Here is a 115,343-nt window from a genome sequence, read left to right as displayed (position 1 = left end):
CCGTTATCGCCCTCGAAATCGTGGTAAATGCCCAACGCGTTACCGGGCAGCGAGAACAGCAACTGCACAAAAGGGCCACCGCCTTTCTTCATCTTATAATCCACATGCGCATTCAGGTAACGGGTTTCCTCGTACCCGATGTTGTCCAGTTGAAAACCGGTTAACGGCACATTGTTATCGTACAACACCGTCTGGAAAATACCGTTCGGGTTATCGGAATTACTTTGCCTGTCCAGCGCGCTGATAGCAATACCGGCTTTATCGGTATTCACTTTTATTAATGGTTTGGCCGCTACGTACTGACCGGTTTTACTACGCGTAACGGCCAGCATTACGGGCGTTTGCTCGTACAGGCTGCGGTTACGGTCGTAAATAGCAATGCGCTGTATTTCGGGCGCGCGGGTATCGGGTACCGGAAAGCCGAACAGCAGGCCGTTCAGGGGTTTCTCGGTTTTAGTATCGCGTATTTCGAAGTGCAGGTGCGGACCGGCAGACCCGCCGGTATTGCCGCTCCAGGCTATGAAGTCGCCTTTCTTTACCGGGAACAGGTGTGCCGGTATTACCATATCGGCCGCCCAGCTTTGCTGCTCATACTGCTTTTGCTTTACGTACTGCTCCAGCGCAGGGTAAAAACGGTTCAGGTGGGCGTATACCGTGGTATAACCGTTCGGGTGCGTTATATACACCACGTTACCAAAACCAGTATGCGAAATTCCGATACGGCTCACATATCCTTCCGCAGCTGCATGTACCGCCAGGTTCTCCCGCTGCTGGGTTTTAATATCCAGCCCGGAGTGAAAGTGGTTGGGACGTAATTCACCGAAGTTGCCTGCCAGTACGATAGGCACTTCCAACGGATTACGGAAGTATCCTTTGGGATAGTTTTTTACGGGAATGTCCTGTGCTATAGATAAAGCCGGAGCTAAAAGAAAAAGGCCAATTAATTTCTTCATCCAGCAAATGTAAGGATAAAGAAAAAACCGGCCCAGTTCTTATAAGTGCTTTCTGATATCGGTCAGTAATTCCACGAAACGCATATCGCTCCTGATCTCAGGTTTCCACGCAAGCCCCATCTGGCAAAGGTCGTACTCCTTTACAATCGTGGCGCCGGGTTTACCTTCTTCTGCCCCCAACACCCACACCATGTCTGAAATGGCCGCGGCATTCTCTATATCATGGCTCACGATAATCAGCGTATTATGCTCGCTAAGGGTCGATATCTTCAGCAGCAACTCCATCACGCGGTCGATCATCAGCACATCAAGACCAGAAAAGGGCTCATCGAGCAATATGAACTTGTTACCGGTAAGCACCTGCTGGATAATGCTGGCGCGCTGGCGCTGGCCGCCGCTCAACTGTGCAGGATACTTTTTAAGATGTTCGCTCAGTTCGAACGTGGCGGCATATTCGGCTATCGTGCTTTTGGTTTCTGCCTCACTCAGATTTAACTGTGCGCTGTCCAGCCCGATCTTTAAATTCTGGTAAATAGTACGGTGGTTAAACAGGATATAGTTCTGCGGCACAATACCTACTTCACCGGGTTTCACCACATGCTGATCTTCATCAATCCTTACCTCTCCTGCACCTGGCCTCAGCAAACCGGAAAGTATGCGGAACAACTGGGTTTTACCAATACCGCTGCGGCCGATAAGCGATACCACCTGGCCCTGGTTTATACCGTGCCGGCGAATGTCCTGTATGCGGAAGTTCACATCGCGCAACACCACCTTTTCGCCATACTGCAGCTGGATGTTTTCCGCACTTAATAATACTTCGTGTTTTGAATATGTGTTCATCGTCTTACGGTTAATTTGGTGTAAGGGAATAACCAGTGGCGAACGGTACCCAGCAGGTAATCGAATAAAATACCGAGTATAAATATGATCACCAGCGTACCAAACACCACATCCAGCTGTACATACTTGTTGGCTTTAATCAGCATAACGCCCAATCCGCCTTCGCTCATACTCAAACCTTCTACAGAGGTGATCATCAGCCAGGCAATGGCAAAGTTCTGCCGCATTACTTCAAACACCTGGTCTAACCGCCCTACAATTACCACTTCCCACAAAGCCTTCCAGCTGTTCATGCGTAGCGTGGTACATAACTCGAATTCCTGCGCATGAATGTTATCGATCACCGATAACAAAGAGGTCACGAAAAACGGTACAATGCCAAATATGAGCAGGCTTAGTTTAAGCTGATGGCCATTTTGGGTTAACAACGTAAACAGGAAAATAAGACCTGTTAAGGTGAGGTAACGACACTTGATCACAAACTTTGCCAGTGGCTGAAAAAACGGGACAATAGACAAGTAACTGATGACCAGTGCAATAAGGATACTGATGCCCATACCTTTAATGGTGAGCGTTAAACTGGCAAACAGGTTATCCGGAAAATCCGGTCGCTGTACAATATCGCCCAATGCCGCCAGCACTTTGGCCGGGGTAGGAATAAGACCGCCGCCGCTCAATTGCCAGGCTACCAGTGCCAGCAGTACTTCTATCACTATCAGCAGTGTAAGCGTTCGCTTATTTAACAGCCGCAGTGGTTCGAATATATGTTTGAGTGTTTGCATTGTTGTGTTTTAAAAGCATGCCGTGCAAATGCACGGCATGCATGGGATAAATAGAACTAGTTACCTAAAACGATCTGCACACGGCGGTTCCTTGCGCGACCTTCGGTACTGTTGTTATCTGCGATGGGTTTAGTAGCGCCATAACCTTTGGCTTCTACTCGTTCGGATGAAAGGCCTTTGCCCAGGAGGTAATTTTTTACCGATGCGGCTCGCTGTTCAGACAGCTCAGTGTTTGACTGGTCGTTACCCACATTGTCGGTGTGACCATATACGCCCAGCTTCAAACCTTCGGCCACTACGGCACTTTTCAGAATCTCTTCCAACACCGGGTAAGAGTTTTTTTTGATTTGCGCGCTACCGGTTTCAAACTGTATCTCGTACGATTTAGACGATACCTCTTTCGTGATCTCACTCGCGTATTCCTGTTTGATCGTACTACCTTCCAGCAATTCGGGGTGGTTGGATACTACAGACGCGATAAAGGATTTATCTACCACCTTATTATACACCGGGTACGAGGGCACCAGTTCAGGATACATCTTTACCAGGATATCGCCGAAGGTGTTGTACACGATCTTGTAACGGTCAATACCATCTTTACCTAAACCGAACATATTAGCGGCATCGGCCAGGTTGTAGGCCATAGATCCACCGAGGCTTACATTCATACCCTGTGCATCTTTTTCTTCTACGCCGTTGTAGTATTTAAGCCAGTAAGCAGCATCCTGTTCGGCATATACTTTTGCAGATACTTCGGCAGCAAAAGCTTTCGCTTCACTAAACGAGCGCACCTGGTCGCCTGCCTGCGATAAAGCCATGATCAGGTTCTCCATATCGGTACGGTGATCGTAGGCGAATTTCTTGATGGTGATGGTAATGTTCGGCATCTGGGAGCTATACTCTCTGGTAGATGCAATGTTTACCAGTCCGCCACGCTTCTGCGCCACATTAACGTCGCCGGGCGTCCAGGTAGACACGGCGTCTACGCCTACAGTGGTATCCTTACTGATCTTTTTACCATCTACTACCAGCTTACGCGACTCTTTGTAATCGGCAATGTATTTATTGGCCGCGTCGAGGAAGTCGTTAGCTGCGATAAGGTTGATCGCATTGCGGTCGTAAGTGGTTTCATCCGGGTTTACGCGCAGGCCGTTATCGCCCGCCCATTTTACCAGTATGTTCATATCACCGTCGCGCAGTACGCAGGCCACTGTTTTACCGATCGCATTTTTAGGATCACGTTTCCAGTCCACAGGGCCCATCAGTTTATCTTCACCATAACTTTTACCCATGGTATAAAATGCAATAGGCTGATAATCGGGGCCGAGTGGCTCCAGTTCTTTTGCCAGTGCGGCGAAGAACATAGGCATACCGTCGCCCATGAAAGAGGCGAATACGCCAGGCGTGTTCGGGTTCGCTTTATACTCCTGTGCGAACTTCACCATATCGGCTATCGACTTGTTACAATCGTCCTGCCTGATGATTTCGAGCTGCAACTGCGCTTTGTCGAGCAGGGAGCCTTTAGTGGTTTTAGCGCCACCGTTCGCATACATCAGCGGGAACTGTGAGTTCCACGCCATAATACGCCATTCGATTTTTGTACCGCCGTTCAATGCTTCGTCAGCCGAAGGCAGTGATAACATTACGGCATCTTTACTTAACGATGCTTCAGGCGCGTCGGGCAGTTTTACCTGTCCGATTTCGGCGGCGGCTTTGGCCTGCTGAGGGCGTTTATCCCACCAGAATACTTTTGCGGCGTATATAGCGCCCAATACGATGATGATACCTAAAATTTTACCGCCGGGTTTAACTTTAACAGACATTGTGTGTAGTTTTTAGTGTTAGTGATAAGTGTGTTATTAGCTTAATAAATCATTGTAATTGTCTTTGGCCACGGTACCTGGCAAACGATCAGTTTTAGAAGGTTCCCATGGCTGTGTGTTCAGTTTAAATTCCTTGTCGGGATCAAACGATTCCAGCATTTGCAGGCCTTGCAATTCGTACGTAGCATTGTCCAGGTCGATAGAGCGCATAAAGTCGTTCGAGTAATTGATCGCCTTCTTCATGCTCGACAATTTTGTAGCGATGTCCTCCTTCAAAAACTCCATGGACTGTTCCACCATCAGTTTCTTTTCAGGATCGCCTTTAAATATTTTGAGTGCGGAACTGAGTGCCCTGTTGCCCGAGGTAACGGATTTGTACAGGTCTTTTTTTAGTTCCAGTTCATTTCGGGCATCTTCAATCAGGTAAGCACTGTTTTTGTGTACCTTGGTGAGATAGTCGCCAATGCGGGCCAGGTTATCGCGTATCGGCGTAAGCTGCATGATGTATTCTTTCAGGCGCGCTATCTGCCTGGTGGCATTACCCAGTTCGGGCAGCATGTTATTGTTCTGCGCCGCTTTAGCGCGACCGATCAGGTGCCCCATTTCCCGTTCCTTATCCGCGATCTTCAGGTCTATCTTTTCCTTTTGCGCGTCTACATCAATCGACTGTTTATAAAGCTTTTCACGCTGTTCTTCCATATCGCCGATATAATCCTCCGCGATCAGGAAAGGGTCGAGTTCTATGACTACACCTATCAGCTTTTTCATCAGCCATTCATAGAAGTAGAATAAACTCAGGCGCAGTTTGCGGTGCGTAACAGCGTACAGGAATATACCTAAGCACACCAGTGCAATACCGAAGTTGAGCGTGTTCCATACCACCTTTGTAAGTATGGGCACTACATAATAACCAGCCAGTACAAGTAGTCCCAGGCCGATGACCAAACCGAACTTACCACCGGGCCTGTTCCAGTAAGACTTCAGCTTCTGGCCGGGTTCTGCGGGAAAGAATTGTGTTTCCATGTTAGAGTGATGTTTGAATTTTTTGAATGTCAGTAAGAATTTTATTGATCATTGCCTCACTCGCCACCTGGTAACCCTGGCGGTTTACAGCTATCTTCCTTTCATGCTCCGTTACTTCCGTTTTTAAAGCGCCTGCCTTAGTTTGTGCTGCAGTAATTTCCTGGGTCAGTTTCTGGATCAGCTCCGCATTATCGGCTATCAGCTTTTCCATATCCTCCAGTTGTTGCCTGCGACCTTCAATTTCGTGCGATGCTTTGTCGTTAGCCGCCTTATCGAATTCGTTGCGGTCCTGCTCTACAATCAGTTTGTATTGCGCGGCAGATTCCATCAACTTATCCTTTGTAAGGCCCTGTACGCTGAGTGTGGCATACACTACGGAGAGGCGTGCCTTTTCATCCGGCAGGTGCGCTTCCAGCGTTTCCATCATCTTCCAGAACTCGAAGTAGTCGGGCCCTGGCAGGTTACTGCGCTCGAAGAGCTGCGAAAAGTGCTGTTCAAATTTGTCGAGGTCCGCATCAGTCATAGCGGCGGCTATCTCTTTTGCATGAGCAGCAGGGAATTTTGCAGGAGTATTACTACTGCTGTTTTGTACGGGCGCACTTTCCCCATCGGGCTCAAATTCCACGAAGAGCCCTAGCGCCTTTTTTAAAAGGTTTGCCATTGTTTTTAGTATAAAATGGTGATCAGAAGAGGTATGAACACAGCTATCGCACGTGCACTTGCGCAGCATAGGCATACCATGTGATGAAGACGCATACGAACGTCTGGAAAGCATGTACAGAATAGCAGTACGCAAAACGCTTGCGCAGCATTCAAAAGCTTACCGGGAGCTGGGTTTCTATATTACCAATCGGGAAGGTTGTACAAATATTCCGTAATGCTTTACAGAAGTATTCATATCGTTGAGTGAAGTTGTTGTCTACATTTTCTGTTATCAGATTGACGATGTAAAAGTATAACAAATTTGATATCTGCAAAATTCCGGAGGCGCATCGTGGGTGCAGTGTTTTTGAATATTTAATAGGTTTTGGGGGCTGGCTTTAACATTTCTTTAAACAAAATGCCTCTGCAATTTATGGCGTATACCTGCAGGCATTCCGGATTAAAGGAAAACTATATTTTAAAACTTTACTACTTTAGCTATCCAATTAAGCACAGCATGTCTATAACGGTAACAAATCTTTCTAAGGTGTATGGCGAGCAGCAGGCCGTAAAAGACGTATCCTTCCAGTTAAATAAAGGTGAGATCGTAGGGTTTCTTGGGCCTAATGGCGCGGGAAAGAGTACTACCATGAAGATGATCACCGGCTTTTTGCCACCCACCGCAGGTAAGGCAGTGGTTTGCGGCTTCGATGTTGCTACCAGCCCTATGGAAGTGCGTAAACGCGTAGGTTACCTGGCCGAAGCCAACCCGCTATACCACGACATGTTCGTACGTGAGTTCCTGGAGTTTATTGCCGGTGTACATGGGTTAGGCGCCCAAACTGCCGGCCGCATCGATGAAATGATAGCCCGCACCGGGCTAACCCCTGAACGCAGAAAGAAGATAGGTGCCCTGTCTAAAGGCTACAAACAGCGCGTAGGCCTGGCCCAGGCGCTGCTGCATAACCCGGAAGTACTCATCCTCGATGAGCCCACCTCCGGCCTTGACCCTAACCAACTGGCAGAAATACGCCAGTTGATAAAAGAGGTGGGGCAGGATAAAACCGTGATGCTGAGTACCCACATCATGCAGGAAGTGGAAGCGATGTGTAGCCGCGTAATCATTATTAATAAAGGAAATATTATAGCCGACGACTCCATTTCCGCCTTACAGCAGATGGGGAGTGGTTTTGTACAGGTTAGCTTCGGCGAAACCGCCACCCGGGAGGAGCTGGAAGCCATTGCTGGGGTAAGCAGGGCTGTGGACAGGGACAACAATACCTGGCAGCTTTATTCCGACGATCTGGAGACCGTACGGAAAAGCCTATTACAATTTGCTTTGATAAGTAACAGGAACATCCTTTCTTTGCATAGCAATTCGCAGTCACTGGAGGATATTTTCAGGGAAAAAACCCAAAAGTGATAGAATTTATTTAACAAAATGAGGAAAAACAGAAAAACCTTTCAATAATTCATCATTATGAGCATCATTGCAGAAATTCATGCCAGGCAGATACTTGACAGCCGCGGCAATCCTACTGTAGAAGTAGACGTTACTACAGAAGACGGACATTTCGGACGTGCAGCTGTACCATCAGGTGCATCTACCGGTAAACACGAAGCCGTTGAACTGCGTGACAACGACAAATCCGTTTACGTTGGAAAAGGCGTATTACAGGCTGTTAAGAACGTGAACGAGATCATCGCTCCTGAGCTGGAAGGCTGGGACGTAACCGACCAGGCCGGTATTGATAAACTGCTGATCGAGCTGGACGGCACCGAAAACAAAGCTAAACTGGGCGCTAACGCTACCCTGGCAGTGAGCATGGCTGTTGCCAAAGCCGCTGCAGAAGTGGCCAACCTGCCTCTTTACCGTTACCTCGGTGGCGTAAACGGCAACACCCTGCCTTTACCCCTGATGAACATCGTTAACGGTGGCGCTCACGCTGATAACAAAATCGACTTCCAGGAGTTTATGATCATCCCTGTTGGTGCATCATCTTTCTCTGAAGGTCTGCGTTGGGGCGTGGAAATCTTCCACACACTGAAATCTGTTCTGAAAAAGAAAGGTTATAGCACTAACGTTGGCGACGAAGGCGGTTTCGCTCCTGATATCCAGAGCAACGAAGAAGCTATCGAAACTGTACTGCAGGCTATCGAAGCAGCTGGTTACAAACCAGGTACTCAGATCGGCATCGCTCTGGACGCAGCTTCCAGCGAAATGTACGATGAGAAAACCAACAGCTACAAATTCTACAAAAGCTCTGGTAAAGTTATCTCCAGCGATGAGATGGTAGCTTATTGGGCTGAGTGGTGCAAAAAATACCCTATCGTTTCTATTGAAGACGGTATGGCTGAAGACGACTGGGCTGGTTGGAAAAAACTGACCGAAGCAGTTGGCGCTAATGTACAGCTGGTAGGTGACGATCTGTTCGTTACTAACGTAAAACGCCTGAAACAAGGTATCGACCAGAACATTGCTAACAGCATCCTCGTAAAAGTAAACCAGATCGGAACTGTTACTGAAACCATCGATGCAGTAAACATGGCCCACAAAGCTGGTTTTACTTCCATCATGAGCCACCGTTCAGGCGAAACTGAAGATACAACCATCGCCGACCTGGCGGTAGCCCTGAACTGCGGTCAGATCAAAACCGGTTCGGCTTCCCGTACAGACAGGATGGCGAAATATAACCAACTGCTCCGCATCGAGGAACAACTTGGTAACACGGCCATTTATCCGAATAATTCCGTTAAATTTGGTAAGAAATAACCAACTATAACGTTATTTAGTGGTCAACATGTCATTAAATTAGCCGGGAGCCCTTCAACAGGCTCCCGGTTTTTAAATCCTCCAGTATGTTCAAAGCACCATTTAAAGTACCAGCACTTGTCCGAAATAAGTATTTCGTTACAACGGCCGCCTTTATCATATGGCTCGCTTTCCTGGACCGGAACAACATGATCTCCCAATACCAACTGTCGGCCGAAGTAAACAAAATGGAAGCCCAGAAGGACTTTTACCTCGAAAACAACAAGGCTACCCGTAAAGAAAGCCAGGAACTATTGTCCAGCATGGAAAAACTGGAGAAATTCGCCCGTGAGAAGTATAAAATGAAAAAGGAAAACGAAGATGTTTTCCTGATTATCCCCGAAAAACCAAAGGAAGAGTAAGCTTATATCCTCATAATCAATCACTTCCATTCATCCTTCTTATCCGCCGCCAGCCGCTGCCATCCGTCCTTTTATCTTGTATTTCCCACTTTTTTGACTTAATTTGACAATACGTTAGTGTCAATCCGCGTTATCTAGAGGTTAACTATTTTGTTATAAACACCATTTGACCAAATAAACTGTATTTGCATGAGTAATTCTACACTACCTCTCTTTATAACTTCACACGCTACAAAAGAAGATAAAAAAACAAGGCATATGGATGAGTTAAAGATGCAACGTGAAGAGAAAGCATTGATCGCTTTTACTGCTGAAGTATTGAAAACTATACAGTACTCACCGCGTAACAGCACACTAGACGCCATCTTCGAATACGCAAAGAAGAAATAGGCGTTCCCGTTAAAGTATACAGTAACTATTATTACAAGTTCCGTCCTTTCCGGGCCTGTCCGCAGTATGCGCATTTCGCATTATATTTACGGCATGACCAAAAAAGAACGTTTCGCGTATGTAATCAGCTATTTCGAGCAACATGCTCCCAATGCTGAAACAGAACTCATATACGATAATCCGTACCAACTACTCGTAGCTGTCATACTATCAGCACAGTGTACGGATAAACGTGTGAACCTTACCACCCCTGCCATATTTGAGCAGTACCCCGATGTACACGCGCTCAGCAAAGCCACGTTCGACGATCTGTTCCCACTTATCAGAAGCATTTCTTATCCTAATAATAAAACAAAACACCTCATTGGAATGGCCAATATGGTGGTAGATGACTTTGCCGGTGAAATTCCCTCATCCGTTCCCGAACTGGTGAAGCTACCGGGAGTTGGCCGCAAAACGGCGAACGTTATTACCTCTGTTGTTCATCATCAACCTAACATGGCTGTTGATACGCACGTGTTTCGTGTATCCGCAAGGTTAGGGCTCACCACAAATGCCACCACACCGTTGCAAACAGAGATGCAGCTGTTGAAATATATACCGAAAGAAAAAGTACATGTAGCACATCACTGGTTAATTCTGCACGGGCGTTACATCTGCCTGGCGCGCAGCCCCAAGTGCGAGGAGTGCGGGTTACGGCCTGTCTGTAAATATTACCAGGGACTGATCCGCGGAAACCAGCCGAGTCTCCCGAAGTACTAAACGGGGAATTTAAAACGTCTATCCACTATTTAGGATTTTCGAACAGAATTTCCTTATCTTTTGCCGCTAAAGTTTTTATACAAGTAATAAAGTCTAAATATCGTTATGAAGTCAAGCACACGTTTGCAACTGTCCGTTATGATGTTCCTGGAGTTTTTCATCTGGGGAGCATGGTTCGTAACACTGGGCACATTCCTGGGAAAAAACCTTGCCGCTAACGGCATCGAAAGCGCTAATGTATTTTCCACACAGTCATGGGGCGCCATTATCGCTCCTTTTATTATCGGTTTGATTGCCGATAAATATTTTAATGCAGAAAGAATATTAGGTGTACTGCACCTGCTGGGTGCCGGTTTAATGTACATGATGTATACCTCCGAAACAGTGAGCGTATTCTATCCCTACGTGTTTGCTTATATGGTAGCCTTTATGCCTACCCTCGCACTCGTAAACTCTGTATCGTTCCGCCAGATGACCAATCCCGAGAAAGAGTTTTCGACTATCCGTGTTTGGGGCACCGTTGGCTGGATATTAGCAGGCCTTACTATCAGCTATGTATTCCACTGGGATTCTCCGGCGAATACAGAAGCTGGTTTGCTGAAAAACACATTCGCCATGGCAGGTGTTGCCTCTTTGCTGCTGGGCCTTTACAGCTTCACGCTGCCTAAAACACCTCCGGTGAAAAATAAAGATCAGAAAGAAGGTCTGGCCAGCATGCTGGGTCTCGACGCTATTGGCCTGCTCGCCAACAGAAACTTCCTGATCTTCTTCATCGCTTCTATTCTCATTTGTATTCCACTGGCTTTCTACTACCAGAATGCACACCCTTTCCTGGAGAACTCCGGACTGGAAAACCCAACTGGTAAAATGGCGATCGGGCAAATTTCAGAAGCCTTGTTTATCCTGGCACTGCCACTGTTCTTCAATAAATTCGGCTTTAAAAAAACCATCATGGTAGGTATGCTGGCATGGGCGGTAAGGTATACCCTGTTTGCTTATGGCAATGCAGGCGACCTGTCCTTCATGCTCATTATCGGTATCGCGCTTCATGGCATCTGTTACGACTTCTTCTTCGTATCGGGCCAGATTTACACTGATGCGCAGGCAGGCGAAAAATACAAGAGCGCTGCACAGGGCCTTGTTACCCTGGCTACGTATGGTGTAGGTATGTTGATCGGTTTCTATGTGGCCGGTCTTATTTCCGAGCATTACAGAACTGCTACCGGCGAGCCAAACTGGCAGATGATTTGGCTGATACCTGCTGGTATTGCCCTGGTTGTTTGGGTACTGTTTATGGCTACCTTTAAAGACAGTAAAAAAGTAACAATGACAGCATAATCAGCGCTGTTTTAAATATTACTCCGCAGTCAATTACCTATGTCACTGGTTTTTAACTGCGGAGTTTTTTATTTTCGTTCTTCACCACGTCAATCCATTATTTATGCAACGAATTGCTATGTTAGGCTCCGGCTTTATCGGCCGTTTTTATGCCGACTCCCTGCAGGGGCAGAGGAGCCGCGATAAGATCACCAGCATCTATTCCCGCAGGGAAGAAAGCGCGACGAAATTCGCTGAAGACTACAAAGTTCCTTTCTGGACCACCGACATGGAAGCCGCCATTGCCCGCCCCGATGTGGACGTGGTATGCGTATCGCTGCCCAATAACCTGCACGAAGCTGCCGTGGCGCTTTGCTGCAAACACAAAAAAGGTGTGATCTGTACCAAACCCCTGGGCCGTAATGCGGAAGAAGCCAAAAGAATGCTGGAGATGGTAGAAGCAGCCGGTATTTTCAACGGTTACCTCGAAGACCTGGTGTATACACCGAAGTTCCTGAAGGCGCTGCAAAGCGTTAAGAGCGGTGCCTTAGGCCGCATTCTCTGGGCTAAGTCGAGAGAAACGCACCCTGGCCCCCACAGCGAGTGGTTTTGGGATAAAGAACAGGCAGGCGGTGGTTGTATACTCGATCTGGGTTGCCACTGCGTGGAGATTGGCCGCAGCTTTATCGGCAAGGATATAAAACCGGTTGAAGTAATGTGCTGGGCCGATACCCAGGTGAAACCTATCGATGCAGAAGACCATGCCATTGGCCTGGTGAAGTACGAGAACGGCGCCATCGGCCAGTTCGAAGTAAGCTGGACCTTCCGCGGCGGCCTCGACCTGCGCGACGAGGTAATGGGTTCTGAAGGAACTATCTGGCTTAACAGCTTCCTGCGGACAGGCTTCGATATGTTTACCACCGGGAAAGGCGCCGATTACGTGGCCGAAAAAGCAGAAAGCAACACCGGCTGGCTGTTCCCTGTAGGCGACGAGCTAAACGAATTAGGCTACAACCATATGTTCGCGGACATGTTCCACGCTATCGAAGAAGGCCGCCCGCCCACCGAAACCTTCTACGACGGTTACGTGGTAAACGCCATCCTCGATGCAGCTTACAAATCTGCCACTTCCAAGCAATGGGAACCGGTTAAACTGGACATCTGGCGCGGACAGGAAGGAGTGGAGAAAATGCGCCCGCAAACAGATTACAATGAGCAGTACTACCTCATCAAAGAGGAAACTACGCACTATGGCGCCAAAAAACTGATTTTAAAAGATAAGAAAACAGGGCAGATAGTAGAACAGACTGTTTAAGCCTCTACCCTGCGGAAGATTGCCTTGCCGATGATGTGGTTTACCTCAGCTTCGGCAAGCTTTCCTCCCGAATAACGATAGATATTCCTCTTGCCATCTGGCATCGTAATTTCATAACGGTCCTGCCCCAGCGCCCTTACCGGCAACAGTTTCCCCAACGTTTCGGAGTATACCGATTTCATGCCCTTAGGTTCAGTTATGTAAAGGTCGGTAACACAGTAAATGATCTTAGCCTCGGGCAGTGTCGACGATTCGCCCTGCCGTACCACGAGGTAATTGTTGGCCTGCTTCTTCGTAGAGGTTTCTTTATTGTCATTCCCTTTACCGGAAAGGCGCACGGCCTTGGCTGTGGTTAATACATTACCTTCAAATTCGGCCGTAATATCCGTATCCACAGTAATGTTGGCGATGAGTTTGATCTTTACCCGGCTTTCCAGTACCAGCGAGCGGTTGTTGCCGCTGCCGCGCTGATTCACCTTAATATTACCAACAACCTTATTATTAAAGATAACATCATACTTGTACGACTGTGCCTTTACCGCCAGTGGAAGCAGGAAGAGTAACACGAGGGATTTCAGGATGACCAGTGTTTTCATACGTTAACTAATTGCAGGTTTAAAATGGCACGGTACGTTTATGAATATACGAAAAATCCTGCCCAAACATGAGCAGGATTTTTTATGTCTTAGCTTAATCTGTTTTAACTAAGCCAGCATTTCTCTGATCCTGATCACCAGTTCGCTTTTGGTAATGGGTACGCCCATTATCTTATTATATCCTTGTGCATTAATCAGGAACTGATCACGAATAATGCGTATCAACTGACCGTTATTGATCTCGGGGATCAGTACCTGGTCGTAGCTGCTAAGGATTTCAGCGAGGTTTTTAGGGAAAGGACGGAGGTGACGGAGGTGCGCGTGTGCCACTTCATGACCTTCGGCCAGCAGTTCCAGTACAGCACTTTTGATAGCGCCGTAAGTAGATCCCCAACCCAGTACCAGCACCTTACCTTTTTCGGGTCCCAGTTCTATTTTCTGTAACGGAATATGATCGGCAATCTTATCTACCTTCTCCTGACGGATTTTCACCATCTGCTGGTGGTTTTCCGGATCGTAGCTTACGTTACCGGTAATGTTTTGTTTTTCCAGGCCACCAATACGGTGTTCCAGCCCCGGTGTGCCAGGTACTGCCCATGGGCGAACCAGGTTCTCGTCGCGCTCATAAGGGTAGAAGTTCTCTTCGCCTTCTTCCAGTCCCTTTTTAAACGTTACTTTAATTTCCGGCAGGTCCGCTGCTTTCGGGAAACGCCATGGCTCAGCACCATTGGCAATATAACCGTCGCTCAGGAAAATCACCGGCGTCATGTGGTTTACCGCTATGCGGAAAGCCTCGTAAATACCTTCGAAACAGTCGGAGGGTGTAGAGGCCGATACGATCGGCATCGGGCACTCACCGTTCCTGCCGTAGTAAGCCTGCAGCAGGTCAGACTGTTCGGTTTTAGTGGGCAAACCGGTAGAGGGGCCGCCGCGCTGAATATCTACTATAATTAAAGGTATCTCCAGCATTACTGCCAGGCCCATGGCTTCGCCTTTCAGCGCCATACCCGGGCCGGAGGTAGTAGTAACGCCCATGTGCCCACCGTAAGATGCGCCGATGGCCGAAGTAATACCGGCAATTTCATCTTCCGCCTGGAAAGTGCGAACGCCGAAGTTCTTATAACGGCTCAGCTCATGCAGGATGTCGGTTGCCGGCGTAATAGGATACGTACCGAGGAATAGTGGCAGGTTAGCTTTCTGAGAGGCTGCTATTAAGCCGTACGACAAAGCGGTGTTACCAGTAATGCTGCGGTAAGTACCTGGCTCCATGCGCGCCTTTTCCACCTTATAGCGGGTGGTGAAGGCCTCTACGGTATCGCCGAAGTTGTAACCTGCGTGCAATACTTTCAGGTTACTTTCGAATATCTCCGGTTTCTTACCAAACTTATCGCGCAGGAAGTTTTCCGTACTGTCCATATCGCGGTTGTAGAGCCAGTAGATAAAGCCCAGCACGAACATGTTCTTCGCACGGTCCTTTTCCTTCATGCCCAAAGTGGTTTCTTTAAGCGCCTCACGTGTCATTTTGGTAACGTCCATCGTATGCAGCTCGTAAGGCTTCAACGAATCGTCTTCCAGTGGGTTAACACCTTCAGGGTAGTTAGCAAGACGGAGGTTCTTGGAATCGAAACCATCTGTATTGGCGATGATGATACCGCCTTTTTTAAGGCCTTTAAGGTTAGCCTTCAACGCGGCGGCGTTCATCGCCACCAGTACGTCGCAGGCGTCGCCAGGCGTAAATATACGATTGGAAGAAAAGTGAAGCTGGAAACCGCTCACACCAGCAAGGGTACCTTGCGGGGCACGGATTTCTGCAGGGAAGTCGGGGAACGTACTAAGGTCGTTACCCACAAGAGCTGTATTATTAGAGAACTGGGTTCCCGTAAGCTGCATACCATCGCCACTGTCACCGGCAAACTTGATCACTACGTCTTCTAGCTGTGTTATGGATGTATTTGACATTTCAGATCTATTCTAAGTATTTGACTGTAAAATTAGGTATTCGTAACATAGTTTCGGCATTTAAGGCCGATAATTGAGAATTCGTGACCAAAAGTACACAAATATGGTAGACTTTACACGTTTTGTCCCCAATTCTTCACGAGGTTGCAAGATATCTATTTACTGATCCAAGTAGTAATCGAAAACGGAATTCTTAAAAAGCGAACTCACAATGTTAAAGCTTGTTTAAAGAAATGTTAAATACCTTCCTCTCAGATAATCTGGCAGTTACGAGGCATAGTAATTGTTTTATTCACTGTACATGCGACGATAACAAGTCGGATATTTGAAAACAAAAACACCTAACTAAGCACATTCATTTAACCATATATACTTAACCATTCTTTATTATTTAAACCATTTAAAATTGTATGCTATGAAAAAGATCAAATTAAGCATATTAGCATTATCAGCAGTAGCATTTGGCGCATTTGCATTTAAATCTATCGATGGCGGAGCAATATCCGGTAAAGTAACACCGGCCGACGGGGCAACCGAAGCATGGGCAGTGGCCGGGGCAGATACGCTTAAGGCAGCTATATCTGATGGTGCCTTTTCATTCACTAACGCTAAGTCAGGTACCTACACAGTAATCATTGATGGTAAAGATCCTTATAAAGACGCTACCATTACTGATGTGAAAGTAGAAGACGGGAAGGCTACCGACCTTGGCGATATCAAACTCGAGCAATAGTTGGTTTTCATAGGGGTTAATCAAAGCCGGCACATGCAGTAAAGCATGGCCGGCTTTACTTTTTAGGAGAATAATAAGGGTGGGCCAGGCATTGGTTTTCTATTAAGCCGCCGTTGCGTCGCACTCTTCGACAGCAGAAAAAACATCAACATCAAACTTAAAAACGCCCACAGCATTTACTTTCCGGCTCTCGATAGCCGACAATCAAACTTACCGCATAAAAAAACACCACAGCATTTGACCGCTGTGGTGTTTTTATTTATCGTACTAACGAAGCCTTTATAATCAGGCGCCGCCGAGTTTGCATTTCTGCAGTACTTCCCATGATTTACCGTTGTGACGGAGGAAGTAGAGGTTGCTAACTTTAAAGGTAGCTTCATACTCTTTTCCTTCGTATTCGGGCCAGGCTTTATCGAACTGTTCGTCGGTAAGGTCTTTGAAGGCCACGGTAACGTGAGGGGTGAAACCGGTACGTGCCAGCATGGTGCTGAAACCAAACTCCTTACGCAGGAAGTTGATCAGTTGACGGTGCATAGCGCTCATGGTTTCGCTTTTCTCAACGTTGATGAAGAGTACACGGTTTTGTTTGTTCGGGAAAGTACCGAATCCGTTGAGCGATACTTCAAAAGGCGCCTGCGTTTTGGCGAATTCTGTCAGTTCGTCGCAGAAAGATCTTTCCAGAGCCGGATCTGCAGTGAAAGGTACCTGGAGGGTAATGTGCGGCAATACTTTCAGCGCGTACATTGGTCCGTAACCTTCAGCAAATTCCTGTTTTATCTTGATGATCTCTTTACCTACTTCTGCAGTTGGGAGCAGGGCGATAAAGTAGATCTTATTGTCTGGTCTTGGTTCACGGTTAAAACCACCGCCACCTGGCCTTGGCCTGAAGCCGCCGCGTTGCTGACCGCCGCCGTAGCCACCGCCACCGCCATAGCCGCCACCACCACGATTACCACCGCCGCCGCCGTAGCCGCCGCCACGATTGTAACCACCGCCACCGCCTTCGCGGTTACCGTAGCCACCACCGCCTTCGCGATTACCATAGCCGCCACCGCCACGATTGCCACCGCCGTAGCCACCACCGCCTTCGCGATTGCCGCCACCACCGTAACCGCCGCCGCCTTCGCGATTGCCATAGTTACCACCACCGCCACCGCTGTAGCCGCCACCGCCACGGTTTCCACCGCCGCTGTAACCACCACCGCCGTCACGATCACGGTATCCACCGCCGCCGCCGCCGCTATAGCCGCCACTGTCACGACCGCCGCCGTAACCACTATTATTGTCGCGCGGACGATATCCGCCGCCGCTGTTGCCGTCCCGATCACGTCCATAACCACCGCCGTCGCGGTCGCGATCATTGTTGAAACGGCTTAAATCTCTGTCGCCCCGGTTAAAACCGCGGTCGCCATCCTTGTTTGCATCGGATTGACTGTTAAAACCACCTTCCCTGTTTTGGTTGGGTTCTTGCTGTTCTCTGTTGGAATCAGGAGAATACTTTCGGGGACGTTCATTTCTCTCAAAGTTCATCTTACTTGATTAAAAGCGTTTTGAAGCAATTTTTTCGATGATTTCATAAAAATGAAAGACATCTTCATAAGAGTTATACATAGGTGCCGGCGAAACCCGTATTACTCCGGGTTCTCTCCAGTCTACTACGATACCGGCCGCTGTCATCTGTTGATGAATCTCTTTTCCTCTTTCATTAAAGAGCAACGATAACTGGGCACCTCTTTCATTACAATTTTTCGGTGTAATTATTTCTAAATTAATTTCTTTAATCTGTTCAAGCAGAAATTCAAGATAGTTGGTTAACCTGATGCTCTTTTCCCGTAACCTGTTAATACCAGCGGCATTAAACAATTCCAGCGAAGCTTTAAGGGCCACCATGTTGAATACCTGGGCAGTGCTCAGCTGCCATCCAGAGGCCTCGGCTTTAGGGATAAATCCTTTTTCCATGCGGAAGCGGGTGCTTTCTTCGTTCCCCCACCAACCACCAAACCGTGGATAGTTTCTGTCCGATGCGTGTTTTTCGTGCACAAAAGCACCTCCAACGGCACCCGGACCTCCATTCAAATATTTATAAGAACACCATACGGCAAAGTCCACTCCCCAGTCATGCAATTGTAACGGTACATTTCCCGCCACGTGCGCCAGGTCAAAACCTGCCAATGCGCCAACTTTATGGGCAGCAGCCGTAATGGACTGCATATCTAATAACTGACCGGTGTAATAGTGAATACCTCCCAGCAATATTAACGCAATACTAGTATTATGTTCGTTAATGTTTTGCAAAATGTCCTCAGATCTCAGGATGCTTTCGCCGGTACGAGGGGAAATTTCAATAATGGTTTGTTCTGGGTCCAGGCCGTGATGCCTTGCCTGGGTTTCCACCGCGTACTGATCACTCGGGAAGGCTCCTTTTTCCACCAAGATCTTGTACCTTGTTTTCGTAGGCCTGTAAAAGCTGGTCATCATAAGGTGAAGGTTCACGGTAAGGGTATTCATAACTGATACCTCGGTTTCCTTCGCACCCACTATGTTTCCTAAAGTCTTACTAAATTGCTGATGGTAGAACAACCATGGATTTTTGGCTTTCCAATAACCTTCTACCGCTACTTGCCGCCAATCGGCCAATTCCTGTTCCATTGCCGCCTGCACCCCTTTAGGCTGCAAACCCAGCGAATTCCCGCAAAAATAAATTGCGTCTTTTCCATTATGCTGCGGGAAAAAGAACTCTTGTCGGAACGCCCTTAACTCATCCTGCTCATCTTGTTTCCTGGCGTATACTAACGATGCTTCAAATGATTGCATATCTCTCTAATCGTAAATACCGGTTTCCTATTGCCGGCCCCTTAAAACGCTTACTATTATATTACCTTTCTATCTATATTAATTCTGCAGGTTGGTTTTTCATCATTTCGAATCAGGTTAACATTGGCCTGCCCAATAAAGATAAGCTAATTATTCAATATTCAAAGCCCATTTTTTATCAATCTCCATCCAAAAGATTGCCCAGGCCGCCTAAAATACCACCCTCCTCTCTTCTGCCTCCCGGCGAGCCGTAAGCCAATACCCTACTGGCAAGCCGACTTATTGGCAGCGACTGTATCCATACCTTTCCAGGCCCGCGCAGTACAGCGAAGAAAAGCCCTTCTCCGCCAAAAACCATGTTTTTTATCCCCTTCACGAATTCTATATCGAAATCAATGTTTTGTGTGTAAGCCACCACGCAACCGGTGTCGATTTTTAATACCTGACCCGGTGCCAGCTCCCTTTCCACCACCATACCACCGGCATGTACAAAGGCCAAACCATCTCCCTCCAGCTTCTGCATAATAAAACCCTCGCCACCGAAAATACCGGTACCAAGCTTACGCTGCAGTTCAATACCTACGCTAACGCCTTTAGCCGCACACAAAAACGCGTCTTTCTGGCAAATTATCCTGTTACCCAATAATGAAAGGTCCATCGGGATAATCTTACCAGGATAAGGAGAAGCAAAACTTACACTCTTTTTACCATAACCGGCATTGGTGAAAGCGGTGATAAAAAGGCTTTCCCCGGTGAGCAGGCGTTTACCGGCGCTCATTAACTTACCTAAAAAACCCTGGTTAGCCTGCGATCCATCGCCGAAAAGCGTCGCCATCTGGATTTCCTGGTCCATCATCATGAAACTACCACTCTCCGCTATCACGGTTTCCTGTGGATCCAGCTCTATTTCAACAATTTGCATTTCCTCACCGTAGATGCGATAATCAATTTCGTGGTTCTGTGGCATAAGGTCGGGTTGTTAGATTTTTCAAATGCGAGCGCCAAGATACGTAAAAGCGACATTATCCTAACTACCTTTCATAAATTATAATATACGGTATGACCGGTAATAATGCCGCCGGGAGATGCGGGCGGCCTGCTGAATGACTAAATCGCAAACCTTATGCTTCGACCTGGTTAGGCGCCTTTTCGTAGCGTTCAATCGTTTTTGCCAGCTGCGCGCTGAATTTATAAATGTTGTCTATTTTCAGAATTTCATGTTTTGTTTCCTTCTTGTTCTCGTCTATCAACCCAATAGACTTTTTAGTGCTTGTCAGGTACAGCCGGCAAATCGTTTTACGGTTATTATCGTCCAACAACACTGCAAAATAAGTCTGAGCATCCCTGTATACTATCCGCTCCCCATCAATTTTGTCGCGGAGTATTGACTTGATGATATAGAAAGCCTCCAATTCTTCAGCAGTAGTCACGACCTTAGTATCTTTACTATCTATCAAAACCTCCGGCTCAATTACCGCATCTTGTGCAGCAGCTTCCTGTTTCAGTGCAGTTTTTAAGCGATCTGTAATCAGATCATTTATATAATGCTGTACCGACTTCTTAGTCAGGTGCGTAAACTGGTCGGTAACCTTTGCTGTTAACGTACCCGTATAAATCTGCTTGGCAAAGTGCCTTACAAAGTTCTCGGAGGGATTATTTAACTCAGCATGGATCAAAGCCTTTAATTCATTGGTGTATTTTAATTCGCTGGCGGTGGTAACGATAGTTTCAAGATCGTAATAGGCCTTATGAAACTTTTTCAACTCCTCTATTTGGTTATCCCGGATGTCGGTGATATTGAAAGTAAAGAAAGGTTTCTCATCCATCTTATTAGGTTCCAGCAAATCGGTATAAAAGCGATATTCAAAGCCATTTGTAAGTAATCCAAATTTCGCTTTGGTGGTATGGAAATAGCGGAACAACTGCGAATTAAAAACGTCCAGGCCATGCCCATGCCATTTGCATTCTATCAGTATGATTAGCTTCTGATCCTTATACACAGCATAATCGACCTTCTCTCCCTGTTTTATGCCAAGGTCAGCCACAAATTCGGGAGTTACTTCAGCCGGGTTAAACACATCATAACCTAAAGCCTGAATAAAAGGCATTATAAATGCATTCTTCGTAGCTTCTTCTGTGTTAACAGCATCTTTGATTTTGAGGGAACGTTCGCCAAGTTGTTTAATAACATCTTTAAAGTCCATAACGGGATATTTTTTTAGGGATAAGGAAATTGGGATTGAGTTCGAAAACCGGGCAACACTATAACTATTTATAAATATACTTTATTTATTAATAGTTAGCAAAACCCATCCTGAAGAATCAGGACGGCCACCCAAAAAACCATATTCTATAATTTCACAAAATGAATAACAGCCACGAACCTAATTCATTCTCTGCAAATCATTCGGCCAGCATGTACCTTATTAACACACGGCTAACATAAAAAGACCGTCCCGGAAACCCGGAACGGCCTTATCAATCCATTTTTCTAACCTAATCCCCGAAGGGATACTTGAACTTAAAACTTTTATCTGCATTAACAGTGTTTAAAGCCACCAATTAACATCGGCCTAACATAAAAAAAGCCGTCCTGAAGAATCAGGACGGCGATCTGTTAAACCTACAACTGTTACACTGTTTGCTCTAATTAAAAAAACAACTAGTTATTATACTCTACATGCACGCCTGTTGAAGACTTTGCATGCTCTTTATCTTCATTATGCGCTTCTCCGTTAAAGAAGTTGTACGGCTTCTCTGAACGATATTCTAAATCATGCAACTTTTTAATAGTAGCCTTCTTCGAGAATAACTTCAGGAAAAGGGGCAGGAACGGTACATATTTCAGTCCGCGCGGCCAGCCATACACGTCCAGGATATCGATCACACGTTTATTCATATAATACATGCTCGGCACCAGGATCAGCGTAAGGAAGGTGGCGAAGATCAGCCCGAACACCATCGTCCAGGCCAGCGGGCCCCAGAAGGCTACGTTATCGCCACCGAAATATATATGCGGATTACCTGTAGACAACAGCTTGGCGAAGTCGATGTTTAAACCTACCGCCAGTGGGATCAGACCGAGAATGGCTGCGATGGCAGTAAGCAATACTGGTGTCATACGGGTACGGCCTGCTTCTACCACAGCTTCGTGTACCGGCGTTCCCTGCTGTACCAGCAGGTCGATGAACTCTACCAGTACGATACCGTTACGTACTACCAGACCAGCCAGGGCCATGATACCAACACCTGTCATAACGATGGAAATATCCATACCGAAGGTGGAGAAACCAAGGAATACGCCGATGATACTGAAGAATACTTCCAGCAGGATCAACAGCGCTCTACCCATCGAGTTAAACTGTATTACCATGATGATCACCATCAACCCAACAGCGCTAACCAGCGCCCAAATCAGGAAGTTCATGGTTTCCATCTGGTCTTCCTGCTCACCAGTCATTTTAATGGCAATACCGTCCTGCTGACCAAAATCGTTGATCGCAGTCTGGATGTTCTGTACTACTTCATTCGCATTGTAATCGGACAGCACGTTGGAATACAGGGTGATCACACGTTTCTGATCGATACGTTTGATACCTGCATAAGTATTACTGTAACGCACGTTTGCTACGGAAGATAAAGGCACCTGGCGGATCTGGCCCCCCATGTTCATATCACGGTAAGTGATATTCATGTTCAGCAGCATGTTAATATTGTTACGCTGATCTTCCTTAAAGCGTACCATGATCGGATAATCATCTTCCGGATCACGGAACTTCGATACTTCCAGACCATACAGCGCGCTTCTGAGCGCACCGCCAATGGCGTAGGTAGAAATACCCTCACGGTTTGCACGCTCACGGTCAATTTCCACGATCACTTCCGGCTTATTGGCCTGGAAGTCACTACGCAACTCCTCCACACCACCAACAGCGAGCGAATCGAGGTAACGTTTCAGGCGATCGGCTGTGCTGGTGAGTACCTCAAATTCATCTCCTGAAATTTCTATATTGATCGGCTTACCTGTGGGAGGACCGCCTTGTTCCTGTTCAACTGTAATGTCGGCACCAGGAATACCTTTCACAGCCTGGCGGATTTTATCGAGATACTCAACGGTGGAAGCCCCTTTACGCTGGCCAAACTCTACGAAGGCAACGGTTACTTTACCTTTATGCGGCTGCACGCTCTGGTCCATCTGACTAGGATCGCCGGCACCTACGGCCACGTTTGATATAATTGATTTAACCAGCGGGTTATTTTTTCCAACCACACCTACGATCCTCTTTTCCACGATGGAAGTGATGGAATCGGTGTATTGCTGATCGGTACCGTTAGGCAACTCGAGGTAAGCGTATATAAAGTTAGGATCTGCCTGCGGGAAGAATACCACCTTCGGACTACGTACGGTAGTCAGCCAGATGCTGAACACCAGCATTCCAAAAGTAAGCAACAGTATTTTAACAGGGCGCCATCCGATAAGGCTCTTTTCCACCTGGCGTTTGTACCAGTTCTGCACCCGCGGCCATGAATCATGCTGAAACTTGCGTGCTACGCCACCCAGCCAGAACCTTTCTATCAAAACGAGCAGGTACATTACCACGATGAAGTTACCCACGCCAAACCCGATACCGTAACCAATCAGCGCGGCCACTGCGAATGCAATGGATACAATACCAAACTTCTTATCGAAACGTGGTTTGGGATGGTTTTCCCCCTCGTGACGGTCCATGAAATCTACCGCAAATACAGGGTTGATGATATATGCTACGATCAGCGAAGCGATCAGTGTAGTGATCAGCGTGATTGGCAGGTACTTCATGAACTCACCAATTACACCCGGCCAGAACAACAGCGGCACGAAAGGCGCAAGTACGGTAAGGGTACCGGAAAATACAGGCAGGAACACCTCACCGGCTGCCATCTTCGCCGCTTTCACAATACCGAGATCTTTTCTTTCATAGAAGATACGATGCACATTCTCAATTACCACGATGGCGTCATCCACCACAATACCCAGTGCCAGCAGGAACGAGAACAGTACCATCATATTCAGCGTGATCCCCGCTATCTGCATCACTATAAACGCGATGAACATAGAAATGGGTACCGATAGCGCTACGAATATCGCGTTTACCGCACCCATAAAGAACATCAGGATTACGGTCACCAGCAGGAAGCCGATGATAATAGTGTTGATAAGGTCGTGCAGGGTAATACGGGTAGAGTCCGACTGGTCAGCAGTGATCGTTACTTCGAGGCCTTTAGGGAAGTAACCTGCTTCCATATCTTTTTTAATGGCCTGTATTTTATCAGAAGCGTCGATCAGGTTTTTACCACTTTGTTTGATCACGTTCAGGGTGATTACGTTTTTGCCATCGAGGCGTGCGTAACTCTCCTGTTCTTTGAAACCATCCACTACATCTGCAATATCCCTGAGGTATACGGTTGCGCCGGAAGAACCCCGTACAACGATGCTCTGAATCTTCATCGGATCTTTATACTCACCTTTCACACTCAGCGTACGCTTTTGTCCGTCAAGCGTTACCTGGCCACCGGAAACAGTTTTGTTCTCGTTGGCAATAGCGCCTGCCACATCTTCGAAGCTGATCTTCGCCGCATCCATTTTGTACTTGTCCAGGTTGATCTGGATCTCACGGTCAAGCGCACCAATGATATCCACACGGGTGATCTCCGTCAGGGCTTCAACCCTGTCCTGCATTTCATCTGCATATTTTTTCAGTGATTGCAGGTCGAAATCGCCAGACAGGTTGATGTTCATGATCGGGATCTGCGACACGTCTATTTTCATAATCTGCGGCTCCTGGTCGAGGTTGTTCGGCAGGTCCGTTTTGGCGTCGTCTACTTTTTCACGTACTTCCTGCCGCGCTGTTTCTATGTTCACATCAGTATTAAACTCGATAGTGATAACAGAAAAATCCTGCATCGACGTGCTCTTGATCTCTTTCACACCTGAAATACCACCCAATTGTTTTTCAATCGGTTTGGTTACCAGTGTTTCCATATCCTCTGGTGATGTACCAAAGTAGGCGGTTTGTATATAAAACTGCGGGAACACCACCTCCGGGAACTGCTCCTTGGGAAGTGATTGGTAAGCCACTATACCGAAGATGGACAAGAAAATCGTGGCAACATAAATGCTGACCTTATTATCGACCGCCCAACTGGTGAGTTTAAACTCTTTATTTGAATCTTTCATAAAATCTTTTTAGAAGAATGAGCTGCGCGGATATGCTTACAATTTGATCAGGTCGTTGTTGTTGAGGCCCTGGAAGCCGGCAGTCACGATCTGGTCGCCGGCGGCTAAACCGCTTTTGATTTCCGCTTTATCATTATAAGTATGACCGAGTTCCACATCCTTACGTTCGGCCACCAGCTTACCATTGCTGGTTTTTGCAGTGATCACGTAAGGCTTACCCATAGAGTACTGCAGCACACCTACCGGCACCACTACTGCTTGCTTAGCGATGTAGTCCACTATCTTCAGTTGGGCGATCATGTTCGGGCGCAGGTTCACATCAGCAGAAAGTGGAATTTCCACTTTAATCGTACGGCTCAGCGGATCAATTACTTTAGAAGCAAAGCTGATTTTAGTACGGATCTCTTTGTTAATATCTGGCAGCACGATCACCACCGGATCACCTGTTTTTACTTTACCTGCATAACTTTCGGCCACATTAGCCACCACTTTCAGGTTGCTGGTATTTACCACGCGGAAAGAAGGAGCGCCGGGAGCAGCCTGGTCGCCCAGTTTCGCGATCACCGCATCAACCGTACCGCTGATAGGCGATACAATACGGTTCAGGGCTAACTGATCGTTCATGGTTGCCATTCTTTTTTCCAATCCTTCTTTTTGGTTTTTAGCAGTCAGATATTGCATTTCCGTACCGATCTTCTGGTTCCAGAGTCGTTGTTGTTTATCGAAGGCAATGTTAGCCAGCTCCATCTGCGTTTTCAGTTCCGCGATGTTAGAGCGCATTACCGCATCGTCGATCTGTGCAAGCGTTTGGCCTTTGCTTACCTGCTGACCTTCTTTTACATAGATATTGGTGATAACGCCGGGGCTCTTCGCGCTAACGTCTACGTTTTCGCGGGCGTCTACACTACCCTGCACATCGATATAATGTTCAAACAACGTATCCTTTACCACAGAAATGGTCACCGTCTTTTGTTTTACGTTGCTGGTATCTTTTGTTTTCTTTTCCAGTGCTGCAATCTCCGTGTCCAGTTCGGCTCTTTCCTTTTTCAGTTTTTGCAGTTTCTCTGCACTTTTGTCTTCACCACCGCCGCATGCAGCAAGAATAGCAGTGAACATCAGCAGTGAAAAATATCTTTTGGTCATATATATAGATTTTAAGGCGCTAGTTGTTGATAGTGTTATTGTGTGGTTACAGTTTTCCATTTGCTTTCAGGTAATCGATTTTCGCTGAGATCGCATTGTACAGGGCATTGAAGTAATTGTTCTGCGCGGTCAGCAAATCATTTTCCGCTGTTATCATTTCCAGGCTCGATCCTACACCTTCGCGGTATTTGGTGCGGGTAACGGACAATACTTCCTGTGCTAAACCCATATTCTTTTCCTGGGCTTCCAGCGACAGTACGTTGTTACGGAAAGTAGTAGCCGAAGTTTGTCTTTCGAGGTCGATACCCAGTTTCACGTTATTGATCGCGACGCTGGATTTCTCCACTTCCAGGTAAGCCTGTTCTGTCTGGCGTTTACGCTGGTTACCATTGAAGATCGGAACGTTGAGGTTGAGGCCCCATGACACGTAGCCATACCACATTTCGCTACCGAGGTAATCAAATTTGTTGGTTTGACGAGAGGCGCCGCCGTTCGCGAAGGCCGACAGGGTAGGCAAATGCGCCAGCCTGTAACGCTTAAGATTATACTCGTTGGCGCGTTTCTGCGCATCCAGCAACTGGTACTCGATACGTTCTGTGTAGTTAAAGCCACTCACATCTTCCATGGTACGGGCAACATTTACATCCAGCGTGTCCGTAAACTGTACTGGCTGATTCAACGGCATCCCTATCTGGTACTTGAGCGAAGCAGTAGTTACCTCGATCATATTCCTCAAACGGGTTTGCTCTGTACGCAGGTTGGTTACCTGTACGGTAAGCCTGTCTACATCCAGCTTTTCAGCCAATCCGTTTTTGTAGATTTCGTTAGTTTCGTTCAGCATCTGTTCCAGGCGGCCGATGTTACCGCTGAGGAAGTCGAGTGCTTTTTGGGCAGACAATACCGAGTAGTAGCTTTGATACACCTGTGCTTTCACATCGATTTCCGCTTTCTTCACGTTCTTGTTGGCCAGCTCCTCCAGCGTTCTGCGCGCCTGTAAGGCCACCAGCACACTTGGATCGAACAACACCTGGTTAATGTTTACCTGGCCGCCTGCATTGTATTTCAGGCCGAAGGCAAAAGGCACCAGTGTACCTTTTGGTACGGTAGGATCAAAGTTGGAGGCATCCAGCAATTGCTTCTGGATAACCGGGTTGTCCTGGAAATTACCAGTAGCTGAAATATTGGGCAGGGCAAGACCGCTTACTTCCTTGTTCCGGGCCAGTGCTATCAGCTCGTCCAATTTCGCGGTTTTAATACTGTTCTGATTAGCCAGCGCATAGTCTATCGCCTGCTGAACAGACAATGGCTGCACGCCCTGAGTTGCCGGAGCCTGCTGCTGTGCGTGCACAGTAGCGACTAATGGCATCATCGCTCCGAGTAAACCGATGAGCTTCCGTTGTAGTTGCATATATCCTGATATTTATTAGGGTCTTTGTTTTTTATAGGTTTCGATAAACTGGTAGCCTTTCATAGTAACCAGTCCAAACAGAAAATGTTCCAGCAATACCCGCTGCACCTTACTCATATCGTACGATTCCGTCGGAAAAACATCCGGTTGCACACAAAACATTACACAGGCCGTACGGAAACGGCTGAGGATGTCCAGTTCGAGGTCCGGGCGGTACAATCCCTCTTTAATACCTCTTTCAAGGTTCTGACGGATCATATCCAGTAAAAAAATGTTGCGGTGGTCCTGGAATAACTGGAAGGCCTTTGCGTGGAACTTTTGGAGGTCAAGCATGGCCACGGGGTTCATATTTCTCAGGCGTTCATCCAGCATTTTCATGACCAGGAACAACTCTTCGATCGCATTTTCGGCCTGCACCCTGCCGGTGTTACACTGCTCCTCCATCACTTTCAGGTGACGGCTCATCACATTCAGCACCAGGTCGTCCTTATCCGCGAAGTTTGCGTAAAGCGTTTTTTTCGAAATACCCATCCGCACAGATATATCGTCCATCGTTATAGATCGCGTACCATACTGCCGGAACAGATTAAATGCAGTATCGAGTATTCTTTCTTGTACTTCCATGGGTAGTTTTTAGAAACGCTTTGCAAATGCTTAACAAAACTATGGAAACTTTTTAAACGACAAAAGTTTCCATGGCATTTTTTTGTATTTAAATTGATAAGTGGATAAAGCGCCGAATTAAGCTAATTTTGCACCGTATTCCGGCAGAAGAGGCCGGGGATGGGAAAAAAAGAGAGACAGACCGTTAACCACAGTGATCTTGCAAATCAAGCAGGCGGTACTGTTACGGTCTGCAAATACAATCAAATTACCATGTCGGCTAAAACAAGCATGAAAAAATTTCTGTCGCGCCTGCTGCGCTATTTCTTCCAGGGCCTGCTTATACTGGCTCCTATAGGAATTACCGCACTGACGTTGTACTGGGCGTTCGTCACCATCGACAATATCCTCCCCCGGGAGCTTATACCGGTGGATTCTCCGTTGAAATTCATTAAATACAAGGGGGTAGGCTTTGTGCTGGTACTTATCATGGTGCTGGTAGTAGGTTACCTGAGTTCTTCCTTCATTATTAGCCGACTGTTCGACATGTTCGGTCATATGATAGAGCGCACCCCCTTTATCAAATATATCTACAGCTCGGTAAAAGACGTGTTCGACGCCTTTGTGGGCGAGAAAAAGAAGTTCGACCATCCCGTGCTGGTGAATGTATACGGCGAAGATGTTTGGGAAATGGGCTTTATCACTCAAACAGACGTCAGCAACTTTGGCCTGGAAGGCTACCTGGCCGTGTATGTACCGCATGCTTATGCCATCACCGGCAAGGTATTCATGGTTAAAAAGGAGAAAGTGCGTGCGCTGGAGAACATTTCTGCGGGCGAAGCCATGAAGTTCGCCGTTTCCGGAGGGGTTACCACCATTACCGATCATCATCCGCACGATATACCTGAAAAAGTCTGACCGCTCTCATAAATAACTGAAAGCCATAAACTTAATAGTTTGTGGCTTTTTCTTTTTGTGGAACCAGCGGCAGATTTTCTATGGAGCCGCCGTTGTGTCACACCCTTCAACTTTTATTTCTATAATGAGCGTTGTCGCGACCACACGCACGTAACCCGCCTTACTTCCGCAACACTACCAGGCAGGCCCTAACATCATTCCACCATCATGGCTACATTCTGGCTCCATTCTAGGTTCATTGTAGGTTCATTGTAGGTTCATTCTAGGTTCATTCTAGGCTTAGATACCTATCATTAGCTTAGAATGAACCTTAGATTAACCTTATATCTACCTTAAATAGAGCAGGGATGTAGCATGGATCATATAAGGGTGCTTCATAGAAGTTGATATATACACCACATGGCGATGTATACATCGATCTTCAAAAAAATCCACTAAATAAATGATATTCAAATACTTAATTCATTAACTTCGGTTAAAACCAATCGAACATTTATGTTAACCCGCAGTATCTCCATCGTGGCACTGCTGTGCCTGCCTGCAATCATAAAAGCCTGGGGCTTTTTCGGTCACGAGCGTATCAATCGCCACGCCGTATATTCATTACCGCCCAGGCTGATGGTGTTTTACAAACCACATATCAGCTACCTGGTTACCCATTCCACCGACCCGGACAAACGCCGGTATATGCTGCCGGATGAGGGTCCGCGCCACTATATCGACCTGGACCATTATCCGCGTAGTGAATACGACAGCCTGGCAGTGCCCTGGCCGAGGGCCGTTGCTCATTATACTGCAGACACCCTGCAGCGGCACGGCATACTGCCCTGGCATTTCGAAACCATGATGTACCGGCTCACCGCCGCCTTCCTGGCCCGCGACCGGGAGCGGATACTGAAATTGTCGGCCGAGCTGGGACATTACGTAGCCGATGCGCATGTACCGTTGCATACCAGCTCCAACCATAACGGTCAGTTTACCGGTCAACATGGCATTCATGGCCTGTGGGAGTCACGCATACCAGAGTTGCTGGCCGATGCAGAGTTTGACCTGTGGGCGGGGAAAGCCCTGTATATCAGGGAGCCGAGGGGCTTTATCTGGAGCATATTGCTGGAGAGCGCCGCTGCGGCCGATACCGTACTGAGAGTAGAAAAAGAGCTCAGTAACAGCCTGCCTGCCGACCGTAAATATGCCTGGGAAAACCGTAACGGGCAGCTGGTGCGCAGTTACGCAAGTGACTATACGAAAGCCTACAGCTCTAAAATGGGCGACATGGTAGAACGCAGGATGCGCGGGGCTATACTGGCAACGGCGAGCTGTTGGTACACAGCATGGGCCAATGCGGGGCAACCGCCTTTGCAAACCATTAACAACAGTGACTTTCAGGCTACAGACCAAAAGGAAACCGACCTACTGGAACGGCTATGGCGCGGGGGCAAAATATTTGGAAGAGAGCACTAAGAATTATGAAAAGTTACGTTATCTTTGTTGCTCTATCTTTTTAACCTGTCCTCTGCCACCATCCTACCGGTAACCATACCGTTTATTTATTTTACCAAATTCCTTCGAAAAACCATGAACGTGGAAAATACAAACAACGTATTCAATCTAGATCGCAACATGAAGGTGCACAACTTTAACGCTGGTCCTTCCGTATTACCTAATGAGGTGTTATACAAAGCCAGTAAAGCATTGATCGACTTTGAGGGGACAGGAATGTCTATCCTGGAGATCGGCCACCGTACGGAACATTTTACAGCCGTAATGGAAGAGGCCCGGTCCCTGGTAAAGAGCCTGATGCAACTGGAAGACGATTACGAGGTATTGTTCCTGCATGGCGGCGCAACCACCCAATTTATGCAAGTTCCTATGAACCTGCTTGAAAGTGGCGAAACAGCATCTTATGTAGATACCGGCGTATGGTCTAACAAAGCCATCAAAGAGGCTAAACAGTATGGGTATGTAGATGTTTCTGGCAGCTCCAAAGACAGCAATTACAACTTTATCCCCAAACAGTTTACGGTTCCCCCGCAGGCCAAATACCTGCATATTACTACGAACAATACCATATACGGTACCCAATGGTCTGCCATCCCTGAGGTGGGCGTACCCCTGGTAGCCGATATGAGCAGCGATATACTCAGCCGTCAGCTGGACTTTAACAAGTTCAGCCTGATATACGCCGGTGTTCAGAAGAACATGGGCGCAGCAGGTGCTACAATGGTAGCCGTGCGCAAAAGCGCACTCGGTAAAGTAACCCGCAAAATCCCGTCTATACTGGATTACAGGTTGCATATCGAAAACGGCTCCATGCTTAACACGCCACCCGTATTTGCCGTGTACATTTCCATGCTTACCCTCCGCTGGTTGCGCGATCAGGGTGGTGTTGCCGCTATTGAGAAGATCAATAACAAAAAGGCAGCCCTCCTGTACGACGAAATCGACCACAACCCATTGTTCCGCGCTAACGTAACGAACAAAGAAGACCGTAGCAAAATGAACGTAACCTTCACCATCGACAAAGCCGAGCTGGAAGAAGAGTTCCTGAAATTCTGCAAAAAAGAAGACATCGTGGGTATTAAAGGCCACCGCTTAGCCGGAGGTTACCGTGCATCACTGTACAACGCACTGCCAATAGAAAGTGTGGAAGTAATGGTAGAGGCGATGAAATACTTCAGCCTGAAGAAAGCATAACCATTCTCCATCTGATATAACTAAAAAGGCCCGGCTGCATAAGCGCCGGGCCTTTACTATTTTTAAGATACTGCGTCTTTGCCTATTACGGTCCAGTCGTCGGTACCGTGCCCTCTCTCAATCCACTTATCCATTTCTGCCGCAATAGAAGGAATAACGGCCAGCGGTGTTCCCGCAGTTTCGGCTGCCTTAATGAACAAGCCCGTGTCTTTCCTGGCCATATTCAGTTCCCAGGAAGCGTTTTCGTAAGAGCCGCGGCTCATACGGTCCATCCGCGCCTGTACCATGGTACCCGGGTTCCAGGCGGCGAACAAGGTAGACAGGTCGCTTAGCGGTACACTTAAAGCCTTTGCCAGCGACAATGTATCGGCCAGGCCGGCAGTAAGCGTAACCAGGAAAGCGTTGCCCAGTAACTTCATTGCTGCAGCGCGCCCTTCTTCCGGTCCGAAGTTTAATACCTTGCCCGTCATTAAAGCCAGTTGCGGCTCCAGTTTGTTTATCACATCCTGGTTGCCCGATACCAGCATATACCCCGAGCTGTCCAGTGCATTAGCCGGTCCCATAAACACAGGTGCATGCAGGTAAGTAAAACCCTTTTGCGCCCAGGCTTGTGTTCTGGCAATAGCGCCTTCTGCCGAGGTCGTAGTATGATCGATAATAATGGCGCCCGGTTTCAGTCCCTTCTCAGCCTGCGCCAGTACATCGTTTACCGCCGCATCGTCTTTCACCACCAGGTGTACCACGTCGGCACCGCTAACAGCTTCAGTAATATCAGTAAATGCTTTTGCACCAAAAGATTCCACTGCCGAGGCCCGGGAGGCAGTACGGTTCCACACCTGCACCGATTCGCCCTTTTTCAACATGGCCTTTACAAAGTTCGAGCCGAGGAGGCCCATACCCAGAAATGCTTTCATCCCTTCTAATGTTTTAGACAATAAAGATAGGGAATTGGAGAGTGCGGGTTATTGTTCTTGTTGGATATGGTATTTTCTTCCGATAATTTGGCATCGTTTGGTGACGTTCCAGAATTTGAAGCCTGCACGGCCGGTAGGTATTATCCAAAACACGCTTTCACCGTTGGTCTTCAGTATTTCAAACTCGCCCGTCTTCCCTTCAGCTTTTACGTTCGGCCCGGATTCTTCCATGGTAGTCATTGTTTTATATCCCTTATGAAATAAGAACTCCTGGTAGTACACCGATTCCATTTGCTCCCCATCCACCCTTATGAAACGCTCGGTGGTGTTAATAACAAAACAGGTTTCGTGAAGCATCAGGGCCAGTACTGGCAATTCCAGTGCAGGCAAAGCCATTAAGGGCAACAGGGTTTCTTTTACTGCAGATGGTAATTGGCCGAACAGGATAAATGTATCTGTATCCTTGCCTTCGGGGTGATACATTCGGTACCAATGCTCGAGCTGTTGGGCTACCTGTACAGGCGTTTTTATAAATTTCTCCACGGGGAAGAGGATTTAGGTTAATACAAGATAAGGAATGGATTGTAAGGTGAGTAGTGCCAAAACGTGGGATTTTAGTTAACTGTAAGGAATTCATATCCTAAATCCATGGCAATAGGAGCCAACGTGTCCCCTTTCCCAATACACCACACTCATACCGCATGGCAGCTATTTAATCCTGCTCAACGTCTGCGTATTCCCCTCAAAATAAATCAACAACTTATCATCCCCTTCAAACTTATACTTCGCCTTCACCTCTTTACCATCATCCTCGATCGTCACCAGGTAATCGCCGGACAGGTAATACTTCTCGGTGTATTCGTGTTTCTGTTTGGTTTCGCCATTGGCGTAGTCGATGGGGCCATCTACTTCATACAATATACTACCATCATTACGAAAATTCATGGTCATGGTGTCGATCACGTTTTTACTTACATTATCGATAATGGGCAATGACCAGGCGCCGTAGAAGCGGGGATCGGTATCTGTTTTCTTCATGGTGTTGCAAGCGAAAAGTGCGATGGCGCTTAGGATTGTTAAATACTTTTTCATTGTTGATGCGTTGTTTGGTTGGCTCATATCGGCTACCGGCCAGTCTTTCATCCCCTCCCTGCTGCGGAACTCCACGGGTACGCCCAATGCATCGCCTGTAGCGAGGCCAAAGAGCGCTGATCTTATTTGGGTTGTCTGCATATGTGTCTTATAATCGCCGGGTTAGAAGGCCTTTGACCGAAAAGTACTCCAAAAAATTTATATTGCAGCGCTCCCGTATAGGGAATATGAGACACAACCCACCATCAAACTTTGCTTATGTGTAAAAAACTGCTGTCAATCAGCCTGCTGTTATTAGCCGCCACCTTCCATCTGTATGCGCAACAACGCACACCTGCAGAAATACCGTTTACACTTACAGGCCAGGGCCATATTATGATCAAAGCCAGCGTCAATGGTATAGAAGGCAATTTCATATTCGATACCGGTGCAGGGCTCAATTTGCTGACGAAGAAGTTTGCTGATAAAGTGGGATCAGTTAAAAAGACGGAAGGCTTTTATGTAGGCCACCGAGCTACCGGTGAGGCTATTGAAACAGACATCTACCTGATCGATCATCTTAAGTTAGGCACAACAGATATTGCCGGACAAAAGACGGCGGTATTGGATGTAAACTTCCCGCTGGACGGGCTCATCTCCCTGATGCCTTTTAAAGACATTCCGCTCACGATCGACTATACGAACAAAAAGCTCGTGCTGGGCAACATCCCTAAAGACGGCAAAACCATACCGCTGCAAATCTCCGCCGACCGTGACATTACATTAGGCATATCTACTTACGTTAAGCTGAATGACCGCCTGCCCGTACAAATATCACTGGACAGCGGCGCCGGCAACGGCATATTCCGCTTCAACGCACGATATATACAGACGCTGAACATCGACACCACCAATACCACCAAACGAACTATTGTAAGCGACTTCGATACCACTAAAACCAATAACTCCTACACCACCACACTGGATAAAATAAGCACGCTCAATGGCGTTTCTTCTGCCAGCGGCGTAAAAGGCACCTTCATTGAAGGGCTGATTTATGAAGGCATTGGGAGTATTAACTGGTTGGGGAACAGTATTACGATTGATGTACCGGGGAAGAGGATGATCGTTAAATAGCTCATCCTAAATCAGCGTCCCTTTCGTAATTTACCACCCATGTCCGACATATTGTTCCAGCACATCGCCAAACACATCAACATCAGCAGCAACGACTTCGCCGCTATGCTACCCTATTTCCGGCTGCTGAACGTGAAGAAAAAAGAGGACCTGGTAATGGAGGGTAAGCCCTGCCGCCAGAACTACTTCGTCCTCAAAGGCTCGTTGCGTATGTTTTTCCTTACTGAAAACGGCGGCGAACAAACGATACAATTCGCTATCGAAAACTGGTGGATGACGGATGTAGATGCCTTTAGCAAAGGAAAAACGGCTTCCTTTACCGTACAGGCCATGGAACACGCGGAAGTAATTTCCATCAGCAAAGAGGATATGGACCAGTTACTGGCAGCGTACCCGTTTATGGAACGCTATTTCAGGATGATATACGAAAGGGCCTATGCAGCATCGCTGTTCCGGGTGAAGTATATTTTCCAGTTATCGAAGGAACAGTTCTACAACCATTTCGCCTCGCAGTACCCCGCTTTTATTCAGCGTATCCCACAGAAAATACTGGCCTCTTTCCTCGGCTTTACGCCCGAATACCTGAGTGAACTGCGTAAGAAGCAGGCACTTGGGAAGAAATAATTCCTCCTTTCATCTTTCTTAAACCAGCTTAAGTTTTCCGAAACAGTATTGTTTCATCTTTGTGCAGTCAAACAAATAAAATATACACAAAATGGAAAACAGAGTAAAAATTAACGAAGCTCATCCCGCAGCATATAAAGCAATGTACGCGCTTGAAGCAGCACTGGCCACCAGCTCGCTGACCAAAAACCAGAAAGAGCTCATCAAAATAAGGGCCTCCCAGATAAATGCCTGTGCATTTTGTATAGATATGCACACGAAAGATGCGATCAAAAATGGCGAAACCACACAACGTATATTTCTACTAAACGCCTGGCGCGAAACAGACCTGTTCAGCGCAGAAGAAAAAGCCATCTTAGCCGTTACAGAAGAAGTAACGCTGATTCACCAGCATGGACTAACTGCAGCCACTTACCAAGCCATCAGCCGGTATTTCTCTGAAGAAGTAATTGCACAGATCATTATGGCGGTAGTGGCCATTAATGCCTGGAACCGGATTGCCATCAGCTCCTTAACACCAGTACCCAGATAATTTGATATAGGAAGTGTGTTCGAAAGGGCTTTGGGCTGATCAGCTTAAAGCCTTTTCTGCTTTACGGAGATTCAGCATTCCTGGTATTACAGGTGATAGTGGTGGGCGGACTGGCTTACCTGGAGCAGCGGCACATTGAGCGCAGGTAACTACTCCCCGGTAATCATTTCCCGGTTTACATCATACAAATCGAAATGGGGGTGATGCCAGAACTTCTCCAGCCCCATTGCTTCGAGTACAGGAATTTCAGCTGCGTACATCGGGTACAGTCCGGCGATGTTAATCTTATAGCCGAGGCCGATGTCAATGTTTACATAATCTTCGCGCTCCAGCAGGCTGGGGGCGAAAACGAAGAAAGCGTCCATCGGAGAATCTGCTGCTATCTGATCGCCAAAGTTGATGGTTTGCGCGTAAAGAAAAGGACAGTCGCCGCGCAGGTGATTAGCCATATAAGCCGCCACGGTTGCCCAGGCCATATTTTCAGACTTCACGGAAATACATAACTCGGGCCGGCCGAGCTGCCAGTCGGGATGTTCTACCAGCGACAAACCATAAGTGAAGCCCGTGATGTAGCCAGGTTCGGGAATATCTTTATATACCAGCGCTGTTACGCCCGGCAGCCCTTCTACCGGGCTTTCCATGGTATAAAACTCAGGTTCGCGCTGAAATATTTGTTCGAGGTGACGCAGGTATAATTCTGATGCAGATACTTTTTCCATGTATTACCGGTATAATAAAATTTGCTCCCATACAGCACAAAGGTCCGGTAAGCGCATCTTCGCATTGGCAGGACTTGTACTCGGAAGCGAAATATAAGTAATTTCTTCCCTTCTTTTAAAATACCGGTTAAACATGGCCTCCGACTTAGCGCCATTAAATGCAACGACTTTTAATGCGGGGTGCTGTTCTATAAATTGATCGAGCTGATTAGGTACTTCATTCAGGATAGCAGTGTCCAGGCTGCCTTTTCGTGTAGCCGTATGCGCAACATCCCAAAGACCAATATTTGTTTTAGCTAACAGGGCTTTCTTTTCGGAATAGTTTAAGGGAACATCGTTCCCGGTAATACCAGCCAGCACCTTCCAGAGGCGGTTAGCAGGATGACCGTAATACTCCGCCATGGCAAGTGACCGGTCGCCAGGCAGGCTGCCTAAAACAAGAATGCTGGTATCAGCGTCTGCTATAGGCGCGAAAGAAGTTTTAAAATGTTCGTCTGCCATGCCCAAATTTAGCATCAAACCATCAAATCTTATTCCGCGTTCAAACTTTTCACCGGATTGGCCAGGGCGGCCCTCACAGCCCTAAAACCTACCGTACCCATCGTAATGAATGCCATTAGCAGTACAGACCATGCAAATACGCTCCAGCCGATCTGTGTACGGTAAGCAAAGTTGTTCAGCCATTTATCCATCAGGTACCAGGCCAGCGGTGTGGCTATCACAAATCCAATGGTCACTAACTTCAGGAAGTTGGCCGACAGCAGGGTTACAATACCAGTAACCGATGCGCCCAGCACTTTACGGATGCCTATTTCACGTGTACGTTGTTCGGCCGCGTAGGTGATCAGTCCGAAAACGCCCATGCAGGCTATCAGTACGGCCAGCACTGCAAAGGCGATAAATATATGCGCCGTACGCACTTCCGACTGGTACAGGTTATTGAATGCCTCATCCAGGAAGAAATAAGTAAACGGCTGGCCAGTCATGCCTTCCCTCGCGTGATAGGCTTTGCGCACACCTTCAATCACGGCCTGTGTATGTTTGGGATCGAAGCGGATAGCCAGGTTATCGCGATACTCTCCCAGCCTTAGTACGATTGGATTGATTTTGTGATGCAGGGAACCGCCATTGAAATCCTTTACAACACCAATTACCTTAAATGCCCGACCATCGGTATACAGGTATTTGTCGGTGATGTCTTTAAAGCCGAGCAGTTTTGCGGCGGATTCATTAATGATCAGCGCCTGGCTGTCTGTAGGCATTTGCGGGGAGAAGTTTCGGCCGCTCGCCATCTCCATACCAAATACGGGTATGTAATCCGCATCGATGTACCATTCGTCGATACCACTTACCTGGCCGGGACTGCGGGCCGCATCCTTAGAATATATATTGGTGGAGTTTTCTGTCCTGATGGGCAGCGAAGCGTTCATAGTACTACCCTTTACGCCGGGCAGTTGTTCTATTTCCTGCTTAAACCCTTTGGCATGCACCCATAACGATGCTACGTTAGTCACTACCAGCACCTGCTGGCGATTGTAGCCAAGTTGTTTACTTTGAATGTAACCCAACTGCCGGTACACTACAAAGGTGCCCACCAGCAGCAGGATAGCTGTGGCAAACTGGAAAGTGACCAGCCCGTTACGCAACCAGCTGTTTTTAAATCCGCCCGACACCCTGCCTTTCAACACCTTCACCGGCTCGAACTTCGACAGGTAGAAGGCGGGATAAACGCCTGCCAGTAATCCGACCAACAGTACCACCGGTAACAGGTACAGCACATACACCGGGCTTATCCGCATGGTTTTACCCGCCAGGCTGTTCAGGAAAGGCAAAAATATAAAGGCCAGTATGATTGCTAAGATCATGGCTAATAGTCCGGTTAATACCGACTCTGCCAAAAACTGCACTATTAATATAGACCGATGAGAACCCATCACTTTTCGTAAACCCACTTCTTTAGCGCGGCTGGCCGAGCGGGCGGTAGACAGGTTAACGAAGTTCACGCAGGCAATGAGCAGGATAATGATACCCGCCGCCATGAAGATGTATACGTACTGCATATTCCCCAAAGGCTCCGTTTCGCTGGCCAGTGCGGAGTGCAGGTGAATACGGTCTAAACGGATGGCATAGTAACCGAAGCGGCCGCCCTTTTGCTCCAGGCGCGTTATATTGTCGCCCACCATCTTTTCCAACGAACCTTCCATGTACCGCCTGGTAGCTTCTTTCAGGAAGCCGTTCAGCTGGGCTACCGAAGTACCGGGGCGAAGTAAAACATAGGTTACAAAGTTGTCGGCCATCCAGTTATCTTGGCGGCTCTCGGGTATTTCCGATATGGCTTTAAGGAAATTAAAATGCAGGTGCGATTGGGCCGGAACATCTTTAATAACACCCGTTACCACGTAATCGCGGGTATTATCGAGCCGCAGGACTTTGCCCAATGCGGTTGTACCATTAAAATATTTATTCGCCATCTGCTCCGATATTACTACCGAAAACGGATCGCGCAATGCCGTGGCCGGGTCGCCGGCCAGCATGGGTAACGAGAATACTTTGAAGATCGTGGAGTCGGCGAAAAAGGCATTTTTCTCCATAATGGTTTCAGCACCGTGCTTCACCAGCGTGTTGCCTTCCAAAGTAAGGCGGCAGAAGTTTTCTATCTGGGGATAATCTTTTTTTAATACTTCGCCTAACAATGCCGGCGTGTAACGTTCATGGAACGAGTTGCCATTTACCGCGAAATCGGCATTGATACGGTAAATACGTTCATGTTTATCATTGAACTTATCGTACGATAGCTCGTCGCTGATGAACAGGGTAATAAGCATGCAGGTGGCCAATCCTATAGCCATCCCGAATATGGTAATGGCGGAGAAGCTCTTGTTTTTCCAAAGGTTGCGCGCAGCAATTCTGAAGTAGTAAGTTAGCATAGTTAGTGCGCTGCGAAAAGAATGCCAGCAGACAAAAATACTGATAATGAATATCTTAACCCGACCTGAGATGTCCGTTTTCAGACAGTGGGTGTCCGGTTTCGCCAGGCGTTAACAAACAATTCATCTACCTTAAAATTCAATTAAAAAGGTCGTTTTAACCTTTCATTCTATACTTTGAGCGATATGATTATCTATTTTTGATCCCCGGATGAGAGTAGTAATATTTTTAGCATGCTTGTTTTACCTCCTGCTTGGAGGTTATAACTACATGCGTGCAAACCATCGCTACCTCAGTTACGATACGGGTACTAGTATCGAAAACACCCATCAGCAGAAATTCACCAACCGCTATCTCAACCACCTGTCTGTTAAGGAAACGAAACTTGACAAAACGATTCAATACCTGCTGGCAGATGATGTGGAAGATGAGGAGACCAACAGCAGTGCTGCCCGGAAATACAGGCTGCTGGCCTGCTTTTACCTCTCCTTAACTTCCCTGTTTGTTTTAGGCAACCGCCCCACCCTTTTCAAACATCATGGTCCCACACCCGGACTACTTTCCAATAAATATATTGCTCAACGAGTTTTAAGGATCTGATCCGATATACACCAGTTGCCGAAGGGCGCCATCGTGTATACGTAGCAGGTGTATGTAAATACGCCAGTCCCAGGCGATTGTTGTTTCTCCCAATCTGAAAGGAATCGTCCGTATTCCTGATCCAACCGCTCAATATCCATTTAATATCATGAATAGAATTGCCATGTTTACAGGCTTGTGTGCCTTGCTGTACCTGACGAGCTGTAACGCCAAAAAAGTAGAAAAGGAAGAAATCGGCAAATACGCCGTAACCAGCCCTTTAAGAGTAGACACCTGCTTCACCAGGGAATATGTTTCCCAGATCAGGTCTGTCCGTAACATCGAAATACGGGCACAGGAAAAAGGATTTCTCGAACAGATTTATGTAGACGAAGGCCAGTACGTGAACGCCGGCCAGCTCTTATTCCGCATCATGCCCAAACTGTATGAGGCCGAATTACAGAAAGCGCAGGCAGAAGTAAGCGCTGCCGAAATCGAGCTGCAAAACACCAAAGCACTGGTGGATAAAAACGTAGTATCCAAAAATGAACAGGCCATGGCACAAGCCAAACTGGAACAGGCGAAAGCCGAAGCCGCACTGGCCAAACTGCACCTGTCGTTTACTGAAATACGCGCACCATTCGCCGGCACCATCGATCGCCTTCCTAAAAAACTGGGCAGCCTGATCGACGAAGGCGAGCTGCTGACAAGCCTTTCCGACAACAGCCAGATGTTCGCCTACTTCAACGTTTCCGAACCGGAGTACCTCGACTACCAGATCAACGCTAAAAATCGCGGCGATGCACAGGTAAACCTGTTACTGGCCAACAACCAGCCACTCCCGTACAAAGGCGCGGTAGAAACCATCGAAGGCGAATTTGACAGCGAAACCGGCAACATCGCCTTCCGCGCGAGGTTCCCGAACCCTGATAAACTGTTGAAACATGGCGAAACGGGTAAAGTACGAATGACCATGCCACTGAAAAATGCGATGATCATTCCTCAGAAAGCCACTTACGAGATTCAGGACAAGATTTACGTGTTCGTAATCGACAAAGACCATAAAGCCAGATCGCGCAACATCGCCATCGCCGGCGAACTGCCCGACCTGTACGTAGTACAGAGCGGACTGCAGGACGGTGACAAAATACTGCTCGAAGGTGTTCAGAAAGTGAAGGATGATGAGACAATAGATTTCGATTTCGAGAAACCAGCCGAAGTAATATCACACCTGCGATTAAAAGCAGAATAGTAGCTCAATCTTAATAAGTGAAGATCCAATGTTCAATAAATTTATACAGCGGCCGGTATTATCGATCGTTATCTCGCTGATCATCGTATTCCTGGGGGTGTTGGCCATTACCCAATTGCCTGTAACACAGTTCCCCTCTATTTCTCCACCAAAAGTAAACGTGACGGCCGACTACCCCGGCTCCAACAACGAGCTGATGGTAAAGTCGGTACTTATTCCGCTGGAAAGAGCCCTGAACGGCGTACCCGGCATGAAGTACATGCAGTCTGACGCGGGTAACGACGGTGAGGCTACCATACAGGTGGTGTTCAATCTCGGTACCGATCCAAACCAGGCAGCACTGAACGTACAGAACAGGGTAGCATCGGTCGTAAACAAACTCCCCCCGCTCGTAGTACGCGAGGGTGTTAAAGTAAGCCGCGAGGAATCAAACATGTTGATGTACCTCAACCTGTACAGCGACGATCCGCATGCCGACATGAAGTTCCTGTTCAACTTTGCGGATATCAACATCCTTCCGGAACTGAAGAGGGTAGACGGTGTGGGTTATGCAGACATTCTCGGTACGCGCGAATATGCGATGAGGATATGGCTGAAACCCGACCGTATGCTGGCTTATAAGATCTCGACCGATGAAGTGATGGAAGCCCTGAGTTCCCAGAGCCTGGAAGCATCGCCTGGTAAAACGGGCGAAAGCTCCGGTAAACGGTCGCAGGCATTCGAGTATGTACTCAAATACACCGGCCGCTTCACCACAAAGGAAGGATATGAAAATGTGATCCTGCGCTCCAGCCCGGATGGCGAGATCCTGCGCCTGAAGGACGTGGCCGACATTGAGTTTGGCAGTTCGATGTACGACATCTACTCCAACCTGAACAATCACCCGTCGGCAGCCATCGTACTGAAACAATCGTACGGCAGCAACGCCAGCCAGGTAATCGAGAACGTGAAGAAACGCATGAAAGAGATCCAGGCGGAATCTTTCCCGAAAGGCATGCACTATGAGATCAGTTACGACGTATCCAAGTTCCTGGACGCCTCTATAGAAAAAGTAATTCACACGCTCGTAGAGGCATTTGTTCTTGTAGGTCTGGTAGTATTCCTGTTTCTCGGCGACTGGCGATCGACCGTTATTCCGGCCATAGCAGTACCCGTATCGCTGGTAGGCACTTTCTTCTTCATGCAATACTTTGGCATCTCCCTTAACCTGATCACCCTGTTCGCACTGGTACTGGCGATCGGTGTAGTGGTGGATGACGCCATCGTGGTAATTGAAGCGGTACACGCCAAGATGGAAGAAGAACACCTCTCGCCCTTGAAGGCCACGCAACACGCCATGCGCGAGATCAGCGGCGCTATTATCGCTATTACTTTCCTGATGGCTGCGGTGTTTGTACCGGTAGCATTCATGTCGGGTCCTGTAGGTTTATTCTACCGCCAGTTTTCCATCACCATGGCTACGGCAATCATCCTATCAGGCGTTGTTGCACTGACCCTCACACCTGCACTATGTGCCATGATACTGAAGAATAATCATGGCAAGAAGAAAAAGAAGACACCGGTGGTTAGATTTCTTGATGGGTTTAACAGGCTATTCAATCGTGGTGCGCGCAAATACGAAGGTTTGCTTAGCCGTATTGTGAACAGGCGTTTGGTGACGTTCCTGGTGCTTGGATTGTTCTGTTTAGGCACCTGGGCACTGCATGGCAAAGTGCCATCAGGCTTTATCCCGAACGAAGACCAGGGCATGTTCTACGCGATCATCCAAACCCCTCCGGGTTCATCGCTGGAACGTACTAACGAGATCGCAGAAAGACTGCAGAAGATCGCAGAAGGTATTGACGGTATTCAATCTGTATCAGCATTGGCTGGTTACGAGATTTTGACCGAAGGTACCGGTGCGAACTCCGGCACCTGTCTTATCAACCTGAAAAACTGGAGCGACAGGAAACATTCCGTGCAGCAGATCATGGATGAACTGGAAGAGAAAGCGAAAGATATATCCGGCGCTACCATCGAATACTTCCTCCCCCCGGCCGTACCGGGTTACGGAGCAGCCGGTGGCTTCGAACTGCGCCTGCTCGACAAAGCCGGTTCGGGCGATTATAAGAAAATGGAACAGGTGAGCAATGACTTTGTAGCCGAACTGCGTAAACGTAAAGAGCTGACATCTATCTTCAGCTTCTACAGCGCCAGCTTCCCGCAATACATGTTGCGTGTTGACAATGACATTGCTCAACAGAAAGGTGTGAGCATTGAGAACGCAATGAACACCCTTTCCACATTACTGGGTAGTAACTACGAGATCAGCTTCATCAAATTCGACCGGCAGTACAAGGTAATCGTACAAGCGGCTGCGCAATACAGGGCTGAGCCGGAAGACATCCTCAAATTGTACGTAAAGAACAACAAGGACGAAATGGTACCCTTTTCCACCTTTATGAAGATGGACAAAGTATACGGCCTCTCCGAAATCACGCGTTACAATATGTACAACGCTTCAGAGATCAGCGGTTCCGCCGCACCAGGCTACAGCTCCGGCGAAGCGATACGTATCATTAATGAGATAGCGGCTAAGAAACTGCCAAGAGGTTTTGGCATCGACTGGGCCGGTATTTCAAAAGATGAAGTGGCACAGGGTAATCAGGCCATTTACATCTTCCTGATCTGTTTGGGTTTTGTGTACCTGATCCTGGCCGCGCAATATGAAAGTTTCATCCTGCCATTGGCCGTTATTTTATCACTGCCTACTGGTATTTTCGGTGCGTTCGTGTTACTGAAAGTAATGGGACTGGAAAACAATATTTATGCGCAGGTAGCCATGGTAATGCTCATCGGTTTGCTGGGCAAAAACGCGGTACTGATCGTGGAGTTTGCCGTACAAAAGCATCGCGAAGGCGCCTCCGTATTCGAAGCCGCCATGGAAGGCTCCAAAGTTCGTTTCCGTCCTATCCTGATGACCTCCTTCGCATTCATTGCCGGTTTGATACCGCTGGTGTTTGCCACGGGCCCGGGTGCGCTGGGTAACCGCACTATCGGCACGGCGGCTGCGGGCGGTATGTTGTTCGGTACCATATTCGGTGTACTCATTATCCCCGGCCTGTACTACATATTCGGGCGCATAGCCGAACGGCACCGGCTCACGAAGATCGAAGTAGAGCAACCTTTAACAGAAGAAATTGAAGCATAATGTTTAAACTAACATCATATACGCGCGTAGGTCTGCTGGGCATTTGCCTGGCAGCCGCCAGCTGTAAAGTGCCAGCCATCGTGTCGCCCTCCGAAAACCGGTCGGTGCCACCCGCTTACACCAACAGCAGCGATACTACCAATACAGCCGAAATACAGTGGCGCAGTTTTTTTACAGATAAAAACCTCATCAGCCTGATAGACACCGCCCTGCAAAACAACCAGGAGTTATCTATCACCCTGCAGGAAATAGAAATTGCGAAAAACGACATCCGTTTGAGGCAAGGTGCTATACTGCCCTCCGTTGGCGTAAGAGGTGGCATAGGCGTAGAGAAAGTAGGAAGATATACCAGTCAGGGTGCAGGCGATGCCTCTACAGAAATTAAACCTGGTAAAGAGATGCCCGATCCGCTGATGGATTACACCGTGGCTGCTTATGCCAATTGGGAAGTAGACATCTGGAAGAAACTGCGCAATGCGAAGAAGGCTGCTGTAACGAGGTACTTATCTACCATTGAAGGCAGGAACTTTGTACTCACCAACCTGATCGGGGAGGTAGCCAGCTCGTACTACGAACTGCGCGCGCTCGACAACCAGCTTGAAATTGTAAAGCAGAATATCGAGATACAGAAGAACGGTCTTGAGGTAGTGAAGATACAGAAGGAAGCTGCCCGGGCGACAGAGCTGGCGGTGCAGAAGTTTCAGGCTGAAGTATTAAAATCACAGAGCCTTGAATTCGGCATTCAACAGCAGATAAAAGAAACGGAGAACAGGATCAACTTCCTGCTGGGACGTTACCCGCAGGAGATCGTGAGAGATAAAGGCACGTTTACGGATGTACCGCCCACAGCTATCAGCTCCGGTATTCCTTCGCAATTACTGGCTAACCGTCCGGATATACGGCAGGCCGAACTGGAACTGGCCGCTGCCAAGCTGGACGTGAAAGTGGCGCGTGCGGAGTTTTATCCATCGCTGGGCATATCTGCAGCATTTGGCCTGCAGGCTTTTAATCCATCGTACCTGGTAAAGCTGCCCCAGTCGCTGCTTTATTCACTGGCCGGCGATCTTGCAGGACCATTGATCAACAGGAACGCCATCAAGGCCGAGTTCTCCAATGCCAACGCAAGACAATTACAGGCCATGTACAATTACGAACGTACCATCCTGAACGCTTATCTAGAAGTATCGAATCAGTTATCCAACATCAGCAACCTCGAAAAGAGTTACGATTTAAAATCGAAACAGGTAGATGCGCTTACAAAGTCGATCGATATTTCCAACGACCTTTTCAAGAACGCAAGAGCCGATTATTTAGAAGTACTGATGACACAGCGTGATGCTCTGGAAGCAAAGCTGGAGTTGATAGAAACAAAACAGCAGCAGTTAAATGCAGTAGTGAATGTGTATAAAGGATTAGGAGGCGGTTGGAAGTAGTATAAATTTCAGTGTTTGAAAGCCGGCGGTAGTACTGCCGGCTTTTTTTGTTTAGGATACTGTGGGGAAATCCGGTTATTGACAGAGGCCTGTAATTACTACAGGCCTCTGTTTAAGGTTATTATTTAGCTTGATAATTAATCATCCAGTTAATGCCGAACTTATCCGTAAAGCTACCGAAGTAAGCCCCCCAGAACATATCCTGGATGGGCATTTGCACATGGCCTCCTGCAGACAGTTCACTGAATATGCGATCCGCTTCTTCCTTTGATGATGGTTCTATCTGGATGTGCATATTGTTGCCCTGCGTGAGCGTGAAGCCCATTTCTTTAGGCGCGTCGGTTCCCATTAGTACGTGCCCGCCCAATAGTGGCAACTCCACATGCAGTACCATCTTTTTAACATGATCGGCTAACGGTGGCTGATTGGGATCGGCAGGCAATTCGCCGAAACGGTTGATACCATTTATAAATTCAGTTTTGAATACGCTTTTATAGAAGAAAAATGCTTCTTCTGTATTGCCGGGAAAATTCACATAGGTAGCGATGCGCGCCTTATTATCCGGTTTGTTTTGTTTCCTGAGATAAAACTGCGAGCTGATATACTGATCGAGGTTTTCGAGGCCCATGGTGAAACCTTCTTTGAAGCCCATTTTTACTAGGTTCTCCAGGTCTTCCAGCGAGTCAAAGCTAAGATCGATATTTACCAGCGTCTGATGGCCCTTATCAACAAAATCGTTCCGCCATTTATTCCGGGGCATTGCCGTGTTTATATTTCCTTCTGCATCGCAAAATGCATCCCAGCAGGTAAATGAGTTTTTCGGCTGGATAGACAGGTATTCCTGTTTAGCCCAATGCTCTTCGTTATTGGGTCCGACCATTGCATAGAGCCACGATCCGCCTTCCCTGAAGTCCATACTTTTCGTTCTTGCCTTCCAGGGTTTTGGCGCCCACCATTGGTCAAGAATGTCGGCCTCTGTCCAGGCCGCCCACACCAATTCAACCGGAGCGTCAAAGGACCTTTCTACCTTAATTTTCCTGTTTTCCTTATCTACAAGGAAGTTGAAGAGCACTGCTTTATTCATTTTTTATTGCTTTTAAGCTGTTTTAATACCTCATCGAGTTGCCCGAACCGTTGCTGCATCAGTTGCTTAAACTGTTCCAGCCACTTTTCGATCTCCTTCATCTTATCAGCGTTCAGATGATAAAAGATCTCCCGACCCTGCTGCTCCTGCCGCAGCAGTTCACACTCCGTCAGAATCTGCAGATGCTTTGACACCGCCTGCCGGCTGCTGTTGAAGTGGCCGGCAATGGCGTTGGGCGTCATGGCACCTACAGCGAGGAGCATGATGATCGCCCTTCTCGTCGGGTCGGCAATCGCCTGAAAAATATCTCTTCTCGTTTCCATATCAGCTACTTGCTACCATTTGATTGCGAATATACGCGCAATTATTTGATTGCAAAATATTTTTTAAGAAGATGCCAGCACACAGGGTTATGGAATTCGCTCAATATTGCCGACATTTATTCCTACTATGAAATCTGCACCCACCTATCTTAAAGAGCCTTTCTTTAAAGCACTGAAAGGAGATATCAGTGTTCATGAGTTTGAGCAATGGCTGTACGAACACCCCGAACTTGAAGCGCATATGGACAGCGAGGAGTACCTTGAATTAATTTCTTTTAATTATAAAACGGCTCATCGGGTTGACTTTGAGAATAAGATATACTCTCTCATCAATTTGAACGAATATAACACATACTACATTATCTATTATTTGAATGAAGCGATGAGGCAAACGGCTCGTCAGTACCCAAGCCTTCTTGAACTATATAAGCTACATATACATGGCTATCACTTTTTAAAGGATATTGCATATGGGTATGCGGTTCCCATCAGTGATAGCCAAGAAGAACATCGCCTTACCGACAATGATGTAAGAAGGCTTATTGAGGACGATTATCCGGGCCTCGAAAGCGAGTTACTAAAGGTTAAGAGATGGTTGGAATCGGGGGAGATTGTAGTGACGGAGGATGGATTTAGTGATTTCGGGCGGGATGATAAGGTTATGGTATTGCCACCTATTTGTCTGTGGCACGGCTCCTCAGGAACTTCATAACTGTGCTCAAGACTTTCTTTAAACGCCCGGTTTCGCACTTGTCAACTTCATTCAACATCATGCTGATCCTATGTTCTGCTTCCTTTTTTGTAATTCCTCCGTAATAGTCCGTTACCAGCGGATGCGCGAAGTCTTTATGCGGAACAATTAACGGCCGCGAACCGTTCTTTTGTGTATAAACGGTCATCGGAACAGATACAAAATCGCAACCGGGCAAACCATTACTCAGCCAGCCGAAGTACGAAGTTTCATGATCACTGTTCCCGTAATTCCGTTTGTAATCCTCAAAGCTTTTCTCACTCAAAGACACCCAGAGCCCATAATGCAAACTTTCGCAGTGATCGTTAACCGGCATTATTAATACACAACGGATAAATCGGTCCGTTTGGTCCGGGTAAGTGATCACACAGAAATCGGTATCAATTTGTGCAAGTGATCTTTTATCCTCCTCCGTCAGACAGTTATAATGGAATGGGCTGGAAAAAGCCAATGCGGGCCAATCCGCATGTTCCTTTCCGCAGGCTGAACAAGTGTATAGCGAAAATTTACTCATGGTGCCGATGATATACAAAATTGTTAAAAGAATAAATAGCCGGTAGCCAGTTGTTCCTATTTATTCGTTTGTTAAAGGACAACGACATCAAACACCGGCGTCTATGCCTCAGACGAATGGTGGTCATTTTAGAGCATAACAGCATCGCTATGTTATTGTTAAAACGTTCCGGGCAACACCGCCTGCAATGCCCCTTTCCCTACCGCCTCCGCCACCTGCTTAACCCGTCCATTTTGACCCGCATTACGTTCGGTCCATGATGGCAATAGTTCGCGGACATCAATCAAATACTTTACATAGGCCTTTTTATCTTCAGCCTCTCTAGGTTTTATACTAACTATAATATTAGGCACACTGCAACATACAAGGGAGAAACCATTGTTTGCCGATGTCACTTCGTACCGGCAACTACTATCGCTGCGGTATTGCGATGCGCCAACAAAACGAAAAGAGGTGGTACAGTAAAAGTAGAAGATCGTATCCTGCCGTGTGGTTCCACTCGCCCTATCCAGGACACTAACCGGCAGTGGTGTGCCTATTCCGGTAGCGGGCAAACGTTTATAACGGGAGTCCTGCTTGGTGCCGGGCACGAATGAAGCCTCTTTTGCCGCTTTCCATAAAGCCGCCGTATCGTTCACACAAGGTTTAAACACCCAGCCTTTGTTTATAAATACCAAGTAGCCTGATTTTTCTACTACCGAATCTTTTGATGACTGTGCCTTTACCTGCCATCCGAATAATACCAGGAAAACTAAAATAATGGATCTCATATAGGTGTAATTGTTTACATCAGCCACTGGCTGTTGCATATCCCGGGATAGAGGATATTTTTATCAAATGTATCTATTTTATTTTCTTCTCCACCCACTTCCTGGTTGCCTCCACCAACAACGACATCACATCCTTCTTGCCTGCCTTAAACGAATGGTCCGCTCCTTCGAACTTTACAAGTGTAGCTTTCTTCAGCGGCTTCGTCACTTCTTCTATCAGCTCCCAGGTAGCAAGTGTATCCTTACTTCCCTGCAAAAAAAGCATCGGTATCTTTAATGCTTTCAGATGTTCCGCACGCTCAGTAGAAGGCTTACCCGAAGCATGAAGAGGAAAACCATAAAAAACAAGGCCCTTTGCTACGCTCTCCGGATGTGCTGCTAAATACTGCGAAGACATCCGCCCCCCGAATGATTTGCCTGCTACGAAGAGCGGCAGGTCAGGATTCAGTTCATGCGCCTTTCCGATCGCTGCTTCAATTGTAGCATGTGCTACGGCGGGCGTATCGGGCCTACCCTTTTTGTTCTCTGTAAACGGGAAATTAAAGCGAAGTGTGGCCATACCGACTTTAGAGAGCCCGCCGGCCAGTGTTTCCATGAACACATGGTCCATATTTGCGCCCGCGCCATGTGCAAGGGTAAAAATGCATTGTGGCTTCTCAGCAGCGATGTACCGGGCAGAAACGCTGCCTATTTCAGGAGAGACTTCGAATTTTACGGATTTTGTACTCATGATCAGTCAAAGTTACAGGATGTAAGCAAGCCCCGTGTGCCTGAAATGTCCAGGAAGAAGAACGTCTGTTGTCCAGACCTTAAAAGGTTGGGATAACAGACGTTCTTTACCTGATGTACCCGGATTTCTCCTTCGTGACCAAAATTTTCAGAATTGGGCGTTTAATGATAGACTAGCTATTCATTTATAAAATGTTGGTCGTGGCTTTTGATTTATTTAAAACCGATGTAATGCTCGATATCACGCCCGCGATGTCTGAGAGATCAGCAGGAACGATCATTGAATTATTAGTTTTTGCGAGCTTGCCAAATTCTGTAAGGTATTGTTCTGCAATGCGAAGATTTACAGCATTCATTCCGCCATCTTCATTGATCGACTTTGCAATCTCCCTTATTCCTTTTGCTGTAGCAACGGCAATCATTTCAATTTCAGAAGCGGTGCCGCTTGCTTCATTTATTTTACGTTGCTTTTCACCTTCCGAGCGTGCGATCATTTCTTGTTTATCACCTTCGGCCCTGTTTATTTTGGCTTGTTTATCACCTTCGGATTCTGCGATCAGCGCCCGTTTTTCACGTTCGGCGCGCATTTGTTTCTCCATGGCATCTTTAATGCTCTGTGGCGGCGAAATATTTTTCACTTCATAGCGGGATACTTTAATTCCCCAAGGTTCACTTGCTTTATCCACTGCCTCCACAATACTGCCATTCACGGTTTCACGCTCCTCAAATGTTTTATCAAGTTCCATTTTGCCAATAATACTGCGCATCGTGGTTTGGGAGATTTGTATCACCGCAAATTTATAATTGTCAATTCCATAGGAGGCTTTTTGGGGATCGATTACCTGTAGATATAAAATCCCGTCCACCTCTACAGAAATATTGTCTTTTGTAATACATATCTGTGAGGCTACATCAATTGCCTGCTCTTTCAGATTCTGCTTATAAGCGATTCTGTCAATAAAAGGGATGAGGATATGAAATCCGGCATCCAGGGTACGGTTGTATTTGCCGAGCCGCTCCACAATAAATATTGTTCGTTGCGGCACAACTTTGAAAGTTGAAAGAAAGGCGACCAGGACAAATAGAGCCAGGACAATGAGAATAATAGTGGAAGTATTCATAACGAGTTTGCTGATTTAACGATTAAAATAATACTGTCGTTACCAATAATGATCACTTCTTCCCCTTCCTGAATAATGTCGGTGGAAGATGCGCCCCAACTGGCACCCCGGAAGTATACTTTTCCCTGATGATTAGGTGAGATAGGGGTTTCTGCTTTTGCCGATTTGCCGATTATTTCATCTTTAAGCAAATCTTTCGGAGCGATTTTATAACCCATTTTTTTTCTTATCCAGCTTCTAAACAGAACTACAGATAATATGGAAGAAGCCAGGAAGATTAGTAACTGTACATTCAGGGAAACATCAAAAATGAGCGTAACCAGGGCTACCACCCAGGCCCCTAAACCGAAAAAGCATAATATAAATCCAGGTACTGCGAATTCCAGGAGAAGTAAAACAAAGCCTAATATAAACCAAATAACGGTAGCACTTAAAAAACTCTCCATAACCAAATGTTTGGATTATAATATAATCTAATAAATCTAAATTGTAGAATAAAACTTTCGTGTACCGGACACTGGTAAAAGCATAATCGGGACGCTCAGAAGTCCGGTACCACCGTGTTAAAGACGTTCAGCCAGGGGAGAAATAAAAAATCCCTGCAGACATATTCTGCAAGGATTTCGTAGCCCCGCCAAGAATCGAACTTGGATCTAAAGTTTAGGAAACTTCTATTCTATCCATTGAACTACGGGGCCAATAATTATTGGGAGTGCAAATTTAAGCGTTTTCTCCATAAAACCTAAAATAATTAGGAATAGATGCGCTCTATCGCCCCACTATACTTCTCTGTTATCACCTTTCTCTTGAGCTTTAACGTCGGCGTTAGCTCTCCACCCGCTACCGTCCATTCCTGGGGCAGCAGCTCGAATTTCTTTACCTGCTCTATGTGGTTAAAGAACTGGTTATACTTGTCTACAGCCTGTTTAAACAACTCGGTTACGGGGTGGTACTGTAGTAATTGCTCGTGGGTATCGAAGCTTAAACCCTGCTTGCGGGCCCAGTCGGCGAGGTTGCTGAAGTTAGGCACTATCAGGGCGCCGGCGAACTTACGGTCGGCACCTACTACCATGATCTGCTCGATGAACGGGCTTTCCTTAAACTTGTTCTCCACCGGCTGGGGCGCCACGAACTTGCCGCCGGAGGTCTTGAACAGTTCTTTCTTACGATCGGTGATTTTCAGGAAGCGCCCTGCCACCAGCGTACCTACGTCGCCGGTGTGGAACCAGCCGTCTTTGATGGATTCGGCCGTAAGGTCGGGGCGTTTATAGTAGCCAATGGTCACATTAGGGCCTTTACAGAGGATTTCTCCGTCTTCGGCAAGCTTTACCTCTACACCGCTGATCAATGGTCCTACGGTGCCGAACATGCGGTCGTTTTCCTCGAAACGGTTAACGGCTATTACGGGCGAGGTTTCGGTTAAGCCATACCCTTCCAGGATGGGCATGCCTGCTGCGGTAAAAATCTTTAACAGTCGCACCTGGCAGGCAGCAGCACCGGTGATGATGCCTTGTAGATTGCCGCCCAGTGCCTCGCGCCACTTGCTGAACACCAGTTTATTGGCAATGGCCAACTGCAGGCGGTACCAGAAAGACTGCGGCTGGTTAATCTCATATTGTTTCCCCAGGTTCACGGCCCAAAAGAACAGGTAACGTTTAATACCTTTCAACGCCAGACCTTTGGCCATGATCTTTTCATATACTTTTTCCAGCAGCCGGGGCACGGTGCTGAATATACCAGGCTTCACCTCGCGTAGGTTGTCGGAAATAGTTTCCATGCTCTCAGCATAATAAATGGATACGCCAGCGGTCATGTACAGATATGACACCATGCGCTCGAAAATATGATTGAGTGGCAGGAAACTTAACGCACGTGACTCGGGAAACACAGGCAGGTATGGGGCACAGGCCAGTACGTTGCTCAGGATGTTGCGATGGGTAAGCATCACACCCTTGGGTATACCGGTGGTGCCGGAGGTGTAAAGGATGGTAGCCAGGTGATCGGCGGTAATAGCATTGCTGATCGACTCCACTTCTGCCAACAGCTCAGGAGTTGCCAGGGCAGGCACTTCCGACCAGTGGCGTACGCCGCTGATACGGTCGTAGCTAAACACCTGCCGGAGATGTGGCAACCGGTCACGTATATGCTGCACCTTTTCGAACAGGTGAATATCGCTCACAAACAGGGCACGTGCCGCTGAATCGTTGAGTACAAACTCTAATTCGGGTTCGCTGATGGTCGGGTAAATGGGCGCCAATACAGCCCCGGCCTGCTGACAAGCCAGGTCTGTTAACAGCCACTCCGGCCGGTTAGCCGAAAGTATCGCGATTTTTACCTGCTCTTCCTGTCGCTGCTCTTCGCCACCGAAACCAAGACTTAACAGTCCTGCGGCAAACTTGCGGCTAAGTTCCTGTACCTCGGCGGTGCTGTATTTTTTCCAAACTCCTTCTTCTTTCCGGGCCAGCATATCGGGCTTGGGATAGCGCTGCTGCTGCCAGGCCATAACGTCGAATAATCTAACGGGGTGCTGCATGATGTATGATTACGTGAAACGCTAGTATCCGCGCCGTTCCTGCTCCTGCTTCAACTTTTCGTATTCATTTACTGCATCGCCAAACGGATCGCGGTGATAGGCGTTGAAATAGGCAAAGGCCAATCCTATGCCCCAACCCAATGCAGGCCATATTGGCCAGGGTGTTCCTGATTTATCGTTGTCGGTAATGAACCATAAGGCCCACAAAAAACCATTGATCACGAGATAGGTGATCAAATGTGATTTAAAACCGGCGCGATTACGGGCAATGCGCCACAGGCGCTCGTCCTTTTGTTGAGTGGATTCCATGAAATTATAGGTTTAATTAAGTTTGCGGCTTAAATAAATATAATGTTTTCTCATGGAAATCCGGCTATCTTTTGGCCTTAATGTTCATCCGGATATTCACCATTGAATTAATCAGTTTATCCTGCAGCGATTTATCTGCGCGGTAGGTAATACCCCACTGGGTACGGTCGATGTTGAAGTTCGCTTCGCCGTTGATTTCCTTTTCGCTGATCACAATTTTAGCGGGGAAACTGATGTTCTTCGTAGAATCTTTCAGTGTTAAATTGCCGCGTACCAGATGGGTAGCGTCTTTCAGTAAAATTTCGGTCGTTTCTTTGCCGGGATGAAAACCACTTACTTCGGTGATCTCGAACCGGGCGGTGGGATATTTTTCCACATCAAAAAAGTTGGGACCGTTCAGTTCATCCTCCAGTTTCTTCTTCATACCTGCATCCTTTACCAGGTCGAGGTTCTGCAAACTTTTCATATCTATTTCCAGACTCCCGGCGGTTAAGATCGTATCGTTTGCATGAAAGCTGCCTTTCGTGAATTTAAATACGCCTTTGTGTTCGCCGGTTGGTTTGGTGCCAATCCAGGTGAGCAGGCTGGCGTCTTTATCCAGCGTATATTCGTGCCCATGCGGCTCCTGCTGCACGGCCTGCGGTTCGGTTACCTTTGCCTTATCGGCCTTAGGCGCCTGTTTACAACCAATCGTAAACAAGGCGGCAGTGATACTTAAAAGCGTAAGCTGTTTTAACATGAATGCGCGTTTATGGTGATGAAAATATATGCGTTAACGAGCTAAAAGCAGGCCAGAATAATTATAGTGAAACAAGCAGCAGCACACCGTTCAGCCCCCGTTGTGTCACTGCCTTCAACAGCAGTAACAACATTGGGCAGCATCCAGTTCTTCTATCCCGGCGAACATACCCGCCCCCATACTTTTTACTGTAGCGAAGACTTGCTTCTCTTTGTTCGCAATGACGGGGAGGGAAATGCGGCTGAAGGGAGTGACACAACGGCGGCCCAATCAAAGTCCTACTGCCTGCCCCCCCAATTAATTCACCTGCGTTCTGTTACCTATCCACACAAAACGTTTGAGTATAAACTCGGGATTGGTAAAACTGGCGTTGCCAGCGGGATTACCGCCCGTTACATGAAAGTCTGAAAACGCGGCGTGCTGGTTCACCCAAATGAAACCGGTGAAGTTGAACGATACAGGTGTAAACACGCTGTTCATTTCCTCTTCTATTTCGGCCTGCACCGCAGCATTGGTTGTATAAGCCGCACAGGTAATAGCGCCGTGTTTACGTGCCATTTCCTTCGCCAGCTGAATGCTCTCGGCTGTATCTTTCGTACGCACCAGCAATATCACCGGACCAAATAACTCACGCGCATACACGTTTTGCTCTTCCGCAGTGGTTTCAAGTATTGTAGGCGAGCAGGTACGGGCTTTCCCAAACTCTTCGTTGTTTACCGGACCACCGCCCAGCAACACTTTTGCGCCCAATGCCCCTGCTTCCTGCGCCCGTTTGAACGTTACTTCACTTTGTACTGCCCCCAACGTACCCGCGCCCATTTTTGGATTGTTCACCAGCGCGCTCACGGCATCTCTTATTTTACCGGCTACTTCGTCATATATGTTAGCAGGAATAAAGAAGTTCTGCGGTGCTGTACACATCTGCCCTGAATACAAACTTACGGCAAACGCCAGGTTCTGCGCCATAGCGTCCATATCAGGCGCGGAATCAATGATCACGGAGTTTACACCGGCCTTTTCGGTAAACACGGTTTTACCGCGCAACTGCTCTACATAATCACCAAAGGCCGATCCGCCTGTATAATCGATCAATGTTACATCGGGATGTTCGCACAGCTCCTTCGTATTCAAATGCTCACTCGTATCGGCCGCCAACTGGCATAACAGCGGATCTACGCCATTTTCCTGCAACACTTTCTGTATGGCCGCTACTACGATAGCGATCGGCAATACGGCCTTTGGATGTGGCTTTACGATTACAGCGTTGCCTGTAACCAGGTCGGCATACAGCCCGGGCAGCGAGTTCCATACCGGGAAGGTGGAACAACCTATTACCAGACCAACGCCTTTGGGCACAGCTTTAAAATGTTTATCGAGTTTAATGCTGGACTTGCCCATTGGCTTTTCCCAGGTAAGCTGTCCGGGATAACGCTGTAGTTCCTGGTAACCCATAGCAATCGCTTCAAGGGCACGATCGTTCGCATGCGGACCGCTGGCCTGGAAGCTCATCATATAGCTCTGACCGGTGGTGTGCATGGTCGCATAAGCGATCTCGAAAAAGTGTTTTGTAATGGCTTCCAACGTTTCGGCCAGTATGGCGGCACGTTCTGTAACCGGTAGTTTCGCCCATTTTTTACCCGCTTCTTTAGCGGCTATTACCAGCGCATCGGCCGGCACAATGGGGTAACTTACCTTTAGCGGTTCCAGGGTGTAAGGCGATACTTCCTCGCCCTGCCAGTTATCCGAATCCTGTAAAAGGCGGTCGAATGGCTGGCCCAGCATTGCTTTAAAAGCAGCTTCGCCGGCAGCGGGCGCCTCCTCGCCGTACGCTTTGGGATGCTCAGGATACTGGGCGTAAAAAGTTCTTTCGTGGCTGGCTTTTACGGCCTTGTCTAAAATGTTTTGGTGTTTTGCAAAGAGCATATTCATCGTGGATTTATAAATGCAGGTATTACAACTAAGTTAGGTAATAATTGCACGTAAAAATCACACGGCGCTACTGCCTGCCCACCACCAGTTTGCTGGTATTATAGAACTCAGATGCCCGTAACTTCAGGGGATTGTTACGCTGATATTGCATAAATGCGTCGTACTCCTGCTTGTGCGTGCCGGTCCAGGCTTTGTAGTCGGACTGGTTGCTTACCGGCCCGAAAATCCATTGGTTATAGGCCTCGAACATGCCTTCCTTCAACAGTTTGCGCTGAAAGTCGAACAGGGCAAAGGGGTATTTAAGACTGTAAAAGTTGTACCAGTCCAGCAGGAAGCGGGTACGCAGCATTACCAGGCCTTCGGGCTCAATGCCGGTCATGACCACGCTTACGTGTTTGGCCATAATCTTACGAAAAGAAGCGGCAAAGTCGGCGTCTTTAGGCGCTTCATTCTTTTTGCTGCCTTTCGTAGGCACATCCTCCGGAATACTGCTGAATATCGCCGGATCGTCGAATAGTTTTTTATAACATTCTACCAGTATCTGCCTTACTTCGGCGGTACGGGTGGTATAACTCTCAAGGTTTACGAAGGTTTCGCCGTAAATGATAGGCCATGTAGGGTCTTTACTGTAGAACATGGCGGTAGCAGCGTGGTAGTAGTTACCAGGAAAGTTGGGGTCCAGCTCAATACCTTTTACCCAGGTTTGCAGCGCCACGTCGAAGTTCTTCAGGTTCAGCAGCAGTTCGCCGTAATCGTTATACAGCTCACCGCTTTTCGAAAACTTCTTTAATCCCTTTTTGTAGATGCGTTGTGCGCCGTTATAATCGCCCCTGGCCTGGTAAATGTTTCCCGCAATCTGGTACACCTGCGCATCGGCCTCTCTTTTTTCGAGCAGGGGATCGATGATGCTTTTAGCGCGGGCAAAATCGCTTCGCAGGTAGTAAGCAAAGGCCAGGTCTTTACGCATCTGGAAGTCATTGGGGTCTTGCTGAATGGCCTGGTTAAGCACTAAAATAGCATTGGCGTAGTCGCCGCTGCGCATAAAGTTCTTAGCCGTAGCATGCAATTCAGTTGCATCCTGGGCTACTACCCGGTCCACGAAAAAGGTGCCTGCAATGATTAAAATCCAGATTCTTGCTGCCTTTTGCCACGTCATACTCTAAAAGCGTTTTGGTAAAATTAAGTAAAAATTCAGGTGGGATAAGGACAATAACGGCGGAAAAGCAAACGCTTCCCCGCCGTTAAGATAGGAATTATATGAATCAGATCACGTGTGTCAGCAATCCGTCTCTCAATTTGGGCTCGAACCAGGTGCTTTTCGGCGGCATCACATTACCACTATCAGCAATATCAAAAAGCTGCTGGATGGTTACGGGAAACAGCGCAAAGGCCACGGCCATCTCTCCACTGTCCACTCTCTTCGCCAGCCCCTCCAATCCCCGGATACCCCCAACAAAGTCGATCCTTTTATCGGTACGCTGATCTTTGATACCCAGGTGTTTGTCCAGCACATTTTCCTGCAAAATAGTAACGTCCAATATACCGATCGGGTCGTGGCTGTACGTGCCTTCCTGTGCCACCAGGCGATACCAGGTTTTGTCGATATACATACTAAACTCGTGCAGCACAGATGGTTTATGGGGGTGATGCCCCACTTCTTCCACTAAAAAATCGTACTCCAGGCGCGATATCAGTTCCGCCTTCGACAAACCGTTCAAATCTTTCACCACGCGGTTATAATCTAAGATCGCGAGCTGACTTGCAGGAAAGATGGTCGTGAGGAAGTAGTTACCCGCATCGTCCGTATTCCCACCCGCCTTATTCACCAATGCAGCCGAAGCCGCCCGATGGTGCCCGTCAGCGATATAAGTAGCCGGTACTTTTTCGGCGAACAGGCTGGTAATTTCTTTGATTACATCCGCATCTTTCACTACCCATATGGTATGACTAATACCATCGGCCGCTGTAAAATCATAAGCCGGCTGGTTTTTCATCCAGTTATCGATGATCACGTTCAGTTCCGGCACATCGTTGTAAGCCAGGAACACGTTACCTGTTTGCGCACGTGTTGCGGTAATATGATTTACACGGTCCTGCTCCTTTTCAGGGCGGGTAAACTCGTGTTTTTTTATGATCCCGTTATTATAATCGGCAATCGACGATCCGCAAACCAGCCCGGTTTGCGCACGGCCATCCATTACCAGTTTATAGATGTAATAGTAAGGCTCAGGGTCCTGGAACAGCGTGCCTTCCTGCGTTAAACGCTGCAGGTTTTCCGCCGCCTTTTCATAAACAGCACTACTATGAACATCCGTCGCCTCGGGCAAATCAATTTCGGATTTCGACACATGATAGAAAGAATTCGGATTGCCGGCAGCTTCGGCTTTTGCTTCCTGGGAATTAAGCACGTCGTACGGACGGGCGGCTACATCTTTAGCCAGTGAAGGCTGGGGGCGTAAAGCGCGGAACGGTTTGATACTTGCCATGTCTGTCGTTTCTGTTTAATGTTCTCAAATTTAACGAATGCGGCAGTCAATCTTAAAAAATGAAATAAGATAGGGTAGCCAGCCGCAGCATTTCAATTCAGCCGCCGTTGTGTCACTCTCTTCAACAACGGGAACTAGGCTGAGCATTAACAAATGCCCTGCCGTAAATGCGGTTTGCCCTTAAAAAGTGTAATTAAAAAACTGTCGCAACCACACCCGTGTTCCAAATTCAGGCCTAACCGTCCGCTTACGTTCCGCTTCACCATGCTTTCAACATGCTTTATCGAAGCTTATCGGCTTATCGGTATGTAAACCATAGCTAACCCGTAGATAACCCGTATCTATATAGGTACGGAGTATCTACGGGTCAAATACGGGTTAAATACGGGTTAAATACGGATCAACTGACAAGGATATGACAAAGGCCGAGGGAGCAGGCGGCCATACTGCCGGGCACGACAGTAAGGGCAATAGAAATGGCAAAAGCCTGTTCCTTCGCGGTTCAGGCATGCCATGTATTGCTTAAAAAGCAGGAAAATCAGGCGTTAGTGCGCTCCCATTCCAGGTATTCCAGTTCGCCGGTCCAGAAAGCACCATTCTCCACGCTGCGCTTATCGGTTTTGCGCAGTTGGGTTTTCAGCTTTTGTAACTCGGCATCGGTAAACCTCCGGCCTCCGTTTTCGGCGGCGAGGAAGTCCTGGTAAGTCATGAGGCAGCGGGCAAATTGCAGAATGGAGGCGTTGATGAATACCCGTTCGAACGACTGGTCGTGGTTCAGGTATACGATCTCGTTTTTGCGGGCAAGGTCTATACATACCGGGTCGCCGGAGCCGTTGGTGCCTAACATCAGGTAGTTGTCGAGTTCCTTTTCCTCGGTGCCCAGCACCTCGTTAACTGTTGAAATACGCTTGTCCACGAACTTCTCGAACGCGAGACAGGGTTCGCAGTCGGCAGGTAAACCACAGTCTTTTAAAAAGTGAACGGTTTCGGGCGATAGGCCCGGCCTGGCCAATTCGGCATTACTAAAGGCATGTACGGTTTCGGTATAGGATTTCCACAGGTTTCTGGTCAGTTGCATTCTATTACTACATTAAACTTAATCTAAATATAATAATTATTTAACAATTAACCAAGGGCTTTATTTAACGGTGAGCACAATATTTACGTCATTGTCGGTTACGGCAAAAGGCATCGCTTCCAGGCCGGGAACGAAGTTGAACAGTCTTTTTCCGCTTACGGGCATCTGTATCAACGGCTTATCGGCTGTCAGTCTTAACACCGCATCTTTCCTAAACACTTCTACTGCCTCGCCCACCTTTATTTTTTCGGTGGATGGGGAAATAATGGGAACGATCACTTTCACGTCTTTTCCCCCATCATGCTTAAAATGAATACTTACTTTATCTGCTGTAAAGCGATAAGTAATGTCGCAACGTACCTCTCCAGAGGCTGGGTTTTGCAAATTTCTGTCTACCAACCGCGAGGTGGTGCGCACTTCCACATCCCCTATTACCTCCAGTGTAGCGCTGTAGTCGTTGATGTTGGTGTAAGTCTTGCCGCCCTCCTTCAGCTCTATCCTCGGCGTTAAGGGCATCGACAGCGGATCGGCATCTACATGCTGGTTATGCGATTCGAACAACTGGTACTCGTTCATACTGGCCGAGAGGATAATGCCGGCCTTATCGTGCCACAACATGGAAAGCGCACCACCGGAAGCATGACCGGCCCTGAACTCTTTGTAAGGCCTGTCGTACGCCGTAACCGTTGCCCTAAACCCGCCTTTGGCTACCAGTACGGTTTGTATATCGCTGTAAAAACGACTGCCATATGCTTTGGTACGCGGCAACACCGCCTGTTGTTTGGGCGCATGTATACCATGATCTAAAATAGTAACCAGCGCTTTTATGTGGCAAAAGGTATGGTGCAGGCTTATCACCTGGCCATGACTGCCATAATGCAGGCCGCCCTGCAGCAAACCATCTTTGGTACAGGCTTTTAGTAATTGTGTATTCCTTAAGGCCACCTGGTAAAACACAGGGTTCCTGTCGGCCATCAGCGCAAAGGCTGGCTGGCAGCCATCTGACGTGCGACTGCCCCAGTAAGTCCATTTGTAATTGCGGGTACCCCAACTGTTATCCCAGCCACCATCGGGCAACATGAACTCCATATGGGTTTCCATCATGCGGTTTACTACGCCCAGTACTTCTTCATCTTTCGTTAGTAATCCATATTGTACCAGTGAGGGTAGCGACTCTTCCACATTGTAGCCCAGATCTACGGAGAAACAGCCTTTCGCACTGGGTTTGTCCAGCGGACCACCTTCGCCGCCCAGGAACTTATCTTTAGGTGTTACGTAGGTTAATACCTTGTGCGCAAACTCACGGCCGCGTTGTTTAAAACGCGGTTCATCCAGCAGTTCGCCCAGCAGCGTTAGTGCGTAGGAGGCAGCTACCGGGTAGTTGATATTACCGTAGGAAATGGAAAAGTTGTTATAGATGTAGTCGCCGCTCTTCTTCAACCTGGCGGTAATTTCCTGCTTAAATTTAGTGTCGAGCAGGTGACCGTGGCGCATGACCGCTTCGGCCAGTGCGATGGAGGTAAACACTGTGATGCCTTTCCACGCGCCGGGCACGGGGTCGTTTAACCACGATCCGTCGGGCTGACTTACATGTTTCTCCATCCAGCGGTATAACAGTACGGAGGCATCTACATAATCGCTGTTCTTTGTAGTACCGGCCAGGTATAAAAAAGGATAGATCGCGTCGCCCATGCGGCCGTGTATCGCATTTTCAGGCCGGTAAATAAGCGTGCCGTAGTTAGGATCGTTTTTATCTTTTATCTGCAGGCCAAGTAAGGTTTTGCCCCAGTTAAGCGTAAGCTCACGGCTAAGCGTGTACAACTCCGGATGGCTACCGGCAAAGGTTTTGCCCGCATATAAAGCAGCAGCGCCCATAGCACCCTGCGCGATAAAATCCCTCCTGCTTATCATTATTCAACGCCTTTAACGTTCATCTTAATCGTGTACAACGATTCGCTGGCGGTAATTACCAGCACATCACGGTTTTTGCCGCCAAAGCACACATTGCCCACCCAGCGCGATGGCACAGCGATGTTGCCCAGTTTATTACCATCTTTATCAAAAATAGTGACACCATTACCTGCGAGGTAAAGGTTACCCTGGTTATCAAGCGTCATACCATCGGTGCTGTTGTTGCAGAAGAAGGTTTTCTCGCCTATCACCCCATCTTTCTTAATACTGTATTTATAAATTTTGCCTGCGCGTATATCCGATACATACAGGAATTTACCATCGGGCGTACCTACGATGCCGTTAGGCTGCTTTACACTATCGAGCGCTATGGCTTCTTTTTTACCTTTTGGCAGATAATAGATTTGCTGTGAGGCCATTTCCGGCTTTTTACGTGTCCAGTAATCGCGCTGGTAGTAAGGATCGGTGAAGTATATACCGCCTTTCGCATCTATCCACAGGTCGTTGGGGCCGTTTAATTTTTTGTCCTGGTAATAGCTCATCAGCACCGTTACTTTTTTGGAAGGTGTAATCGACCACAACTCGTTCTTCTCATCTGCGCAAGCCACGAGGTTTCCTTTACGATCGAAATACAAACCATTTGCACGGCCGGTTTTATCCATGAACAGGGAAAGTTGTCCGTCGGCGGCGTACTTCCATATCTGGTCGTTAGGCTGATCGGTGAAATATACATCGCCTTTTTTATTGACGGCGGGGCCTTCTGTAAACCTAAACTGTTTTGAAACCTGCTGCAGCGTAGCGCCCTGGGCCACTACTTTAATCGTATCGGGTTGCGCATAGGCACTGCCTGTTAATAGTAACAGCAGTGCAGCCAGTGTCTTGTGGAATTTAGCCATGGTTATTATTTGCAGAAAGATAGCAGGAAATAATTAAAGAAACGACACGCTTTTCGGCTGCTGTTTCCTGAAGGTGGTAGGGCTGGCACCCATCTGTTTACGGAAAAACTTATTAAGATGGCTTTCATCCGTAAACCCAAGCTCGTCCGCAATTTCCACGATGCGCATATCGCTGTGCAACAGGCGCGCCTGTATCAGTTTAATGCGGTAGTTGGTAATGTATTGCTGCATGGTTTCGTTGGTATGCTTCTTAAAGTAGCGGCCCAGGTAGTTGTCGGAAATACCAAAGTGTTTACTCACGGCTTCGGCGCGTATCTTTTCCGGGTAGTAAATATTGTTCTGGATGTAATTGAGAATATCCAGCGCCTTCTCGTCCGTATTAGCCGTTACCTGTTCAGGTACATAACGGGCTATGTTGCGGGCAACGATTACTATCAGCGTATTCACCAGCTGGCGTACCACTTCCGCATTATACAGATCGTGCTGCTGTTGCTCGCGGCGTATCCCTTCTACCAAAGCCTTTACCAGCAGTTTGTCTGGCAGGTTCTTTAGTATGCACCCCGGTTCATGATTGGCGTTTTGTAAAATATACTCCAGCCGTCGTATATCCTCTGCATGAAAAGCGTCCGACTTTATGTAGATATCATTAAAGCGCAGGAAAAAGAATTCGGTAACGCTGCCTATTTCAAAGGAGTGGCAGTCGTCCGGTGTCATGAGCATCATATGCCCGTCGTGATAAGAGAAGTTATTTTTATTCACGCACTGCGTGCCCGTACCCGATATTACGTACACCAGTTCGAAGAACAGGTGCTTATGATCGCCCTTGGGACAATCTTCCACCGTTTTGTATTCTATTTCGAACGGACCATAAAGGCTTTCTCTCTTCATGACCTAAATGTACCGAAAATAAGAAAACATGTACCTGAACCAGGTCATTTTTCCGGGACATCTTTGTGTTATCAAACAAACAGGTATGAACAATTATAGTTTTCTTATTGTACGGCTGGGCATTGGTGCCAGCATGTTCGGGCATGGACTTGTACGTATGCCCAAGTTAAATGGCTTTAGCACCTGGATGGTGTCCAGCTTTGAGAAATCGATGTTACCCGCTGCGCTGGTAACGCCTTTCAGCTATTTCCTTCCGTTTGCGGAACTCATTATCGGTATACTTTTGCTGCTGGGGCTTTTCACTACACAGGCGGCTGTAGCAGGCGGGCTGGTGATGGCGGCGCTCATATTCGGCAGTTGCATGATCGAACATTGGGACTCGATCGGTTCGCTGCTGTTGCATTCCGTTACATTCGGGGTGTTGATTGCCTATGCGCAGTATAACAGCTTTGCGATCGATAAGCTGCTTAAACGATAATTAGTAAAAGGAGGTTCAGAAGGCCTCCTTTTCAAAGATCGCCTGCACCTGCGTTATCTCCTCCGCATACATCGTCTTTTTCCGGGTACCGAAATGCAGTACGTTTTCAATTACATCATTACCTTCCCACACCAGCTTTAGCTTACCCGCCTTTATCTCTTCGCGGCATAAAAAGTCGGGGATGATGGAGAAACCAACGCTATCGCTGAGACAACGTACGATTGAACAGATGTTGGGTACAATATAGTTAGGTTTAAAATCAGGATGATGGTCGAAGTTGAGTTTCCAGAACTTCTTCAGGTGTTCCATATCGGCGGCCGTGCTGTACCAGACCTGGTGTTTCAGCCAGTCTTCCGCCTGTTCCAGTTTACCGGCCTTCAGTAACGCTTTTAATGCCTTCAGGTCGGTTTTTGCACCGCACACCATGACTATACGTTCGCGGGAAAAAGGTTTAAAGTCGAGGTTCTTTTGAACGCCTTTTTGCGGAGTGATGATCAGGTCGAGCAGGCCCTTTTCCAGATCGGCGATCATCGTTGGATATTCACCAAACTTAATGATCACGTTAAACGGCAGCGACGAAATATGTTTTTCCAGTGTAAACTGGAACGTTTCGAAACACATGCCTATGCTAATCGTGGCCCTGTCTATTTTAGAGCTTTTATGAAACAACTGTTCCGCCGATTCCAGTTTGGTAACCGGTTCGAGTATGAAGTTGTACAACACCTTTCCCCGTTCGGTAGGCACCATACGTTTGGCCGAACGATCGAACAGCTTGTAACCCGTATAGGCTTCCAGGGAGTTCAGGTGCAGGCTAACGCCAGGCTGGGAAATGTACAGCGACTGGGCAGCACCGGTAAGTGTGCCGCTATCGTATATCGCTTTAAAGGTGCGTAACCACTCGAAATTAAACATACTTCACTATTATTATTGTGATACAAAACTACTACTTATCTAATAATAATTATGATTCAAACAGGGGTACCTTTGTATCCACATCAACAAAAAAGAAGCATCAAAAACGAACATCATGTTATTCTCCTCATACAAACTGGGTGATATTACATTACCCAACCGCATCGTAATGCCGCCAATGACACGCTCCAGGGCCGCGGCAGGCGAAACAGCTACCGCTTTAATGGCTGAATACTATGGGCAGCGCGCCTCGGCAGGCCTTATCATTTCAGAGGGCACTCAAATCAGTCGCCAGGGTCAGGGTTACGCCTGGACGCCAGGTATATACACCGTAGAACAGGTAGCAGGCTGGAAGCAGGTGACCGACGAAGTACATGCTAATGGCGGCCGCATATTTGCGCAGTTGTGGCATGTAGGCAGGGTATCGCATACCTCTTTGCAACAAGGCGGCGCCGCACCGGTAGCACCATCCGCCATTACGGCACCGGGCGTTAAAGTGTTTGTGGACGTAGCGGGTGCAGGCCCGGCGGGTGGCGCAGGAGAAATGATACAACACTCTGCCCCCAGGGAGTTATCGATCGCAGAGATAGAAGGTATCGTACAAGAATATGCGCAGGCTGCCCGCAACGCCATAGCCGCCGGTTTCGACGGTGTGGAACTGCATGGCGCAAACGGGTATCTTATTGAACAGTTCATCGATTCACAAACCAACCATAGAACAGATGCATACGGCGGTACGCTGGAGAAAAGGTTACGTTTCTTAAAAGAAGTAACCACCGCGGTGGCCGATGCCATTGGTAAAGAGAGAGTAGGTGTAAGACAGGCGCCGCTTACCACCCTGATGGGCGCGGTAGACGATACGCCCGAGATCACGTACATAGCAGCCGCCAAAATATTGAATGAAATAGGCATCGCCTACATCCATATTGCAGAAGCCGACTGGGACAATGCACCGGTTATGCCAGCAGCATTTAAGGAAGCCTATAGAAAGGCATTTTCGGGTACGCTTATTTACGCAGGCAAATACACCAAAGTCCGGGCAGAAGAAGCACTTGAAAAAGGCTGGGCCGATCTGATCGCCTTTGGCCGCCCGTTCATCGCCAATCCCGATCTTCCTTATCGTTTACAGCACGATCTGCCATTGAACGAACTGGCAGCAGGCAGGCTGTTCGGCGGCGACCGGGCGGGCTATACCGACTATAAGCGGCACGAAATACTTACAACTGTTTAGCAAAAAGGCCCCTTCAGCGGGGCCTTTCTTGTGTGTAAACAGCAGTTATTCAAATTATTGTAACTTGCCGCCGGCCAGCCACATTTACATTTATGCAACAATTCCGGATCTCCGCAGAAGGTATATCCCAACTTACCAGGAAAGGCTTTTACAAATCATTCTCCATCGTGCTTTTTGCACTGGCAGCCCTGTTCGTAATGGGGCCACTGAATGTAGATACCGGTGAAATAAAAGTAACGCCGCTGTTGTTCGCCATCCCTGTATTACTGGGTGTTATGATCTACAGCATTATCCGCAGCAATAACCGGTTAAGACTGGTATTGAACCAATACAGCATACAGCTGGACCAAACCAGTATTACCCGCCGGCAGGCACAAACGCCCGAACTGCATATTCCTTTTGCAGATATATCAGGTATTTATCAAAAGAAAGATGGCATCATCATCGTAGCGGGGCGCAATGCGTCGGACCTGATCGTGGTTATGCCGGAACTGGAGGGGTACGGACAACTGTTGACGATACTTCAGAATATCCGGCCCTTTGCGCCGCTGCCAAAGGAAACGTTGTTCCAGCAATATCCTATTCATACGGCGCTTACTGCGCTGGCCATCATGATCGTTTTTTACATGACGCATAACAAGCTGGTGGCGCTGGGTACAGGTATACCACTGATCTTGCTGGCAGGCTGGGCGGTTTATAAACTATGGTCGCTGCGTGGCACAAAAAGTAAACTCAGGCGTTCTACCTGGGCATTTATGGCCATATTGCTGGTGATTATTGGTTCAGTGGCATTGAAGCTTTCAGCGCTATGAATGCAGGCAGGTGCTGTGGTTTATGCTAAAACACCCTGGCCGTAGCCACCGGCACTTCGTCCGGTAATACACTGGCTTCAAACCCATGATCATTCAATAACTCAATCAAATCCTGCGGAGGGATGTGTCCCGAAGCACACTTCACCCGAAGAATACGATCGCAGTCTTCCAGGTCAAAATTGGCCGCATAATGTTCAAATGCCGCGTGAATGCGCTCCAGCAGCATATGCGCATGATGTCGTTCGTGTACATTAGTTTTAAAGACTTCAACCATAAATCTTCGTTTTAGCGGCGTGGTAACGTTGTAGTATCAAGGGCTAACGATAATACAAACATACAGTTAAGGTTTTGTTCCGGATATGGCCGGATACGACAATCAAAGGGGGTAATTGTGACAGAGGAAAAAAGGACCGCCCTTTATGCAGGGCGGCCTGAAACTATACAGCGATCAATTCTTTGTTGTACTTGTTGCGGTATGCCAGTGGCGACAAGCCGGTAATTTTCCTGAAAGTGGTACGAAAGGCTTTCACATCAGAGTAGCCTACATCGTACATAATTTCGTTGATGTTTTTGCGACTGGTTTCGAAGCTCTTTTTAGCCGCCTCTATCTTTACCCGCTGGATGTATTCGGTAACCGTATTGCTGGTCGCCTTTTTAAAACGGCGCTCAAAACTCCTGCGCCCTATAGCCAGCATATCCGCCAGCTGATCAACCGAGATCTTTTCATCAAAGTTCTTTTCGATGAAATCCTGTGCTTTTTTCACCTGGTCGTCGTCGTGCGACTTTTGCCCTTCGAACATAATAAACGGCGACTGGCTATGCCGGTCGATGTCGATCATAAAGGATTTGGAAGCCAGTATAGCCATTTCGCGGCCGGCAAACTTCTCGATAAGGTACATGATCAGGTTGAGGTACGAATAAGCCCCGCCGCTGGTGTATATACCGTCCTCGGCCGTCATTATCTTATCATCCACCAGGTTTACATCGGGGAACATGGTGCGAAATTCGTGGGCAGTACGCCAGTGCGTAGCGCATTGTTTGCCGCTTAACAGTCCGGTAGAAGCCAGGAAGAACGCGCCAATACAGAAGCTGGCCACTTCGGCTCCGCCACGGTACTGGTTAATAACCCAGGGAACAAAGTCCTGGTTTTGCACAAGTGCTTCCTGCATATCGCCGTGCATAGCCGGAATAATCACCAGGTCCGTTTTTTTCACATCGCCAATCAGCACATCCGGGTGTATTACATAAAGGCCGTTACGTTGGGAGGTATCGGCATCGAGGCCTACCAACTGCACTTTAAATATCGGTTCACGGCCCATGGCTTTCATAAAACCGTTCACCTCTGAAAATATCTGGTGCGTACCATCTATGTTGGGCAAACTGGTATGACCGCGTGGAATAATTATGGAGATGTGTTTCATAACCATAAAATTAACTAAAATATTTGTCGCAAACACCGCCTCTTATTGGCGCATCTGCCCCCTGCCAAACATCAATACCAGCGCTACATTTGTACCAGCAGTATCCCTCCAAATTAGATGTTGGAACACTAAAAGAACAAGCATGAGAAGAATTATTTTCCAGACGATGATATCGCTGGACGGCTTCTTTGAAGGACCGCACCATGAGCTGAACTGGCACGTAGTAGATGATGAGATGAACGAGGTAGCCATTGACATGTTAAACCGCGTAGATACCATCATTTTCGGCCGTATTACTTATGAAATGATGGCCGCCTTCTGGCCCACTTATCACTCTATGGACAGCAACGCTACCGTAGCACACAAGATGAACAACCTGAACAAGATCGTTTTTTCGCGGACCCTGCAGTCGGCAGAATGGAAAAATGCAGTATTGATACAGGAAGATGCAGCCCCGGTACTGGAGCGCCTTAAAAGGCTGCCTGGTAAGGACATGGTGATCATGGGCAGTTCGCAGCTGGCCGCCAGTCTTATTCCCCACGACCTGATAGACGAATTCCGTATACTGGTGGCTCCCGTAGTTTTGGGAAAAGGACACACTCTTTTCGAAGGCATGCACGACACCTATAAACTTAAACTAACCCGCGCCCGCATGTTACGTTCCGGTAACGTAGTGCTGTATTATCAACCGGAAAAAAGAATAAACCGGCTTACTGTTACTTACTCCGCCAAACTTGGATAAAACAAGGGCGCCGCTCGTTAAAAGCGGCGCCCTTTCTATGTTCTGTTAAAGTTCAAACAAGGTTATTCTTTAATGAACTTGCGCTGTTCACGTGTTCCTCCGCCTTCGACCGTCAGAATGTACACGCCGGCTTTGAGTCCGGATACATCGGCCTGGTAAAGCACGTTTTTCACCCCATTCTCTGCTTTATGCAACCGGCCGTTAATGTCGGCGATAGCGATGCGGTAGTTTGCTGCTGGCAGGGATCTCAGATCAACATACAATTTACTGGCTACCGGGTTAGGGTAAAGGTTGATGCGTTTCGGCGTGGCCGAAGTTGCCTTGTATGCCTGTTCATCTCCAATACGCAGCAGGCTGCCACCTTCCGGCGGCAATACCATCCATATCCAGCGGTTATCCGAACTATCGGTACCCACCAGGCTGAAGACACTGTCGACCGTTACGTAGTCGTGGCCCGCACCGGCCTGGAACGTTAAGCGTTTTTCACCGCTCAGCGCATTAAAGAGCGCCGTGGACGCTGCAGGCGGATTCGTACCACTGACATCGTCGGCACCATGCCATATCCAGTTACGACGACCGGCGCTGGCGGCTGCCAGCGGCGTATAGTCCCCGAACCAGGCTGTGGCTACACTAATAGTAGTGGAGTATATACCGCGGTAAGGACTGTTATGCGACTGATCGTTCCTGATAAAGCCCCACATACGGCCAACTCCGCCGCTAACGCCTGCAATATGGAACCTGCTATGATCGCTGGTATCCAATCCCACCACATTAGCAAAATAATGGTTGATGTCGGTGGCGTAATTCGGCAGCCAGTACCCGCTGTTATAAGGTACCGCAAATACCTCCCACGATATTGTATCGCCGGCAGGTGTTATGGTGCTTCCGTCCCAGTTAATACCAAGATCGTTCAGCATTTTTTGCGGCGACTCTAACTGGTAGTTAGTACTATCGTACGCCATATCGCCCTGGAACACCACCAGCACATGCCTTTCGCCACAAACCGCCGAGCGGAAGTAACCGTGATCACGACCGTTGAAGCGCCAGTTCACCTGGGTGCCTGGAACGTAACCCGCAGGACCACCGCCATAGTCACACACGGTAATGGTAGGCGTATCGCGGCTCACCATCCATAACCAGCGGTTGGTGCTGATGGTCGTGCCGCTGAGCGACAGACAACTGTCCCACACGCTGGATTGGTGGCCGCCGGGGATGCCGGTAATATGTTTTTCACCCTGCAGGTCATCGTACAGCTGGGTGGATTTCCACGGAAGCATATAGGTATCGTCCGTACCATACCACACCCAGTTACGCTTGCCGTAGCTGTAGGTGTGTGCGCGGTAACCGTCGTAGTATTCAGGAGACATGCTGATCGTGGTGGAGAAGATATCCGCATTATTGCCGGTGGACAGGAAGCCCCAGATCCTTTCGGCGCCTGCGCCCTGCCCCACCAGGTGGAACCGCCAGCTTTCGGCAGTATTGATGGGGGCAATATGCGACAGGAAGTAATCCACATCACTATCGCTTGCGGTATGCGGAATGGTCAGTACTTCCCACACAACGGTATCGCCTGGCGCCCGCACCGTACGTCCGTCCCAGTTAATACCCGCATCTTCAAAAAGCTTCTGCGGCGCTTCTACTTTATAGTTGTTAAAGCCCGTCAGACTGTCGCCTGTAAACGCGACAAGGATGTGCCGTTCTCCATTACCGGCAGCTTTAAAGTAGGCGTGTTCCGTACCATTGAAGTACCACATCGCCAGCGTACCGGGCACATAGTTCTTTGGGCCGCAGGTATCGCAGGGGTTCGGGCTAACGTCGGCCGGACCCGGATTCACCATCCAGAGCCAGCGGTTAGTGAGGGTATCCCTGCCTGCAAGGGAGAAACAGCTGTCGAAGGTGGCTTGAAACACCCCGGAGCCCGACTGCGTGGTGATGCGTTTGGTGCCAGACAGGTTACTGTGCAGCAATAGCGCCCATTGCGACAGGTTAGGGCCGGATACGTCCGTGCCATACCAGCTCCAGTGCCGTTTACCGGGACTGGCCAGGGTAACGGGCGTGTAGGTATTCTGGTAAAACTGCAGGGCAGACAGGTTGATCGTTGTGGACACACTCCTGCCATATACGCTGGCCTGGAGCACATTCCACATCCGCCAGTTGCCGCCGAGCATGGCGGTGGCGTGAAAGCGCCAGTGTTCAGATGTATCGACCGGCGCAATGTTGGTAAAAAAATAATGCAGGTCTACCACCAGCGGAAACGTAGCAGATGTGGGAGAACCAGGGGTGGGATCGGGAATCGTAAGAATTTCCCAAACGATGGTATCGCCTGCGGCGCGCACCGTACGGCCGTTCCAGCCGTCCGCCAGCAGTCGTTGCACCGGATCGTTTCCAACACCGCAGCCCGAATAGGAGGCATCCGTAAACGACAACAGGATGTGACGCTCGCCGCTACCGGCGGCCTTAAAATAACCGTAATCGCGCCCGTTGATCGTCCAGCAGGTTGGCGCGCCGGGGGTATAACCCGACGGCTGGGCAAACGAAATGGCATACAACAGCAGGCACAGGCCAAGGAGTAATAATCTTTTCATGGGGGAAAGATTGAGGGTTAAGGATTAAAAATCTTGCTTAAAGGGGACCAAGGGGTTTCCGTCTGTAAAAGAAAATAAATCGCTCCTTCCTTACAATAACACGAAATAGGGAGCATACTGTTATCCCAGATCAGTAAGCCATGTTATACACTGGTGTTTCTGTTCATCGCCCGCGGACAAACCCGCGCGCCTTCGCTTTTACCCCGATCAGGCATTTTCGGTGCAGTAATCACTTCTATGCCGGTAATGGTACTCATTACCGGCCTTTACGAAGGCGGCAGTGTGGAAGGGATGCGTAAAAAAGCCACAAAATTGGTAGCCGCCGGTGTGCAGTTGATCGTACCACATCGAACAACGATGGCACCCCGGCTTACGATCACGCCAATGCTCTATTCCTTCCCAACCCGGGCGTACCTGTACTTGCCTGTACACCAGATAAGCTCCCCGGCACAATGGCGCCGGCGCCTGGCAAGCAGGACATTACGATGCGGGCGGCGAAAGAAGATATCGTATTGAAGAAATAAACCAACACGAAGGGCGGCCTGTTATTACATGGCAGCCCTTCGTGTTCCTACCCGGGAAAAACGTATATTCAGGATGTAGAACAGGAAGGCATTGGCATGTTATTCGTAACAAGCATTACATCAAAACCTAAAAACTGTTTATGAACAAACTTTTCAGAGCACTCATTGCCGGTTATGGCGCAAAAAAACTCGGAGGCGGATGCTTCGGTACTATCGTGATCTTTATACTGATCTACCTGGCCCTGGGTCAGTGCAATTAACGGGACGGTTAGTGTACCATCCCAAACTCATATGTTCCTTTAATGTGTTTGTTGAGATAGCGCCCCTTAGAATCGGCTTTCCGCATATTACGGTATACGTTTAGCGGTACGCCGAAGTAATCGTACACCCTGCCCGACCTGAAGATGATCCTCAGGGTGCGCGACGGGCGATCGTATTTCATCGAAGCGATTACACTGGACGGCATGAGCGAAGCATTTACCGGATATTTCTCCGAAAATAATGCCAAAGGCCGTCTATTTACGCTGCAGCCTGGCCAGCAATGCGGCCGAATTAGCATCATCAGCAGAAACACCGTAACCTGTTACGAGTATACCTTTTTCGCCTGCTGAACTTTCCAATGCATATACCACTGCTTCGTCAGAAGGATCGCTGTTACCTTCGTAACGGTAAACATCTACAATAAAAATATCGTTCACGTCCATTTTACTGTTTCCATTCAGAATGCAGTCATCCTCGATATTAAAATCAATGGTAAAACCACGTTCGCGGAGCGTATTGATGGCATTCACGACAGTGTCGTAGTGAGAGGACTGTTCCATAAGTTGCGCTTTATTTGACAATTGCAGCGCAAAGTTAACACCTGCCACTGCAAAAATGTTTGGGAATACTTGTACCGAACCTCGTTTATCTTGTATGATTCAACACAGCACAAACGAAAAAGGAGAACGACTGTTAAGCCGTTCTCCCATAGATGATCCTGTTTTTTTTGTTAGAATGCGGTAGACACCGTGATCGCATCCCACTCTTTGAAATTAGCTTCGAGGCTGGCCAGTTTTTCAAATGCCAGTCCTTTAGCATCATTACCCAGCAACAGGTGCAGCGGAGCTGTTTCGGCCTCAGCCACTTTAATAAGTGCGATAGCAGCTTTATCCGGATCGTTCGCCTGGTTACCATCAATTTCTTCCTGGTGCAGACGCTGTACTTCACGGGCAGCTTTGTAATCAGCTATTTCATTTTTAGGAGTGGTGATAGAACCCGCAGACAAGAAGTTAGTGCGGAAATATCCAGGTTCCACTACCGTAGCTTTAATACCAAACTCGCTTGATTCGGCAGCCAGTGCTTCGGTGAAACCATTTACCGCAAACTTGGTAGCGCAGTAAATACCAAAACCAGGGAAGTTACCAGTAAGGCCGCCGATAGACGAAATGTTAAAGATATGCCCGGAACGTTGTGCCCGCAGGTAAGGCATAGCCTTACGGATCACGTTCAGCGAACCAAACACGTTTACATTGAAGTTTTCGCGCGCTTCTGCATCGCTTATTTCCTCGAGGCTGCCAATCAAACCGTAACCTGCATTATTTACAATTACGTCCAGCTTACCGAAGTGTTTTACAGTAGCTTCGATAGCAGCTCCCACGCTGTTTTCATCTTTAATATCAACAGACAGTGGTAAGAAATTTTCGCTGGTGCTGCCAATTGAGTTATGCAGATCTTCCACTTTACGGGAAGTGGCGGCAACGCGGTAACCTTGTGTCAGCAACGTTTTAACGAAAGAGAGGCCAAGACCTTTAGAGGCGCCTGTTATAAACCATACTTTTTGTGTGCTCATTTTTTTTCCTTTTTTGTTGATACAAAATTAGGGCGGCGAAGCACGATGGCTGTTAAGGGTATCAAACTGAAACTTACAAAATTCAAACAACGAAAAAAGGGCCGCAACACATGCAGTGTTAACGGCCCTCTATAGGTAATTATGACAAGAACTTGATTTGTCCGCGGTGATATTCCTGGTGGTTAGTGCGGTTTAATAATACATTCAGTTTATTACGCTGCGGCTCCTTAATAAAGTCTTCCGGCGTTACAGCTGTATGCCTTTCAAACCAGCTATCTTCGGTAATGGCAGCCAGCGCTGGCGACAATTTGTCGTTTACCGCTTTCCAATATGCGCGCAGTTCTGTAACAGAAGGTTTAGGCAAACCAGACTTATCTGCATTTTTCAGAAACACCTCTTCCAGCTGGGGATATAGTCTTTCCCCTATACCAAATAACGTGAACAGATAGTCGCTAACCGCTGTGAGGTGACCAAGTAGGTAAATACCACTATTTCTGCCCGGTGCTACTTCCGCCGCCAGTTGTTCGTCGCTTAATTCATTAAACAGTTTATCCGTACGGGTAACCGATTGTTCCCAGGCCGTAAGCGCCATTTTTATAAACAATTGCTGTTGGTCCATTTTCGTGGTTTAGATAGATGAGAATACAAAACAGGTTGCAGCTTTTATAAACCGCAACCTGACTTTTTTATATGGAGTGGTTATAGTTTTTGTTGATCCGTTTAACCGGTTTTAAACTTTATTCCCTACATTTGTTACTCAAAGTTACTATTGAAAGTAATAAAAAGTAACTATCAGCCAAAAATAGTGGTAACCTGGCGGTAACTAACGAACTGGATAAGCATATGACGAACGACACCTTCAAGCTTGATAAATGCCCAATGACCCGCACCATGGCCATTCTGGGCTCCAAATGGAAACCGGTTATCATTTACACCGTGAACCAGAAACACCTCCGTTTCGGTCAGCTGGCCGCACACATGCCACTCATCTCCCGCAAGGTGCTTACCGACCAGTTAAAGGAACTGGAGGAAGATGGCATTTTGCTAAGGGAAGCCTATAATGAATTACCTCCGCGGGTAGAATATTCGTTAACAGAAAAAGGCCTTGCGCTATTGCCCATTTTGCAGCAGATGTGTGAGTGGAACAGGCAGTTTGAGAAGAATGGGGTGTGTAAGGAGCAAATGTAAAAGTTACTCTCACATTTGATGCGGGCTATATACCATTACGCCTCTCCAACCCTTCAATATTCATTTCCAGGCGAACAAAATACGTGGGCAGCCTCACAATACACGCGGTCAACAGCTCATTAGATGCTGGCAGATGAGCATTAGCTATCACCAGATGAACAATAGACGCCGCCAACTGCCATCTGGGCATTGACAGATGGACTTTAGAGACCGCCAACTGACATACAGGCATCGCCAGATTCACTTTAGACACCGCCAGTTGACATACAGGCATCGCCAGATCAACTTTAGACACCGCCAGTTGGCATACAGGCATCGCCAGATTCACTTTAGACACCGCCAGCGAAGGTTTAGACACCGCCACTGACATCCAGGCATTGACAGATGAACTTTAGACACCGCCAGCTGACATACAGGCATCGCCAGATCAACTTTAGACACCGCCAGCGAAGGTTTAGACATCGCCACTGACATCAAGGCATTGACAGATGAACTTTAGATATCGCCACTGCCATCCAGGCATTGACAGATTGGTTCCGAGGTAGTTTAGTGTACGTTATTAGAGGAAAACGTATACGTATAACGGGGATGTTTGGGAATTTATGTGAGCGATATCAGGACGAAGAGAATCAGAACAGCAATCAACAACGGCTAAGCACACCGCAACTACATCTTATAAGGTACCCTCACCAAAATCTCAATCGTCCTTTCCTGCGCAGCGGTAATATCAAATGTACCGCCATGCAGCCTGGCCACATATGCCATCAGGTAACTGATGCCCTGGTCGGGTGATGAAGTGGCGAACTGAAACTTTTCCTGGTCGCCGGTTTTAAGTGAAGAAGAAACAAAGTGGTTGACGGAACTTGCTACATATTCGCCTTTTATTTCAAAGTAAGTATCTTCAAAATTAAACGTAAGCACCGGCTCCTTTCCGGATACCGCATTCTTTTCCATCCGGAAGAGAATATTCAGCACCAACTGTTTAATAAGTGCCTCGTCCACCAGCATGTCTGCAGGTTCTTTACGCACGTTAAACACCACGTTTGCGCTAAATATAGTCTGATAACGTTCGTCCAGGAACAGGCCTTTTAACAGGTGTACTATTCCGCCCGGCACCTTTTTCAGGTTAAGGGTGTTATTGAGGATGTGCTGAATGATTTTTACATTCTGCAACTGGTATTCCAGTTCCACCACCTGCATTTTGATCGCTCCCGCCTGGCGGTTGATCTTTTCGGAAGCAGGCAGCCGCTCCTTACCATTATTTTCCGCGTACAGCTCTATCAGCTCTACACTGGACAAAATACTGCTAAGTATCGACCTCAGTTCATGGAATACATCTTCGATAAGCCGCTTGTTGTTATCAGGAAGTTGGAGTCCTCCCATGGTAGATTTCATTTATGCCCCTTATTTTTCTGATTTAATAAATATATGGCTAGGTCTCCCGCAAGGCAGGAAGTTAGTTGCTGTTACAATCCTAAATCTAACCAAATTTGCGCATTTTTAATTGGTTGTTCCTTACTCAAAACAGTATAATTAAGGCCATTTTAGGGGTGATATTTACCTTTTATTACTTATAACAGGTGGTTTTGCAGTCCGCTTTCTGCCAACAGCGTTGCTAATGCAGTGTCGCGATTTCCGGCCAGCACATCCAAATGGCGCTGGTGATGAATATCGGTGCCAACAAAAGTAACCAGCTTTTCCTTCAGCAATTGCAAGGCTACACGTTGGATGGAACTACCGTAGTGGCCTTTTAACGAAAGCAGGTTTACCTGCAGCAGCACACCGGTTTCGTGTAATTCGCGGTATACGTCAAAATCATCGTGGAGGTAGCGAAAACGTTCGGGATGCGCCAATATAGGTTCATAACCGGCCATCTTCAGGTTGAAGAACATTTCGCGGTAATTGAACGGCTTCGACACGAACGAAAACTCCGTAAGTATGTATTTGTTACTGATCTTCAGCAGTGGCTCACCATCTGCCAGCAAACCTTCGAAGTAGTCGTCCAGCATATACTCCGCCGCCGCTTCCACTTCCATCTTCACACCCTCCTGTTGCAGCCGGAGGTTCAATTTATCGAGCGCAGGAAAAATGGTATCCGCATGATTATGGTACAAGCCCGAAATAATATGCGGGGTTGTTACCAGCTTCGTGTAACCCGCTGCAGCCAGTTGTTTAACCAGGCCTACGGCTTCGTCAACACTAGTTACACCATCGTCCAGTTCGGCCAGCAGGTGCGAGTGCATATCAGTTTTTATCAGATCAGAAAGCATTTTTTTCTCCTCGTATGGTATTAGCTACTGTTAGGAATATAATTTTGAGGTCCAGGTACACCGACCAGTTTTCCATGTACCAGATATCGTATTCAACGCGCCTGCGCAATTGTACATTTTCAGTTATTTCGCCACGATAGCCGTTTACCTGTGCCCAACCGGTAATACCGGGTTTCAGGAAGTGGCGCACCATATATTGCTGTATAATACTTGAATACTCCTCGGTATGGCGCAGCATGTGCGGGCGGGGACCTACGATAGACATATTACCCAGCAGCACATTAATGAACTGCGGCATTTCATCAAGGTTCGTTTTTCGCAGGATGCGCCCTATGCGCGTAAACCGACTGTCGTTACGGGTGGCCTGTTTGCTGTTAGCTTCGTTGTTCACTCTCATGCTCCGGAGCTTCAGGCATTTAAACTCGCGGTTATTTCTTCCTGTACGGTTCTGAATAAAAAATATCGGGCCGCGCGACTCCAGTCTTATCAACAAAGCTAGTATCGGCAACAACCAGCTCAGGATAAATACGCAAACGAAAGAACTGAACACGATATCGAAAAGACGTTTCCTGATGCGGTTCGCAATATCGTCCAGCGGTTCAGAACGCAGGGAGATAATGGGGATGTTGTTAAAATAGTCCACATAGATCTGCCTGTTCACAAACATTTTAAAATCGGGCACAAACCGGAAATGTATAAAATGTTGCTCCGCCTCGTACGCCAGCGTATACAAGTAAGGAAATTGCTCTGGCGACAAAGTAGAATATATCTCACGGATGTTATTCAACTTCGCATACGGCACACACTCTTCCAGGCTTCCAATTACCGGGTAGTACGACAATTCCTGAACATTGCTGTATTCTTCGAAATAACCTTCAAATTTGATATTGCTTTTCCCCTCTGTCAGATTATCTGCCAGTTTTTTCGACATTTCATTATAACCAAGTATCACCATCTTCTTTTCCACCCCTTTCCTGTTAAGGATATGATTGGTCACAAAAAAGAACAGGAACCTGTCCAGCACCACTGCCACCATAAACAACCCGAGGTACATCATCACAAAGAACCGGGAGTACAGGTAGTGCGACATGAATATAAAAAACATGATGATCATGAAATACAGCACGAGCCCCTTCACCGTTTTACGTCCCATTTTTTCATAAGAAAGCTGTGCCGTATTGGAGTACATACCGGTAGTGAACATCGCCACCATCCAGCCGGCGTTCGATATCAGCAAAAATGCCTCAGCGCCTTCATGCACGGCAAGGTCGTATTGGCGAAGGCCAAAGCCTGCCATAAAGAAAATAGCATTCAACCATATAAAATCCAGTACAATAATCTGGATGATGGATATTTTAAGATAACGGTTCAACATATATTTAGTGTTGACAATTCACAACTGTTTCTTCGTACCTCGCCATTACCCGGCGAATAGAAAGATGTTCCTCTGCATATGCCCTTGCATTATGCCTTATACGTTCGCTTCCGTTTTGCAGGGCCTGGCGTACGCCCTGTGTAAGCGCTTCCTGTTTTTCTGCATCCACCAGCACGCCCATATCGTACTTATTGACCAGTGTATGCAGTCCGGAACCTTCATTGGCAGTAATCAGCGCCAATCCGCCTACGGCGAGTATGGTGGTAAGCTTCGAGGGCATTACCAGGTCGCTGGCGTTGGCCTTTTGTATTACCAGGTGTACATCGGCCATATTCAGGAACCGGTTAAAGGTTTCAAATGGTTGAAGCGGTAAGAAAATCACATTCAACACACCCAACTGCTCCGCCATTTGCTGCAGCCTTTCTTTATAAGGCCCCGATCCGCAGATCAGGAATTTCACGTCCTTTAGTTCGGCAGCGGTATACAGTATGCTTTCCAATCCCTGTTTTTCACCGATTGCGCCGGAATACAATACCAGTTTGTCTGTAGCCAGAAAACCGGCTGATGTTTTCAGTTCCGCTTTATCTTCTATAGGATGGAACAGATCGATATCGGCCCAGTTGGGGAAGTACACTACTTCTTTCTCTGCCTTTTCAGCAATGCGGGTCATCATACCATCCGAAATGCTGCTTACATAATCGGCCTGCTTCAGGATATACTTTTCTACGCCCAGCAAAGTTTTTATCACCTTTTGCGATTTGATCATCTGCAGGTCGCGCGCAGCTTCAATTTGTAAATCCTGGATGTGATAGTGAAACTTCGCGCGGCGGAGCTTTTTGTACAATACCCCCAGCAAACCCAGGTGAAAGGCCGGCACTACGGATATCACCACATCATACTTTTTACCCGGCAGCAATTGCATCAACTTAAAAAAGGCAGATACCGCGAACGAGAAATCAAGCATCATTCTTTTTTTGCCTGATGGCTGTTCGGGAACATATTGCGGGCAGCGGTACACTTTCAGTTTGCCTCCATTCTCCCCCCCAACATTTAAAAATTCCTTCTTATACCAGGATTTGCCACTTTTATACGGGTCCTGCACCTTCCATTGCGGATAGTAGGGGTAAGATGTAATAACCGTACAGTCGTAGCCACTGTTGGCCAGCCAGGTCATCATCTCCCCATTATATTTACCGATCCCGGTGGGTTCGGGTGAAAAATTTCCTCCTATCAGCAATAATCTCTTTTTCATAGTCTTGTCTTTAGCCTTTCATAATCCGCGCCCTTACAAAGGCTGCGGGGTTGCCGGCGTAAATACCCCAGGCTTCGAGGTCCTTACTGGCAATAGAGCCTACCGTTAAAATAGAATGCGAGCGGCAGGTAATACCGGGGCATACCACCGATTTTGCGCCAATCCACACACCATCTTCCAACACTATTTTACCCAGCCTGTAGGGAAAATCAGCCTTCGTGTAATCGTGATTTCCCGTCAGCAACAATGCCTCCTGCGAAATACATACATGGCTCCCGATGCTCACATCCTCCAGGTTATCTATCCAAACCGATTCGCCAATCCAGCAATGATCGCCGATGTTAAGGCGCCATGGGTTCTTGATACGTACTTTCGTTTTTATCACCAGCCCTTTGCCCACCTTTGCACCGAAAAGGCGCAGCAGGAAAGACTTAACGCCATAAGGCCAGGGTAGTGCGCTGTAGAAAATGAAGTAGTTGACAAAGTACCAGCTTAACACTTTCCACTTTGGCCCGGCTTTATAACTGCCGGTATTAAAGGCTGATAAATCAGTAGCCGATGGTGTTACCGGGTAAGTGACTTTATCGTATGTTGCAGTTTTTGTTTCCATGGTATTAAAGCGCTATGTTATAATCCTGCTTAAGCAGTTCCACTACTTTTTCTTTGCGGTTATCGCCCGCCAGTTTCAATTCAAATTCCTTCACATTCACATCTACCAGTAACCGGTACCAATACCCCTGCATAAAGTGAAATATAAAACCATGGTAACCGTCGAGAAATCCGAACCTCACCACGTAACGATACATGAAGTAGAGAAAAGCACGGCCACCGGGAGGAATTACAGCGTATACCTTTTCTTTCAAAAAGCGCTTCCGTTTTGCCTGTCCGCCTTCGCTTTGTAAGAGGCGTGCATCATTTTCTATAAAACCGTACTTGATGTTCAGCAGGTCTACCATTTCGCGTATTGCGTAGTTGTTATGTTTATTCACCCACCAGTGAATTGAATTCAGGTTATAATCCACCAGGTGCTCGCGGAACATCATGGTATTACCTTCTGACAATACAATATGTTCATCCATCCAGCGCTGCTCAATGCTACCTTTACCATTACGCCAAATGCGCATCAAAGTATGAGGGTAAAAGCCTCCATAGCGGATCCACTTGCCTTTAAACAGCACTTTCCTGCGGATGTATATACCGGTAATGTTATCAGGAATTTTCGCTTCGTTAATCTCTTTTATCAATTCCGGCTCCAGGTATTCATCTGCATCCATACGCATGATCCAGGGAGCAGTACTGCCACAATTATCAAGGCCCCACTGGAACTGTTTAGAATAACTTATCCAGGGATTATGCAGCACCTTAGCACCGAAACGATGTGCTATCTCTATGGTATCGTCCTTTGAACCAGCATCTACTACATAAATCTCGTCCGTTACCAGCCGCAGGCTTTCGAGGCAGCGGCCGATGTGTTTCGATTCGTTCAAAGTAAGAATGATCACTGCCGGGTTCATACTGCTGCTTTATTTGTACTATTACGGTACATAGTGATATAATCTTCAGCCAGGCGCGCTTCATCGAAGTCGTAACGGATAATACCCACAGAAGCCTCCGAAATACGGCGGCGCTCTTCGCGGTCGTTGTACACTTTAGTAAGATTCGCTCTTACTTCGTCTACACTTTCTATTCCCGTTACCCAGCCCAGTTTTTTATCGTTCACGTATTTGGAAAGGCCCACATTGTTGCTCACCAGCACAGGCGTACCTACTGCCAGCGATTCTATCACTACAATGGCGAAGTTCTCGTTGTGAGAGGTGAGGGCGAACAAGTCGGACTCTGCAAGAAAAGTATACTTCTCTTCGTTATTCTTCCATCCTACCCATTCCACATTTTCCTCCATTTTATTTTGGGTGATGATCTGCTTCAACGTCCGCACATATTCATCGTCGCCCGAGCCTGCAATGTTCAGTTTATATGGGAATGACACCCCACTGAGGGCATTAAGTAAGATATCCAGCCCCTTCTTAGGATCCACCCGGGAGAGGAAGCTGATATTAAATACCGCATTCTCTTTACGTCCATATTGCTTTTCGGGCAGTGCTACCAGGTTGTGGATCAGGTCTGCATCCCATTGACCGTGGATGCGCAGGCACTCTTCCTGTTCCATGGGCGAAGAAATATGCAGGAAGGTGTTGCCCAGCAGGTGTTTGCCTACGGCGTTATGCAACACCTTTTTCTTCAGACTGTTTTTGCTATTAAACACCCAGTCGCACAGCATACCGTGCGGAGAGAGTACCGGTTTCACCCCTTTCAGGTTACATATCCAGGAAGCACCGAGAATCAGGAAATTCCACCAGCTGTGAATATGTACCGCCTGAAACTGATCGACCGTAGCCCAGGTATGTTTCCATAAAGCTGGCGATACGTGCGTATGGTCCTTCGTCAATCTTTTAAAATAAAATACGCTTACGCCATCTACATTTACCGGTTCGCCCACAGGCACTTCCAGTTCATTTTTACCGTTGGCGGTAGTTGTATACACCGTTACCTCATGCCCAATCCGCACCAGTTGTTCCGCCAGGCGTGCAATCGCTACTACGGGTCCACCGTAGATGTATGCAGGTTTATAAGACGGAACAATGAAAAGTATCTTCATTTTATCAATTGATTTAGAACTTCGTGCCTTTGTAAGTCATCTTTTTATAAATACCGCCCAGGTTAACCAGCTTCGCATAAAACTCATACACCGGCCATAATGCGCCCGAACGTTTTAATTCCAGCTGCTCCATTACACGACCATGCTCCACGATCATCTTATCCGTTACAGATACCGAGAACGAGGCTCCATGCAAACGATACTCGCCTAACGGGTGCGGGATGTAAGCTTTTTTAACAGAAGGGTCGAGGCAGATTTGCAGCAGGAACTTCGAGTCGGCTACATATTTCAGCGAACTGTCGAAGCCGCCGGTTTTAAGGTAGATATCGCGCGTCCAGAAGGAGCTTTGCTGGGCGAACGGCACGCGGCAGATCTCTTTGATCGCCTTGTATCCGAAGTTTACACCCTTATACATGAATATCACATCGCCCGTTTCGTTGATGTAGTTAACATCCCCAAAAACCAGGTCGCATTTTTCCGTTTCGAATTTGTGTACCACCTGTTCCAACGTATATGGCAGCAGCCTGTCGTCGGAGTTGATGTAACACATATAATCGCCGGTAGCCCTTTCGCAGCCTTTACGCAGGGCATCGTACATACCTTTATCTTTTTCAGAGATCAGTATATCCGGCTGTTGTTTATGCGCCTTCACTACTTCTACCGTATTATCCGTAGAGGCACCGTCAATCACGATCAGTTCGATATTTCGATAGTGCTGATTATAAATACTGTCCAGCGTTTCGCTGATAAACTGCGCCCCGTTGTATACTGGTACTATGATGGATACTTTCTTAGACATGCTCAACATTTTTTCTATACTTCTTAATCACTGCAGGGTTGCCTGCTACAATCGCCCATTCGGGAACATCCTTGGTTACAATAGAACCCGCAGCCAGTATGCTGTGCGATCCGATTTTTACACCAGGCAGGATAGTTACTCTTGTACCGATCCACACGTCGTCGCCAATCACCACAGGCTTACGTGGTGTAGCACCCTGCTCGCGCATCGGGATATCTGTACGGGAGAAATTATGTCCGCCAGAGAGAATAGTTACTTCCGGACCAAACATCACATCGTTCCCGATTACCGTATCATTGCCGATCCAGCAGTTTTCATTGATGCCCACATAATCGCCCACCACTACATGACGGCCACTGCCGAAACGTACATTGCGGCTGATCTTTAAATCTCTTCCGCTGCGCAGGAATATTTTACGGGCGAAGAAGGTGCGTAAAGGCTGTGCGATCACCCCGAGCGGCCGCGGAGGGTCCGGCAACCAGATAGCCAGGCTGTAATAGAAGTAAAGGCATATACCTTTATACCAGGAAATATTGGTACGCTTCAGAAAGTACAGCGGATTATCGCGGTACGTTTTTACACGACCGGTTTTCTCGTCGCGCTTTTCCTCAAACAGTGGTTCGGCAATCATATCTTTCTTTATTTATAGAGGTTTTCACCTGTTCAGCTTTTTCAAACATCCGGCTGTAAATGCGGTCGACCGTTTCATCGTCGGACAGGCTAAAATTGCGGATGCCGGCCAACTGTTGCATCAACTCATCTTTTACCACTTTCTTTACCAGGAACTCTACGTTCACGATATTGGCCGTTAGCTTTTTCGCCCAGTTGTTGAGGGCCGATTTGCGATAGAGCTTTACGTGCGTGGTATCGGTTTGTACCTGACCAATAGAGTATAACCAGTCCATCCATTTAAATTCCGATACGCCACTCCCTTCTGTGTAGGGGGTGGTAAGGACGAAGCGGCTCCAGGGCACCCGCAGTATATCTGCGATGATGGCGCCGTGCATAGCCTCGGTTATAATGTATTCTGAAGCGGCAATTTCGCGAAGCGTTTCTTCAATACCATTTTCCGCCTGCGGCGAGATGTAATGGAAGCCGAGCTTATCGCAAATGGCCTGCCAGTTGAAGAACTCCAGCGATTTAAAATAAGGGATCACACTTACTTTGTATTTCTTCGGTGTGTTCACATATTCGCTGTAATCGTCCATCATACCCAGGCCGTAAGCAGCATCTGCTATGTATTCGTGTTCATTATTAAAGTAGTTGGAAGAAAAAGGACCACGCAGGAATTTTACATCCCAGGTAGGATCGAATTTAAAAGCCTGGTACGAAGGGCGAACGCCGGTACCAAATACGATCTTACGTTTCTGCTGCAGGTCTTTGAACAGCGGGGAATCTTTACACAAAATGGAGCCGATACCCACAAAGGCATCACCGTTGCGGTGAGCAGCACCAAAAAATTTGGGCCATAACCAGGCATTCAGATCATCTCCAAAATTCCCTTTCGCATCTTTATAATAAATATAATCCATATCAATATCCGTGTTTTAATGGGTCTGGTAATTCGGTTAATTCCATCTCATCGTAATCTTCCTCTTCATCATACACAAAGTCGTAGTACGAACTGAGAAGGATAGCACCTGTAGCGGGAATGCTGAAGCGCAGTTGCTGGAAAGGCGAAAAGGCAAATGCCCATACCAGTCCGATCGTGAGAATTACAATTACCGGGTATATCGCAGCGTTTTGTGCGTTGCGTATTAAAAAGAAACCCATTTTCAGTAAATAAATGAGGATGAGCAGTACCGCTACAAAACCTCCTATGCCGCAGTTAATCCAGGCGCCCAATAGGATGGAGTGACTTGGAATAAGGTAATCGGAATCTGCCACCTTGTTAGCGTTAAACTCCTCGTCGTGGAACATGAGTAGTATCTGGTAGTACTTCAGCGTTTTATCAGTTGCCCAGGAGCCATGTCCGAAATAAGGTTCATCGTTAATAGCGGTTACGGCGGCAAATGTTTCACCGCGGCCCGTCATTAGCAATTGCAGCGGATTGTAAGGATTTGCCACACGTTGCATTTGTGTACGGGCGTGGTCGCCACCAATCTGGCCATTCAACACCCCATCAACATAAAACACATATGCGATCTGGAAAATAACCAATGCCACCAGCGAGAATAAAATCACTTTTGCCCTGGTAATTTCCACTTTACGATTAAAGAAGTAGATGATGATGGCTGAGAGGAAAAACACCACGCCCGTAGAACGCGAGTCGAACGCGAGGCAGGTAAGGCTATACCCAAACAGCACTGCCAACACCGCATTCAGGTTATTCCGTTTATAAAAATAAGCTGCCAGTAAATATACCATTGACGACAGGATGGGCACCATCTTGAACTTAAAGTAAGTCATGTCCGAATCCACAATGTCATCTGTATAAAAAACATTTTTAAGCATGATGAGGAAGAAATAGAACATGATGTCGTTATACCCCCTCAACACTTTAAACAGCACAATAAACGAAAGGATACAGATAATAATGGAGGCCCATCCGCGGAAGTAATTAGCCGGGGAGTTGTGTACGATAAACAGATCGGTAAAGACCTGGAACCCGAGCAGCAATATAAGCGCCATTATAATCTTTTTCAGGTAGGGATACACCGAAAAGTCCTCCTTATCGAACATAAAAGGCGTAGCCAGTACCACCAGTACTTCGCTAAGCCTCATTTGCCCGATGAGCGAAACGTTCACGGTGCTGAGCAATGTATAAAGCGCTATTTTAATCCTGTTCCACATATCTGTTCCCTAATGAATGGTATAGCTGATTACGTCGCTAATTCGTTTTTTGTTTACGGTGGCGCTGTATTCCTTCATAAAATCCTCCTTCAATGCATCTCCCTTCTGATCGCTGCCGGTAAAGTTGTGAAGCGCCTCTTTAAATTCAGCAGCCGTATCGGCCACTATAAAATTGTTGCTTAACACCCCTTCCACACCGCGTGAAGTGCTGATGATGGGAGTATTAAGCGCCATTGCTTCGAGGCATTTTAAGCGGGTACCGCTACCATGCAATAGAGGAATGACTACACCCTCCGCCATGGCGATATATTGTTTTACATCCGGCACCTTGCCAGTTGCACTTACATTCTTCCAGTTATCCTGGCCTGTTATCTGTTTCAGCGCATCTTCAGAATCGCGGCCTACTAACAGCAGTTCATACTTAGCGGCCAGTGCATCATCCCAAACTTCCTGCAGAAACCAGCGAAGCCCCTCGCGGTTCATGTACACCGCGAAATTGGCCGTCATTACCAGCAGTCGCGGTTTACGAACGCTGGCAGAAATATATTCACGCTCGTCCAGGAAATTGGGTATTACAAAAACCTTGTCGCGGGCAATAAACTGCTGATGATAGGTTTTATCATGATCACTCACCACCAGTACAGCCGCTGCTTTTTTGAAAAAGCTACGCTCATGCAGTCTTTCCAGGCTCACGAGTTGGAACTTGCGGATTTTCATCAGCAGGTTGCGGGCAGGCAATTGTTTGGAAATTTCGGGTTGCGCATTGTGCGTACCGAGGATGACTTTAATATTGCGGGCGGTGAAAAAGTCGATGTAATGGCCTACATACCCATAATCCAGCAAAGCAATATCGATCCTTGTATAACCGCATATCTGTTTAAATACCTGTAAAACGTGGGCCGATTTTTTAAAGTAGTGGCTGCCGGTCAGCCTTTCTTCCAGCGTAAGCGGTTCGTCGGGGTGCGTGTAATATGTTACGTTCTCGAGACTGTACGCTGTAAGGTCGGCCTGCTCCTCGTTACGTATAACGGCAAACACACGATGGCCTAACTCCGACAATGCTTTAAGCAAATAGTAACTCCGGAGTTTTTCACCGCCGTTTTGCGGGAAAGGTGAAATATGGGTGAAGAACAGGATGTTCATACTAGCTAATTCATTTAAAACTTTCTGCCCGCCATTACCATTGCAAAGCGGGGATTAATTTTCGACAGGCCCTTTACGATTACTTCTCTCATCTTCTCCAATTCATACGTTGTGAGGCCTAAGTAGCGCATGAGTATTACGATAGACAATACGCTAACTGCACATGTAAGGAACAACCTCAACCAACCCTCCGGCAGCAACACCAGTGTAACCGAAGAAATACAGGCGGCCAGGAAAATGGGCAATACAGCACTGATCACTACCTTCTGCATATACTCATCTACCTTTAGTCCGATTAGTTTCCTGCCGGCCATCATGCGGTAAACGCAGGCAACCGCCTCCATTACGGCTGCGGCCACTAACACCGACTGAGGCGGCAAACCCATCCTCAGTAACAAATAGGCTAATGGCAGGTTAAGCAGTAATAATATACTCACCGTTACCTGGTACGCCCCAATACGGCCAACCGACTGTACACCTACCTGTATACCCTGCGACAATTGGTTTATGAGTGTGGCCACAAGTATAAGGCGGCAAAACACCACGGTATATTCAGGCACATCCTTAAGCCACAACTGCAGGATAAAAGGCATTTCTATAATACCCGGTATTGCAAAAAAGGCGAGCAGGGAAAAGGAGAATTTACTGGCGATCATGGCAAGTCTTAACATCCTTTCACGATCTCCCCTCCCTTCGCTTTTTATGATCTGTGGGTTGAGTGACTGGAGCATTGTAACCGAAAAGAAGCTTAACTGTGCGTTTACCTGGTTGGCAATTCCGTAGGCTGCATTTACCACGGTGCCGAAAAACACATTCAGTATCATCGCTATTCCCTGGTTCCTTCCTACCACACTTACCGCTCCAAACATATTCCATCCCCCATAACCAAACATTTCCTTTAAAAGATCTTTACTGAAGTACCGTTTAATGCGGAGGCGTGTTTCTTCGTATTTCGCGACGCAATACAAACGTTTTATCACGAGCATCGCCACGGTAATGGCTGCGGAGAACGCGGCGAACAAAATCAGTTTGTCCGACCGGGCGTATAAAAGATAGATGGCTACCCCGAGTTTGAGCAGCGTTTCCAGTATACCGGTAATAGCTACCAGCATCATATTTTCCCTGGCGTTAATCACAGCATCGTAAGGAACCGAAATAACCGTAAAAAAGGCGCTCACTACCATCAGGTGAAAAATTACCCTGGCGGCGTAAAGCCTTTCTGGCGCAATGTTCAGCACATGGTTGAACATGTAATACCCTGCAATTTCAAAGATCAATACCAGCAACAGCCCTAAAATGAAATGCAATAAGGCTGATGAATTAAACACCTTTCTCAGTTTTTCCTCATCGCCGCCACCGAGACTGTAACTCATGTAACGTTGCGTGGAAAGTGTCATTGCCATGTTCACGAAAGAGAGCATAGCAATGACGCCACTGATAAGATTGAAGAGGCCGAAATCATTTGCACCCAGCGCATTCAGTACCAAACGGGTCGAGTAAAGCGAAATCACAATTGTGATCAGCATTTTTCCGTATAAAGTCCCGGTATTGATAACTACCCTGTTAGCTGCCTGCACTGTTTATCTTTTAATTCTTTAAATCGTCGTTCGTAAATCGGCTTATCCTATTAAATGCTCAAACTGGGCCACTTCTTTTTTACGGAATACTTCCACATCCGCCGCCATCATTTCTTTTACCAGGGCAGGCAGGTCGTATTTAGGTTCCCAGTCGAGTTTAGTTTTTGCTTTTGTAGGATCACCGATCAGCAATTCCACTTCAGTAGGGCGGAAGTACTTAGGGTCTACGGCCACCACTTCTTTACCGATAGGCAAAATGAATTCCTTGTTACGGCAGGCAGCTACTACGGCTGTTTCGTTTACACCCTCACCAACAAAAGCCAGTTCAATACCAACTTCATTAAAAGCCATTCTCACAAAATCGCGTACAGGTGTTGTTATACCCGTTGCGATCACGAAATCTTCCGGTGTATCCTGCTGTAATATTTTCCACATTGCTTCTACATAATCCTTTGCATGTCCCCAGTCGCGGCGGGCATCCAGGTTACCGAGGTACAGTTTATCCTGCAGTCCCAGTACGATCGCAGCAGCAGCGCGGGTAATTTTACGGGTTACGAACGTTTCGCCACGCAGCGGACTTTCGTGATTGAACAGGATGCCGTTGCAGGCAAACATGCCATAAGCTTCGCGGTAGTTAACGGTAATCCAGTAGGCATACAGTTTAGCTACTGCATAGGGACTACGTGGATAAAACGGCGTTGCTTCGCGCTGTGGCACTTCCTGTACCAGGCCATACAGTTCAGAAGTACTTGCCTGGTAAATGCGCGTTTTCTTTTCCAGTTTCAGGATGCGCAGAGCTTCGAGTAAACGCAGGGTACCAATACCATCGGCATTGGCTGTATATTCAGGTGTGTCAAAACTTACGTGTACGTGGCTCATAGCGGCGAGGTTATATATCTCGTCCGGCTGAGTTTCCTGTATGATACGGATCAGGTTAGTACTATCAGTCATATCGCCGTAGTGCAACTTGAACCTTACATTTTCATCGTGAGGGTCCTGGTAGAGGTGGTCAATTCTTTCTGTATTAATCAGGGAAGCACGACGTTTTACGCCATGCACCATATAACCTTTTTCAAGTAGAAGTTCTGCGAGGTAAGCGCCATCTTGTCCGTTCACACCGGTAATTAAAGCAACTTTCATGGGTGTATCTATTTTATGTTTTGTTAGTTTGGATCAATGTTTTAGTAAGTAGCCAGCGGGAAATGCGCTTTTTTCAGGAAGTGGGCATAAGCCAGTCCAACGCCCTTTCTCAGATCAACGCTGTGTTTCCAGCCCAGACCATGCAGTTTGGCTACATCCATGAGTTTACGTGGCGTACCATCGGGTTTGGATGAATCAAAAACGATTTCGCCTTCGTAGTGTGTAACATCTTTTACCAGCTCAGCAAGTTCCCTGATGCTCAGGTCTTCACCCGTGCCAATGTTCACCAGTTCCCTTTCATCATAATGCAACATCAGGAATACGCAGGCATCCGCCAGATCGTCGGCATACAGGAACTCACGTTTAGGTGTGCCGGAGCCCCATACAGTAACCGTAGGTTTATCTTCCGCCTTCGCTTCGTGAAACTTGCGGATGAGCGCAGGCAGCACGTGTGAGTTTTCCGGATGATAGTTGTCACCGATGCCGTACAGGTTGGTAGGCATTACACTGATAAAGTTGCAACCGTACTGATCGCGGAATGCTTCGCACATTTTGATGCCGGCAATTTTCGCGATGGCGTACGGTTCATTAGTTTCCTCCAGCGGACCGGTAAGCAGGCTTGTTTCCTGCAACGGCTGCGGGGCCAGGCGGGGATAAATACAGGAGCTGCCCAGGAACATCAGTTTTGTTACGCCAGATTTATAGGCGGCATAAATGATGTTGGCCTCCATGATAATGTTATCGTAAATAAAGTCAGCCCGGTAGGTGTTGTTTGCGTGTATGCCGCCCACTTTGGCTGCGGCCAGGAACACGTATGCAGGCTTCTCCGTTTCAAAAAAGGCATTTACATCTGCCTGGTTACGAAGGTCCAGCTCTGCCGAACTGCGGGTAACAATATTATTATAGCCCAGTGCGTCCAGTCTTCTGCAAATAGCGCCTCCCACCATGCCACGGTGGCCTGCCACATAAATCTTATCGGTTAGTTTCATGTATATTATCTATTAGGAATTTGAAAAGAGGTTTTCTACCACATCCATTTGTGTTTCTGAAATAGCCAGTTCTCCTGTTGGCAAAGTGGCAATCAAATGGAATCCCATGCTATGCAGGGTAGCTTTAACCCTGCGTTTGCTTACTTCCACCAGCCTGCGCTGCCGTAGTGCGGGCACGTCGGTAACATCGTTGCGGCGAATGGGGAATTGTTCAAGTTCCACCGTTTTAAACTCGTCCATGAAACGTTTGATCATATCCACCTCGTAGTCTGTGATCGTGGCGGGCTTTCCTAGCCAGTACACGAAATTCACGATGCCTTCGGTTTGGCGTACCGCCTGCATCTGGCGCTCAGAAATACGCACAAAAACATACGATTTGAAAAGAGGTTCCTGGACAATCTTTTTTCTATCGCTCCACTGACTTTCAACCTCGTTAAGCGGGCAATAGCTTTCAATGTTCTTACGGGCCAATAAACCAGCCACTTTTTTCTCACATCTCGATTTGGTATAAACTGCATACCATGCAAGCGGTTCGTGATGCATAAGGTTCTTTTTTATGGTTATCAAATCCGGGGTTTTCACAACGTGGAGTTTAAAAGGCGGGAGGCACTTAGAAAGTGCAGGTTTTCAATAACTTTTGTGTCTTATCTACTGGCATGGCTTCGCCTCTTCAGTCCCATGTACACCATGTTACCGAACAATAAAAGCCAGTCGTTTTCTATTTATAAATTGAAAATACCTTTGATAAAGCTCTTCGGCTTACCGTTCTTTTTCTTCCGCACTTCTTCAGTATAACCGTAGCCATATCCGTAGGAGTGACCTTGTACGCTGTTAACCTTTACACCGTTGAATACGATGTTAAGTTTACCCAATTCTTTACTTCTATACAGATCGTCTATTTTTTTCAGGTACAGTCGTGGTGTAACCTGGTGGCGCGTTACGTAAAGTGTTGCATCGGCAAACGGCGCCAGCAGGCGGGCGTCCGATACAAGACCTACGGGCGCAGTATCGATAATTACATAATCGAACATTGTTTTCAGGTGGCGCAGCATCTCTTCCAGTCTACCGTTCAAAATAAGTTCGGTAGGATTAGGAGGTATTACACCAGCAGGAAGAATATAAAGGTATTCGTTACCTTCTACCTGCCTCAGCATGTCAGATATATTTGTACGGCCTACCAGGTAGTTTGTAATACCCGGCTCGCGTGATACCTTCATCATTTTGCTGATCATTGGTTTGCGTAAATCAAACTCAAGCAGCACCACTTTTTTACGGATCAGCGAAAGGCTTACCGCCAGGTTCACTGATATGAAGCTTTTACCTTCACCGGAAATTGATGACGTAACGAGTAAGGTTTTATTATCACCGTTAAGGCCAATGTAGGAGAGCGAGGTACGTAGTGTACGGAACTGCTCGGCTACCAGGCTTCTTCGCCCATCCGCAATTACCACGGCATCATTGCTGTCGTCGTAGAGTATCTCGGCTACAATAGGCGCTGATGTAACTTTTTCTATATCCGAACGCGAAGTCAGTTCGCGGTTCATCATATCTTTTAACGTGATAAAGGCGATCACCAGCACAATACCTCCTGCCAGGGCCATCACAATCACCATTGAGCGGCGTGGACTAAAAGGCCCGGACTCCGGCTCGGCTGCGTCTACAATACGGTTATCAGATACCGCTGCAGAATAAGCCAGCGCCGTTTCTTCACGCTTCTGCAGCAGGAATGTGTAGATCGCGGCTTTAATTTCCTTCTCACGCCCCACTTCCACCAATGCTCTTTCCTTGGCAGGCACAGAGCGAAGCATGCTCATAAAGCGACCGTTATCCGATACCAGCTTCTGACGGCCGGCGTTAAAGTTTTCTCTTAAGCTGTGTATGTTTTCTAATATGCTTGGCGTTAGTTTCTCTACCTGGCGGTTCAGCGCCTGTAACCTGGGGCTGTTTTCACCGGTGGTTTTCCTCAGCGCTTCAATCTCCATTTCCGTCTGGTACAATTTGCTCAGCAGTTCCATCATCACCGGGTCCGAAATTCCCAGCGTAGCCGGTACAATGCTTTGACCACCCGTTTTACCGCTAACATGCCGTTCAATGGCATCCAGCACGGAAAGCTGCATAGACGATTCGCTTAACTGGCGGTCGTTTTCCTGCACACTTTCCAGGAACAGTTTACTTTGCTCGCTGATATCTACTATGCCTGAAGCCGTTTTAAACTGCTCTACTTTACCTTCAACAGTGCTCAGTTCTTTGGTTACTATCTCCAGGCGTTTGTTCAGGAACTCCATGGTGCTGGCGGCCAGCTTGTTCTTATCTTTAATAGAGGCGGCAGTGTATACCTTCATCAGCTCGTTCAGTACATCCTGACCTCTGTTGGGCACTATATCTGTATACTCCAGGTTAATTACAGTAGCCATTTTAGAGATGGGCGTAACCTTCAGGCGCGACATAAACTCCTGCGTCATTTGCCTTTCATTTACGATACGCACATGATAAATTTTATCATCCTTTACACCAGGCAGGGCAGTTATTTTCATTTTGCCCCAGGGAGTACTTACCGTATCGTTAAGCGGGTATGCTTTATTATTGAGTATCACTTTACCCTGAGATGCGAGCAACTGTAAAGGCACTTTCTCCGGCACAGCCGACATAATCCTTTCCGGCTCCAGGAACTGTAGTTTTACAGGACTATAGTCGTAGGCCGGAATATTACGTATCTGCCCTTCTTCGTAAACATCTGCAAACAGGTTGAGGTTGCGGATCACTTCGCGGGCAAGTGTGCGGGAAGTCAGTATCTGTATCTCGTTTTCAATATTCTTCTTCGAGCCGAACAAGTCCATTTCTGCGAGAATATTGGATTCGCCCAAGTCCTTCTGTTCGTCTTTCACGAGCAGGGTTGATGATATCCTGTATACCGGGGTGGCATACCTCAGGTACAACAGTGCGGCGCCTACCGACAGCGCGGCAACTATCAGAAACAACGGCCAGTAAGCCAGGTAACGGTAGCGTATGAGCGCTACCAGGTCAACCTTCTCATCGGGTTGCGATTGCTTATTATGTGCGTTAACTTTTTGCATGGGTCGTCCGATCCATTAATATATGGTTTCTCTAATATGGTTTCACATCATTTATCCAGGGCTATTTTCTCTGCCAAACTGTTTATAACAGCCTGTCTATAACAATCACCAGTAGCGATAATCCGCTCATCACGATCGGCAAAATCTGCCTGCTTCTTTCCGCGCTCGCTACTTTCGATTTATTGGGTTCTACATATACTATATCATTTGACTGGAGATAATAATAGGGGGAAGTAAAAATACTTGCATCATTAAGATTAAGACGCTTCACTACTTGCTTCCCTCCGGTTTCACGAATTACCAGTATGTTATCTTTTTTACCGTATATCGTAATATCGCCGGCCATACCAATGGCCTCCAGGATAGTAATCTTTTCATTCGTTACATTCACTACTGTGGGCTTGGCTACTTCGCCCAACAAGGTTACTCTGTAGTTAACAAAACGGATACTTACAACAGGATCTACCAAAAGCTTTTTATCTGTTAGTTCATTCTTTAATTTTTCGGTTAGTTGCTTCTTCGTTAATCCCTCTGCCTTTATCTCTCCCAGCATCGGGTATTGTATATTTCCCTGCTGGTCTACCAAAAACCCCGCAGCGGGTGCCGATGATGCGATGCCTGCAGCAGGTGTGCCTGTGGCGCCTGCAGAATTAGGCACGTTGTATATGATAGTTTCTTCCGGGTTTGCGCTGTTCACGTTAATCTGAAGGATGTCGTTCTTTTGTACCACCGGCTCATAATTGGCAAAGGCGGCATTAAGCGAAGTGTCATTCAGGTTGTTAAAATAAACTGCATTTTTAGTGCTTACACAGGATGAAAAAATCAATAGCGTCAATAAGATCGTAATTCCGTGCTTGAGGTTTAATTCCTTTGTCGAGAGCATTTTAATGGTGTTTAATCGCTTTCACGATGACTATTCTCACGTTTACAATATTAGTTCAAAGTGTCAATCGCAAATATTACTTACTACAGTACAAAAACAAGTTATCGGGTGCGGGGCACTACTAATTATAGTAGTACGCCTATCCAACGTACTTTATACCAATGCCATACACATTAGCAACTGAACAGGCAAAAGCAATACCACGGCCGATGTAAAGAGGTTGTTAGACCAGATACGGGATATGAGTTCCGACTTGGAAGCCACGTTCAATTTCTGGTAAACCTTCTTCAAATGTTGATTAATAGTAAACACCGTCACAAAAAGCTTGTCGGCCATCTCCTTATATGAGTAGCCTTCTTTCAACAAAGTGAGTAATTCGTACTCACGTTTCGTCAATCTGTCCCTCACACTTTCAAGCGGATCTTTATTTATATGATTGATGAGTAAATGTGCCGCTTTGGGAGAAAGCGTACCACCCTGGTTTACCGTATCGAGTATAGAGTGATAGATCTCCATCAGCCGGCTGGTTTTAATAATATAACCGCTGGCCCCTTTCATTATAGATTCGATTACATACTCTTTATCATCATGACCGCTCAGCACTACGATCTTCGCATCCGGAAAGGCTTTCTTGAGATCTTCCATGCCCTCGATGCCCGATTCGCCAGGCAGCGATATGTCAAGCAAAATCACTTTCACTTCAGGGTCCTTATACGGAAGTTCCCGGAATTCTTCAATCGATCTGCAGGAAAAAACTACACGGCATTCCTGGAAGTCTTCAAGAAACTCCTTGTAGTTATTCAACTGAAAATGATTATCTTCTATAATGCCAATGTTGATCATATAACGGTTAACACCAATTGAGTTTTCTCTAAAAAAATGGTTTACTGATTTAGTCCTTCAACAAAAATAAGTCCAATTTTTGCGGTCTATATACTTTATAACTCCAATCGTTGATGAACAATTAATATATAGTTAACATGACTGGTCTTTTTATCAACCTATTATCAAATCAAAAAATGAATAATATAAAATATTATATGTTTCGTCCGTGCAATAAATACCCCAACAATTCTGTTTTAATTTCCCGGATGCAATGTTTAACTTCACGAAAGAAAAACCATGCACTGCGAGTTTCAGGGCACAACTATCCGGAACCATGTCTTAAGTATCCCTGTTTGAAAACCTTTTTCGAGAATGAAGTCAGATAACCATATCAAGGTGAATGCCCTCCTTAACGGCATCAAAGAACCCGTACTGCTAATCGACCCTCAGGCACAGATTATTTTGAAGGCCAACAAGCCTGCACGAATGGTGTTTGGGAATGATGAAACAGAAAAACTTGCCGGCCAGTCGTTACAAACGCTGTATGATGGCACGATCTTTTCTTTTACCGAGTCCATTATTATTAACGGCGCCAGAAATGGACGGAAAATCAAACTGGATTTCAGACTTAGCACATTGAAAATCAACGATCAGGAAGTGGTGTTGGCGATAGGAAGAGAGATAGAAAAACAACAGACACTTAAAGAAAAGCTGAACCTGCTGAAGCAGGAAAAGGCGGTGCAGGAAATGAAGGCAAACTTTATTTCGATGACTTCTCACGAGTTTCGTACACCGCTTACAGCCATTTCTTCGTCGGTGGACCTGCTGGAAACTAAGCTCAAAATGGATGAACTGATGAATGCTTTTTACCAGCATAACATCACTAAAATTTCCACCGAACTTTTTAACCTGACCAATATGCTGGACGAGATTTTGACGCTAAGCAAGATCGTGTCCGACAACTATGCTGTAATAAAAAGTGAAGTTAATGCGGAAGAAGTTGTAAATTACTTACGCGAACAATATTTTTCGGAACGAAAAGACGGTCGCACCCTACAGGTGAAAAGTACCGGCACCCCGAGAGATATTTACGTAGATAAAAACCAGCTGTCTAAGATTCTTACTAACCTCATCAGCAACGCCTTTAAATTTTCCACAAAAGGAGACCCCTCCATAAAACTGAACTACCAGGAAAAGAAACTGGTTGTAAAAGTGTGCGATACAGGTATTGGTATTCCTGCAAAGGATTTACCCAACCTCTTTTCTTCTTTTTACCGCGCCAGCAATGCCGACAATATCGAAGGCACCGGGCTGGGACTGGTAATTGTTAAAACGTTCGTTGAATGTAATAACGGTACCATTAGCGTAGACAGTGAAAAGGATAAAGGCACCACTTTTACACTTGGATTCAAATACAGACATTAACACTAAAGGCCACCGAAATGACACACACCATTTTACTGATTGAAGACAACCTCGGTATTTCCGAGAACATGAAAAGCCTGCTGGAGTTGCACGAATACGATGTACTCACTGCCAACAACGGGGAAGAAGGCGCCAACATTGCCCGGCAACAGCGGCCCGACCTTGTGATAAGCGATATTTACATGCCTGAAGTAAACGGTTATGAGTTGCTGGAAATGTTTTCGGAGCATGAAGAAATGCGCGACATCCCTGTTATTATGCTCAGCGCCCATCACGAAATGGATGATGTAAGCCTGGCCATGAGCAAAGGCGCAGCCGGCTATGTTACCAAACCATTCATGTTCAAGAATCTGCATGCCACTATCAAACGCGTACTTAACGCCCGGCATTAATTAACCACTGCACCCCCAACATAAATCCCACGTTATCTGTAATGTCCCCAAAGTCGAAGGCTGCTGCCGCATTAAGCGACAGGCCCGGCACCGGCATTTTATACGTCACCTCCTGTAAGGTGTAGAACTGACTCATTGATGGCAGCGGACCATTATACGTTCCATAGTTCTTCGTATACGTAAACATTGTTTTTGCAGCAACACTTTCACCAAAGCTATAACCACCCGCCAGGTGGAAACCCATCACCCTGTTATTAATGATGTTCCACCCCACGCCGTTAATATCGTCTTTGTGATCGTTCCAGTTAAACGGTTTTATATTGTCGAAGTAGTGACTGCCTCTCGTGCGGTTAATAAACAGCGGCGTACCAATAATCCGGCTTTGATACTCCCAACCGGTGAGGTATATACCATTATTATAATAGCTCTCCCGCACATTCAGCGGATAAAAGTCGTTCATCTGTTTAGTGTAGATAAATTCGGCGGTGAGCTTTTTCAAAAAACTTCCTTCATTCTTATTGACGTACATCAAACCTATCAGTCGATCGATATTGCGGATGTCGATACCCTGGCCGGTTTCAAAAGGCACCTGGTTATAGAGTCGCACCAGCATGCGTTCATCTTCCCAATCTATACCACCTTCCAGCACTCCGCGATGATCGCCAGGGCGGTTTGGCAGAATACTATCGCTATTCACCGTTCCATCGTCGCCCTGCTTAATAACCACTACGTTGAGGTAATCGCCAAAACTGCTCCTGATCTTTGGCAAATCGGGCCGATTACCACCCCAAACAGCGTAATGTTGTAAACCGCCCCAGAACTTCAGGCGCTTCTTTCCCAAACGTACATACAAGTTTTTCTCGTGCAGGTAAGCACTTCTAATGTACTGATCGCGCCCCATCCAGCCATGGCTGAACTGGCCTTTAAACTGAACAAAACCTTTCGTGTAAGGCACCTCAATGTAGTCGGCTATAGCCAGGCTTAACTTGGGTATAGGCAAGGCATTTCCGCTCACACCCAGCGAGCCGCTGGACAAGTCTTTATCCATCTCTCCAATTATTTCCTCGTACCTGCCCGCACGAAATTCCAACTTACGCCATCCCGCTTTCACGTATCCCTCTTCCAGCAACACATCGCGAAAGTGATTATTATTATAAAGGCTAACGCCATAATTGATATAAAAGTCGTGCTGTAACTCGTGCTTATTCGTTAAACGAATAAAAGTGGACGCATCGGCCTTCTGGTCGGTAATAGTACCAAAACGTTTGGCGCCCATCCATAGTGGCTGATAGTCTTTTGTAGCAACAGTACCATTAGTACCAACCCTGATTTGCAGGGAGTCGGAGAACTGCGCATGAGCGCAAATGGAAAAGAGCAACAATAATGTTGTAATTAAAAAGGGCTGCTTCATACGATTTGGTGGTGTACGAGTGCAAGTTTAGGTCAATCTGCGTTAACGGCACGCTACTTAAATAAGTATAAAAGCCGTGGGATTGATGATAATCAATACTTAATGTAGTTGGATTCATGGAAGGGGCTGGTAAGTTAAAAAAAGTAAGGCCCGGTTTAAACCAGGCCCGTGCATACTTTATCAACCATTATAAATCTCTTACTGGGGCGTCATCCAAACGAGGCGTGCAACGCGACGATTGCTGTCATCTATTTTAACTGTTACATAAATGTTGCGATCTGCATCATAGGCAGAAATTGAAAACATCGCCACGTTGTTTACATACACATTATTCTTTCCAGGCGCGTCCAGCACAACATTACGGGCAGGCATTACTTCGCCGGCCAGTGGATAATAAAACGCGTCACATTGCTGTATATCGCTTATCACACTGAGCTTTCCTGTTTTTACCTTCTCCGTATTTTCATGCGAATCATTTAACAGGATATATTGTTTGCTGCCACCATCGATGTAAGCAAAGGTTTTATAAGTGTCTGCAGAAGTAATCATCTGTGCGGCGCTTTCGCGGCTCGCATGGTGAAATTCACGCATTCTTACTCCCGGCAGATAGTGTTTTTTAGGAATGAAGTAGTTACCGGTTTCGCTTCCAGCTTTGTCGAACATCACTACAGCTATATTTCCGGCATTCGTATTGGCTTTCATCATTCCATTCTGACGCTGGATACTCATGTCTTCCAACTCTTCCCAAACAATGGAGAAAGATCCGTCTTTATTAATAAAAAGATCCTGTGGTACGCCTTCGTACACACGTTTTTTACCGAACACCTCTACACTTTTTTCGCTCGCTTTTTCGGGGAATACCATGCGCGCGCTATCTGTAGCCTGCGTGTTTGCCCCTGCCATTCCCAGGTAAGTAAAGCGTTCCTTTTTACGCGCACCGGCTGCCACAATAATATATTGAGCGGTAACAGGGTTGTATTTCATAATGACGCCTTCGGCTTCCAGGTTCACCGGAAATTTAAGCGGGCGAACCACCAGCGGAGGATTACCTTTTTGTAAAGTAGCCATTACCAGCTCCCGGTTTTCCTGCCCTTCCTGCGAAGCACGACCCAGCAGAACTACCTTCTCGCTACCATTTACGGCCATGTCCCAATAACCGAAGTCGCGGTACGGACCGCCGGCAGTATTAAAGAAAGCACGGCTCAATTCCTGGTGGGCAGCACTGAAGTACATTACTTCCATTTGCTGCGCCTTTTCGGGTGCATTAGGATCTATTTTTACGATGGCGTAATCGCCTGTAAGCGGATCGTTTTTGATGAAGAAGTCGAGCCGGCCGGTATTAGTCATTAAACTATTACGGAGTTGTGTGGGGTTGAGTTTAGTAAGCGACAGCAGCTTTTCGTCGCGTTCCAGTTTGGCGGAGGTGCCATTAATTACCAGGCGATGTAACACAGGTGCCTTTTCCTCCAGTTCACTGACCAGTAATGTGGCGTTACCATCCGTTTCGAAAACCGCATCAATGCTGCCACGTTCGAGTTTGCCGTACGAAGCCGTTACCGCCTGCTGTAACAGAAGTTTGTGACCCGCATCATATAATTGAATATCAATACCACCCTCCATAGAAAACTGCAGGTACATGGTATGGCCGTTCCTGAACTGGAGGATACGGGCAAATCCCTGCTCCGGCTCCTTAAAGTCGGCGCCTTCTGCAATGGTTGTGAACTGTGCAAACGTGGTAAACCGCACGCAAAGCAGCATGCAAACGATCAGGGTTCTTTTCACGGTTTTCATAGGTATTAGACTCCAAATATATAGAATTTTACAATATATAGTAATAAATATTTATTCATCCTTTATTCACACTCAAATTGTAGCTTTATTATTATGATAAAGAGTACAGAAAATGCCGAACATTATACCTGGGGAAGCGATTGCGATGGATGGCACCTGTTGAAGCACAACGATTTAAGTGTAATACAGGAACGGATGCCGGCGGGCACATCAGAGCAGTTACATATGCACGAAAAAAGCAGGCAGTTATTTTATGTGCTATCGGGAGCCGCGGAAATGGAGGTGAACGGGGTAAAATATGTGTTTACTGCAGGACAAAGCCTGGCGGTGGAACCGGGTGCTAAACACCGGATATTTAATAACAGCGATACCGATCTTCACTTTTTGGTGGTATCGTCACCGAAGTCGCACGGCGACCGGGTTAACTTGTAAAGGAAAAGCGATGGCTGTTATATGTATATAAAACAGGCATCGCTTTTTACTTAATAAGATGCGGGATTAATCATCTTCCTCCTCATCATCCTCATCTTCTTCCAGCCAGTCCATGTACTTGTAGTACCATTCTTCCAGCTGTTCGATCAGTTCTTCCTTTCCTTCGGGGTTGCCCTTAAAAAATTCTTCTACGTTATCGATTTCCGATACGATGTCGATGTAGGCGGTATCTTCATCTTCCTCTACACGTTTCGCGAAAAAACGAGGCACCTCTGTGTGGAAAATATACTCGTTATCCGGATCGTTGATCGGATCGTCCGCAATCATAAACTTTGGTAAGTTAGCCATGATGATCTATTTAAATCGGTTTTTACAAAAATAGGTATTATGGATGTCAAAAATGGTGCGAGAAAGTTTTAAACAGGTAATGATATAAAATAAGCCAATGGCGGTATAATACCGAAATAACGCAAACATGTACAGGTAAAATAAATTATTTCTGTACAACTTTGTGTTATCAAACAAAACGGCTTTAATATGAAAGCGATAAAATTAACAAGTATTGGCGGAGTAGAGAACCTGGAGTATGCCAGTTTACCATTACCCGTTATTAAAGATGATGAAGTACTGATACAGGTAAAGGCGATCAGCATCAACCCTGTGGATGTAAAAACACGAAAAGGCAAAGGCGTTTACGGCAAACTTAAAACCCTCGACCCGCTTATTATCGGCTGGGATGTATCGGGGGTAGTGAATACGGTGGGTAGTTCGGTTAAAGATTTTAAAGAAGGGGACGAGGTGTTTGGTATGATCAACTTTCCCGGACATGGGCAAGCCTATGCAGAATATGTAGCGGCACCGGCATCACATCTCGCCAAAAAACCAGCTAACATTTCGCACGAGGAAGCGGCGGCAGCTACCCTTGCAGCCCTAACGGCCTACCAGGCACTCATTGAACATGCAGACATTAAACCCGGCAACAAAGTACTGATACACGCAGCGGCAGGCGGTGTTGGACACTATGCAGTGCAAATTGCCAAACACCTGGGGGCACATGTTACAGGCACTGCATCTGCAGCTAATACCAACTTTGTACTTTCGCTGGGCGCCGATGCGAACATTGATTATCATACACAGGATTTTACCCAAATATTATCCAACCTCGACTTTGTTTTAGATACGCTTGGCGGCGAATCGATTGATCGTTCTCTGGAAGTAATTAAACCCGGTGGCGCCATTAACTCTATACCTACAGGCCTTTCGGAAGAAGTGACCGGGAAAGCAGCAGCTAAAAATGTTAAAGGCTACCATACCATGGTGTACAGCAGTGGGAAAGACATGCGTGCGATTGCGGACTGGCTGGAAAAGGGCATCCTGAAATCAACAGTGTCGCAAACATTTGATTTTAGTGAAATTGCGCAGGCGCATTTACAGGTAGAAACGGGAAGAACGAAAGGGAAGATTGTAGTAACGATAGCATAACAACCACGGCTGCGGTGGTGGCTGCCCTATTTCCTTACATCACTTACGTCGCCCTTAACTTATTATTAAATCGATATAATTGCCAATTGTAATAGTTATCGGAAAAAGGACTGTACCCAACGACATTTGAGGCAAACGCAAAAGGGAGGCTGTATCGTAAGTCCGATACAGCCCCCTTTTTTTCGTATCCCTGACGGAGTCGGGTGCCTGGTTAAGCAATTCTCAGAGGCTATTTTTATTTGAGCCGACCCCATTGTGTTTGTAAAGGCAAAGCAGGTGATGAAGCTGGTACAGACGCGCCATTAACCTTAGTCGATCAACAGTTGAGTAACGGCAGCTGCGTCGCGGGCCCACACCTGGTTGTACACTTCATCAGCCGCAGCTTCGTCGTTAACAACTACGAGTTGCTGCGCCTCGGCTTTCACCGATAACAATGCACCAATACTCATCTTTCCATCCAGCCGGGCTAACATTCCATTCACTGCCTTCATATTGAAATCTCCTCCCAATTGTCCGCTGAAAGGCATCTCCAGCCAAATCACTTCGCGCTGTTTCACGTCCAGTACGCCGAATACCAATCCTTTCGTAAGTCCGCCCGTTATACGTACCTGGTGCTGTACACAAGCCGGATCGTACGCCACACCTGTAGTTGCAGATATCTTCATCGGGTACTTGCTGTTCATCCATCCTACTGCGAGCTGAGGCGTGATGGCACCATTGCTGAAAGCATTGCAGGTAAACACGACGTATCGCGCATCTGCTTTTACCAGCGTGTTCAGTTCCAACTCTATGTACTCCGCCGTACCTATCTTATCCGGGACCTGACGAATATCGCCGCTATGCTTACACCCTGTGGTTACCAGGTTAGAATAAGAGCATACGTCTTTTTTATCTGCATATACGATAACGGCGCTCAGGTCCATATCCAGGTGCTGTGCGGGCAACCCTGTACCCCATTGCATAAACAACCGAACAGCATCACCCTCCACAGGGAAACGCGCTCCCATCAGGGCAGACGGTAAATCCTGCACCGTTTCGGCACGGTCACCGATAGCCAATGGCATTTTGAACAGCAGCGGATCTATAAAAATGGTACGCGCTTCATTAGTAGCGGATGCAAAACGGCGGCCCATTTCCTTCATACACATTTCGGTTACGGCCGTTTTCATGGCGGTCAGTTGCTCGTCCGTGTAAATAGATAACAGTTGGTTGCCTGGTATTGCTTTACTTACACCTCCCAAAGGCTTCACGGTACGTTGTACATCTTTATCGAAGTAGTTATCTGCATACATGGCCAGTGTTATGAGCAGGCGCGCAGGCACTTTACCGGCTACTTCCGCAAAGGCAGGCACCGCAGCACCTTCGCCAAACCACAACATGTTAGAAAACAGGGAACGCGCAAACATACCCGGGCGCTGTTTCAACAGCTCGAACGCGTTATCCGCATCCAATCCTACCCTGAAATGGTTTACCCATCCCTGCCACACGTCGTACTTTTCTTTACAGAACATCTCCATCAAAGCACCAAGTCGTTCGAAATCTTTACGTTTACCGTATTCAATTAAACGCAGGGCACGGATGAAGCGTGTCCACATCGCCCTTTTAGGGTGCATGATCTCACACATCTTTTCAGTATCCATATCCAGGCCGTTCAACCATTTGGCTACACGCAGGCATTCGGTACGATTGTATTTCAGTTTCAGCTTTTCCTTAGCCTCCTGTGCAGCAACCTTTCTTTTATCCAATGGCTTATGTAAATGACCGTTGTTTTTTGCGGTACGCTCCACTATCACTTTGGGTTGCACCAACTGCAGATTACCGGTATGCTTATACCACAGGTAACGCATGATATCTGCAGGAGAATTAAATAACGCCTGCGCCTTATCGTCGCTTCCTTCGGCGATATACATATCGATAACCAGCATCAGCGTTTCCTTCATTGCAATGCTTCCGGTTGGCGCTGGCAGGTACTGCAACAGTACCTGCAGGTTTTCACGCTGTGTCGCATCAAGAGCGGTACGGGAAGCCAGTAAGGCATTCAGCATGGAGTCCAGCTCTTTATCCGTCCAAAGTTCCAGCACTTTGACCTTACTGTTTTGTCCGTAGTTTTCTATATCCCCGGCTATGAACGGTGTTCCGCAAAACGGGCAGCCGTTATATCGCTCCAGTGGAAAAGTACCTTCAGGAATTAAATGCCCGCAAGGCAATTCAACACCAGGCGCCTTATCCGAAGTACGGAACGCGTTCACAAACCAGGTAACGAGGTGATCTCCCAACGTTTCGTGTGTTGGGTTATTCCAACCTTTTACCAACGGCGTCCAGTTTTTATTGGTGCCGGTAACTTCTTTTAATAACTCCAGCAGTTCTTCATGAAATGCGGTGCTGGTATATTCAAGCGCATACAACAGGGCTTCCGACACGCCGAAGCCGAGCTTCGCGATGTTGGCCACCAGGCAGGCGGTAACAGGGGTAAGTGTATGTGGGTTTGTTTTGATGGCCGCATTGGGCACATAGATGGCCTGCTGGCGAAGACTAACCTGTAATAATTGTTTCATGATAACTGATCTTAAAAATTGCGGTAATTGCATTGCTTTTTCCTTAATGATTTGAAGTAAGCGATACTTGACCGTAAATATTTTTTGAAGGAAGGCAGGCTGGATTTGAACCAGCAACCCCGGAATCCCTATGAGAAGTAAGTTTTAATTGACCCGGAAGGATAATGCTAAAACTTAATTCCGTGCTCTAACCAATTGAGCTACTGCCTTCATTTGCAAACTGCGGTAATTGAACAAGTAAGTCCGTAAATGGTGATATAGAAGTAACTAATTCCTGACCGCCGTTTGACATCACAAATATGCGGGCACATCAGCGCAACCCATCTGCGCAGTTTGAAAAAATTTAAAAAAAGTTTTATATAGATTGAACATCACTGTGTTGAGAGAAAAATCCACCCACATTCTTTCATAACTACGCAGCTATATTGCGCAGTTAAATTCGGATATGTACCTTTATCTAACTAAAACGGCCATATGTCTGTAAACAAACTCGCGCTTATACGCTATAAAACGATTGATGAGTGCCTGCGCAAGCGTCACCGTAAATGGACGCTGGAACAAATCATGGAGAAAGTGGCGGAAGTGCTGTACGAGTACGAGGGCATAACATCCGGTGTGAGCCGCCGGACGATACAGGCGGACATACAACTGATGCGCAGCGACAAACTTGGCTACAACGCACCCATCATCGTTAAGGATAAAAAATTTTACACCTATGACAACGAAAACTATAGTATTACCAATGCGCCCATCAATGAAGTAGATGTAGATAAGATGAAGGAGATCGTAGGCGTTTTAAAGCAATTCAACGGTTTCAGCTATTTTGAAGAAATGAGCGAGATGATCGCGCGGCTGGAAAACAATCTTCATAAATCGACCCACCACACCAGCTTTATACAGTTTGAGAACAACCGCCTTTTAAAAGGCCTGGAACACATTGCCCCACTGTACCAGCACATCCTGAACAGGCAGGTACTACTGATCGAGTACAAATCATTCAGGGCAAAACAGGCCAGCCATCAAATATTCCATCCTTATTTGTTAAAGGAATACCGAAACCGCTGGTTCCTGATCGTGCGTCCCAAACAGCGCGACGACTTACAAACACTGGCCCTCGACCGTATTATCAGCTTCCAGGAACTGCCCAAAGAAAAATATGAAGTACTTCCGGGTGTAGACATCGAAACCTATTTCGACGATGTATTGGGCGTCACCAAAACAATAAAGGACAAGGCGCAAAAGGTGGTACTGGAGATAACAGGCGACCATGCGCCCTACGTAAAAACCAAACCATTGCACACCTCTCAAATAGTTTTAAAGGAAGATGCCACATGTTTGCTGATCCAGATAACGGTGGTGGTGAACTTCGAATTGGAGCGGGAAATACTGGGGTTTGGAGAATGTATGAAAGTGCTGTCGCCCGTATTACTCGCTAAAAGGATTGAGAAGCGGCTGGTGAAGGCGGCGGAGCGGTATCGGTAATTCACAAAGCACCTTAATAAAACCGCTGCTCGATACTTTGATACAGCCTCTTCGAAATTTACCCATCCAAACGCTGATCAGCAGCCCACTACCGCCGCTTCGCCCTCTCATACTGCACCGGCCATTTAACATCCGCCCCCAACTCATGCGCCGCTCTAAGCGCAAAATAAGGGTCGCGCAATAATTCCCTGGCGATGAAAATAAGATCTGCTGAACTATTGGCTACTAACTCCTCCGCCTGTTGCGCGGTAGTGATAAGTCCAACGGCGCCAGTGGCAATATTGGCCTCCTGCTTCACACGCGCGGCGAAAGGCGCCTGGTACAACGGGCCTACAGGTATTTTCACGCCGGGCACCATTCCACCGCTGGATACATCTACCAGGTCGACACCTTTTGTTTTTAAGATTTTACACAGCATCACCGACTGATCAACATCCCATCCACCATCGGCCCAATCGGTGGCGGAAATGCGAACGAACAGGGGAAGGGTAGATGGCCATTCAGTTTGTACAGCCTTTATTACTTCCAGCAACAGGCGCATACGATTTTCGAAGCTGCCACCATATTCATCGGTTCGCTGATTACTTAAGGGCGATAAAAACTGGTGCAGCAAATAACCATGCGCGGCGTGTAATTCTATCACCTTAAAACCCACCTTTAAAGCCCGTTTGGCAGCAAGTTTAAAGTCACTTATTACTTTATTGATACCGTTAACATCCAGTGCGAGCGGTGGTATATCGGCCTCGTTAAAAGGAATAGCCGATGGCGCTACGGGCAACCAGCCACCATCTATGGGCGACACCACTTTTCCACCTTTCCAGGCGGAGGCCACGCTGGCTTTACGGCCGGCATGTGCCAGTTGCACACCTGCCACTGCGCCCTGCTCTTCCAGGAAAGTATTGATCTCCGCAAGCTTCTCTATGTGTTCGTCTTTCCATATCCCCAGATCGTCTGGCGAAATACGTCCCTCGGGCGATACAGCGGCCGCTTCCGTCAGAATAAGCGCAGCCCCGCCAACGGCGCGACTACCCAGGTGTACCATATGCCAGTGATTGGCGAAACCGTCTACGGACGAGTATTCGCACATGGGCGACACGGTTATACGATTTTTGAAGGTGATGGATTTTATAGTAAGTGCTGAGAATAACTGCGACATGGTGTACTGTATTTTTATTCCGGCAGTAAAGATCGTACATAAAACGAAAAGGGCGGTGTATATATGACACCGCCCCTTGCATAATGTTATTATTAGCTAAGCTGAATAAGGTTGCATTTTCTTTTGCGAATTGGCCCGCCAGGCAAGAATAACACAGAACAGTACCCCCACAAAGGCCAGTCCGGCACCCACATATTCCGGCGAAGTATAACCATACCCGGCAGCAATTGGCAAACCGCCGAGGTAAGCGCCCAGCGCGTTCCCCATATTGGCACTGGCCTGCAGTGACGCCGAAGCCAGCATTTCTGAGCCTTTGGCCGCATTGATCATCAGCATTTGCATGGGAGCAATTACAGCAAAAGCCAGTGCGCCGGTAATGAAAGTCATTATGATAGCCGCAGCCTGAAACTGTGTAACGTAGGAAACAATGATAAGCGCACCGATCATGGCCACCAGCAGCATAGCTGTAGTAAGCAACGGCGAAAATCTGTCGGCCAGCCGCCCTCCAAGGAAGTTACCAACGGCCATGCCTACACCGGCAATGATCATTATGACGGGTACAAAATCGGCACTGAATCTTCCAACTTCTGTCATCAGTGGTGCGATGTAGCTGATCCAGGCGAAAAGACCACCGGTGCCAATAGCAGAAATACCTATAATGATCCAGGGTTCGGGTTTGCCAAAGGCTTTTACGTTCTCCATGAAGCTGCCACTGGAAGTAGCTTTTAATTCGGGCATCCAGCGTTTGATGCTGCCCGCTGCGGCGAGTGCCAGCAAACCAACGATGGCGAAAGAAATTCTCCAGCTCAGGTGATGGCCGATGGCTGTACCAATTGGCACCGCTGCAATATTAGCGATCGTAAGCCCGGCAAACATCACGGACACTGATCTTGCCTCGCGGCCCGGATCGGCCAGGCGACTGGCTACCACGGCACCAATACCGAAAAAAGCTCCGTGCGGCAAACCGGAAAATAGCCTGGCCACCAGCAACAATTCGTAATTAGGCGCGATAGCGAACATGGTATTAAAAAAGGCGAACAGCAACATCAGCACTATCAACACCTTCCGGGGAGGATAACTGGCAGCAATACCTACCATTAAAGGGGCGCCTATTACTACACCCAGGGCATACATTGAAATAAGATGGCCAGCTTCGGGGATGGTTATCGTCAGCGTCCGGGCCACATCGGGCAGTACTCCCATCATCATAAACTCCGCCATCCCTATGCCTAAACCACCGAGGGTGAGCGTGAGCAGACTCTTTTTAACCATGTGTTGTTTTTCCGTTAGTATGGGGCGCAAGTTACCACAAATAACCGGGGGCTTATAGTACTTTTCACACATTTGATAACACTTACTCAGAATATTATCGTACTAAAGAAGTTGTATTCCGCCACAGGCAAGGCATTTAAACCTGGTATTATTTTATCCGGATCAGGGACTATACAACATAAAAAAGCCCCGACATACGCCGGGGCCTGATAAAACGGGTTTTCGATAATCTAGAGATAAGGCTTTAATATCTTCGCCCACAGCTTGTAACCCTCTGCATTCAGATGCAAACCATCCATGGTCAGTTCCTTCTTCAACCTACCTTCCGCATCCTGGAACGGTTTGTTAAGCTCTATCACAGTAGCATTTGCCGCAGCCGCGACCTGGCGGTAGCCCTCATTGACCGCTGCAATATGCTCATCCTTGTTATAGTGGTTCTTAAACTGGGTAAATGTATTATTTACAGGCAAAAGCGTTTGTACATAAATTTTTGTTTTGGGCGATTCGGCCCTGATGCGGGTAACGATTTTCCGGTAGTTTTCAATGATAATGCTATCTGGTGTATTCCACTGGATATCGTTAATACCGATGAGGATGAATACTTTGGCGGGACGGCCTTCGGTCACTTCATCGAGGCGATCGAGGATACCAAAGGTGATATCGCCGGATATGCCACGGTTGCGGCAAAGCGGGTTACCCAGCAGCTCGGCCCAATCGGTGCCGGCGGTGATGCTGTTACCAAGGAAAATAATGTCTTTGGTTGAATTCGGATAACTGCGAAACTGGCCGGTCTTCAGCGCAAAACTTCCTGGCCTGTAATTCGGGTCCACTTTAACCGCCTGCTGTGCGCCGGCCATTTGCCAGGCTGCAAAGCAAAACAATGCGGTAATAATACCTTTCTTCATGACGTGCAAACTTTTAACGCCATCCAAAATAGTAAAATCCAATTATAAAAGCTCTTGTTTCTTGATGGTTTGCACAAGCCCGGCCGCAACAAATTTCTTTCGCTCCGCCATAGCGCTAACAAACGGGAGCAGGAAAAAACAAAAGAGGATAAAGCGGATGTTCATATATAGGCCAATTAAAAAAGCCACTGCTGAACTACATCCAACAGTGGCCGTGTTAAAATAAGTAACTATGTTAAAGCCCCAGCGCCTTCATCATTTCGTCGGCCACCAGTTGATTGCCTTTTTCGTTAAGATGCACCCTGTCTGTGGTGAGTACGCCTTTGGCTTCGTTCGCGGTATTATTCTTCACCTCGTAGTCTACAAAAGCTTTACGCAGATCGATAAGCTGGCAGTTGTTCTTCTGCGCAATGTTGCGGACCGTTTTGGAATACTGATTCAGGTCGCCGTCCTGCGGATTGGAAAAGTCGTTCAGTTCGCCTATTACAGAAGGCGTGCAAAGCAGCACTTTGATGTTCTGCGCCTTCAGTTTTTTGATAACGGCATTGTAGAATTTCTCAAATTTATCCAGGTCGGTACCCGTGCCGGATGAGCTTTTGTGCCATACGTCGTTAATGCCAACGTAAATCACGACTACATCAGGCTTCTTCGCCAGCACATCATCTTCCATCCTTAAATAAAGATCATAAATTTTGTTACCGCCAATACCGGCACCAATAAGCTCATAGTTATCGGCTGTTTTTTTATCGGTGAGCGACTGTTGAATGCGGGTAATATAACCGCCAGGATTAACGCCTGCCTGTGTAATCGAATCGCCGAAAAATACGATACGCTGCTTTTTCCTCACTGCCATTGACATACTTGTAATTACGATCAGCAGCAATGCGATTTGCCCAATTAATTTTTTCATGAGTGGATATTTTTGCTACTAATTTAATCTACGGATAATCTCTATGCAAGCCCTGCTATTATGATAGGGACATTTCCAGAAACCGGCCTTGTCCTGGCCGGCCATAGGTGAGTAATCGTCGTTAACGCCCCAAAACCATTCACCCTGCTTGTTATCCCTGATATATTCCTTTACAAACTCCCAACTGGCGTAGGATGCTTTGTAATACTTCTCTTTGCCACTTACCTGCCAGGCGTTTACAAAGCCGATCATGGCTTCGGCCTGGGGCCAGGAATGTTTTTCTTTGACAAGATGGTCTGCCCCGGGATCGTATTCGTACCAAAGCCCATCGTCGTCGTCGAGGCCTTCACCGGCTGCATCGGCTATCTTTATCGCCCATTCCTTCATTTTCGTAATCCATTTCTCTTCACCAATAATTTCCGCTGCTTCCTGCAGCAGCCAGGCGGCTTCGATATCGTGCCCGTAGGACACCAGGGGTGATTTTACAGCCCAATTTTCATCGAAGAACAGTACCAGGTGGTGGGTGGACGGATCTATAATATGTTGATCGAACACTTCCAGCAAATCTTCTATCCTTTCTTTCACCTGCGGCAGCGGCAACACCTTGTACAGGTTAGCATACGCTTCTATTACATGCAGGTGCGTGTTCATGGTCTTTTTCTCATTGGCATCCCTAGCACTCAGTCGCAAATCGTCAATAGGCGACCAGTCGCGGTTAAAGGCTTCGAAATAGCCGAGCCTCTCCGGATCAAAGCTATGCTGCTCTATCAGATTAAACAGTCGTACTGCATGCTCCAGCGCAGCATGAACGCTGGTGGCCTGGTAATATTCGGCCAGTGCGTACAGGCAAAAAGCCTGACCATACACCTGTTTACGATCACTCAGCATTTTACCCTCAGCGTCCACACTCCAGTAAACACCTCCGTGTTCCGTATCAATAAAATGATCAGTAATATAAGCGTAGGCCCGGTCGGCAATAGTGAGATAATCGGTTGTGCCCGTAAGATTGAAAGCGGAACTAAACGCCCACAGTATGCGGGCATTCATTACCAGTCCTTTTTCTGCATGGGCATCGGCCTCATTATCATTATTTACCTTCCCGAAAAAGCCGCCACGCTCATGATCTACGGTGTATTGCATCCAATAAGCAAGTATGCTGTCCAGCTCTTGCTCCATTTCCTGTTTATATAGGGAAGTATTCATATGTCAACTGTTTACGAACCGGAATTTACGTAAATAACGGTTAGATAGCGCGCTGACCTATGCGACCATTTTCGCCAGACTCCTGTAACAGCTCTTTATTTTTGTTGATAATTCCGGTAAGTGTATTCACCGAAGCACCCGACGTAAACCCGTCCTGTGCCGTATTCATGGCATAATCGAGCAACTGGTCTATCGAGCTTACAGCAACGTGCATACGAGTGTCGGAAGAGGCATAATAAATAAATACCCGGCCATCATCGTCCGCGATCCAACCATTGGCAAACACTACGTTACTTACATCTCCCACTCTTTCGTCCGCTTCAGGCGCCAGAAAATAACCGGCGGGCTTATAAATTACTTTGGTAAGATCTTTCAGATCGGTAACGAACACATACAGTACGTAACGTAAACCAGCGGCCGTATTACGTACTCCATGCGCCAGGTGTAACCAGCCTTTAGCCGTCTTAATGGGTGCTGGTCCCTGGCCATTCTTGGCCTCGTACACAGTATGATATCTTTTCGGATCAATCATTTTTTCTTCCAGCACTTCTGCACAGGTAATAGAAGCAGACAGACCGAAGGCGATACCGCCGCCCGTTCCGGCATCTATAAAACCGTCCTGAGGACGGGTATAAAAAGCGTACTTACCATCCACAAACTCAGGATGCAACACCACGTTTCGCTGCTGCGGCGACTTCGTTTTAAGATCAGGCAGGCGCTCCCAGGTTTTAAGGTCTTTGGAACGAATAATGCCACATTGGGCTATCGCCGCCGACTGATCAAAAGCCGGTGCAGCAGTATCTTTTCTTTCCGTGCAGAACAGTCCGTATACAAATCCGTCTTCGTGCTGCACCAGGCGGATATCGTATACGTTTACATCCGGCTCACCAGAAGCACCCACGTTTATAGGATAATCCCAGAAGCGGAAATTATCTATACCGTTCGGACTTTCTGCGATAGCGAAGAATGATTTACGGTCTGCACCTTCCACACGCACCATCAGTATATATTTCCCCTGCCATTTGATAGCACCTGCATTGAATGCGGCATTTATACCAAAACGCTCCATCAGGAAGGGATTAGTAGCTTCGTTGAGATCATAACGCCAGAAAACCGGCGCATGTGCTGCTGTTACCACAGGATATTTATAACGGGTAAATACACCATTATTCTGTGACAGGGGCTCGTTTGGCCTTTTTACCAATGCTTCGTACTGCTTTTCCAGGTTGGCCAGCCGCTGTTCAAATTGATCCTTCATCGTCTCAGTTTTATTTATGCAGATATTAGTATTCATTCAGTTTATTCCACCACGTTTTCTTAAGTATCACCAGGATGACCAGCAACACACCTACGGTTAAGAGCAATGGCGCCTTCATCCACAACACGAGATACATAGGCAGGATGGTTAAACACAGTTGCCCTATAATACCCAATACCACGTTAAACATGTTGAGTTTAAAATTCCTGTTACCCTTAAAAGCCGGATCTTCTTTTAACACCAGCTCGTGTACCGGTTTCCAGAAGCCCCAGGGGCGAACGGTTTTATAGAAATCTTTGAGCACATTGATTTCTGTATGCGGCGCGGCATACGTGCCCATAATAGAACCCGCGAGCGACAAGAGGAACAGCAAAGGCCAATAATACAGATCTAAGCCGCCGATAATATTAAACGATTTGAGTACCGCGAGCGCTATGGCCGGCACAATACCGGAAAGCATACCCCAATAGAAACCACTGGCATTAAAGCGCCACCAGTACCATTTAAGCATATTGGCCGCTACATAACCTCCGTACAATCCAGACACGATCCACTGCAACACCGTATTCACATCTTTTACGAACAGGCCTAACACCACACCAAGGGCTACCACCGCTGAA

The 115,343-nt window shown here is 47.2% G+C and carries 107 protein-coding genes and 2 tRNA genes (2 of these 109 running past the window's edge); 29 read left to right on the top strand and 80 right to left on the bottom strand.

All coding sequences use genetic code 11. The annotated features are described in order from the left end of the window. The 6 genes in view from QZT80_RS22960 to QZT80_RS22935 are tightly spaced (at most 56 nt apart) and all read right to left on the bottom strand, a layout consistent with a single transcriptional unit that may run on beyond the window. Nucleotides 1-953: the 5' portion of a M23 family metallopeptidase gene (locus QZT80_RS22960; protein WP_295127852.1), read on the bottom strand. It extends 748 nt beyond the left edge of the window; only the first 953 of its 1,701 coding nucleotides appear in the window; the start codon lies at nt 951-953; its stop codon lies beyond the left edge, outside the window. A gap of 39 nt (nt 954-992) precedes the next feature. Next, nucleotides 993-1,796: an ABC transporter ATP-binding protein gene (locus QZT80_RS22955; RefSeq protein WP_295127850.1), complete on the bottom strand. Its 804-nt coding sequence runs from the start codon at nt 1,794-1,796 to the stop codon at nt 993-995. Continuing rightward, nucleotides 1,793-2,578, bottom strand: a complete 786-nt coding sequence (locus QZT80_RS22950) for an ABC transporter permease (RefSeq protein ID WP_295127847.1) — start codon at nt 2,576-2,578, stop codon at nt 1,793-1,795. The genes QZT80_RS22955 and QZT80_RS22950 overlap by 4 nt, the downstream gene beginning before the upstream one ends. 56 nt (nt 2,579-2,634) lie before the next feature. Next, nucleotides 2,635-4,401 (bottom strand): OmpA family protein, encoded by a 1,767-nt coding sequence (locus QZT80_RS22945; RefSeq protein ID WP_295127844.1) that lies wholly within the window; start codon nt 4,399-4,401, stop codon nt 2,635-2,637. 36 nt (nt 4,402-4,437) lie between these two features. Next, nucleotides 4,438-5,424, bottom strand: coding sequence for a hypothetical protein (locus QZT80_RS22940; protein WP_295127840.1), 987 nt, complete (start codon nt 5,422-5,424; stop codon nt 4,438-4,440). Between the two features lies 1 nt (nt 5,425). Next, complete coding sequence (locus QZT80_RS22935) at nt 5,426-6,085, bottom strand: hypothetical protein (protein ID WP_295127837.1); 660 nt, start codon at nt 6,083-6,085, stop codon at nt 5,426-5,428. Nucleotides 6,086-6,583: 498 nt separating this feature from the next. On the opposite strand from QZT80_RS22935, the gene gldA reads away from it, so the two are divergent. The 7 genes from gldA (at nt 6,584) to QZT80_RS22900 (ending at nt 13,024) form a co-directional block, all read left to right on the top strand. Beyond that, a complete protein-coding gene (gene gldA, locus QZT80_RS22930; RefSeq protein ID WP_295127835.1) occupies nt 6,584-7,489 on the top strand; it encodes a gliding motility-associated ABC transporter ATP-binding subunit GldA in 906 nt (301 codons plus the stop codon). Nucleotides 7,490-7,546: 57 nt separating this feature from the next. Beyond that, complete coding sequence (gene eno, locus QZT80_RS22925; RefSeq protein ID WP_295127833.1) at nt 7,547-8,839, top strand: phosphopyruvate hydratase; 1,293 nt, start codon at nt 7,547-7,549, stop codon at nt 8,837-8,839. Nucleotides 8,840-8,925: 86 nt separating this feature from the next. Next, nucleotides 8,926-9,240 carry a septum formation initiator family protein gene (locus QZT80_RS22920; protein WP_295127830.1) on the top strand — a complete coding sequence of 105 codons (315 nt, stop codon included), beginning with the start codon at nt 8,926-8,928 and terminating at the stop codon, nt 9,238-9,240. 258 nt (nt 9,241-9,498) lie between these two features. After that, nucleotides 9,499-9,630 (top strand): hypothetical protein, encoded by a 132-nt coding sequence (locus QZT80_RS22915; protein ID WP_295127827.1) that lies wholly within the window; start codon nt 9,499-9,501, stop codon nt 9,628-9,630. A gap of 93 nt (nt 9,631-9,723) precedes the next feature. Beyond that, entirely contained in the window at nt 9,724-10,392 is a 669-nt protein-coding gene (gene nth, locus QZT80_RS22910) for an endonuclease III (protein WP_295127824.1), read from the top strand. Nucleotides 10,393-10,497: 105 nt separating this feature from the next. After that, nucleotides 10,498-11,730, top strand: coding sequence for a nucleoside permease (locus tag QZT80_RS22905; protein WP_295127821.1), 1,233 nt, complete (start codon nt 10,498-10,500; stop codon nt 11,728-11,730). Between the two features lie 103 nt (nt 11,731-11,833). Next, nucleotides 11,834-13,024, top strand: a complete 1,191-nt coding sequence (locus tag QZT80_RS22900; RefSeq protein WP_295127818.1) for a Gfo/Idh/MocA family oxidoreductase — start codon at nt 11,834-11,836, stop codon at nt 13,022-13,024. On the opposite strand, the gene QZT80_RS22895 is transcribed toward QZT80_RS22900, so the two are convergent. Continuing rightward, a complete protein-coding gene (locus QZT80_RS22895) occupies nt 13,021-13,620 on the bottom strand; it encodes a DUF6134 family protein (protein WP_295127815.1) in 600 nt (199 codons plus the stop codon). The two genes, QZT80_RS22900 and QZT80_RS22895, sit on opposite strands and share 4 nt — an antisense overlap. Before the next feature lie 108 nt (nt 13,621-13,728). Then, nucleotides 13,729-15,579: a 2-oxoacid:acceptor oxidoreductase subunit alpha gene (locus QZT80_RS22890; protein WP_295127812.1), complete on the bottom strand. Its 1,851-nt coding sequence runs from the start codon at nt 15,577-15,579 to the stop codon at nt 13,729-13,731. Between the two features lie 415 nt (nt 15,580-15,994). On the opposite strand from QZT80_RS22890, the gene QZT80_RS22885 reads away from it, so the two are divergent. Continuing rightward, a complete protein-coding gene (locus QZT80_RS22885; RefSeq protein WP_295127810.1) occupies nt 15,995-16,312 on the top strand; it encodes a carboxypeptidase-like regulatory domain-containing protein in 318 nt (105 codons plus the stop codon). Between the two features lie 285 nt (nt 16,313-16,597). Here QZT80_RS22885 and QZT80_RS22880 read toward each other — a convergent pair whose 3' ends face one another. From QZT80_RS22880 to QZT80_RS22845, 8 genes are all read right to left on the bottom strand, one after another. After that, the gene (locus QZT80_RS22880) at nt 16,598-17,842 is read right to left on the bottom strand and encodes a 2'-5' RNA ligase family protein (protein ID WP_295127807.1); all 1,245 of its coding nucleotides are present in this window, start codon (nt 17,840-17,842) and stop codon (nt 16,598-16,600) included. A gap of 9 nt (nt 17,843-17,851) precedes the next feature. Continuing rightward, entirely contained in the window at nt 17,852-19,126 is a 1,275-nt protein-coding gene (kynU, locus tag QZT80_RS22875) for a kynureninase (RefSeq protein WP_295127804.1), read from the bottom strand. Between the two features lie 178 nt (nt 19,127-19,304). Continuing rightward, nucleotides 19,305-20,093, bottom strand: a complete 789-nt coding sequence (locus QZT80_RS22870; protein ID WP_295127801.1) for a TIGR00266 family protein — start codon at nt 20,091-20,093, stop codon at nt 19,305-19,307. 154 nt (nt 20,094-20,247) lie between these two features. Then, nucleotides 20,248-21,330, bottom strand: coding sequence for a type I restriction endonuclease (locus QZT80_RS22865; protein ID WP_295127798.1), 1,083 nt, complete (start codon nt 21,328-21,330; stop codon nt 20,248-20,250). A gap of 458 nt (nt 21,331-21,788) precedes the next feature. Further along, the gene (locus tag QZT80_RS22860; RefSeq protein ID WP_295127796.1) at nt 21,789-25,343 is read right to left on the bottom strand and encodes an efflux RND transporter permease subunit; all 3,555 of its coding nucleotides are present in this window, start codon (nt 25,341-25,343) and stop codon (nt 21,789-21,791) included. 36 nt (nt 25,344-25,379) lie between these two features. Further along, a complete protein-coding gene (locus QZT80_RS22855; protein ID WP_295127793.1) occupies nt 25,380-26,486 on the bottom strand; it encodes an efflux RND transporter periplasmic adaptor subunit in 1,107 nt (368 codons plus the stop codon). 46 nt (nt 26,487-26,532) lie between these two features. Then, the gene (locus QZT80_RS22850) at nt 26,533-27,894 is read right to left on the bottom strand and encodes a TolC family protein (protein ID WP_295127790.1); all 1,362 of its coding nucleotides are present in this window, start codon (nt 27,892-27,894) and stop codon (nt 26,533-26,535) included. 15 nt (nt 27,895-27,909) lie between these two features. Next, nucleotides 27,910-28,518 carry a TetR/AcrR family transcriptional regulator gene (locus QZT80_RS22845; protein ID WP_295127787.1) on the bottom strand — a complete coding sequence of 203 codons (609 nt, stop codon included), beginning with the start codon at nt 28,516-28,518 and terminating at the stop codon, nt 27,910-27,912. A gap of 270 nt (nt 28,519-28,788) precedes the next feature. On the opposite strand from QZT80_RS22845, the gene QZT80_RS22840 reads away from it, so the two are divergent. From QZT80_RS22840 to serC, 3 genes are all read left to right on the top strand, one after another. Continuing rightward, nucleotides 28,789-29,415, top strand: coding sequence for a DUF502 domain-containing protein (locus QZT80_RS22840; protein WP_295127785.1), 627 nt, complete (start codon nt 28,789-28,791; stop codon nt 29,413-29,415). A 495-nt stretch (nt 29,416-29,910) separates the two neighbouring features. After that, nucleotides 29,911-30,876 (top strand): zinc dependent phospholipase C family protein, encoded by a 966-nt coding sequence (locus QZT80_RS22835; RefSeq protein WP_295127783.1) that lies wholly within the window; start codon nt 29,911-29,913, stop codon nt 30,874-30,876. Nucleotides 30,877-31,035: 159 nt separating this feature from the next. Then, on the top strand, nt 31,036-32,109 hold the full coding sequence (gene serC, locus QZT80_RS22830; protein ID WP_295127780.1) for a 3-phosphoserine/phosphohydroxythreonine transaminase: 1,074 nt from the start codon (nt 31,036-31,038) through the stop codon (nt 32,107-32,109). A gap of 62 nt (nt 32,110-32,171) precedes the next feature. Here serC and QZT80_RS22825 read toward each other — a convergent pair whose 3' ends face one another. From QZT80_RS22825 to QZT80_RS22815, 3 genes are all read right to left on the bottom strand, one after another. Further along, nucleotides 32,172-33,023 carry an NAD(P)-dependent oxidoreductase gene (locus tag QZT80_RS22825; protein WP_295127777.1) on the bottom strand — a complete coding sequence of 284 codons (852 nt, stop codon included), beginning with the start codon at nt 33,021-33,023 and terminating at the stop codon, nt 32,172-32,174. 48 nt (nt 33,024-33,071) lie between these two features. After that, nucleotides 33,072-33,566: a hypothetical protein gene (locus QZT80_RS22820; protein ID WP_295127774.1), complete on the bottom strand. Its 495-nt coding sequence runs from the start codon at nt 33,564-33,566 to the stop codon at nt 33,072-33,074. 165 nt (nt 33,567-33,731) lie between these two features. Next, entirely contained in the window at nt 33,732-34,256 is a 525-nt protein-coding gene (locus QZT80_RS22815; RefSeq protein WP_295127771.1) for a hypothetical protein, read from the bottom strand. 117 nt (nt 34,257-34,373) lie between these two features. Between QZT80_RS22815 and QZT80_RS22810 the strand changes: the two genes are divergently transcribed. The 3 genes from QZT80_RS22810 to QZT80_RS22800 all read left to right on the top strand — a co-directional run bounded on the left by QZT80_RS22810 (nt 34,374) and on the right by QZT80_RS22800 (nt 36,387). Continuing rightward, nucleotides 34,374-35,231, top strand: coding sequence for a retropepsin-like aspartic protease (locus QZT80_RS22810; RefSeq protein WP_295127769.1), 858 nt, complete (start codon nt 34,374-34,376; stop codon nt 35,229-35,231). Between the two features lie 39 nt (nt 35,232-35,270). Next, nucleotides 35,271-35,855, top strand: coding sequence for a Crp/Fnr family transcriptional regulator (locus QZT80_RS22805; protein ID WP_295127766.1), 585 nt, complete (start codon nt 35,271-35,273; stop codon nt 35,853-35,855). Between the two features lie 91 nt (nt 35,856-35,946). Beyond that, complete coding sequence (locus tag QZT80_RS22800; protein WP_295127763.1) at nt 35,947-36,387, top strand: carboxymuconolactone decarboxylase family protein; 441 nt, start codon at nt 35,947-35,949, stop codon at nt 36,385-36,387. A gap of 149 nt (nt 36,388-36,536) precedes the next feature. Here the strand turns inward: QZT80_RS22800 and QZT80_RS22795 are convergent, their stop codons facing one another. Genes QZT80_RS22795 through QZT80_RS22785 form a run of 3 tightly spaced genes read right to left on the bottom strand, consistent with a single transcriptional unit; the run spans nt 36,537 to nt 40,033 of the window. Then, nucleotides 36,537-37,106, bottom strand: a complete 570-nt coding sequence (locus QZT80_RS22795; protein WP_295127760.1) for a suppressor of fused domain protein — start codon at nt 37,104-37,106, stop codon at nt 36,537-36,539. Nucleotides 37,107-37,109: 3 nt separating this feature from the next. Beyond that, nucleotides 37,110-37,607, bottom strand: a complete 498-nt coding sequence (locus QZT80_RS22790) for a DNA-deoxyinosine glycosylase (RefSeq protein WP_295127757.1) — start codon at nt 37,605-37,607, stop codon at nt 37,110-37,112. 29 nt (nt 37,608-37,636) lie between these two features. After that, nucleotides 37,637-40,033, bottom strand: coding sequence for an ABC transporter permease (locus QZT80_RS22785; protein WP_295127754.1), 2,397 nt, complete (start codon nt 40,031-40,033; stop codon nt 37,637-37,639). A gap of 238 nt (nt 40,034-40,271) precedes the next feature. On the opposite strand from QZT80_RS22785, the gene QZT80_RS22780 reads away from it, so the two are divergent. From QZT80_RS22780 to QZT80_RS22765, 4 genes are all read left to right on the top strand, one after another. After that, on the top strand, nt 40,272-40,634 hold the full coding sequence (locus QZT80_RS22780) for a hypothetical protein (protein WP_295127752.1): 363 nt from the start codon (nt 40,272-40,274) through the stop codon (nt 40,632-40,634). Between the two features lie 148 nt (nt 40,635-40,782). After that, nucleotides 40,783-41,865, top strand: coding sequence for an efflux RND transporter periplasmic adaptor subunit (locus QZT80_RS22775; RefSeq protein WP_295127749.1), 1,083 nt, complete (start codon nt 40,783-40,785; stop codon nt 41,863-41,865). A 28-nt stretch (nt 41,866-41,893) separates the two neighbouring features. After that, entirely contained in the window at nt 41,894-45,055 is a 3,162-nt protein-coding gene (locus QZT80_RS22770) for an efflux RND transporter permease subunit (RefSeq protein ID WP_295127746.1), read from the top strand. Then, nucleotides 45,055-46,488, top strand: coding sequence for a TolC family protein (locus tag QZT80_RS22765; RefSeq protein WP_295127744.1), 1,434 nt, complete (start codon nt 45,055-45,057; stop codon nt 46,486-46,488). The genes QZT80_RS22770 and QZT80_RS22765 overlap by 1 nt, the downstream gene beginning before the upstream one ends. A gap of 121 nt (nt 46,489-46,609) precedes the next feature. Here QZT80_RS22765 and QZT80_RS22760 read toward each other — a convergent pair whose 3' ends face one another. Continuing rightward, nucleotides 46,610-47,572, bottom strand: a complete 963-nt coding sequence (locus QZT80_RS22760; protein WP_295127741.1) for an SRPBCC domain-containing protein — start codon at nt 47,570-47,572, stop codon at nt 46,610-46,612. Then, entirely contained in the window at nt 47,569-47,895 is a 327-nt protein-coding gene (locus tag QZT80_RS22755) for a helix-turn-helix transcriptional regulator (RefSeq protein ID WP_295127738.1), read from the bottom strand. The genes QZT80_RS22760 and QZT80_RS22755 overlap by 4 nt, the downstream gene beginning before the upstream one ends. 127 nt (nt 47,896-48,022) lie before the next feature. Between QZT80_RS22755 and QZT80_RS22750 the strand changes: the two genes are divergently transcribed. Then, entirely contained in the window at nt 48,023-48,607 is a 585-nt protein-coding gene (locus QZT80_RS22750; RefSeq protein WP_295127735.1) for a hypothetical protein, read from the top strand. Here QZT80_RS22750 and QZT80_RS22745 read toward each other — a convergent pair. The 16 genes from QZT80_RS22745 to QZT80_RS22670 form a co-directional block, all read right to left on the bottom strand. Beyond that, nucleotides 48,570-49,160: a DUF2199 domain-containing protein gene (locus QZT80_RS22745; RefSeq protein WP_295127732.1), complete on the bottom strand. Its 591-nt coding sequence runs from the start codon at nt 49,158-49,160 to the stop codon at nt 48,570-48,572. The genes QZT80_RS22750 and QZT80_RS22745 overlap by 38 nt on opposite strands. Nucleotides 49,161-49,318: 158 nt before the next feature. Continuing rightward, nucleotides 49,319-49,930, bottom strand: a complete 612-nt coding sequence (locus QZT80_RS22740) for a hypothetical protein (protein WP_295127729.1) — start codon at nt 49,928-49,930, stop codon at nt 49,319-49,321. 73 nt (nt 49,931-50,003) lie between these two features. Then, nucleotides 50,004-50,660, bottom strand: a complete 657-nt coding sequence (locus tag QZT80_RS22735; RefSeq protein WP_295127726.1) for an alpha/beta family hydrolase — start codon at nt 50,658-50,660, stop codon at nt 50,004-50,006. A gap of 184 nt (nt 50,661-50,844) precedes the next feature. Continuing rightward, a complete protein-coding gene (locus QZT80_RS22730) occupies nt 50,845-51,780 on the bottom strand; it encodes an SPFH domain-containing protein (protein ID WP_295127723.1) in 936 nt (311 codons plus the stop codon). Next, on the bottom strand, nt 51,777-52,226 hold the full coding sequence (locus QZT80_RS22725) for an NfeD family protein (protein WP_295127720.1): 450 nt from the start codon (nt 52,224-52,226) through the stop codon (nt 51,777-51,779). Before QZT80_RS22725 ends, QZT80_RS22730 begins: the two co-directional genes overlap by 4 nt. 180 nt (nt 52,227-52,406) lie before the next feature. Next, nucleotides 52,407-52,478: transfer RNA gene (locus QZT80_RS22720), tRNA-Arg, on the bottom strand. 53 nt (nt 52,479-52,531) lie between these two features. Further along, the gene (locus QZT80_RS22715) at nt 52,532-54,313 is read right to left on the bottom strand and encodes a long-chain fatty acid--CoA ligase (protein ID WP_295127718.1); all 1,782 of its coding nucleotides are present in this window, start codon (nt 54,311-54,313) and stop codon (nt 52,532-52,534) included. 21 nt (nt 54,314-54,334) lie between these two features. Then, nucleotides 54,335-54,622 carry a 2TM domain-containing protein gene (locus tag QZT80_RS22710; RefSeq protein ID WP_295127715.1) on the bottom strand — a complete coding sequence of 96 codons (288 nt, stop codon included), beginning with the start codon at nt 54,620-54,622 and terminating at the stop codon, nt 54,335-54,337. 64 nt (nt 54,623-54,686) lie between these two features. Then, nucleotides 54,687-55,361, bottom strand: a complete 675-nt coding sequence (locus QZT80_RS22705) for a YceI family protein (protein ID WP_295127712.1) — start codon at nt 55,359-55,361, stop codon at nt 54,687-54,689. Between the two features lie 297 nt (nt 55,362-55,658). Continuing rightward, nucleotides 55,659-57,284, bottom strand: coding sequence for a phenylacetic acid degradation protein PaaN (gene paaN, locus QZT80_RS22700; RefSeq protein WP_295127710.1), 1,626 nt, complete (start codon nt 57,282-57,284; stop codon nt 55,659-55,661). 73 nt (nt 57,285-57,357) lie between these two features. Next, a complete protein-coding gene (locus tag QZT80_RS22695; RefSeq protein ID WP_295127708.1) occupies nt 57,358-58,446 on the bottom strand; it encodes a tetratricopeptide repeat protein in 1,089 nt (362 codons plus the stop codon). Between the two features lie 106 nt (nt 58,447-58,552). Next, a complete protein-coding gene (locus QZT80_RS22690; protein ID WP_295127706.1) occupies nt 58,553-59,776 on the bottom strand; it encodes a DUF1015 family protein in 1,224 nt (407 codons plus the stop codon). A 538-nt stretch (nt 59,777-60,314) separates the two neighbouring features. Continuing rightward, a complete protein-coding gene (locus QZT80_RS22685; protein ID WP_295127704.1) occupies nt 60,315-60,854 on the bottom strand; it encodes an SUKH-4 family immunity protein in 540 nt (179 codons plus the stop codon). Nucleotides 60,855-60,914: 60 nt separating this feature from the next. Continuing rightward, nucleotides 60,915-62,765: a hypothetical protein gene (locus QZT80_RS22680; protein ID WP_295127702.1), complete on the bottom strand. Its 1,851-nt coding sequence runs from the start codon at nt 62,763-62,765 to the stop codon at nt 60,915-60,917. Then, complete coding sequence (locus QZT80_RS22675) at nt 62,765-63,661, bottom strand: SMP-30/gluconolactonase/LRE family protein (protein WP_295127698.1); 897 nt, start codon at nt 63,659-63,661, stop codon at nt 62,765-62,767. Before QZT80_RS22675 ends, QZT80_RS22680 begins: the two co-directional genes overlap by 1 nt. A gap of 33 nt (nt 63,662-63,694) precedes the next feature. Then, nucleotides 63,695-64,549 carry an AraC family transcriptional regulator gene (locus QZT80_RS22670; RefSeq protein ID WP_295127695.1) on the bottom strand — a complete coding sequence of 285 codons (855 nt, stop codon included), beginning with the start codon at nt 64,547-64,549 and terminating at the stop codon, nt 63,695-63,697. Between the two features lie 85 nt (nt 64,550-64,634). Between QZT80_RS22670 and QZT80_RS22665 the strand changes: the two genes are divergently transcribed. Further along, nucleotides 64,635-65,027, top strand: coding sequence for a DoxX family membrane protein (locus tag QZT80_RS22665; protein WP_295127692.1), 393 nt, complete (start codon nt 64,635-64,637; stop codon nt 65,025-65,027). A 15-nt stretch (nt 65,028-65,042) separates the two neighbouring features. Here QZT80_RS22665 and QZT80_RS22660 read toward each other — a convergent pair whose 3' ends face one another. Then, the gene (locus QZT80_RS22660; protein WP_295127689.1) at nt 65,043-65,939 is read right to left on the bottom strand and encodes a LysR family transcriptional regulator; all 897 of its coding nucleotides are present in this window, start codon (nt 65,937-65,939) and stop codon (nt 65,043-65,045) included. A gap of 115 nt (nt 65,940-66,054) precedes the next feature. Here QZT80_RS22660 and QZT80_RS22655 point away from each other — a divergent pair, with 115 nt between their 5' ends. Further along, the gene (locus QZT80_RS22655; RefSeq protein WP_295127686.1) at nt 66,055-67,170 is read left to right on the top strand and encodes an alkene reductase; all 1,116 of its coding nucleotides are present in this window, start codon (nt 66,055-66,057) and stop codon (nt 67,168-67,170) included. A 92-nt stretch (nt 67,171-67,262) separates the two neighbouring features. Continuing rightward, nucleotides 67,263-67,982, top strand: a complete 720-nt coding sequence (locus QZT80_RS22650; RefSeq protein WP_295127683.1) for a hypothetical protein — start codon at nt 67,263-67,265, stop codon at nt 67,980-67,982. Between the two features lie 25 nt (nt 67,983-68,007). Here QZT80_RS22650 and QZT80_RS22645 read toward each other — a convergent pair whose 3' ends face one another. Both QZT80_RS22645 and QZT80_RS22640 read right to left on the bottom strand, forming a co-directional pair. After that, on the bottom strand, nt 68,008-68,256 hold the full coding sequence (locus QZT80_RS22645; RefSeq protein ID WP_295127680.1) for a hypothetical protein: 249 nt from the start codon (nt 68,254-68,256) through the stop codon (nt 68,008-68,010). A 163-nt stretch (nt 68,257-68,419) separates the two neighbouring features. Then, complete coding sequence (locus QZT80_RS22640; protein WP_295127677.1) at nt 68,420-69,403, bottom strand: GlxA family transcriptional regulator; 984 nt, start codon at nt 69,401-69,403, stop codon at nt 68,420-68,422. Nucleotides 69,404-69,545: 142 nt separating this feature from the next. Here QZT80_RS22640 and QZT80_RS22635 point away from each other — a divergent pair, with 142 nt between their 5' ends. Next, nucleotides 69,546-70,145, top strand: a complete 600-nt coding sequence (locus QZT80_RS22635) for a dihydrofolate reductase family protein (RefSeq protein ID WP_295127674.1) — start codon at nt 69,546-69,548, stop codon at nt 70,143-70,145. Between the two features lie 62 nt (nt 70,146-70,207). Here QZT80_RS22635 and QZT80_RS22630 read toward each other — a convergent pair whose 3' ends face one another. The 5 genes from QZT80_RS22630 to QZT80_RS22610 all read right to left on the bottom strand — a co-directional run bounded on the left by QZT80_RS22630 (nt 70,208) and on the right by QZT80_RS22610 (nt 75,704). After that, on the bottom strand, nt 70,208-72,730 hold the full coding sequence (locus QZT80_RS22630; RefSeq protein ID WP_295127671.1) for a T9SS type A sorting domain-containing protein: 2,523 nt from the start codon (nt 72,728-72,730) through the stop codon (nt 70,208-70,210). Nucleotides 72,731-73,522: 792 nt separating this feature from the next. Continuing rightward, a complete protein-coding gene (locus tag QZT80_RS22625; protein ID WP_295127668.1) occupies nt 73,523-73,762 on the bottom strand; it encodes a KTSC domain-containing protein in 240 nt (79 codons plus the stop codon). Nucleotides 73,763-73,769: 7 nt separating this feature from the next. Further along, nucleotides 73,770-74,075: a hypothetical protein gene (locus tag QZT80_RS22620; RefSeq protein ID WP_295127665.1), complete on the bottom strand. Its 306-nt coding sequence runs from the start codon at nt 74,073-74,075 to the stop codon at nt 73,770-73,772. A 170-nt stretch (nt 74,076-74,245) separates the two neighbouring features. Further along, a complete protein-coding gene (locus QZT80_RS22615) occupies nt 74,246-75,085 on the bottom strand; it encodes an oxidoreductase (RefSeq protein WP_295127662.1) in 840 nt (279 codons plus the stop codon). Nucleotides 75,086-75,224: 139 nt separating this feature from the next. Beyond that, nucleotides 75,225-75,704, bottom strand: a complete 480-nt coding sequence (locus QZT80_RS22610; protein ID WP_295127658.1) for a DinB family protein — start codon at nt 75,702-75,704, stop codon at nt 75,225-75,227. A 224-nt stretch (nt 75,705-75,928) separates the two neighbouring features. On the opposite strand from QZT80_RS22610, the gene QZT80_RS22605 reads away from it, so the two are divergent. Next, on the top strand, nt 75,929-76,273 hold the full coding sequence (locus QZT80_RS22605; protein ID WP_295127655.1) for a helix-turn-helix domain-containing protein: 345 nt from the start codon (nt 75,929-75,931) through the stop codon (nt 76,271-76,273). A 25-nt stretch (nt 76,274-76,298) separates the two neighbouring features. On the opposite strand, the gene QZT80_RS22600 is transcribed toward QZT80_RS22605, so the two are convergent. The 20 genes from QZT80_RS22600 to QZT80_RS22505 form a co-directional block, all read right to left on the bottom strand. Further along, nucleotides 76,299-76,610 carry a hypothetical protein gene (locus QZT80_RS22600; RefSeq protein WP_295127652.1) on the bottom strand — a complete coding sequence of 104 codons (312 nt, stop codon included), beginning with the start codon at nt 76,608-76,610 and terminating at the stop codon, nt 76,299-76,301. Nucleotides 76,611-76,939: 329 nt separating this feature from the next. Beyond that, the gene (locus QZT80_RS22595; RefSeq protein ID WP_295127650.1) at nt 76,940-77,656 is read right to left on the bottom strand and encodes a hypothetical protein; all 717 of its coding nucleotides are present in this window, start codon (nt 77,654-77,656) and stop codon (nt 76,940-76,942) included. Between the two features lie 188 nt (nt 77,657-77,844). Continuing rightward, on the bottom strand, nt 77,845-78,516 hold the full coding sequence (locus tag QZT80_RS22590) for a CpsB/CapC family capsule biosynthesis tyrosine phosphatase (RefSeq protein WP_295127647.1): 672 nt from the start codon (nt 78,514-78,516) through the stop codon (nt 77,845-77,847). A 16-nt stretch (nt 78,517-78,532) separates the two neighbouring features. Further along, nucleotides 78,533-79,918: an undecaprenyl-phosphate glucose phosphotransferase gene (locus QZT80_RS22585; protein WP_295127644.1), complete on the bottom strand. Its 1,386-nt coding sequence runs from the start codon at nt 79,916-79,918 to the stop codon at nt 78,533-78,535. Nucleotides 79,919-79,922: 4 nt separating this feature from the next. Next, nucleotides 79,923-81,170, bottom strand: coding sequence for a WcaI family glycosyltransferase (locus QZT80_RS22580; protein ID WP_295127641.1), 1,248 nt, complete (start codon nt 81,168-81,170; stop codon nt 79,923-79,925). A gap of 10 nt (nt 81,171-81,180) precedes the next feature. Then, nucleotides 81,181-81,780, bottom strand: coding sequence for a WcaF family extracellular polysaccharide biosynthesis acetyltransferase (locus QZT80_RS22575; protein WP_295127638.1), 600 nt, complete (start codon nt 81,778-81,780; stop codon nt 81,181-81,183). 4 nt (nt 81,781-81,784) lie between these two features. Further along, a complete protein-coding gene (locus QZT80_RS22570; RefSeq protein WP_295127635.1) occupies nt 81,785-82,684 on the bottom strand; it encodes a glycosyltransferase family 2 protein in 900 nt (299 codons plus the stop codon). After that, on the bottom strand, nt 82,681-83,826 hold the full coding sequence (locus tag QZT80_RS22565; protein WP_295127632.1) for an XrtY-associated glycosyltransferase XYAG1: 1,146 nt from the start codon (nt 83,824-83,826) through the stop codon (nt 82,681-82,683). The genes QZT80_RS22570 and QZT80_RS22565 overlap by 4 nt, the downstream gene beginning before the upstream one ends. A 13-nt stretch (nt 83,827-83,839) precedes the next feature. Beyond that, nucleotides 83,840-84,625, bottom strand: coding sequence for a glycosyltransferase family 2 protein (locus QZT80_RS22560; protein WP_295127629.1), 786 nt, complete (start codon nt 84,623-84,625; stop codon nt 83,840-83,842). Then, on the bottom strand, nt 84,618-85,256 hold the full coding sequence (locus QZT80_RS22555; RefSeq protein WP_295127627.1) for a DapH/DapD/GlmU-related protein: 639 nt from the start codon (nt 85,254-85,256) through the stop codon (nt 84,618-84,620). Before QZT80_RS22555 ends, QZT80_RS22560 begins: the two co-directional genes overlap by 8 nt. Further along, on the bottom strand, nt 85,234-86,157 hold the full coding sequence (locus tag QZT80_RS22550; protein ID WP_295127624.1) for a polysaccharide pyruvyl transferase family protein: 924 nt from the start codon (nt 86,155-86,157) through the stop codon (nt 85,234-85,236). The genes QZT80_RS22555 and QZT80_RS22550 overlap by 23 nt, the downstream gene beginning before the upstream one ends. Before the next feature lies 1 nt (nt 86,158). Continuing rightward, nucleotides 86,159-87,418 (bottom strand): hypothetical protein, encoded by a 1,260-nt coding sequence (locus QZT80_RS22545; protein WP_295127621.1) that lies wholly within the window; start codon nt 87,416-87,418, stop codon nt 86,159-86,161. A 9-nt stretch (nt 87,419-87,427) separates the two neighbouring features. Then, the gene (locus QZT80_RS22540; RefSeq protein WP_295127618.1) at nt 87,428-88,561 is read right to left on the bottom strand and encodes a glycosyltransferase family 4 protein; all 1,134 of its coding nucleotides are present in this window, start codon (nt 88,559-88,561) and stop codon (nt 87,428-87,430) included. 14 nt (nt 88,562-88,575) lie between these two features. After that, nucleotides 88,576-90,087 (bottom strand): MATE family efflux transporter, encoded by a 1,512-nt coding sequence (locus QZT80_RS22535; protein WP_295127615.1) that lies wholly within the window; start codon nt 90,085-90,087, stop codon nt 88,576-88,578. Between the two features lie 93 nt (nt 90,088-90,180). Next, nucleotides 90,181-91,278 (bottom strand): GDP-mannose 4,6-dehydratase, encoded by a 1,098-nt coding sequence (gene gmd, locus QZT80_RS22530; protein ID WP_295127612.1) that lies wholly within the window; start codon nt 91,276-91,278, stop codon nt 90,181-90,183. Between the two features lie 41 nt (nt 91,279-91,319). Then, complete coding sequence (locus QZT80_RS22525) at nt 91,320-92,267, bottom strand: GDP-L-fucose synthase (protein ID WP_295127609.1); 948 nt, start codon at nt 92,265-92,267, stop codon at nt 91,320-91,322. A gap of 12 nt (nt 92,268-92,279) precedes the next feature. Next, nucleotides 92,280-92,810: a UpxY family transcription antiterminator gene (locus QZT80_RS22520; RefSeq protein WP_295127606.1), complete on the bottom strand. Its 531-nt coding sequence runs from the start codon at nt 92,808-92,810 to the stop codon at nt 92,280-92,282. A 179-nt stretch (nt 92,811-92,989) separates the two neighbouring features. Continuing rightward, the gene (locus tag QZT80_RS22515) at nt 92,990-95,341 is read right to left on the bottom strand and encodes a polysaccharide biosynthesis tyrosine autokinase (protein WP_295127603.1); all 2,352 of its coding nucleotides are present in this window, start codon (nt 95,339-95,341) and stop codon (nt 92,990-92,992) included. Nucleotides 95,342-95,423: 82 nt separating this feature from the next. After that, entirely contained in the window at nt 95,424-96,224 is an 801-nt protein-coding gene (locus tag QZT80_RS22510; protein WP_295127601.1) for a polysaccharide biosynthesis/export family protein, read from the bottom strand. Nucleotides 96,225-96,377: 153 nt separating this feature from the next. Then, nucleotides 96,378-97,067: a response regulator transcription factor gene (locus QZT80_RS22505; protein WP_295127599.1), complete on the bottom strand. Its 690-nt coding sequence runs from the start codon at nt 97,065-97,067 to the stop codon at nt 96,378-96,380. A gap of 354 nt (nt 97,068-97,421) precedes the next feature. On the opposite strand from QZT80_RS22505, the gene QZT80_RS22500 reads away from it, so the two are divergent. Both QZT80_RS22500 and QZT80_RS22495 read left to right on the top strand, forming a co-directional pair. Further along, nucleotides 97,422-98,474 (top strand): ATP-binding protein, encoded by a 1,053-nt coding sequence (locus tag QZT80_RS22500; protein ID WP_295127597.1) that lies wholly within the window; start codon nt 97,422-97,424, stop codon nt 98,472-98,474. A gap of 17 nt (nt 98,475-98,491) precedes the next feature. Continuing rightward, nucleotides 98,492-98,866 (top strand): response regulator, encoded by a 375-nt coding sequence (locus QZT80_RS22495; protein ID WP_295127595.1) that lies wholly within the window; start codon nt 98,492-98,494, stop codon nt 98,864-98,866. On the opposite strand, the gene QZT80_RS22490 is transcribed toward QZT80_RS22495, so the two are convergent. Both QZT80_RS22490 and QZT80_RS22485 read right to left on the bottom strand, forming a co-directional pair. Then, the gene (locus tag QZT80_RS22490; RefSeq protein WP_295127592.1) at nt 98,850-100,277 is read right to left on the bottom strand and encodes a capsule assembly Wzi family protein; all 1,428 of its coding nucleotides are present in this window, start codon (nt 100,275-100,277) and stop codon (nt 98,850-98,852) included. The genes QZT80_RS22495 and QZT80_RS22490 overlap by 17 nt on opposite strands. A 198-nt stretch (nt 100,278-100,475) precedes the next feature. After that, nucleotides 100,476-102,059: a hypothetical protein gene (locus tag QZT80_RS22485; protein WP_295127590.1), complete on the bottom strand. Its 1,584-nt coding sequence runs from the start codon at nt 102,057-102,059 to the stop codon at nt 100,476-100,478. A 102-nt stretch (nt 102,060-102,161) separates the two neighbouring features. Between QZT80_RS22485 and QZT80_RS22480 the strand changes: the two genes are divergently transcribed. Continuing rightward, the gene (locus QZT80_RS22480) at nt 102,162-102,500 is read left to right on the top strand and encodes a cupin domain-containing protein (RefSeq protein WP_295127587.1); all 339 of its coding nucleotides are present in this window, start codon (nt 102,162-102,164) and stop codon (nt 102,498-102,500) included. A 66-nt stretch (nt 102,501-102,566) separates the two neighbouring features. Here QZT80_RS22480 and QZT80_RS22475 read toward each other — a convergent pair whose 3' ends face one another. Then, a complete protein-coding gene (locus tag QZT80_RS22475; RefSeq protein ID WP_295127586.1) occupies nt 102,567-102,848 on the bottom strand; it encodes a hypothetical protein in 282 nt (93 codons plus the stop codon). 189 nt (nt 102,849-103,037) lie between these two features. On the opposite strand from QZT80_RS22475, the gene QZT80_RS22470 reads away from it, so the two are divergent. Continuing rightward, the gene (locus QZT80_RS22470; protein ID WP_295127583.1) at nt 103,038-103,982 is read left to right on the top strand and encodes an NADP-dependent oxidoreductase; all 945 of its coding nucleotides are present in this window, start codon (nt 103,038-103,040) and stop codon (nt 103,980-103,982) included. 308 nt (nt 103,983-104,290) lie between these two features. Here QZT80_RS22470 and QZT80_RS22465 read toward each other — a convergent pair whose 3' ends face one another. Beyond that, complete coding sequence (locus QZT80_RS22465) at nt 104,291-106,537, bottom strand: hypothetical protein (protein WP_295127580.1); 2,247 nt, start codon at nt 106,535-106,537, stop codon at nt 104,291-104,293. Between the two features lie 90 nt (nt 106,538-106,627). Further along, nucleotides 106,628-106,747 (bottom strand) — tRNA-OTHER (locus QZT80_RS22460). 264 nt (nt 106,748-107,011) lie between these two features. Between QZT80_RS22460 and QZT80_RS22455 the strand changes: the two genes are divergently transcribed. Further along, a complete protein-coding gene (locus tag QZT80_RS22455) occupies nt 107,012-108,019 on the top strand; it encodes a WYL domain-containing protein (RefSeq protein ID WP_295127577.1) in 1,008 nt (335 codons plus the stop codon). A gap of 88 nt (nt 108,020-108,107) precedes the next feature. Here the strand turns inward: QZT80_RS22455 and namA are convergent, their stop codons facing one another. From namA to QZT80_RS22420, 7 genes are all read right to left on the bottom strand, one after another. Further along, on the bottom strand, nt 108,108-109,175 hold the full coding sequence (gene namA / locus QZT80_RS22450; RefSeq protein WP_295127574.1) for an NADPH dehydrogenase NamA: 1,068 nt from the start codon (nt 109,173-109,175) through the stop codon (nt 108,108-108,110). 96 nt (nt 109,176-109,271) lie between these two features. Further along, nucleotides 109,272-110,447: an MFS transporter gene (locus tag QZT80_RS22445; protein WP_295127571.1), complete on the bottom strand. Its 1,176-nt coding sequence runs from the start codon at nt 110,445-110,447 to the stop codon at nt 109,272-109,274. A 230-nt stretch (nt 110,448-110,677) separates the two neighbouring features. Then, the gene (locus QZT80_RS22440) at nt 110,678-111,352 is read right to left on the bottom strand and encodes a GDSL-type esterase/lipase family protein (protein ID WP_295127568.1); all 675 of its coding nucleotides are present in this window, start codon (nt 111,350-111,352) and stop codon (nt 110,678-110,680) included. 235 nt (nt 111,353-111,587) lie between these two features. Next, nucleotides 111,588-112,262, bottom strand: coding sequence for an SGNH/GDSL hydrolase family protein (locus QZT80_RS22435; RefSeq protein WP_295127565.1), 675 nt, complete (start codon nt 112,260-112,262; stop codon nt 111,588-111,590). A gap of 18 nt (nt 112,263-112,280) precedes the next feature. Then, nucleotides 112,281-113,465, bottom strand: coding sequence for an AGE family epimerase/isomerase (locus tag QZT80_RS22430; RefSeq protein WP_295127561.1), 1,185 nt, complete (start codon nt 113,463-113,465; stop codon nt 112,281-112,283). A gap of 40 nt (nt 113,466-113,505) precedes the next feature. Next, complete coding sequence (locus QZT80_RS22425; protein ID WP_295127559.1) at nt 113,506-114,723, bottom strand: glycosidase; 1,218 nt, start codon at nt 114,721-114,723, stop codon at nt 113,506-113,508. Between the two features lie 25 nt (nt 114,724-114,748). Beyond that, on the bottom strand, nt 114,749-115,343 hold the final stretch of the coding sequence (locus QZT80_RS22420) for a sodium:solute symporter family protein (protein WP_295127556.1). 1,256 nt of this gene lie beyond the right edge of the window; the window shows 595 of its 1,851 coding nt (coding positions 1,257-1,851); its start codon lies beyond the right edge, outside the window; the stop codon is at nt 114,749-114,751.

This window comes from uncultured Chitinophaga sp. (assembly GCF_902168175.1).
Lineage (GTDB): Bacteria > Bacteroidota > Bacteroidia > Chitinophagales > Chitinophagaceae > Chitinophaga.
This window is presented reverse-complemented; position numbering and strand designations above follow the sequence as displayed.

Bases quoted from the DNA above. Each gene is read 5' to 3' on its own strand.
- QZT80_RS22955 (WP_295127850.1), bottom strand. From the start codon at position 1,796: ATGAACACATATTCAAAACACGAAGTATTATTAAGTGCGGAAAACATC.
- QZT80_RS22950 (WP_295127847.1), bottom strand. From the start codon at position 2,578: ATGCAAACACTCAAACATATATTCGAACCACTGCGGCTGTTAAATAAG.
- QZT80_RS22945 (WP_295127844.1), bottom strand. From the start codon at position 4,401: ATGTCTGTTAAAGTTAAACCCGGCGGTAAAATTTTAGGTATCATCATC.
- QZT80_RS22940 (WP_295127840.1), bottom strand. From the start codon at position 5,424: ATGGAAACACAATTCTTTCCCGCAGAACCCGGCCAGAAGCTGAAGTCT.
- QZT80_RS22935 (WP_295127837.1), bottom strand. From the start codon at position 6,085: ATGGCAAACCTTTTAAAAAAGGCGCTAGGGCTCTTCGTGGAATTTGAG.
- gldA (WP_295127835.1), top strand. From the start codon at position 6,584: ATGTCTATAACGGTAACAAATCTTTCTAAGGTGTATGGCGAGCAGCAG.
- eno (WP_295127833.1), top strand. From the start codon at position 7,547: ATGAGCATCATTGCAGAAATTCATGCCAGGCAGATACTTGACAGCCGC.
- QZT80_RS22920 (WP_295127830.1), top strand. From the start codon at position 8,926: ATGTTCAAAGCACCATTTAAAGTACCAGCACTTGTCCGAAATAAGTAT.
- QZT80_RS22915 (WP_295127827.1), top strand. From the start codon at position 9,499: ATGGATGAGTTAAAGATGCAACGTGAAGAGAAAGCATTGATCGCTTTT.
- nth (WP_295127824.1), top strand. From the start codon at position 9,724: ATGACCAAAAAAGAACGTTTCGCGTATGTAATCAGCTATTTCGAGCAA.
- QZT80_RS22905 (WP_295127821.1), top strand. From the start codon at position 10,498: ATGAAGTCAAGCACACGTTTGCAACTGTCCGTTATGATGTTCCTGGAG.
- QZT80_RS22900 (WP_295127818.1), top strand. From the start codon at position 11,834: ATGCAACGAATTGCTATGTTAGGCTCCGGCTTTATCGGCCGTTTTTAT.
- QZT80_RS22895 (WP_295127815.1), bottom strand. From the start codon at position 13,620: ATGAAAACACTGGTCATCCTGAAATCCCTCGTGTTACTCTTCCTGCTT.
- QZT80_RS22890 (WP_295127812.1), bottom strand. From the start codon at position 15,579: ATGTCAAATACATCCATAACACAGCTAGAAGACGTAGTGATCAAGTTT.
- QZT80_RS22885 (WP_295127810.1), top strand. From the start codon at position 15,995: ATGAAAAAGATCAAATTAAGCATATTAGCATTATCAGCAGTAGCATTT.
- QZT80_RS22880 (WP_295127807.1), bottom strand. From the start codon at position 17,842: ATGAACTTTGAGAGAAATGAACGTCCCCGAAAGTATTCTCCTGATTCC.
- kynU (WP_295127804.1), bottom strand. From the start codon at position 19,126: ATGCAATCATTTGAAGCATCGTTAGTATACGCCAGGAAACAAGATGAG.
- QZT80_RS22870 (WP_295127801.1), bottom strand. From the start codon at position 20,093: ATGCCACAGAACCACGAAATTGATTATCGCATCTACGGTGAGGAAATG.
- QZT80_RS22865 (WP_295127798.1), bottom strand. From the start codon at position 21,330: ATGGACTTTAAAGATGTTATTAAACAACTTGGCGAACGTTCCCTCAAA.
- QZT80_RS22860 (WP_295127796.1), bottom strand. From the start codon at position 25,343: ATGAAAGATTCAAATAAAGAGTTTAAACTCACCAGTTGGGCGGTCGAT.
- QZT80_RS22855 (WP_295127793.1), bottom strand. From the start codon at position 26,486: ATGACCAAAAGATATTTTTCACTGCTGATGTTCACTGCTATTCTTGCT.
- QZT80_RS22850 (WP_295127790.1), bottom strand. From the start codon at position 27,894: ATGCAACTACAACGGAAGCTCATCGGTTTACTCGGAGCGATGATGCCA.
- QZT80_RS22845 (WP_295127787.1), bottom strand. From the start codon at position 28,518: ATGGAAGTACAAGAAAGAATACTCGATACTGCATTTAATCTGTTCCGG.
- QZT80_RS22840 (WP_295127785.1), top strand. From the start codon at position 28,789: ATGAAAAAATTTCTGTCGCGCCTGCTGCGCTATTTCTTCCAGGGCCTG.
- QZT80_RS22835 (WP_295127783.1), top strand. From the start codon at position 29,911: ATGTTAACCCGCAGTATCTCCATCGTGGCACTGCTGTGCCTGCCTGCA.
- serC (WP_295127780.1), top strand. From the start codon at position 31,036: ATGAAGGTGCACAACTTTAACGCTGGTCCTTCCGTATTACCTAATGAG.
- QZT80_RS22825 (WP_295127777.1), bottom strand. From the start codon at position 33,023: ATGAAAGCATTTCTGGGTATGGGCCTCCTCGGCTCGAACTTTGTAAAG.
- QZT80_RS22815 (WP_295127771.1), bottom strand. From the start codon at position 34,256: ATGCAGACAACCCAAATAAGATCAGCGCTCTTTGGCCTCGCTACAGGC.
- QZT80_RS22810 (WP_295127769.1), top strand. From the start codon at position 34,374: ATGTGTAAAAAACTGCTGTCAATCAGCCTGCTGTTATTAGCCGCCACC.
- QZT80_RS22805 (WP_295127766.1), top strand. From the start codon at position 35,271: ATGTCCGACATATTGTTCCAGCACATCGCCAAACACATCAACATCAGC.
- QZT80_RS22800 (WP_295127763.1), top strand. From the start codon at position 35,947: ATGGAAAACAGAGTAAAAATTAACGAAGCTCATCCCGCAGCATATAAA.
- QZT80_RS22795 (WP_295127760.1), bottom strand. From the start codon at position 37,106: ATGGAAAAAGTATCTGCATCAGAATTATACCTGCGTCACCTCGAACAA.
- QZT80_RS22790 (WP_295127757.1), bottom strand. From the start codon at position 37,607: ATGGCAGACGAACATTTTAAAACTTCTTTCGCGCCTATAGCAGACGCT.
- QZT80_RS22785 (WP_295127754.1), bottom strand. From the start codon at position 40,033: ATGCTAACTTACTACTTCAGAATTGCTGCGCGCAACCTTTGGAAAAAC.
- QZT80_RS22775 (WP_295127749.1), top strand. From the start codon at position 40,783: ATGAATAGAATTGCCATGTTTACAGGCTTGTGTGCCTTGCTGTACCTG.
- QZT80_RS22770 (WP_295127746.1), top strand. From the start codon at position 41,894: ATGTTCAATAAATTTATACAGCGGCCGGTATTATCGATCGTTATCTCG.
- QZT80_RS22765 (WP_295127744.1), top strand. From the start codon at position 45,055: ATGTTTAAACTAACATCATATACGCGCGTAGGTCTGCTGGGCATTTGC.
- QZT80_RS22760 (WP_295127741.1), bottom strand. From the start codon at position 47,572: ATGAATAAAGCAGTGCTCTTCAACTTCCTTGTAGATAAGGAAAACAGG.
- QZT80_RS22755 (WP_295127738.1), bottom strand. From the start codon at position 47,895: ATGGAAACGAGAAGAGATATTTTTCAGGCGATTGCCGACCCGACGAGA.
- QZT80_RS22750 (WP_295127735.1), top strand. From the start codon at position 48,023: ATGAAATCTGCACCCACCTATCTTAAAGAGCCTTTCTTTAAAGCACTG.
- QZT80_RS22745 (WP_295127732.1), bottom strand. From the start codon at position 49,160: ATGAGTAAATTTTCGCTATACACTTGTTCAGCCTGCGGAAAGGAACAT.
- QZT80_RS22740 (WP_295127729.1), bottom strand. From the start codon at position 49,930: ATGAGATCCATTATTTTAGTTTTCCTGGTATTATTCGGATGGCAGGTA.
- QZT80_RS22735 (WP_295127726.1), bottom strand. From the start codon at position 50,660: ATGAGTACAAAATCCGTAAAATTCGAAGTCTCTCCTGAAATAGGCAGC.
- QZT80_RS22730 (WP_295127723.1), bottom strand. From the start codon at position 51,780: ATGAATACTTCCACTATTATTCTCATTGTCCTGGCTCTATTTGTCCTG.
- QZT80_RS22725 (WP_295127720.1), bottom strand. From the start codon at position 52,226: ATGGAGAGTTTTTTAAGTGCTACCGTTATTTGGTTTATATTAGGCTTT.
- QZT80_RS22715 (WP_295127718.1), bottom strand. From the start codon at position 54,313: ATGCAGCACCCCGTTAGATTATTCGACGTTATGGCCTGGCAGCAGCAG.
- QZT80_RS22710 (WP_295127715.1), bottom strand. From the start codon at position 54,622: ATGGAATCCACTCAACAAAAGGACGAGCGCCTGTGGCGCATTGCCCGT.
- QZT80_RS22705 (WP_295127712.1), bottom strand. From the start codon at position 55,361: ATGTTAAAACAGCTTACGCTTTTAAGTATCACTGCCGCCTTGTTTACG.
- paaN (WP_295127710.1), bottom strand. From the start codon at position 57,284: ATGCTCTTTGCAAAACACCAAAACATTTTAGACAAGGCCGTAAAAGCC.
- QZT80_RS22695 (WP_295127708.1), bottom strand. From the start codon at position 58,446: ATGACGTGGCAAAAGGCAGCAAGAATCTGGATTTTAATCATTGCAGGC.
- QZT80_RS22690 (WP_295127706.1), bottom strand. From the start codon at position 59,776: ATGGCAAGTATCAAACCGTTCCGCGCTTTACGCCCCCAGCCTTCACTG.
- QZT80_RS22685 (WP_295127704.1), bottom strand. From the start codon at position 60,854: ATGCAACTGACCAGAAACCTGTGGAAATCCTATACCGAAACCGTACAT.
- QZT80_RS22680 (WP_295127702.1), bottom strand. From the start codon at position 62,765: ATGATAAGCAGGAGGGATTTTATCGCGCAGGGTGCTATGGGCGCTGCT.
- QZT80_RS22675 (WP_295127698.1), bottom strand. From the start codon at position 63,661: ATGGCTAAATTCCACAAGACACTGGCTGCACTGCTGTTACTATTAACA.
- QZT80_RS22670 (WP_295127695.1), bottom strand. From the start codon at position 64,549: ATGAAGAGAGAAAGCCTTTATGGTCCGTTCGAAATAGAATACAAAACG.
- QZT80_RS22665 (WP_295127692.1), top strand. From the start codon at position 64,635: ATGAACAATTATAGTTTTCTTATTGTACGGCTGGGCATTGGTGCCAGC.
- QZT80_RS22660 (WP_295127689.1), bottom strand. From the start codon at position 65,939: ATGTTTAATTTCGAGTGGTTACGCACCTTTAAAGCGATATACGATAGC.
- QZT80_RS22655 (WP_295127686.1), top strand. From the start codon at position 66,055: ATGTTATTCTCCTCATACAAACTGGGTGATATTACATTACCCAACCGC.
- QZT80_RS22650 (WP_295127683.1), top strand. From the start codon at position 67,263: ATGCAACAATTCCGGATCTCCGCAGAAGGTATATCCCAACTTACCAGG.
- QZT80_RS22645 (WP_295127680.1), bottom strand. From the start codon at position 68,256: ATGGTTGAAGTCTTTAAAACTAATGTACACGAACGACATCATGCGCAT.
- QZT80_RS22640 (WP_295127677.1), bottom strand. From the start codon at position 69,403: ATGAAACACATCTCCATAATTATTCCACGCGGTCATACCAGTTTGCCC.
- QZT80_RS22635 (WP_295127674.1), top strand. From the start codon at position 69,546: ATGAGAAGAATTATTTTCCAGACGATGATATCGCTGGACGGCTTCTTT.
- QZT80_RS22630 (WP_295127671.1), bottom strand. From the start codon at position 72,730: ATGAAAAGATTATTACTCCTTGGCCTGTGCCTGCTGTTGTATGCCATT.
- QZT80_RS22620 (WP_295127665.1), bottom strand. From the start codon at position 74,075: ATGGAACAGTCCTCTCACTACGACACTGTCGTGAATGCCATCAATACG.
- QZT80_RS22615 (WP_295127662.1), bottom strand. From the start codon at position 75,085: ATGAGCACACAAAAAGTATGGTTTATAACAGGCGCCTCTAAAGGTCTT.
- QZT80_RS22610 (WP_295127658.1), bottom strand. From the start codon at position 75,704: ATGGACCAACAGCAATTGTTTATAAAAATGGCGCTTACGGCCTGGGAA.
- QZT80_RS22605 (WP_295127655.1), top strand. From the start codon at position 75,929: ATGACGAACGACACCTTCAAGCTTGATAAATGCCCAATGACCCGCACC.
- QZT80_RS22595 (WP_295127650.1), bottom strand. From the start codon at position 77,656: ATGGGAGGACTCCAACTTCCTGATAACAACAAGCGGCTTATCGAAGAT.
- QZT80_RS22590 (WP_295127647.1), bottom strand. From the start codon at position 78,516: ATGCACTCGCACCTGCTGGCCGAACTGGACGATGGTGTAACTAGTGTT.
- QZT80_RS22585 (WP_295127644.1), bottom strand. From the start codon at position 79,918: ATGTTGAACCGTTATCTTAAAATATCCATCATCCAGATTATTGTACTG.
- QZT80_RS22580 (WP_295127641.1), bottom strand. From the start codon at position 81,170: ATGAAAAAGAGATTATTGCTGATAGGAGGAAATTTTTCACCCGAACCC.
- QZT80_RS22575 (WP_295127638.1), bottom strand. From the start codon at position 81,780: ATGGAAACAAAAACTGCAACATACGATAAAGTCACTTACCCGGTAACA.
- QZT80_RS22570 (WP_295127635.1), bottom strand. From the start codon at position 82,684: ATGAACCCGGCAGTGATCATTCTTACTTTGAACGAATCGAAACACATC.
- QZT80_RS22565 (WP_295127632.1), bottom strand. From the start codon at position 83,826: ATGAAGATACTTTTCATTGTTCCGTCTTATAAACCTGCATACATCTAC.
- QZT80_RS22560 (WP_295127629.1), bottom strand. From the start codon at position 84,625: ATGTCTAAGAAAGTATCCATCATAGTACCAGTATACAACGGGGCGCAG.
- QZT80_RS22555 (WP_295127627.1), bottom strand. From the start codon at position 85,256: ATGATTGCCGAACCACTGTTTGAGGAAAAGCGCGACGAGAAAACCGGT.
- QZT80_RS22550 (WP_295127624.1), bottom strand. From the start codon at position 86,157: ATGGATTATATTTATTATAAAGATGCGAAAGGGAATTTTGGAGATGAT.
- QZT80_RS22545 (WP_295127621.1), bottom strand. From the start codon at position 87,418: ATGTGGAACAGGATTAAAATAGCGCTTTATACATTGCTCAGCACCGTG.
- QZT80_RS22540 (WP_295127618.1), bottom strand. From the start codon at position 88,561: ATGAACATCCTGTTCTTCACCCATATTTCACCTTTCCCGCAAAACGGC.
- QZT80_RS22535 (WP_295127615.1), bottom strand. From the start codon at position 90,087: ATGCTGATCACAATTGTGATTTCGCTTTACTCGACCCGTTTGGTACTG.
- gmd (WP_295127612.1), bottom strand. From the start codon at position 91,278: ATGAAAGTTGCTTTAATTACCGGTGTGAACGGACAAGATGGCGCTTAC.
- QZT80_RS22525 (WP_295127609.1), bottom strand. From the start codon at position 92,267: ATGAAACTAACCGATAAGATTTATGTGGCAGGCCACCGTGGCATGGTG.
- QZT80_RS22520 (WP_295127606.1), bottom strand. From the start codon at position 92,810: ATGCATCACGAACCGCTTGCATGGTATGCAGTTTATACCAAATCGAGA.
- QZT80_RS22515 (WP_295127603.1), bottom strand. From the start codon at position 95,341: ATGCAAAAAGTTAACGCACATAATAAGCAATCGCAACCCGATGAGAAG.
- QZT80_RS22510 (WP_295127601.1), bottom strand. From the start codon at position 96,224: ATGCTCTCGACAAAGGAATTAAACCTCAAGCACGGAATTACGATCTTA.
- QZT80_RS22505 (WP_295127599.1), bottom strand. From the start codon at position 97,067: ATGATCAACATTGGCATTATAGAAGATAATCATTTTCAGTTGAATAAC.
- QZT80_RS22500 (WP_295127597.1), top strand. From the start codon at position 97,422: ATGAAGTCAGATAACCATATCAAGGTGAATGCCCTCCTTAACGGCATC.
- QZT80_RS22495 (WP_295127595.1), top strand. From the start codon at position 98,492: ATGACACACACCATTTTACTGATTGAAGACAACCTCGGTATTTCCGAG.
- QZT80_RS22490 (WP_295127592.1), bottom strand. From the start codon at position 100,277: ATGAAGCAGCCCTTTTTAATTACAACATTATTGTTGCTCTTTTCCATT.
- QZT80_RS22480 (WP_295127587.1), top strand. From the start codon at position 102,162: ATGATAAAGAGTACAGAAAATGCCGAACATTATACCTGGGGAAGCGAT.
- QZT80_RS22475 (WP_295127586.1), bottom strand. From the start codon at position 102,848: ATGGCTAACTTACCAAAGTTTATGATTGCGGACGATCCGATCAACGAT.
- QZT80_RS22470 (WP_295127583.1), top strand. From the start codon at position 103,038: ATGAAAGCGATAAAATTAACAAGTATTGGCGGAGTAGAGAACCTGGAG.
- QZT80_RS22465 (WP_295127580.1), bottom strand. From the start codon at position 106,537: ATGAAACAATTATTACAGGTTAGTCTTCGCCAGCAGGCCATCTATGTG.
- QZT80_RS22455 (WP_295127577.1), top strand. From the start codon at position 107,012: ATGTCTGTAAACAAACTCGCGCTTATACGCTATAAAACGATTGATGAG.
- namA (WP_295127574.1), bottom strand. From the start codon at position 109,175: ATGTCGCAGTTATTCTCAGCACTTACTATAAAATCCATCACCTTCAAA.
- QZT80_RS22445 (WP_295127571.1), bottom strand. From the start codon at position 110,447: ATGGTTAAAAAGAGTCTGCTCACGCTCACCCTCGGTGGTTTAGGCATA.
- QZT80_RS22440 (WP_295127568.1), bottom strand. From the start codon at position 111,352: ATGAAGAAAGGTATTATTACCGCATTGTTTTGCTTTGCAGCCTGGCAA.
- QZT80_RS22435 (WP_295127565.1), bottom strand. From the start codon at position 112,262: ATGAAAAAATTAATTGGGCAAATCGCATTGCTGCTGATCGTAATTACA.
- QZT80_RS22430 (WP_295127561.1), bottom strand. From the start codon at position 113,465: ATGAATACTTCCCTATATAAACAGGAAATGGAGCAAGAGCTGGACAGC.
- QZT80_RS22425 (WP_295127559.1), bottom strand. From the start codon at position 114,723: ATGAAGGATCAATTTGAACAGCGGCTGGCCAACCTGGAAAAGCAGTAC.